This window comes from Cognaticolwellia mytili, assembly GCF_002104475.1.
Lineage (GTDB): Bacteria > Pseudomonadota > Gammaproteobacteria > Enterobacterales > Alteromonadaceae > Cognaticolwellia > Cognaticolwellia mytili.
The window spans coordinates 747,334-850,191 of the sequence record NZ_NBOF01000003.1; the positions used below are offsets into that span (position 1 = coordinate 747,334).

Here is a 102,858-nt window from a genome sequence, read left to right on the forward strand (position 1 = left end):
TCATGGCATGCAGACTATGGATCAATGTTTACAAAACCTAGTGAATCGAGGAATCATCACTAAACAAGATGCAATGAGTAAAGCGCAAGATAAAAATCAATTTATGGGTTACTAGTTACTTTGCCTGTATCGAAAGGGTAGTTAAATGAATTTTAATGACTTATTACAAAAAATGGTGCAAAAACAAGCATCAGATATGTTTGTTACGGCTAAGCTAGCGGTGAGTGCAAAAATCAATGGTGAAATGACGGCGATTGATAAACAAACTTTAACGCCAGCACAAGCACTAGCTTTAGTACATGACGCTATGTCAGATAAGCAAAAAATTGAATTTGAAACAAGCAAAGAGTGTAATTTTGCTATTTCAATTGATGGTATCGGCCGCTTTCGTATTTCGGCATTTTGGCAGCGGGATATGGCGGGTATGGTTGTTCGCCGTATTATTACCGAAATACCTGATGCAGATGACCTTGGTTTACCGCCAGTATTGAAAGATATAGTGATGTCAAAACGAGGTTTAGTATTATTTGTTGGTGGCACAGGTACAGGTAAATCAACCTCAATGGCGGCATTAATCGGTTATCGAAACCATAATTCTCGAGGTCATATTCTAACTATTGAAGATCCTGTCGAGTTCGTGCATGAGCACGGTAAGTGTATGGTCACTCAACGTGAAGTCGGCTTAGATACTGAGAGTTTTGATGCCGCACTAAAAAGCTCATTGCGCCAAGCGCCTGATGTTATTTTAATTGGTGAAATTCGTAGCCAAGAAACCATGGAACATGCTTTAAGTTTTGCGGAAACAGGGCATTTATGTATTGCTACCTTACATGCTAATAACGCTAACCAGGCAATTGACCGTATTATGCATTTAGTCCCTGCAGAGCAACACGGTAAATTACTGTTTGATTTAGCCTTAAACCTTAGAGGTATTGTTGCTCAGCAACTTGTACCCACCTGCGATGGTAATGGTCGAGTTGCTGCTATCGAAATATTACTTAATTCACCTTATGTGGCTGAGCTAATCAAAAAAGGTGATATTGGCAGTATTAAAGAAGTAATGAATAAGTCGACGGACCAAGGTATGCAAACATTCGATAAAGCGTTATTTAATTTACATCAAAAAGGTTTAATTAACTATGCAGACGCGTTGCACCATGCTGATTCACCTAATGATTTACGCTTGATGATTAAGCTGCGAAGTAATGATAACGGCGGTAGTGGGTCGTTATCAGGTGTGACCATCGATGGTTTAGAGCCAAATTAAGCTTAACCATACTTTAGCAATACATGAATAAACTTATATAAAGCATACTATTTTATGGCATGTTTTTTATTTTATCAGCGTTTACTACATTCTTAATTCAAAGTAAGTAAATGATAAAATATAAATAATACCAATTATAAAAAATGGAGAATTCGATGTTATCTATAGCACGATGGTTAATGATCGCTGTAGTTTTTACTACAGCTAATAATGTGCTGGCAGGAGCTAATAAATTTGCTGCAGGTCCAGAGATAAAAAATTATGGCCAGCATGCCAATGTTCAACAGGACTTAGTGTTTAATAATAAGACTAAATTTAAGATTGCCTTTGATATTGGTGAGCAAGGTAAAGCTGGTGCAATAAATCGTAAAATAGAAACTTTAGCGCGTTTTATTAATATGCACGTGGCTAATGGCATTGCCGCCGAAAATATTGAACTTGCACTTGTTGTGCATGGCAAGGCCGGCTTCGATTTGATGAAAACAGAACTATACCAAGAGAAATTTCAGCAAAATAACGCCAATACAGAATTACTGACGCAATTAATGAAAAACCGAGTAGAAATTTATTTATGTGGCCAATCCGCGGCTTATTACGATATCAATAATGAAATGTTGCAACCTGGAATAAAAATGGCACTTTCTGCTATGACAGCTCACGCGGTTTTACAAAGTGAAGGGTACAGTCTTAATCCATTTTAGCCTTTAATACTCCATTACTCTTTAGCATTATAAAAGGTAAGTGGAATATTGGTATTAGCCATTAGATTATATTTTAAGTAAACGTCACGATAAAACTATCACGTTAAAGTTAGTAGAGCATTAAAAATACTACTTTTGGACCGCCACTGTTTGAAAAAATATGCGTGCTAAATAGTGATACGCTAAAGCAAGCTTTGACTTAATAAATATGTCATTTTAAATAAATATGTCATTTTAAATGAAAATTCATTATATGACTGAAACTCCGGATGAGTAGTGTCTGCTTAATATTCTATTTTATTCCACTTCCTGCTTTAAATATTGATAAATGCCTCTTTAATATCATGCTATTAGTTTTTCTTGTAGGGTGAGGTGCGTTGCTGTCGGCGTATACAGCTAGCTTAATTTCATGGGTTTATGTAAGTTTTAGGTTTTAATGTGATGCCTTATTGGATGTTATCCTGCAGCATAATTTATTTAATAAAATAATATAAATAAGGTTACTGAAAAAGTAAGAATATTCGGCTTGCAATCGAATGCATTTTGTATAAATACGCTAAGCATGGTATCTATGAAACTAAGAGAGTGCTGAAAATATTGACTATTTAAGAGACTGAAAAATATATTGTTCTATTCAATAATAAGTAAGCATCATTTGTATAGGTAACTGTTTACCAAGAGGTTATAAAATGAAATTAGAAATGTTCGATATTGGCGTATTTATCGTCTATGTTCTCGGTCTGTTGGCTGTAGCACTATATATTTCGCGCAGCGATAAAAAAGACGGTGCAGATACCGAGGATTATTTCTTAGCAGGAAAGTCACTGCCTTGGTGGGCAATTGGTGCTTCTCTTATTGCTTCTAATATTTCAGCAGAGCAAATTATTGGTATGTCTGGTTCTGGTTTTGTTATGGGAATGGCGATTGCCTCTTATGAATGGATGGCAGCCATTACATTAATTTTAGTCGGTAAATATTTATTACCCGTTTTTCTAAAAAATGAAATATTCACCATGCCACAATACTTACACCAACGTTTTGACCACAGAGTTAAAACTACATTAGCGTTGTTTTGGTTGTTAGTTTACGTTTTTGTAAATTTAACTGCAGTGCTTTGGCTAGGCGGCTTAGCCATAGAAACGGTTGCTGGTGTTGATTGGTGGCATGGCATGTTGTTTTTAGCCGCGTTTTCCATTGCTTATTCACTTTATGGTGGCCTGAAGGCTGTTGCTTATACCGATATAATTCAAGTGATATTATTAATCTTTGGTGGTTTATTATTAAGTTATCTCGCACTTGATGCGGTTTCACAAGGGCAAGGTATGCTGGCTGGCTTTAGCAAGTTAACCACAGAGCTACCTGGGCACTTTGATATGATTTTGTCGCCTGAAAATTCACAATACACAAATTTACCGGGTATTTCAGTGCTGGTGGGCGGAATGTGGGTAATGAATATTTCCTACTGGGGTTTTAATCAATACATCATTCAGCGTGCACTTGCCGCTAAGAATCTGCAAGAAGCACAAAAAGGTATTGCGTTCGCCGCTTATTTGAAACTACTTATGCCAATTATTGTAGTGCTACCGGGTATTGCTGCCGTCGTTTTATATCCAACACTGCCAAATGCTGATCAAGCTTACCCGTCAATGATGGAATTAATGCCCGTCGGTATTAAAGGTTTAGTGTTTGCTGCCTTGGTTGCCGCAATTGTCTCTTCGTTAGCATCAATGACCAACAGTATTTCGACAATTTTTACTATGGATATTTATCGCCCAATTAAGCCTGATGCTAGCCAGCAGCACTATGTGCGTGTTGGACGCATTGCAACATTAGTTGCTTTGGTTATTGCTTTGTTTATGGCAGAGCCTTTATTAGGTAAGTTCGATCAAGCCTTCCAGTACATTCAAGAATTTACAGGGGTATTTACGCCCGGCATTGTAGTGATTTTCTTGGTAGGTATGTTTTGGAAAAAGGCAACGTCGATGGGGGCGCTTTCAGCTGCTATTGGCTCAGCAGCGTTTTCTTTTGGTTTACGAATGATGTGGCCAGAACTACCCTTTATGGATCGTATTGGCTTAGTGTTTCTAATGTGTTTGGCATTGATGGTGTTGGTATCATTAGCTGGCAAGTCTGAAAGTAGCGACACCAGTGTTAGCTTGACTGACGTTAGTTTTGTCACGGAAAGAAGTTTTAATATTGCCGCACTGGGTGTAGTTATTATTTTAACTATTTTATACACCATGTGGTGGTAGCTTCTTAAAAATAACTAAATTCAGCTAAAAAGTATTTGGCCGCTAAGTTAACGCTTAGCGGATTTTTTTGTTTTAAATTAACAGAGCAATTAAAAAATTAACAGAACACTGACTCTGCATTGAGCAAAATGGCTTTAAGTCATTGCGATAAATTCTTTGGTTGAAATACCTATTTAACCAGTAAAAACATCTTCAACAATTTATCAGGCACAATCTGGAGGAGGGCTACTGCCTACAAATCAGCGTTATGGGGCGAATTACTGTGAAAAGGCTGTTTTAGTGGCTATCAATATGAACAAACATCAATTCTGCTTTCTATTAGTTATAATAGGTTTAGGTACCGATATTGATTATTAGCTTTAATATAAAGTGAGTGTCATGCTAGATAGTCTATTCAATGAGCTATGGAGAGTCGTTAGCAAATTTTAATGTAGGTAGTAATAACCAATGGATTAGCTCTGATTTTAGCTCGGCTTTTTGATTGCATCACTATCATTATAAGGTGTTGAAACAACTGTTGATTCGCCATTAAATTAGCGTATTCTACTCAGTTATATATATTCATTTATTTGGCAGAACTCTATTGAAAAATATAGCGCAAGTTATTCTATTGTTATTCGTACTTTCGAGCTTATCAGGTTGTATTGCCGTTACTGCTGTATCTACGGTTGTAGGTGTCACTACAACCGTTGTTGGTGGAGCTATCGATGTTGTTGATGCAGTGACGCCAGATATTCTTGATGACGAAGATGATAATGATAATGAGAATGGAGATAATTAAATTACTTGGGGTGATAAATAAGTTGCTGGAAGGTGATTACACATACTTTATTCGATGATATTAACATACGATTTACTATCTTTTTTCTGTACTTTTAGTGCTCAATTTTGTGTTGACTAAATAGCAATGTTCATTGGTGATGGTCTATTAGCCTTATGTAAAGTAAAAATTTCAAAGGAGCTTTTGATTCAAAGTTAAGTTTAGTTAGTTAGCTGGATCAAACCTTCGTTAAGCAATTTTAAAGCATTTCTAGTATCTTTTGATTTGCTAAATGCAACATAAATATCGCTGCTGTGGTTAGTTTGACCTTTTTTTATATCGTTAGCATGAAGTCCCATACTTTCTAATTTATTTTTAACGATTTCATCAAACATGATCGCTACTTTTATTCTTTTTTTTCTGAGCAGTTGAATTAGTTGTTCTTGGTTAGCCACAGTGACTTCTCTAAAACGGTTTTTATTTCTTTCGTAGTTATTACCATACTCATACCCAATGATCACTCCAACAGAAGTGGTGTCGGGTATTTCATCTGTAGAGGTGAAGTTCATTGTAGAGTCGTTATGGTAGTAAAATGATGCAGTGGCTTGCAATATGGGAATCTCACCGAAATTGAACCTTTTAATTGTGCTCTTTTGTTTTGTCACGTTAAAAGCACCGTCAACTTGTCCATGTTCAGCCATCTTTAGCGCTCTTGAATACGGAACGGCAATAAATTTAACTTCGACATTCATAGCTTGGTACGCTGCTTGAATAATATTTTTAGATATTCCATTACCATTTTTGTCTGAATAAGGTGGCCAGCTATTTTCAGCTGCAAGTGTTATAGACTCAATAGCTGAACAATTTTGACATGATATGAAAACGAAAATATAAACTAATTTTCTAATGAAAAACATGAGCATATAACCTTCATAAAGTAATAGAGTTCTTATCTTACGACTATGGTTTTAGTGTGATTTCAGTACGATTTTTGGTCAACACCTTTCACTCATAAAATAAATTTTTGGTTGGAATTCAAGTATGGAAAATCCACTTGTACTCTGCTTTTTATCTGTACTATTGCAATTGAGATAAATATCTGATTATTCTAAATAGGTTTAATCACTCAGTATCTGTGTTGCTTTTAAATCTTAATAGCTAACTATTGTTGAATAACTGTTTCTGTATTGTTCAACCTTGGCTGTTCATGTCCAAATCGAGTATATCGTTATTGAATATTTTTCTCACTTACATAATTCTATTTATTTTAGCTGATAATTGTTAAAAATTTATCCTGTTAGCTTTGTACTAGATCAAGGCCTTAAGCGGTAATTTCTGTAAACTGCTATTCGCTTTAGCCGTTTGTAGCTAGACGTAAGACAACCCAGAGAGATTCTATGCTGTATTTATATTTAGGTTATATTTTGGCGCAAACATTTGCGGTAATTGAAAAACTAATGACTGCTACTATGTCACCATTAGCATTGTTTTTTTCAATTGTAGCGTTCGTAATATGGTCTGCATTCCCTATGCTTGGCTATTTATTAGCCAAGGTGTTTAAAGCAAAAGGTAATTTAAACAATAAAACGCTATTAGCTAGTGGCTTTGCTTTAGGTTTTGTCGAGAATATTTTATTTCATTTTGATATTCTGCCTTACGGTTGGGAAGGAGCAGGTACATTTATTGTTGCTACTTTAGCATTCTGCTTGGCGTTTGTTTGCCTAACGAAGCCAGTACAGTTGGTTCGTTAGTAATTACTTCGTTTATATCAATTAACATATTGGTTTAAAAGTGATTATTGAAGGGAAGTGTTAAACATTTCCCTTCATTCTAGTTCTTCATGTCTAAGTCGACTCGGCCTTAGACCAGTACGCCATGCTTAATTTCTTGTTGGGTTTGCTCAACCACGTCTGCCAGGATATTAATGATTTTATGTACACTACTAGGGAGTTGGTCAACATCAACGGCGTCAATCAAATTTTTTACTTCTAGGCCTAACTCGGTATCACCTTCAATGTGCAAACGACGTTGAAAAAATAAGGTGTCAGGGTCTTGTTTTCGCCCAGCAATAAGCAGTAAATCATCGCCAGAAGCACTAAAACTAACATCTTCTGTAATCGCTAGCTCTGGCGCTGCCATGATAAGTCGATCTTGATCAAAGCTAATCCACCAATGTAGATCAATATCGGTAATGGATATTTTCAACCATTTGTCAGTTAGAAATTCAAAGTCGCCGTCTTCAATTGCTTCTTTAAATACCGAGTGCAATGCAGGTATCAATATTTTATTTTGTGCGCTAAATGGCACTAAGCGTAAGCTCGGTTTAAGTATTTTAGGCAATAGCGATAAGGCGCTGCTTCGTATGCTAAACGGCAAGTTCTGTAAGCTAATTCGTTCAGTAATTTGATTAATCAAGGTAAATTCCACATGCTAAATAGTGACTAAAATAGGACTGCCAATACTTTAGGTTCACTCATTTAAATTATGAGCATTACATTATCATGTGAGCTCTAGCGTTATTATGAAGCAGATCAAAGTTGAACCTGTATCTTCATGTTACTTGAAAACAAGCTTTTATTTTTAACTCACTGGCTATGAATTAGTTATTTTATATCAAATAATCTCTGACTGAACCTAGGTACACTGCCAAGCAAAATAATTTCTGGTTCGGATGATATGGAACTTTTGTGTCCTGCAGGTAATCTACCTGCGCTAAAAACAGCGATTGATAACGGTGCTGATGCAGTTTATATCGGTATGAAAGATGATACTAATGCACGTCATTTTGCTGGCCTTAACTTTAATGATGGTAAGTTAGTAAAAGGTGCAGACTATGTGCATGAGCATGGCAAAAAATTACATGTAGCCATTAATACTTTTGCTCATCCTGATGGCGAAGAACGCTGGCGTAAAGCAGTTGATAACGCTGTGGCTATTGGTACTGATGCTTTGATTATTGCTGATTTAGGTGTGCTTGATTACGCGGCAACTAAATACCCTGATGTTGAACGCCATGTTTCAGTGCAAGCATCAACAACCAACTTAGAAGCGATTAAATTTTTCAAAAATAACTTTGATGTTGAACGTGTTGTATTGCCGCGCGTATTGTCAGTGCAACAAGTTCGCCAATTAGCAAAAACCAGCCCTGTAAAGTTAGAAGTATTTGCCTTTGGTAGCTTATGCATTATGTCAGAAGGGCGTTGTTACTTATCTTCTTATATGACAGGCGAGTCACCAAATACGGCGGGTGCTTGTTCCCCTGCAAAATATGTTCGTTGGCAAGAAACCGATAAAGGCTTAGAAAGCCGTTTAAATAATGTCTTGATTGACCGCTATCAAAGTGACGAAAATGCCGGCTATCCGACCTTATGTAAAGGCCGCTTTGAAGTTGATAACAATGTTTATCATGCCTTAGAAGAGCCGACGAGTTTAAATACCTTAGAGCTGATTCCTGAATTGGTAAAAATGGGCATTGCCTCGGTGAAAATTGAAGGGCGTCAGCGTAGTCCTGCTTATGTAGAACAAGTCGCGAAAACTTGGCGCATGGCGTTAGACCGTTTTGCCGAAAACCCAGATGCTTATGATGTTGAACAGGCTTGGATGAATACCTTATCAAACCTTTCTGAAGGCAGCCAAACCACGTTGGGCGCATATCACCGTAAATGGCAATAAATATTAATAGTTGGAAATGAATATGAAATTTTCTCTTGGTCCCAGTTTGTTTTTTTGGCCCAAAAATGATGTTGAAGCTTATTATCAACAAGCATTAAACAGTAAAGCCGATATTATTTATTTAGGTGAAACCGTTTGTTCTAAGCGCCGTGAGCTACGAGCGAAAGACTGGATTAACCTCGCCAAAGAACTCAACAGTAATAGCGATAAACAGATCGTATTATCAACTATGGCATTGCTGGAGTCGCCGGCAGAAATTCAAACTATGCGCCGATTATGCGGTAATGGTGAATTGCTTATTGAAGCAAATGATTTAAGCGCCGTTCAAATGATGTATGAGCTGAACTTGCCTTTTGTCGCAGGCCCGGCAATTAACTGCTACAACATTGCAACCTTAAAAGTATTACTTCGACAAGGTATGAGCCGCTGGGTAATGCCAGTAGAAGTTTCTGGTGATTGGCTGAAAACTTTACTGCAGCAAGCAGAAGAAGAAAACATTCGTGACCAATTTGAGTGTGAAGTATTTTCGTGGGGCTATATGCCGCTTGCTTATTCAGCGCGTTGTTTTACTGCTCGTTCAGAAGATAGGCCAAAAGACGATTGTAAATATTGCTGCATTAAATACCCTGAAGGGCGAAAAATGAATAGCCGAGAAGGTGAGCGCGTGTTCATTTTAAATGGCATTCAAACCATGTCAGGCTACCAATACAACTTAGTGAATGAAGTACCTGAAATGGTAAATATGGGAGTTGATATTGCCCGTATTAGTGCTGATAACGAAAAAGCTTTTACCATGCTTGACCGCTTTGGTAATCAGCTAGTGACCCCTGAAAAATATCCGCTTGACGGAGTGGAAGAATGTAATGGCTACTGGCATAAAATTGCTGGCATGTCTGTGGCATAAACTAGAACAAGTTAATTGTTGTTTAGGTAAATGCTAACCAACATTATTTGGAAAAGCTGCCAATAAACTGATGTTAATTGGTATGAATGAGAACATAAAAGGTTATTAATATGGTCCAGTTAAATGCTGATGAATTCAACCAAGAACATTTTTTACGTGAATATTGGCAGAAAAAACCTGTGGTTATCCGCCAAGGGTTTAAACATTTTCAAGACCCAATTAGCGCTGATGAAATTGCCGGATTAGCCTGTGAAGAAGAAGTTGAGTCGCGCTTAGTGTATAAAAAAGGTCAAGAATGGCAGGCTGAATTTGGCCCATTTGAATCTTACGAGCACTTAGGTGATAAAAACTGGTCGCTGGTTGTACAAGCTCTCGATAACTGGTCGGAAGAAGCGGCACAAATGATAGAACCATTTCGTTTTCTTCCGCATTGGCGCTTAGATGACTTAATGGTCAGTTTTGCAACCCCTGGTGGTGGCGTAGGGCCACATATTGATTGGTACGACGTATTTATCTGCCAAGGCTCTGGCAAGCGACATTGGCGTGTTGGTGATGAAGGCCAACATCGTGAGTTTGCAGCACATGCAGCGCTTTTACATGTTGAACCATTTGAAGCCATAATTGACGTTGAGTTGGAGCCAGGTGATATTTTATATATTCCACCAGGCTTTCCGCACGAAGGGGTAACCTTAGAAACAAGTTTAAGTTTTTCAGTTGGCTTTCGCACGAATTCGGCGGTGAGTTTACTCAGTGGTTTTGCCGATCATTTGATTGACAATGAACAAGGTGGTCAGTTAATTACCGACCCTGAACGCCAAGCAACACAGCATAGCGGCGCAATTGATGCGAACGATTTTGAGAAAATAAAGCAGCAACTCACCTCGTTAACAGATAATGATGAAATTTTACGTCACTTCATTGGCGGATTTTATACTCAAGCTAAGCACGAATTAGACTTACAACCTGATCTTGATTTAATTGCTGATGACGATATTAAAGTTGCCATTGCAGAGCATAATTTAATGCGCTTAGGTGGTGTGAGAGCGTTTTATTTTCCTGAAACTGTCACTGAAGGTATTTGCTACATTGATGGCAAAACCGTTGAATTCCCCAAAGCTATTTCGCCTATTGTGCAGCTAATGTGTGATCAAGTTGTTATTACGCAAGAGCAACTTGCTCCGTGGACTAACAACAGCGATTTTATTGACTTTATTACTGCGCAACTTGGTGCAGGCTACTGGTACTGTGCTAGCTGAGTCAGCAACCGCAACTAGTTTAGCTATAGTCTTGCTAAAATAATTTAAATGGCGATAATAGCGTCGCCTTTATTCTATTACTTTGTTAGCGACATCATTTCCTATGCGATTAGATAAATTTATTTGTAAAAGTACTGAGCTTACCCGCACCGAAGCAAAAAAATTGCTTAAAATGGGTACGGTACTAGTTAATGATGTTGTTATTAAAGACCCGTCAACACAAGTACATGAAAATAATAGCATTACTATTGATGGTGAAGAGTTAACAGCCCGTAGTTCTCGTTATATTATTTTGCATAAACCTGTCGATACCATTTGCTCAAATGTGGATGAAACTTATCCGTCTTTATTACACTTAATTGATGTTGATAGAGCATTCGATATGCACATCGCTGGGCGCTTAGATGCTGATACAACCGGATTGGTTTTAATTACCGATGATGGTCGTTGGTCGCACAATATTATTTCGCCAAAAAAACAGTGTGAAAAAGTCTATCGCGTATGGCTACGTAATCCATTAAAAGATGATACTGCAGAAAGGTTTACTGCTGGCGTGCAATTGCAGGGGGAAGACGGCTTAACTCGTCCTGCCAAATTAGAAAAAATTGATGAACAAGAAGTGTTGTTGACGATAACCGAAGGTAAATATCACCAAGTGAAACGTATGTTCGCCTCCGTAGGCAATAAAGTTATGGGTTTGCATCGTGAGCAGATTGGGCCAATAAAGTTAGCAGATTTACCCTTAGGTGAGTGGCGCTATTTATCACAAAATGAAGTGGATGCATTTTTATAAGTAACGCTTATTTTTTATCTACTCATTAACCGATACAATAATAAATCATTTTTCACGGTTCTAATCGGCACTTACTTTAAGTGCTAGAGCTTTTGAGTGCGTCAACAATTTACCATCGCCAATTTTTCCATGTCCAGGCACAACTTGTTTAACTGTTGGGTATTTATCAATTAAATTCTGCATTGAAGCTGGCCATTGTGCAATATTAGCATCACCAGTGTAACCGAGTGTTTTACTGCTCAGACTCTTGACAAAGCAGCCACCAAATAATAGTTCATGCTCGGGCAACCATACGACTATGTTATCGTGAGAATGACCTGCACCCGGATAGAATACTTCAATAACACCATTAGCAAATGAAGGTTTGCTTACCGAGCTGTTATTCATTATTAAGTCATGTTTAGTCGCTTGTTTATTATTTTTCGTTAATAATTCATTAGTTAATTTGCTAGCGTAGGTGTCGATGGATAATTTATTTAGATAAGGAACACCACCAGCGCGATCTTCATGAGAGTGCGTTGAAATACTACTCTTAAGAGTCAAGCCTTGTTCTTTTATCCAAATGACTAATTTTTCAGTATCTGCTTCTGTCCAAGGAGTATCGATAATATAGGCACTTTTACCTTCAGTGACAATCAAACCATTAGCGGGCACCATGCCATAACCTTTTATCTTCTGGTATGAAATATGTTGAAAAACATTACTAGTTATTTGGTTAATGATCAGTTGATATTTTTTATTTGCCGTTGGAATAGGCTTAACTGTCGTTTGATGGGCATTGGCTAAATTTGTTGCCAGTATTATAGCGGTTAGAAATATTGTTGTTGTGTAGTTAAAGCGCAAAATACTCTCCTAATTTATAGCCGTGTTTACCATACATGTTTGATGCTTTTTTGTCGATTATTCAATGAGGTGAAGTTCATTTATTGATGAAGGTATTGGTAAGCATGAAGTGTTCGAGTTGCTTTGAAATTATAGTCTAAAAAATAGTTAAACTTTTCTTTTGTATTGCCGATTAAATGAACAACTAAAACAGTATTTGACGGAGAAATATTCATGGACGTTATAGCCGAATTACTGCCACCAAGTTATACCGCTAAAGCGGAGCCTTCAGTGAAAGATCGTGAGAGACAAAGCCAAAGAGAAAAAATGCTGCGCAAAGAGCTTGCCATTGTTTTCGAACCTGAACAGAAAACAATGGAAACAACGGTAAAGGTTTTACCGGAAACAGATCGTCGTGTAGGTGAGGATCGTCGACAACAGAAAATAAGTCGAGGTCGATGGTTAGAATCTCGCGATAGAAATGATCGTAGAACAACAGAGTCAGCGATATCCGTTAAAATTTAACGGGCAAGTTAAACCATATAAAAGCAAGGTTAATCTACGATAATAAACTGAGTTTCTTCGCCGTATTTAAAGTTACTTCTTAGAGTTGTACTCATTAAATTTGGCCATTTGCTCATCAGTCGCTGGTAACTGATGTTTTTCTTTCCACTCACTGTATGGCATACCATAAACCTGTTCACGAGCCGTATCAATATCGACGTCTACGCCTAATTCTTTTGCTTCAGCAACAGTCCACTTTGAAAAACAATTGCGACAAAAACCGGCAAGGTTCATTAATTCGATGTTTTGTACGTCTTTACGGTTGTCTAAATGTGCTAATAAACGGCGAAATACTGCCGCTTGAATTTCAATTTCTTTATCCATAATGTCCTCTGAATATTGTTTCTATTTCTGATTAAGATATTTTACTTATCTTCTTCAGGCTTAGGTTTTTTGTAAGGTCTAATTTGTACGATCATGCCCATGTAAGGGTGATCAAAATAATGCACTTCACCACTAATAACGCGCCGGTTTTGCTTAAAGCGAATAGCTTTCGCTTGTACTTGCGTATTTGGTGTTGCTATGGCGGAGTTGTCAATAGGGCCATTATCTGCTGATGTGCTGTTAGCTAATTGTGCTGTAGCAAGCTCAGCTAAGTTTTTGTCTAAAATTGTGAAGTCAGCAGTGATAAACAAGTAGTGCTTCAAATGAACATTAAATAAACCATCAATGAACCAATCTTGCACTGGTGGTATTGGTGCAATGTTATCTTCATTTGTTAAAACAGTATCACTATTGATTTTTAATGATAAGTCGTCATGTTCAATTGAGTTTAATAGCAACTCAGTGTCATCTGATACGGATGATACTTGTTCTACAATATTGGCAATGCGCTTTTTTTTCGCTTGTGCCAGTAGCAATTCTTGATTGGTTTCAACAGCAATGCCGTTAACTAGCGGTGATTGTTCAACTTGGTCACTGCCTAACTGAAGTAAGTCTAGTTGACGCTTTTCTAATTGGTATTGCGTTAACTGTTTTTGATAATCAGCGGCAAAATTATCACCAGCGTATACTTTCACCGGAATAGATTGCTTTTTAGGTCGAGCGACTTGGCGCCAGCCCATATGCAAAATAGGACGGAAATTTTTGGTGTACCTTAAATCTTGTATAACATCGCCAAGCTTTAACGATTCTTTACTTAGCAGATGCGTGATATCACTGTTGATGTCTTCAATAGCATTGATTTTCAATGGCATTTTATCAACAGTAAAACCGTTGTAATCAAAACTTGGATCATTAGCTTTAATTTCTGCGAAATAGGCTTCATCAATTCGGCACATTATTTTTCGCGAAAGTTTATCTGAACTTTGTGAAGCTGATTTAGGAGTGTATTGAAACTTTATATCACTGAACTCGGCTTCAGCAGCAAGCACTAAAGCTTGTATCTCGGCGCGCTTTTCATCAGAAAGCTCAGCGGTTAATTCATTTTCGAATGAACTTACGTTTTCACTATTATTTTGCGATGCGACAGTGTCAGTTTCTATTGGCCGAGTTGTTGCTTCTGTACTTGTGGTAAGAGTTGCCGTGCCGTCACCGAAACTATTCGTGCTGTTATTAAGCTCATTTAATGTTACCGATGATTCAGTTGCTAAAGACTCTGATAGCGATGACAGTTGCGATATTTCAGTTAATGATTTCCCAGTGAATAAAGCTGGCAATTTAGCGTTTTGAGTTGCCAAGTCGGGCTTGTATTGTGGTGATTCACAGCTTGGTATTAGCTGTTTTAAACTGGCAATGTCAGGATTTAAATATCTCGCGAGTAAGTCTTCTGTTCGACGATATTTCGGCAGTTCACTACCATCAGGAAAGTTTTCTTTTAACAGGCTTTTATCGCCTAATTGACTAAATAAAATGACTTCTATTTCGAACCATCGGTCATTACTTTTTTGAGGCGCAGCACTAACCGTATTAGGTAATGCGATTGCGATGGCACATAGTAAAAGCTGCTTAAATTTCATTCAGTTTCCAGTTGTTAGTAGCCGTTGTCGGCAATGACAATGTCGATGTTACCACCGGATAATAGCAAAACTAGATCAATACTTAAATTATCAATCATTTAGCTTTGCTTATTAGTGTAGTGTTTTTACTCATGGCTAGCGGTTTAGTTAGCTATTTTGCCCGTAAGTGATTACCTAGTTCGTTGATCATGGTAGTGATTAATACAAAGCGTGCTTTAGCATCTTCAGTTACTTGCTTAAACTTAAGCTTATTACCACCTTCCATTTGATAAATTTTAGGTTGCTGCTGAATTAAGCCGATGATGAACATAGGGTCAATTTTAGTGTCGCTGCTAAACTCAATCGAGCCACCAGCAGGACCGGCATCAATGCGAGATATGCCTATTTTCTCAGCTTTTAACTTAAGCTTTGCAATATGCACTAAATTCTTCGCAGGCTGTGGTAATAAACCAAAACGGTCGATTAGTTCAACTTGTACGTCGTCTAATGCTTGCTTGGTTTTACTGCTAGCAATGCGCTTATATAAACTTAATCGTAGGCTGACATCGAAAATATAGTCATCAGGCAGTAGGGCAGCAACGCGTAAATCAACTTCTGTTTGCGTTTTCATTACTTGATCAAGAGTTAATTGTTTGCCGTCTTTTAATGCGGCAACAGCAGCATCAAGCATTTCCATATAGAGGCTAAAGCCAACTTGGCTCATTGAACCACTTTGGTCTTCGCCTAATAACTCACCAGCACCACGAATTTCTAAATCATGAGTGGCTAGGGTAAAACCAGCACCGAGATCTTCAAGTGAGGCGATGGCTTCAAGACGCTTTTTAGCATCTTTGGTCATACGTTTTTCATGTGGTGTTAAGAGGTAAGCGTAAGCTTGATGGTGCGAACGACCGACACGACCACGCAGTTGATGTAATTGTGCTAAGCCTAAACGATCGGCTCTATCCATAATAATAGTGTTGGCACTAGGTACATCGATACCGGTTTCAATAATCGTGGTACAAACTAATACGTTGTAACGCTGATGATAAAAGTCACTCATGATGCGTTCTAGCTCACGTTCACGCATTTGTCCGTGTGCGGTTACTATTTTTGCTTCTGGCAATAATGCTTGAATATCGGCTGCGGTTTTATCGATGGTATCAACATTGTTATGTAAGAAATATACCTGACCACCACGCAGTATTTCACGTAATATTGACTCTCTGATCAGGGCGTCATCTCGTTCTCTAACGAAAGTTTTTACCGCTAATCGCTTCGCTGGAGGCGTGGCGATAATAGATAAATCACGCATGCCGCCCATAGCCATATTCAACGTACGCGGAATTGGTGTTGCCGTTAGGGTAAGAATATCGACATTTGAACGTAGCTGCTTGATTTTTTCTTTTTGTTTAACACCAAAGCGATGCTCTTCATCGACCACCAATAAGCCAAGATCTTTATATTTAATGCTATTTTGCAGTAGTTTGTGAGTGCCAATTAAAATATCAATTTGACCTGATTCAACGTCTTTAATAACGGCATTTTGTTCTTTGGTGGTTTTAAAGCGCGAAAGTACTTCTATGCTTACTGGCCAATTGGCAAAACGGTCACGGAAGTTTTCATAGTGTTGTTGAGCTAGCAGTGTTGTTGGTACCAATATCGCCACTTGTTTACCGTCATTAACAGCAACAAATGCCGCGCGCATGGCCACTTCCGTTTTACCAAAACCAACATCACCACAAACAAGGCGGTCCATGGCTTGTGGAGATAGCATATCGCTGATCACCGCATTAATCGCTTGTTCTTGATCTAAGGTTTCTTCAAAGCCGAAGCTGTCAGCAAATGCGCGATAATCATTTTTATCACGTTTAAAACTATAGCCATGATTACTGGCGCGTTTTGCGTAAATGTCGAGTAACTCCGCGGCCACATCGCGAACTTTTTCTGCCGCTTTTTGCTTAGCTTTACTCCAAGTGTCATTACCAAGCTTATGTAGTGGCGCATGCTCGGCATCAGTACCAGAATAACGGCTAATTAAATGTAATGAGGCAACGGGCACATAAAGTTTGGATTCGCTGGCATAGCTTAATACTAAAAATTCGGTAGTTATACCGCCATTTTCTATGGTTTGTAGCCCCATATATCGACCAATACCATGATCGATATGAACCACTGGCTGGCCAATGCTCAGCTCTGCTAAGTTTTTAAATATAGCGTCGTTTTGAATATCTTGTTGCTTGCTACGGCGGCGCGTTTGACGAACTACATCACCAAGCAACTCAGCTTCAGTTACTAGCGCGATAGAATTTTTCTTAGCACTACCTTTGGCTTGAAAGATAAAACCAGCACTTAAGGCATTTACGGTAATACCGACATCGCTGTCACTATTAACAAAGTCTTCAATACTATCGAAATTAGTGGGTTTGACTTGGTTACGTTGCAGTAACTCTAAAACGCTTTCGCGGCGACCTTGGCTTTCAGCAACAAATAACAATTTTGTTGGTGTTTCTTTACTGGCAATAAAATTATTTAATAGCTCAAAAGGCTGCTTTAATTTATGGTCAATAGTTAAGTCAGGTAATGCGTTGACATCAAATTGTACTTGCGCCGTTTTAACATCTTCATCGATAGTTTCTGGTTTTAAATTGATGCGGTCAAAAGGTTTTAGTGCGCTATATAGTTCTTCGCTATTGAGAAATAATTGACTAGGCGGTAATAACGGGCGTGTTGGGTCATAACGCCTGTCTTCATAACGGTACTCAATATCAGTCCAATGACTGGCAAGTGACTTGTCGATATCGCCACTAACGATAACCAAAGTATTTTCTGATAAATAATCACACAAGGTATTAGATTGTTGGAAAAACAGCGGTAAATAATATTCTATACCCGCTGGCATAATGCCATTGCTGACCTGATGGTAAATAGATTCTTTATGAATAGTACTGGTAAATTGCTCTCGATATTGACTACGGAATAAATTTACCCCGTCAGTATCGGTCGGGAATTCATGTGCCGGTAACAAGTCAATACCGGAAACTTTGTCACTTGAGCGCTGATTTTCAGGATCAAATAAACGAATTTCATCGATTTCATCATCAAAAAAATCTAAACGAAATGGCGTATTACTGCCCATAGGAAATAAATCAAGAATGGCGCCTCGAGCTGAAAACTCACCATGCTCCATTACTTGGTCAACATAGCGATATCCGCTCGCTTCAAGCTCTTGTCGCAGCTGGTGTAAATCTTTCTTATCGCCTTTTTGAATAATTAGACTGTTCGCTTCTAAATATTGTTTTGGCGCTAAACGTTGCATGAGGGTGGTTACCGGCACGATAACGATGCCTTTTTCCATGCGCGATAATTGATATAAAGTCGCTAATCGCTGAGAAATAATGTCTTGATGTGGCGAAAATGTATCATATGGTAAGGTTTCCCAATCAGGGAATAAACAAATAGATAATTGCTGTTGCTGATTTAAACTAGACAGTTCTTGCTCTAAACGTATTGCTGATGGCGTGTCATGAGTTAATAATAAAATCGGTTGTTCAGCAGATAATGCCCCATGATAAATGGCGAGACTGGCACTGCTACCTGGTAAGTTTTGCCAAACTTTTTTGTCGGCATTTTTACCACGACTTTTTGCTAAAACTGGATTAAATAGATTAACGTTTTTGCTCATGACTGCTCTTTTTTATTTTGCGTTCAACCTTGGCGGTTAAAATAATTACTAATGTTTTAACTGCATAATTTCGCATATCTTAGCATGAGTTTTACTTTAGTTTTAACTGCTAAATTTTGGCAGAAAATTAGATTTGCCGTATTCAATTGCGATTAAAGCCACCGAGGTAAAGATCTCGTAATTTAAAGCGTGTATAATATCGCGTAATTGAATAGCTATTGTATTGTTTTTCTTTTAAGTAGAAGCTCTATAAATGTTTAGAAGTTAACTTATTAATAAAAACGGTACTAACCAACGAAAATCGTTGGTTTTGGAGAAGTTTGTGACTAATAACGATGTTTTACGCCGCCTAAGATATACCTTTAATTTTAATGATCAAAAGGTGATTTCGATTTTTGCCTCAGGTGATTTAACCGTGACTCGTGATCAAATTAGTAATTGGTTGAAAAAGGAGGAAGATCCAGCTTATGTTAATTGTACTGACTCAACGTTCGCTGCATTTTTAAATGGCTTTATTAACGAGCGCCGAGGGAAAAGAGAAGGTGAAGCACCGAAAGCTGAAAAACGCCTAAACAACAATATTATTTTAACTAAGCTTAAAATTGCTTTTAATCTAAAAGCTGAAGATATTATTGATATGCTGGCATTGGCAAACTTTAAGCTAAATAAACCTGAATTAAGTGCTTTTTCTCGCAAGCCTGAGCATAAAAACTATCGTGAATGTAAAGACCAAGTATTACGTAATTTTTTACAAGGTATTGATAAAAAGTTTCATGTTCAGCGTCGTGCAAAAGCACAGGTAAAAAATTCAGCAGTTGAGAATACACCAGATAAGTTGGAAAAAGTATTAGCTAATAAGAATTATAATGCCGCGAAGCCTAACGCAAGTAAGATTTATGTTAACCCTAATAAAGCAAAAGTTGAACGTAAGCCAGGTGAACGTAAAGTATTAAAGCTGAAACCAAAAGATATTTGGGGAGAGTGATTTTTAATTAAAGAATTCATAACTTTGTGCTATAAGTAGCAGATAAAATTCTTGATAATTAAAAAAATAAGGAAGAATTATGTCTGAAAATACGCTAGTTGAAAACAAACAAGCTCCAGAGATTGTTGCTCTGCCTAAATGGTTTAAAATTGCGGCGATTTTAGCGCTTGTTTGGAACTTACTTGGGGTTATGGCGTTTGTGGGGCAAATGATGATGACGCCAGAAATGATTGCTGAATTACCGCAAGCCGAACAAGATTTGTATGCCACTACGCCAGTATGGGCTACTTTTGCTTTTGCCTTTGCTGTATTTGGTGGTGTGTTGGGGAGTTTGGCACTAGTATTGAAGAAGAGCGCGTGTTATCCGTTATTTATCGTTTCATTTATCGGTGTTATTGTGCAAATGTTTCACGCATTTTTTATCAGTAATTCGTTTGAAGTATATGGCCCCGGTGGCATGATTATGCCTGTGATGGTTATTGTCATTGCATTTTTCTTAGTACGCTTTGCCGCTAAGGGTATTAATAATAAGTGGTTTAATTAACGATTAATCTCTTTGTTTTTTGAAATTATTTTAAGCCTGCAGTTGCAGGCTTTTTAATGTTTAAGCTATAGAAAAATAATAATATTGTCATCACTAGTGATACAATTTATCCATACTCTTCATAAACATAATTTTTACGGTTTGACCTATAAATGCTGGAAAATTTTAAAGCTAAATTACTCGGTACAATGCTGTGCTCGGTTATAGCCAGTGTAGCGGCGATCATTGCTACCCGTTATCAAGCCCCCGTGATGTTGTTCGCTTTATTGTTAGGTTTAACTGCCCATGCTTTTTATCGTAAAAGCAATATTCAGCAAGGTGTAAATTTCTGCTCTCGTGAGTTACTGCGTTTATGTGTTGGCTTACTGGGCGTGCGCATTGCTTTTGCTGACATTGTTTCGCTGGGGATTACTCCACCGTTAATTGTCATGATTAGCATGGCGTTAACTATCCTATTTGGTGTTTTATTTGCCCGAGTGTTAGGTTTGCCGAAAACCTTTGGCGTACTTTCTGGTGGCGCGGTTGCCGTGTGTGGTGTTTCTGCTGCTGCAGCTATATCAACGGTGTTACCCAAAGATAAATCGCAAGAAAAGTATTTCGCGCTTACCGTTATTGGTATTACTACGTTTAGTACTTTATCAATGATTTTTTATCCTATTCTCACCGGTTATTTAGGTTTCTCTGATCAGTTAGCCGGGGTTTTTATTGGCGGTGCTATTCATGATGTTGCACAGGTGGTTGGTGCCGGTTATACCATATCTCCTGAAGCAGGAGATGTAGCAACTTATATAAAATTATTGCGAGTAGCGCTATTAATGCCCATTGTGATGATGGTATTTTTTGCTTTTAAAGAGCGAGATAGCAAAATGAGTGGTGGCGTAAGTGCCTTTATTCCAGGCTTCTTAATCCTGTTTTTCGTCTTAGCTTTTTTAAAGAATATTGGCGTGATGCCTGTGTGGCTAATTGATATTATTCGAAGCTTATCGAGCAACTTACTGGTGGTAGCAATTGCTGCTATTGGCGTAAAAACTTCGTTAAAACAAGTAGTGTCGGTCGGCTGGCGACCGGTTTTACTGATGGGTTTTGAGACTGTTTTTCTAGCAAGTTTGATCATTGGCAGTATCTTATTCTTTTACTAAAAAATGAACGCTAGATACTGTTATAAATAGCAGTAGTTAGAACTCACTATCTACTGCATTTGCTTCACCAATTCGGGCTATTCTTGCTTCTTCTTCTTCAAAAGCGGCTTTAATTTCTTCTAATACCGTATCTACGTCAGCACTGGCGGTGTCTTCTTTGAATAAACCGGTAAGTTCAGACTCAGGTGTTAGTTCGCCACCTTCAAATAATGCCCACATTTCATCAGCATATTTACTTTGCTTTAACGCTGGGCAGAATTGACCATAATAATTGGTCATATTGATAACATCGCGTTTTAGCATGGCTTTGGCGTTGTTATTAGCTGAAGCGTCAACCGCTTGTGGTAAATCAATAATGACAGGGCCGTAATCGTCTACTAGCACGTTAAACTCCGATAAATCACCATGAATAATACCAGCGCAAAGCATTAGTTTTACGTAGTGCATAACAAGCGTGTGATCTTCTAACGCTTGTTCTTCAGACATCACAACATCGTTTAATCGTGGCGCAACATCACCTTCATCATCGGTGACCAGCTCCATCAATAAAACGCCATCAAAACAACCAAAAGGGTGAGGTACGCGAACACCTGCTTCGGCTAATTTATATAGTGCGTCCACTTCAGCATTTTGCCATGCAGATTCTTGCTGATCACGGCCGTATTTTGAGCCTTTTTCCATTGCTCTAGCACGACGACTGTTTCGGCTTTTTCTGCCTTCTTGATATTGCGCAGCTTTTTTAAAGCTACGCTTTATCGCTTCTTTGTAGACTTTAGCGCAGCGAATATCTTCGCCACAACGAACCATATAAACGGTGGCTTCTTTACCACTCATTAATTGGCTTATTACTTCATCTACTAAGCCATCATCAACAAGTGGCTGTATGCGTTTAGGTACTTTCATGGCGTCGTTATACATTAGTTAGGAGACGGATGATATAACAAAATTATAAGTTTTTGTTTATCAATAGATTAAAACGTTGCTATGTTGAGGTAAAATAGAAAAATTATCAAATAATAAGTGCGTGATTATGATCCCTTTTATCAGTCAACTAGCAAAAAATGAACAAGTTTTATGGCTTCAAGCACTTAATGAAGCGCTACCCGATGAAAATATTGTTTTAGCGGATGATGTGCCCCAAGAGCAAAAACACCTTTGTACGTTAGCCATTGTTGCTAACCCCGATTTAGCAACATTGTCACAATTTAAAAACTTACATTGGTTGCATAGTGTGTGGGCGGGCGTTGAAAAATTGATGGAAACATTGCAAAAGTCAGCGATTAAAGTGGTGAGGTTGGTTGACCCTATGCTCAGTCAAACGATGGCGGAAGCGGCACTGGCGTGGAGCTTATATTTACATCGTGATATGCCTATTTACGCTAAGCAACAGCTGAATAAACAATGGCTGCAGCAAGCTTATGTTCCAGCTAGTCAAAGACGTATCGGTATTTTAGGCTTAGGTGAATTAGGCTGCGTTAGTGCTATGCAGTTAAAAAATAATGGTTTTCAAGTGATGGGGTGGAGCCGCTCTGCTAAAATCTTAGCAGGTATTTTGACCTTCAATGGTGAAAGTGGCTTAGCTGAGATGGCGGCAAAAAGCGACATTCTAATATGCTTGTTACCGCTAACGCCTGCGACCAAAGGGATAGTTAATACAGTGTTACTTAATAAAATGCCGAAGGGGAGTTCTGTGATTAACTTTGCTCGTGGCGGTATTATTGCTAATGATGACTTATTGAAAGCATTAGATGATAGGCAGATTAAGCATGCGGTACTTGATGTATTTGAACAAGAGCCTTTATCAAGTCATAGCGAACTTTGGCAGCATCCGAATATTACTATTTTACCGCATATTTCAGCACCTACCAATATGAATTCTGCCTGTACTATTGTGGCGAACAACATTGCGCATTATCGACAAACGGGACAATTACCTGCGTGTGTCGATAAAGTTAAAGGTTATTAGCTGTTAGTTATTAGTTATTATTTAAGAATGAAGGCTGTTATGTCGCTAAGTGTTTACTTAAATAATCAACTAAGGCACGTATTTTGGGCGAGAGTTGACGATTATGCGGATATACCGCCCATATGCCTTCATCGGCTTCTTGAAATTGGCTTAGTAATGGCAATAGCTTTCCTTGTGCAATAAAGCCTTTCACGTAATAGTCAGGTAGCTGAACAATGCCTAAGCCTTTTAATGCCGCATCGGTTAACCCCGTGCCGTTATTGTAACGAAGCGAGCCTTTAACTTTAATGGTTTTTTCTTTTCCAGCCACTTTAAAGCGCCAATAATCTAGTGTACCTAACAAACAACTATGATCACTGAGTTCAGATAATGAATGTGGCATTCCGTATTTTTCTAAATACTGCGGTGAAGCGCAAAGATAGTTTGTTCGACTTCCTAGCTTCTTCGCCATCAATGTTGAATCAGCCAATTTGCCTAAACGAATGGCTAAATCGAAACCTTGCTCAATCATGTCAACTTTTTGGTTACTCAAGTATGCACTGACCTGAACCTCACTGTGCTGTTGAATAAAGTCATTGACTAAGGGCAGTATTTTCTGTTCACCGTAGGTTACGGGAGCAGTTAGTTTTATATGACCTTGCGGCTTTTGTTGTAGGTTAGTGACCACACGTTCCGCCTCTTCAATACCGTCTAAAACATTGCGACAATGCTGATAGAAAAGTTGACCTTCTTGCGTTAGCGATACTTTGCGAGTGGTTCGATAGAGTAACTTTACGTTAAGCTTCTGCTCTAATGCGGTAATTCTACGACTTACGTGTGCGGTAGATATGTTGAGCTTCTTTGCTGCCAGAGTAAAACTGGTTGTTTCTGCAACATAAACAAACTCGCTAATACCATCAAAGTTCATACGCCTAGCCTTATTTCCATTACTTACTTCACTCTTGAATCTCTATTGTTACATATAAGTAAAAGTAATTTGTTGTTTTGTTATATTATCATTTATTAGGAAACAAATATAATGGCTTCATCAACAAGGTTTAAAGCACAGTAATACTCCACTAATACCTATTCTCAACTATAGTTATGGATAATTTTTATATAGGCTGAGCAGACTTGTGAACAATTTAAACTATGTAACTAAGCGAAAATAAACAACTTAGCGGCATGCAAAAAAATAAACTTTTTTAAGTATTGAGGATTTGAGATGACTGATAAATTTATTAAATCAAAAGCGGCGATTGCTTGGGGCCCTAAGCAACCATTATCAATTGAAGAAGTTGATGTAATGTTACCGCGTAAAGGTGAAGTGTTAGTTAAGGTTATCGCTTCAGGTGTTTGTCATACCGATGCATTTACTTTGTCAGGTGATGATCCTGAAGGAATTTTCCCGGTTATTTTAGGTCACGAAGGTGGCGGTATTGTTGAGCAAGTTGGCGAAGGTGTTACGAGTGTAAAAGTGGGCGACCATGTTATTCCGTTATACACACCTGAGTGTGGCGAGTGTAAATTTTGTTTGTCAGGCAAAACTAATTTATGCCAAAAAATACGTGAAACTCAAGGTAAAGGCTTAATGCCTGACGGCACTACGCGTTTTTACAAAGATGGCGAACCTATTTTTCATTACATGGGCTGTTCAACATTTTCTGAATACACGGTTTTACCAGAAATTTCTTTAGCGAAAGTGAATAAGGAAGCACCATTAGAAGAAGTTTGTTTACTCGGTTGTGGTGTTACCACAGGTATGGGCGCAGTTATGAATACGGCAAAAGTTGAAGAAGGCGCAACTGTCGCTATTTTCGGTTTAGGTGGCATTGGCCTATCAGCGGTTATTGGCGCAACTATGGCAAAAGCGAGTCGTATAATTGCCATTGATATTAATGAAAGTAAGTTTGACCTTGCTAAGCAATTGGGTGCAACTGACTTTATCAACCCGAAAAACTTCGATAAGCCAATTCAAGACGTTATTGTTGAAATGACAGATGGCGGTGTTGATTACTCTTTTGAATGTATTGGCAATGTTAACCTAATGCGCTCAGCGTTAGAGTGTTGCCATAAAGGTTGGGGTGAATCTGTTGTTATTGGTGTTGCGGGCGCTGGCCAAGAAATATCAACACGTCCATTTCAGTTAGTGACTGGTCGTGTATGGCGCGGAAGTGCTTTTGGTGGTGTAAAAGGTCGCAGTGAACTGCCTGATTACGTTGAGCGCTATTTAGCGGGTGAATTCAAGTTAAGTGATTTTATCACCCATACTATGGGCCTAGAAGATATTAACGAATCATTCGAGTTAATGCACAAAGGCGAGAGTATCCGAAGCGTTATTCATTTTGATAAGTAGTTTTTAAGCTTATTGCATATAAATTTAGTGCATAGTAAATACTTGCCTTGAAACACTTCAAGGCAAGCTCAGGGTTCAGTTAAAAGGTTTTCCAATGACGATAGAAAATATCAGTGCCAATAAAAGTTTTGGTGGTTGGCACAAACAGTACAGCCATTATTCAAACAGTGTTAATGGCACTATGCGTTTTGCTATTTATTTGCCGCCACAGGTTGCAAAGGGGGAGAAAGTCCCAGTACTTTATTGGTTATCAGGGTTAACCTGTAGCGATGAAAACTTTATGCAAAAAGCAGGCGCGCAACGCATAGCTGCGGAATTAGGCATCGCCATTGTGGCGCCGGATACCAGTCCTAGAGGTGAAGATGTTGCCAATGATGATGGCTATGATTTAGGCCAAGGTGCAGGTTTTTATGTTAACGCAACACAAGCGCCGTGGAATAAGCACTTTCAGATGTATGATTACATTGTTAATGAATTGCCTGAATTAATTGAAGCGACATTCCCGGTATCTCAGCAACGTGCAATATCAGGTCACTCAATGGGCGGACATGGCGCGTTAATGATAGCACTGAAAAATGCTAGTCGTTATAGCTCTGTATCGGCATTTAGCCCTATTACTAATCCGGTTAATTGTCCTTGGGGGCAAAAGGCTTTTAGTGCTTATTTAGGTAATGATAAAGCAAATTGGCTTGAGTATGACGCGAGTGTATTAATGCGTAACGCTACTGAATTTGTGCCTGCAAGAGTTGACCAAGGTAAAGGTGATAACTTTTTAGTTGAACAATTAAAGCCCGAAGCGTTAGTGGCTGCAGCAATAGAAAGTGATTACCCGCTTGAGCTAAATCAGCATGAAGGTTACGACCATAGCTATTACTTTATTGCTAGCTTTATAGAAGATCATTTACGTTTTCATAGTGAGCATTTTGTAAAGTAGTAAGATTAATTTGGCGCTGAAACTGCCTCTTTAAGAGGTTTGGTATAGTCCAAAGCTAGCCTGTTGAGTTATCAACGGCTAGCTTTTTCATTTTTAAGGCTGGTCTTTAAATATTGAAATTTACAAAAGCTTGGCGGTGATGACGTAACGTTCGTTAGTATCGTTACCTATGGCGTTAAATGGATAACAGGTAATGAGAATTAAGCTGCTGTCATTGGCTAAAACCGGTAATTGCCCAGATGACGCGTCAACAATATCAATAGCTTCAACTTGATATAACTGACTTTGCCCGTGTTGATCTGTCATTGAAATAACATCTTTCATTAATATACCCTCCAAAAAAGCAAAATGACTATCGCGATGTCCTGCAACGACAAAAGGTTTAGTGCTATTGGTTTGATTAAATGGTGCTATCGCACCAGCTGAAAAAGCTAAAGTCGTTGGGTCGCCGCCATTTAGCACAACAATGTCTTCTTTTAGGCGCTTAAAAGACAACTCAGCAATGGGAAAAGTATCAGCCCATGGCCAAGGTTTAATTGCAACTTTCGTATTTGTTACCTTGTTTTCATTTCCTTGGGCGCGGCCTTTCTCAAGGTGGTTTTGTATCAGCAGACTTTGCTGCGCCATTGACTGTTGCCAGCTATAACTAATTAATGCTTGTGACAGCCATGCTTTGGTTGGTAGCCAACTGGCATTAATGCACAGTAAGCTACCAACAAGTAATAACGCTTTAAAGGCGATAGTCGACATGTTACTTCGACCAAATACGAAGAGTTAAAGGTGCGATTAACATTAATAACAAGCCAAGTAAAAACTGCTGATGCCAACCTAGTGCTGTTTTAGGCATAGCAACCATTAAGTTTTCATGGGCTTTTGCTAGCATGTTCGACTTTTGTGCTGCTGTTTGTAAAGAAGGCTCAGGTTGTTTTTCAACAGCAATGAAACTGGTGTATGGGGAAATAATTTGGTGAGCAATTGAAGTTGTGATGACCTGATGTTTTACTTGCTCTTTATCAGCGCCCATTACGAGTCCATCCAATAAGTCTTCAATCTTACTGCGTGCCCATACTGTTGATATACCCTGTGATTTTTGGCTGTCATCAATAATCAACTGCTGATACCAAGGCTGAGACGCGGTATCACCAGTTAGCTGCACGCTAGTAATAGGAAATTTAGATTTAATAGCGACTTGCATGGGCTCATCAAGGTATAAATCGGTGATCTTTTTCGGATAAACATCAACTTGCTGATGAATTTTGTTGTCGAACATTAGCTCAATGTTACTGACCGCAGGTTGGCTAATTTTAGTCATTAAGGCTGACATACTTGCTTGTACGTCATTATTGTTCTGAATGAATACGTAGCTGCCACGACCAAACTGCGCTGCTTTCTTCATAAAATAACCATTTGGCGCTGCGCCAATACCAACGGTGAATAAGCGAAAGTCTCTTTGAGCACCATCAAGCAATTGCATTAATTCAAACTCATTGGCAACGGCGCCATCAGTAATAAATACCACTTGGCGAATAGCTTGTGATGATTGTTGGCTATTTTTTGCCATGACCAATGCTTGGCTTAATGGTCGGTACATTTCGGTGCCGCCATCGGCCTGTAAATGGTTGATAAATTGCTGTGCCTGATTGATGTTACGACGATTGACCATTTGGGTATTGCTAAAGAGCAAATTAACCGAGTCACTAAATGCGATAATGTTAAAACTGTCGTTATCATTTAGCCGCGATATAGCATGTTGCAAACTCGCTTTTGCTTGCGCCATAGAGCTACCTTGCATAGAGCCAGAAGTATCAACAATGAAAATAATATCTCGCGCTATTACTTCAGTGTTATCAGCACGCGGTGGAAAAAAGGTCAGTAAGGTAAAATACTCGCCATCAACTTGTTCAGTAAAACTGCTAATTTGTGGCTTTTGGCTTGGCTCAAGTTGCCAGGTTAAATTAAAGTTTCGATTGGCAATACTTTGAGCTTTAGATAGGGTGATTAAATACTGCGACTGTTGATTATCAATTGCCTTAGTATTAATGGCATGGCTACTGCTACGAACAGAAGATATCGCCACGCCAGCGTTGAGGTTAATATTTATTGTTGCCTGACTTTTTGCCAAAACCTTGCTGTTTGGTGCATTAAGATTTAACGCTGGAAAGTCTTCTGGACTATTATTTGATACGCTGCTGTATGACGCATACTCATGTGAACTATTTTCCTCTGAGGTATTTTCGTTTAAGGCGCTTTCATTTAAGGTTATAAATTCAGCTGGTTTATTTTCTGAAGACAGCTCAGCAGGAGACTGTTGATAATATGCGGGTTGATAACGTGTGGTCATGGCTAACGGTAAATTGATATTTAGCTCGTCGTTAAAAAATGTCACCGGCATAAGAAAAGTTAAAGTAACTACCACGGTTGATTGCGCAGGAATGTTCGCAATATTATTGGTAAATAAATTAGCTCGTTGTTGCTGCACTAAACTGGCTTTTTTACCTTGACGCTTCGCCTTGTTATAAACTGCTTTAGCAGCTTTTTTCTCCATTATTTGGCCAACGATTTCTTTGTCACCCACTTTGACCGATAAATGTTTAATCGCGGAATTTTCGGGTAATGGAAATTGATACTTGCCCTCAAGCTCAAGATTATATGGATTGATAAAAACTTGCTTTATTTGTGTGTAGGCCATTAAACCACTGACCTCGATATCTGCGGTTATATCGATTGGTAGTGCGACGCGTTTGTTTTTATCAGGGTGATTAAACAATAACTGTGGGCCGTGAATAAGACTTTTGCCATTTTTCTCTCCATTGAATAATTGAGCTGAGTCCAGTTCTTTGTTGATGTTTTGACTTTGTGCCAATGGCACAATAACCGCCACGAGTAGTAAAAATAGTGTAATAACCAAAAAAGCTTTCAACCATTTACGGCGCGCCTTTTTACGTTTTTGCTGATAAAAATATGAATCTTGATAATCTATTAGTCTTAAGTTTTTCTTTGAATTGAACACCTGTATTCTCCAATATCCTTGTGATATTGCTTATTTAAACAAGAGAAAAAGTGTTGCTTGCGATTAAATCAGGGCAATGTAATGAGCAATTGTGGCTAAATTATGGCAGGTGTGAAACACCAGTGCCTACGAAAGCAGGCGCTAGTGTCGAATGATAGTGTTACTATGTGCTTTCTTCACCATTTTTTGTAGGTCGAAATTGTAAGACGAAAGCTTTATCCTTTGTTTTCATATTGTCGAATACTCTGCATATACCCTTAAGTTGAGGTTATTGAACTATACCCAAACCGCTTGAAAATGCAGGATTCAGCAAGTCGTAAAAGGGTTAGCACCAAGGCATTGATTGAAGAGAATGGTTGTTCCATTGTAAAAATCAATAACGCCGGAGATGACCCTTTATCGTCTTGCCCTACGGGAGCTAAGTTAGAAAACCAGTGCAGCGTTGCAGCACTTGATAAGGGAATAACCATTACCTGCGTGCTGTGCCTTGCTCTGGTTTCCTAGCTTAACTCTGAAACTGCATTTTCAAGTGGCTTGGGTATATGCAAATACTACTAATCAGTTCTGGGAAAATAACAATTGTCGAAATTAAATAATGAGCTTCATGTACTTAGTGAGCTATACGACATTAATCATCAGCTTATGCCATTAAAGGATTTAGCTGATAGAGAGCTTGCTTCTATTCGCGGGCTAACGGGCATGGTTTATACACCATACTTAGACGATTATATGCAAGTCGCTATTAAGAAAGCTGAGATAGTATCTTGCTTGAAAAATCAAAAGCTACTGCCTTTATCAGAAGTTGAAGTGATTCATTCAGCGTTAAATGCGCTATACAGTAGAGCAAGGACTCGCAGTGTTGTTGAATACCAAGGTCGCAACTATGAACGTAGGTTTTTGCCGTTAAAGCTGAGTAAGTCAGGTAAAAATGTTCAAAAATGGGCCAAAGTTTGGCTTTTGCAAGACGATAATGGCAGAGTTGTACCCGCTTGGGAAAGCCAAGTACGAGAGATATGGCCAACGTACTACTTAATTAGATCTATCGACATATAATCTAGCAAGCTTTGGTATTGGCCATTTGAAGTTTTTAATATCTTAATTGCAGCTAAGTTTTTACTTTTGCTTGCAATTTCTTATGAGCTTTTGACCAAAACTGGCTGGTTATTTTATTGATAACATTTGATTCAGCATTGATCAGTACGGCAAAACCAATATCTAAATCAGGTGAATAGCCGATATCAGCTCTAAAACCTGCAACCCAACCTGAGTGATAAACTATCGGGTGATCACCAAATTGATAAATACGCCAGCCATAGCCGTAGTGCGCATCTGTTAAGTGGTTTCGCCAATAGCGACGGCGTAAGTCTTTTTTAGTTTTAATGCGTGGTGTGGTCAGTTCATCTAATAATGCTGGAGAAAGCACGGTAGGTTGATAACCTAAATTAGCAATTAACCATTTCGCTAAATCTGTAATGCTGGCATTAATTCCTGCTGCGGGCGCGACTTTATAGTAATCGGGTTCAACATCGACAGTACGCCAAACATATTTTCTAATATCATTACCTTGCTTGTCTTTTCTGCCGGTTTTTATGCGCTTTCTTAATATATGGGGTTTAGCGGTATTGTTGTTGTTACGAAAAACATCAATTCCCACGGAAGCATTTGCCATTTTTAGTGGCGAGAATATTCTTTCTTGTAGCAAGGTTGAATAGTTTTTAGTTTGGCTCGCTTCGATTGCTGGCTGTAAAAAACCATAGGCGATATTTTGATAACCGTAGCATTTGGCTGGCTGACATATTGGCTTAACGCGATCAAAGCGGTTAATTATTTTTTCCATACTCCAGTTTTCATGAAGCAAATTGTCGTAAGCATTGGGCATTAGTCCGCTAGAGTGACTTAGTAAATGTTTTAATTGAATTTTATCAGCAGCACCTTTAGTGGCGAGAGTAAAGTTAGGCAAATACTTGGTAATTGGGTCGGACAAGTTTAATTGCTGCTCTTGCGCCAACATAGTGGTGATAGTTGCGGCAAATGGCTTTGAGACTGAGGCTAAACGGAAGACTGTATTGTTGTCGACTTTCTTTGATTTTTTGGTATCGGTATAACCAAACTTCTCTAATGCGATGACCTTATTATTTTTTACGATGGCATATGCGCCACCAGGAATATTGTGCTTTTTTAATTCTTTAGCAAAATCAGTCGCGAGTTGTTTATTTAAACGCTGTAGTTCGTTTGCATTGGCGTTAAGACTTAAAGTGCTAGCAAAAATAAGAAAAAATGAGATGAAAATTGTTGGAAAACGAACAAGCATGAATTGGACTCAAATTGAAAAAACAGCTAATTCTATAGGCTTGCTAGTAAAATACAAAGTAAAAAAGTTGATAGTATGAAAAACATGTAGTTACGAAGTGTAAAGGTAAAATCAATTTTCTTTCATTTCAAATTGAAATATCTCATAACAATTAACCTAGATAGTAAGCTAAAAAATATTGATCTACATCAAAGTGTTGGCCGGAAAGTTGACTAAGATGGCACTGTAAGCGAATTGTCGATAATGAAATTCGTGTAATTTGTATGTCTTAATTTGTTATAACCTTGAACAAGTTAACACTTTGGAATATGTAATGAAAAACAATAAGCCATTAGTTTTTTCTTGTTCTGGCTGTTCGCACTTAGCAACAATGGCGAATGATATTGCCTTAACACTCGATAGTGACGGTATAGCTGAAATGTCATGCATTTCATGGCTTATGGCGGCTTCTGATGAAAAAATTAAAGCTAAGTGTTTAGGTCGAAAAGTTATCTTAATCGAAGGGTGTGGAGATTCTTGTAGCCAAGACTGTTTGATCAAAGCCGGTGTCAACATTGACGCCCATTTTAACATTTCTGACTTAGGTTTTATTGCTCGTTCAGCGAGTGATGGTTCGCTGCAAGAAAATAGCATTGCTATGGCTCATGTTTATGCTGAATTAAGTCGCTTAGGTTTAAGTACTACCTGATGTAATTGCCTTCTTCTTATTTATTACTTCTCTATTTAAAGTATCTCTTCTTGTGGTAGCATGTTAACAAAAAACTAATGGTTTCAATGTTATGCCCACCGAATCTACCTCCCAAGCGTTAGCGATATTGAGAGATACTAGCCAGTTTTCTTGGTATGTAATTCCTTTATTATTGATTGTTATTTATGTCTACGCTCAAGAAGCTGATCGTGGAAACTGGTCTAGGTTTCTTGCTGGGTTGGCATTTTGGGGCATGGATTGGTTTAATGAAATATGGAATTCATTAGTTTTTCATTTTACTCAACATGCACCAGTTTGGGCTGCCCCCGGTGACACTGCATTTTTAATTTTCATCGGTTTAAATGTAGAAATTTGTTTCATGTTTGCCATCTCGGGTATTGTGGCAACGCTTGCTTTGCCTAAAGACCCAAAAATGAAAATTTTAGGGTTAAATAACCGCTGGTTTTTTGCCATTCTTTTTTCAATGCTTAGTGTTCTGGTGGAAATAACGTTAAACCATATTGGTGCGCTAACGTGGGAGTGGTCATGGTGGAATGCTGATGCTCCTTGGTTACTTTTCTCTGTTGGCTATTTGAGTTTCTATAGCGTTTGTTATTGGGTCTACGACATGTCATCAAGGAAAAAACAGATACAGGTAGTTGGCGGCTTATACGCAATTAATATTATTGCCATCGCCGTTTTGGGTGGTGTAGTAGGTTGGATATAATATAATTGACATTGTTTGAGCAAATATAATGACAAGAAAGATAGTAGTGGATAATTACAACTGCAACTGGCCCTCACAATTCCAGCAAGAACAAGCAGCGCTGAAAATTGTATTTGCTGATAGCAATGTTGCTATTCATCATATTGGCAGCACGTCAGTTCAAGGTTTGTCTGCTAAACCTATTATCGATATTCTAGTTGAAGTTGATTGTTTGTCTTGCTTTGAAGGTAAGCATATAGGACTTGCTGCGTTGGGATATATAGCCAAGGGTGAGAATGGTATTGTTGGCCGTCGATACTTTCAAAAAGGTGACATAAATCGTAGCCACCATTTACATGGTTTTAAACGTAATGATATTCATGCCTTAAAACATTTAGCTTTTCGTGATTATTTGCGTAGTAACCCGACTGTAGCCTTGGAATATGGTGAATTAAAACGAGGTGTAGCCGAACAATGTTTACACGATATTAATATCTATATGCAAGGTAAAAATAGCTTTATTCAGCATCACCTTAACATAGCAATGAAGACACAAAATAATCATTTATTAGATTGATTCTTTTGTGCTTTTAATCGCAGTGTAAGCAGGTTATTAGGAGTAACTTTTAGCGCTAAACCAAAAATTCATAAAGTCAGCAGTGAGCTTATTTTCTATTTCCATTGCTCGTTCTGTAGGGCAAAAAATAGTAAAAATTACTTGGGTATCTCCTAAGTTAGACGTAGCAACCTCAATATGTGGCTCAGGGCCAGCGATATTAATATCTAAACGGTTTTCAATCACTTGGTTGTATCGAACAGCAACATCGTTAAAGTCGGCGCAGTAGTTATTAGCTTTTTCTTTTAGTGCATCAATAAAGTCAAAAGGATTAACACTACCGTCGCGGGTAATCGTAAAGTGATGGACGGCATAGCGTTTTAAAAAGTTTAAGTTTTTTATCGGACTAGTAACTAGTTGGCTATTTGGAATAAACAAGGTTTTACCGGTAAATTGATAATTATCTATATTCACTTCTAGAATTGTTAAGTTTATCCAATCCATTGAGTTTACTTCACCATAATGCTTGCCAACCTGCACCCAGTCACCTATTCGAAATGGTCGATTAGATATGACATAGATAAAGCCAATAAAGCATTGAATAAATTCTCGTGTTGCTAACACTATTGCAACGATAAAAGCGGCGATAGAAAAAGCGAATTTTTGAATCTCTACAGACCAAATATTGAAAACCATAAAAATAAGTGCAAAGTTAAAAATATTATTGAGTAGATTAACCGTAAAGCGCTTATCTATTTTCTTCTTTTTAGCGTGTCGCTTAATAAATCGCGTAATGAGTAACTTAAAGGTAATAATGAGAATGGCTAACACCGCCGTAATAAAGCTTTTGTTCTGTAACAGTGTGTCAAATATCTGCATGGTCGTTGATTCTCAGGTAAAGCCAAGCGTTGGCATGTAAACAGCAATAATGTTGATTGATTTCAAGTGAAAGGTAGATGATTTTTATCAACAAATCGAGATAAATATTGCCTTAATTGTTAACTATTCAGTGGAATAAATTAAGTTTTAGCAATACCCGTTCAGCTAGGATTAATGTTTGATAGCTTATTCTTAGCCGTGATATTAAAAAGTACTGATAAGTTAGAAACTTATTCTTCATTACATGGTCATAATTTTGCTAGTTTAACTATCTAATCATGATTTAAATTAATATGTAAATAGCTGCATTGCTTTCATTAGTGGTAGTTATTCACCTTTATAAATTTTTTATTAGGAACGCCTATGAAACACTTAACCTCTATTGGATTACTGGTATTTTCCACATTAACTTTTTCTGCGCTTTCGTTAGCCAACACCAGTTTACCGAATAATCGCCATATTGCTGTTACCGGTAAAGCTGAAATGATGGCAATGCCAGATATCGCTATTGTGCACTTAGCGGTAGAAAGTAGTAAAAAAAGCAGTTTAGATGCTAAAAAAGATGTCGATGAACGGGTTAACAATTTACTTGATGGTTTAAGTGATTTTCAAATCGACGAAGCCAATGTGTCTGCGTCAAATATAGCAACGGAAGTGCGCTATTCATATAATAAAGGTTCACGCGATAAGATAGATGGTTATATTGCTCGTCGGACACTTAAAGTGACATTAAATGATATTGAAAAATTAAATGCCTTTATGGATTTTGCCTTAAGCGTAGAAATTGACGCCATTAGAAATATCGAGCTTAAGTCCTCTAAAGAGCAAGCACTTAAAGCCGAAGTTGAGGCACTGGCTGTTAATAATGCTAAAGCACAAGGAAAAACTTTAGCGAATGCCTTCGAGGCGAAGTTAGGAAAAATTTATAGTATTAATTCTAACGCTAATCAAAGTCATCATAGGTTTGGCGCCAATAGTGATGCGGAAAATTATGGTGTCAGTGCTCGCATGGGAAGTAGTAGCGCTAAGCCAGGTCGCTACTTACAAGAAAATATCGTTTTTTCTGCATCAATTAGCGTTGTTTTTGATCTTGAGTTCTAACTTTAGTCATATAAGGTTGATTGAGAGCATTCTTTTTTTAGGTGTTATGTGAATATTCTTATTATGGGCGCATCAGGCTCAGGGCAAACAACATTAGGAAAAGCGTTAGCAAGTAAGCTAGCGTTCACCTTTTTGGATGCTGATGACTTCTATTGGCTGCCAACCACCCCCGCTTATCAAGAAAAGCGCGACATGGACTCTAAGTTGTCGCTGATCTTAAGTGCGATGGAGTCTAAATCTGTGGTTGTTGCAGGTTCAATCATAGGTTGGGGCAGTGCGCTAGAAAATAGCTTTGATTTGGTGGTTTTCCTATCACTAGATACGGATATAAGAATAAGCCGGTTAAAAGTTCGAGAGCAACAAGAGCTAGGGTTTGTTGATGATGAATTTATTACCTGGGCAACAGAGTATGAAAACCCTAACTTTTATAGCCGTAATCGAGTTAAACATCTTAATTGGCTCGCTAGTCAACAAGCAAAAGTTGTTTCAATTGATGGTGACTTAAGCGTTGAGCATCGAATGATATTAGTGTTATCAGCAATGAACAAGGCTACTGAATAAGCTAATTGATTTTTATGATCAAGTGTTATCAGAATAGTATCTTGGTCTTTGAGAACACTATTGAACACCTTTTGACTCAGGTATTAATGTTTAAAATCAGAAGTTTGTCTATGTTTTTTTTGTTTTTAAGTGGCCAAGAGTGAACGGTACTTGTTGTTAAAGCTTCCTCGGTATTTTTCCTTATATTGAAATACCCATTTCATGATTGATTCAAACATGGTTCATTTTTGATTGTCGACAACTAAGGCGGTAAAGTAATATCAGATAAGGTACTAGGGGGTGTTGAACTTTGTTTGTATTTTCAGCAATAGGCTGATTTTAATGTTAGTAAAGCAGAATGAACGAAGTTTGGTTGTTCCAAATAAGTAAAACTTTAATGCAGCTAGCGTTAAAAGCAGTCATTACTCAAGGGCTGAGGCTAAAGTCGTCTTACTTTGTGTTGAAAATAGTTGATTTAGACGACTAATTTAACCATTTTAGCCCTAATTAAGTCGACTTTATCTCTCAGCTGAATTACTAAACAAAAATCAACAGTCCCTAAGTACTCTGATAATAAAGCTTAAAAATATGTTGCTTCCATTAGCTATAGTTCATTAAGTTCAATCGAAAAAAGCTACAATTAAAAGGTGTGTTATATGATATTGCGAGAAGTAGCTGATAGATTGTTGTTTTTAAAGCCATTGCTAAATTTTATTTTTTTGCTTGGTTTTGGTGCAATAATTTATCTTTTTTTATTTTCTTCCATTACGCTGCAAAACCAATATGCATTACCTAGCTTGCTGTTAGCTTTGTGGAGCTTATTATTTAGTGCCTTACTGGGGGTGTCAGCTAACGTACCGAATGAAAAGATAATAGGTAACAGTAAGTTAAAAAAAATTCGATATAAATTAGCCAAAGGTTTATTTACAATATCTATCATCGTTTTTATTTTTATGACCCTAGCCGTGCTACGTATAACTATTAAGCTTTTATCTGTCTGGTTTTAATTTTAGTTATGAAGACAAAAATTATTACAAATGTTACGAATAATCCTGCTAGGCTAATATGCCCTAGTGCAGAGCTTTGCTATGACGACTAAATATTTACAAGCTAAAGGTGTTGTTGAAAAAATATTCGCTGATGATAATAAAGGTAGTCGACATCAAAAATTCACCGTGAAGTTAAAAAATAATAAATCGATTTTAGTCGTTCATAATATTGATCTTTGCCAACGAGTTAAAGCTTTAAAGGTAGGTGATATAGTTGAGTTTTATGGTGTATATCAGTGGAATCGTTTTGGTGGCTTAGTGCACTGGACTCATAAACCTAAGTCATCTCAAGAACAGCATAAATCTGGTTGGATAAAGCATTGCAATATTATCTATCAGTAGTGTTACATTTCAAATGTAAAAGAGCTTAATTTTAGTACCTTCTTTATTATTAACCTGAGCTCTGAATAATGAGCGTTGTTTGTCCAGAGACCAGGTTTATTAAGACGGTGTTGTTAGAACAGTGCCTTCAAAAGGATTAAAGGTCTGTTAATGCAATGCTGAGTGCTTTTGCTATACCCTCACCATATGCTTTATCTGCCATTAAACAGTGGCGGATATGACGCTTTTTTATATCAATAGAAGCGCCGCTAATTGAATCAGCTGTATTGGCAAATAGTGCTTGTTGCTGTTGTGCATTCATTACGTTAAATAATGCGCCTGGTTGTGAGAAATAGTCATCATCTTCTCGGTGATCCCAACGCATAGCAGCGCCAGATAAATTTAATGGCGGCTCTGAAAAGTCAGGTTGCTCTTGCCACTCTCCTTTACTATTAGGCTCGTAGCCAATAGTGCCGCCAAAATTACCATCGACCCGCATTGCACCGTCACGATGGTAACTATGCACTGGGCAACGAGGAGCATTAACTGGGATTGAATGATGGTTAATACCTAAACGATAACGCTGAGCATCACCGTATGAAAACAATCGTCCTTGCAGCATTTTATCGGGTGAAAAGCTAATGCCAGGTACAACATTTGCGGGGTTAAATGCGGACTGTTCAACTTCAGCGAAAAAATTTTCCGGATTTCTATTTAATTCTAAAATACCAACATCAATTAAAGGATAATCAGCATGCGGCCATACTTTTGTTAAATCGAAAGGATTGTATGGTGAATCTTGAGCTTGTTTATCGCTCATCACTTGAATTTTAAATTGCCAAGACGGTTTTTCTCCCGCTTCTAATGTGTTAAATAAATCAGCTTGATGGCTTTCTCTGTCTTCACCAATGAGCTTGTTTGCTTCGGCATTCGTTAAGTTTTTTATACCTTGATTTGATTTAAAATGAAATTTCACCCAAGTACGTTCATTGTCGCTATTTATTAAACTAAAAGTATGGCTGCCAAAGCCATCCATATGACGGTAGCTAGCTGGAATACCACGTTCACTCATTACTATCGTTATTTGATGCAAAGCTTCAGGTAATGATGTCCAGAAGTCCCAGTTGTTTTGTGCGCTTCGCATGTTGGTGCGAGGATCGCGCTTTACCGCATGATTTAAGTCAGGGAATTTTAAGGGATCACGCAGAAAAAAAACCGGTGTATTGTTTCCAACTAAATCCCAATTCCCTTCTTCAGTGTAAAATTTTAAGGCGAAACCTCTAATATCACGTTCGGCATCAGCAGCTCCTCGTTCGCCTGCAACGGTGGTAAAGCGTGCAAAAAAATCAGTTTTTTTACCGATCTCAGAAAAAATTTTTGCTCTGGTGTATTGGCTAATATCATGAGTTACCGTAAAAGTACCGTAAGCTCCAGAGCCTTTTGCATGCATACGTCTTTCAGGGATAACTTCACGGTCGAAGTGGGCTAATTTTTCTAAAAACCAGACATCTTGAAGTAATTGTGGGCCGTTTTTACCTGCGGTAATAATATTTTGATTATCTGAAACCGGGCAACCAGCACTGGTGGTTAATTTCTTTTTCATTTTCTTTTTCCTCTAGTTAATAATAACGGTTATTAGCGTTAGCATAGTAGAGTTAATTAAATCTGAAAAATTGATTGTTCGTATGATTACAATAGTTTTTTTAGATTGGTGTGGTGAGGGGGATTAAATAAGGCAAGGGCAAGACTAAAAAGCCCTAATCAACACAATAATTAGGGCTTAATACTTAACTACTTAGTTTATGGCGCTAAGTTATTAAAATTGTGATTTACGATACTTCTCACACACTTCTTCGTCTTCACATTCGCCGTATAAGTATAAGCTGTGGTTCGTTAGCTTAACTTTGTGTGATTTAGCGATATCTTCTTGACGCTGTTCAATAACATCATCTTCAAATTCGATTACTTTTCCACAGTTTAGGCAAACTAAGTGATCATGATGCTTTTTATGGCTTAATTCAAATACCGACTTTCCACCTTCAAAATGGTGGCGAGTTACAATACCAGCATCATCAAATTGGTTTAAAACACGATAAACTGTTGCTAAGCCAATTTCTTCTTGTTGCTCAAGTAAAATTTTATATACATCTTCAGCACTGATGTGTTGGTTGTTTGGATTTTGTAAAATAGCCAAAATTTTAATGCGCGGTAGAGTAATTTTTAATCCGGCTCTTTTTAATTCTTCATTTTGTTCAGGCATTAACTTATGTCTCATGCATCAGGCTTTCATTTATAGAAAATTATAGGGGGTTATGCGCTTGGTTGAAAGCGTTAGTTGCAACTGATTGTTAATTTCACTGGTTTTATTGGTTTAAATGCTCATAACATACTAACTGGTCTGATGAGTTGGCGGTATAGACCTTGTGAATATTGTGTGTACTCGATGTTTATTATCATATTTAAGGATAATTATGCTGAAAAAAGCTTGGCTGTTGAAATTCTTACTGAATATTTGGCCGCCATTTTTTTTCAGTGGTATTAAAGTCGTGAAACTCTCGACAGATTTTCGTTCGGCGCAAGTTCGCCTTAAGTCGAATGCATTCAATATGAATGCTGTTGGTGTACATTTTGGCGGCTCATTGTTTGCCATGACAGACCCATTTTACATGTTAATGGTTATGGGCTGCTTAGGAAAAGACTACGTTGTTTGGGATAAATTTGCTGATATAGGCTTTATCAAGCCAGGAAAAGGACAAGTAACCGCTGACTTTACAATCAGCGATGCCTTAATTAAAGCAATATTGGCGCATACTGCTGATGGCGAAAAGCATTTGTCTGAATTACCTGTTTATGTCAAAGATGAACATGGCGAGGTGGCGGAAAAGTTGAATAGGAAACTGTATATTCGCAAGAAAAAATCAACCTAATCATTGAGGTAAAACAAACAATGCTATTGTTTTATTTATTAATCATGCAATTTTTCATATACTCAGGCTTTATTTTAATCAGGACGATTTAAATATGTTCCCATCATTATCTTTAGCAAAAAAAATTAATATTATTTTAGTGCTTTTTGCCATTATATTTCTGAGTACAACTGTTATATTCTTTTGGTTTGATGAAAAATCTCTTAGCGAAAAATTTGTCAAAAATAACCTTGAAAACCTTGCGTTAAATTACTTTGACTCTATTAATACCATGATGATAACAGGCACTGCGGCTAACCGGAAAATAGCTCAGCAAAAAGCTCTTAGTCAAGAAGAAATAGTTGAAGCTCGTATTATTAGAGCACCAGCGCTGATTAAAACTTTTGGTAAAGGTTTTGATGATCAAACCGCCTTAGATGAATTTGAGCGAAGTGGGTTGTTAGGTAATAAAGAGTTCAAACATATCGAACAAGACGGCAAGAATATGATGACCTTTATTATGCCTATTCATGCAAAGAGCGACTATCGCGGCACAAATTGTTTAACTTGTCATCAAGTTGCTGAAAATGAAATTCTCGGCGCAGTCAAAATTACTTATGATTTAACTACTGTTGATGAAGAAATTAATGAATCAATATTTAAAGCAGGTTTATTGCAATTAGTTATCACAATTATATGTTTTGGCTTACTAAGCTTTATGTTTAGCAAATTAGTTATTTCACGCTTACGCCGTTTAAAACGCACCATTAATGACGTTGAGGCTAATTTAGATTTAAATAAAACTATTAAAGTGAATTATGATGACGAACTCGGTGCGGTGAGTGTTGCGCTAAATAGCATGATGGAGAAATTTAAAGATAGCTTCCTTTCCTTTTCAAGTGCTACAGAACAGCTGATAGGATCGGCAAAAAATGTTGATGAAATATCGACACTAACACGTGAAGCCGTACTTAATCAGAAAAATGGTACTGACTCTGTTGCCGCCGCCATTAATGAACTTGATGCTTCAGCAGATGAAGTACAAAGTAATACTGAGTTGGCAGCAGAAAAGTCAGTACATGCAAGTGAGAGCGCATCTCAAGGTTTAACATTAGTTGATAGTGCAAAAACAGGTATTAACCAATTGCGTGATCAAGTGGTTGAGAATACTTCAATGATCACTGAACTAAGCAATAAAACTAATGAGGTTGGTAGTGTACTCGACGTTATAACAGGTATTGCAGAACAAACTAATTTACTCGCGCTTAATGCGGCGATTGAAGCCGCGCGAGCCGGAGAGCAAGGTAGAGGCTTTGCTGTTGTTGCTGATGAAGTAAGGAGTTTAGCAACTAGAACGCGTGAATCCATTGACCAAATTCAAACTACCATTGGTAGTTTGCAAGTTGATGCTAAACAAGCGGTAACATCAATGAATGAAGTTAGTGAGCAGGCCAGTGAGAAAGCACAAGACGTTACAGATGTGGCAAGTTTATTAGAGGGAATTGCTAGCCAAATTCAAGAATTAGATGAGTTGAACTGCCAAATTTCTAATGCAGCTAAACAACAAAACATTGCAGCTGACGAAATCAATAAAAACGTTGTCGATATTAGTAACGTTGCTGAGCAATCAAGTGAAGACGCGATTAAAGGTAAGCAAATTAGTGAGCAATTATTAGAACTCGCTTACGAACTGAACGCTCAATTATCTAAGTTTAAACTCTAAAAAACCAGTTCAAATACTCTATTAAGAAAATAGAGTATTTGACTTTTCGTCGCTCAAACTTCATCTGACAGGCAGTAATAAGCTCAAAGCTGCCGGTGTAATTTCACATATTAACGTTAACTTAATGATCATAGGGGCAATGAGAAACTCGTTAAACCTAATTATTTTTAGATGAATAATCTTCTAAAAATCTACGGTGTCTTTTCTTATGCCAAGTCAGCATTTTATCCGAAAATTTAACAGCATCTTTTTGGTGTTTTATAGCTTTTTTAAAATCACCTATTTTGTCATATGCTTTAGCTAGATTATGGTGACTATAGGCATCTTCAGGGTAGCGTTTCACCATTTCTTTAAAGACCATAAGCCCATCTGCTTGAGAAGCGTTTAATAAAAAAAATCCTAATGCGTTAATTGAATTTTTTGGCGAGACTGCGAATCCATATTTTTCCTCTGATAAATATTCATAATGTTGAACAATAGCTTCAATTCCTTTTTGAGAAATTTCAGATTCAGGTGCTAACCCTTGATGAATATCATCAAATATTTTTTCTATTCCCATGATTACAGAAACTAAAGGAAGAGACATAAAGTAATTGCTATCAAAATGTTTGTAATGCCAGTCTAATTTTTTAGGAGCATATTTTTGAAATATTGAATGAAGCTGACTGTACAACTCATTTTGGTGCTCCTCCTTAAAACTCGTACCATGACTAAATAGTAGGAAGCGAGGTTTATTGTTAAGCTTTGATAATTTTTTTGATGCTGTCGAAATAATACCAGCATGATTATCTTTTAACTCAGGGCTAATCGCAATGTAAGCATTAAACATATCAGGTTTGTTGATCAAGGTAGATAACACAATGGTTCCGTTGCCCCTGAATCCACTCATTATTTTAAAGCCATTGGTTCTATATTTTTTATCTACTTCTGGCAGTAGCTTTTTATCAAAAAAATCTAATAATGGTGTGGTTTTACCTGTCGCATCAAATAACATTCCCACTCTATTACCAACAGCGGGAGTTACTATAATTGTTTGAAGCCAAGGCCACTCTCCATTATGACTCATCCAATCATGCATACCTCTGAGGTAAGTATCTGATTTTGGATGAAAGTCGAACATCATGACATAGGATTTATTTGTGTTTTTAGAATAACCTGATGGAAGGGTAATATTGAATACTAATGGTTCAGAAAACCCAGGGTAAGCAATTTCTATCTGCTCTTGCTTACTGGTAGCGTTAGAAATAAAGCTTGTTAATAAAAATATAAGTAAAGTTAACTTGCTAAATAGATTCATTTTTTTCCTTAATTTAAAGTCAGTCTGTAGTAGAGTTATTATTAATCAGTTCATTAACTCAATGTACCCTTTATTTTGCTAAATAAAATGAATAAAGCTGAAGTTTAGCTAATTTATCACTGAATACTTTATCTTTCATGAAGTTAAGAGATAATATTGCTTTTAATATGAGCGTGGTTATACAAAAGTTTAATGTCCGCAATTGACTAATAGCCGAAATTATCAGTTAACTCACTCAAAGCTTCCACTTCGCGCACAAGGTTAGCATTAGCAGTTTTATGATGAAAAACCGCTTTAGTGGCTTTTGATACCATCACATTAGGTTAAATGAGCTAAATCACTTAAAGGGCCTTATTAATTGCATAGCCTTTTTTAATGCGAGCTATTTTATTTAGACTTCTTAGCATTATTGCTTTAGATTGAGCCGCGTTGACATCAACTACAAGGAACGTATTGTGAAATTATTCATCCCCCTCTTAAGCATGTTATTTATTGGTACAGGTGTTTTACCCTGTTATGCCAACAGTGATCCAACACCTACCGTAAATACGCCTATCGTAAATGCCTCGGTCAAGTTACAAGCGCTGGAACAATGGATAGACGAGCAGGGTAAAAGTGGCCAGCTAAGCGGTACTTTTTTATTTGCGAAAAAAGGCAACGTTCTCTTAAAAAAGGCGGTTGGTAAAGTTCATCCTGACCAAGACAAGGCCATTGTTTTAGATTCTTCATTTAACATAGGTTCAGTATCTAAACAATTTACCGGCATGGCAGTGATGTTACTCAGTTATCAGGGGAAATTGGATTACGATGCCAGTGTCCAGCAATACTTACCTGAATTTCCCTATGCCAACATCACGGTTCGACATCTACTTAATCATACTTCTGGGCTTGCGGACTATATGGATTTAGCCGAAGAGCATTGGAATAATACAATTTTTACTAATCAGGATATGCTCAACTTATTCGTTAAGTATCAGCCCTCATTGGAATTTGTACCCGGTAGCAAATTTGCCTATAGCAATTCTGGCTATGTCACGCTTTCTGCGGTTATAGAGCGAGTGTCAAAAATGTCATTTGCTCATTACTTAGATAAACACATATTCCAACCTTTGAATATGAAACATACCAAGGTGGTGAATTTATTATCAGAGCCAAACTTATTGCCTTCTAGAGTGTATGGTCAAAATAGTGATGGCCTAGATGATTTAGTCTATTTAGATGGAGTTTCGGGCGACGGAGCTGTTTACTCGTCAATCGATGATCTTTTAAAGTGGCATTACGGCTTACTAAATAATAAGTTACTACCTAAAGAGCTACAGCAAGCCAGTATTACTCCGACAACATTGAACGATGGTTCATTATTCCATTATGGATTTGGTTGGTTTATCGATAGAAAATCACCGTTTATTGTTGCACATTCCGGTGGCTGGGTAGGATTTATTTCTTATATCGCCCGCAATACTAAAAGTGATGAAATCATCGTTTTTCTCACTAATAAAGTCGGTGGTGTCGAATTTGAAGATCTGCAAAAAAGAATTTTCTCTGCAATAGATGCTAATTTTGGCGAGTTTGAATAATTATTTGCCTAATGACTAGCATTTAACAAGGTTACAATATGACATTATCAAAGTTCACTATTAAACACGATAGCCCAACTGCAGCAGCCTTTATTGATTTAAGGATGGCGATTGGTTGGGGCGGGTCGGATGTTGCTATGGTTGAGGCGAGCTTAGCTAACTCACTTTTTCATGTCACTATTTATCAGGAAAATAAACTCATTGCTATGGGCAGGGTGGTTGGCGACGGCGCAATGTATTTTTATGTACAAGATGTTGTCGTTGGTCCTCATTATCAAGGGCAAGGTATTGGTAATAGCTTAATGAATGAAATAGAAGGCTATTTAAGCCAAACAGCAAAGTCGGGAGCTACTATTGGACTATTAGCGGCTAAAGGTAAAGAAGGCTTTTACCAACATTTTGGCTACCAGCAAAGGCCTAGTGATACGCTCGGAAATGGTATGTGTAAATTTATCACCTGAATAGTTTTTTAGAATTAAACCGTAATTTTGTTTTTTTCAAAGAGTTAATTTAAAGGGGTTACATGAAAAATACATTATCTATTCGTTCTTATAGCCGAAATAAAAAAGGTCATAGTCACCCCTTTCATCAGATAGTCTTGCCATTGCGGGGAGCAATAACTATTGATGTCGACGGTTTTGCAGGCAAAGTGACTCCCGGCGAATGTGTGGTGATTAAAAAAGGCAACGAACATCACTTTACTTCAGATACTGAAGCAAGGTTCGTGGTTGCCGATATGGCTGAGTTGCCAGAAAATATCTTGTTATCAGAAGTCATCGTGTTCTCTATTAATCAATCTCTTTTTCGTTTTCTTAGCTTTATGGAAGCGCAATTAGAACAGCAAGTAAATGCTGAATTAGAGCGGATTTCTTACCTGATGTTTTTTGAATTGCTCAGTAAACAAATACTATTAAAACAGCTAAATCATAGAATTCGAGAAGCTGTTGAATTCATAGAGATACACATTACTGAAGCGCTGCCCATAGACAGGTTGGCAGGTGTTTCATGTTTGAGTTCAACTCAGTTTAAGAAGTTATTTAAGGCTCAGGTTGGACTAACCGCTGCACAATACGTAACTAAACTGCGCATGGAAAAAGCACAAGCGCTTCTGATTCATACCGATTACCCACTGCAAATTGTTGCTGAGCGTGTTGGTTATGCCGATTTCACGGCGTTCAGTAGACGATTTTCCCAATATTTTGGTCTTTCGCCGTCAAGAATGTCAGAATAATTGCGTCTGTATTGTAATGATAAGCGTCTTATCAGCAAAATAATTTCATTCCATCTGTATATGCTAATAGTCACTGTAAAATAGAAGGTGAAGCAATTATGTTGTGGCGAAATGACGTGTTGGGTGGCGTAATAAGTGTTGTTCTAGCAAGTGTTCTGTGTGGAACAACAGGTACCGCAGCGACCCTTACTCCAGATGTTAGTCCTATGGCGACGGGGGCTTTTGCAATGGGAATAGGCGGCCTGTTATTACTTCTTAATGCTCGTCAGGCATTAGTGAACGATTTAAGGAAGTTAACTTCTCAAGCTAAACTTCTCTTTATAGGAGGAGTCTCGGTAGCGATTTATCCCTTAGCATTTTATACCTCAATGAAATGGACAGGTGTTGCCATAGGTACCGTTATATCAATTGCTAGTGCTCCTTTCTTCACTGTGATATTAGAGCGTCTAATTAGCAAAAAGAAGATCTCCTTACAATGGATGGTAAGTTTTGCTTTTGGAGCTTTGGGGATTATTTTTCTAACTTTGGGTAAACAAAAGGTTTCGGATCTCGAAGTAGATGCTGTTACTCAATATTTGGGTGTTGTACTCGGGATAATTGCTGGGCTGGCATATGCTACATATTCATGGGCTGCAAAGCGAATGATAGAAGATGGCATAAGTGCTAAATCATCGGTAGCTAGTATGTTTGGAATCGCTGCGATGCTTTTACTACCTTCTTTGTTTTTTACTGGTGATAACTTATTCGCCTCAACAACTAATTCAGCCGTTGCGCTTTATATGGCTGTAGTGCCTATGTTTTTTGGCTACTTTCTGTTTGGTTTAGGTCTGCAACACATAGATGCGAGCAGAGCAACATTAATCACATTGCTTGAGCCAGTAGTTGCCACCTTATTAGCTATTGTTATCGTTGGTGAAATGTTTGATTTTAATGGTTGGCTTGGAATATTTTTTATTAGTGTTTGTTTGATGTTTCAAATGATAAAGTTACCAAAAAAATCACTAGGTGCATGATAGACAATTTGAAGATCATCTTAATTTACTTATTAACGTCGGTTAACAGGCACCTTATAGTGAGTGGCGCAATGTTGGAATATATTAATACTCCAAAAAAGCCAGCAGAAGCTGGCTTTTACAATAGTCTAATCATTATCTAGCTGACATTTACAGAGTGTTTTACCTCATTGTTGATCCTCAACAAAGCTAGAAACTCAACATAACGTCATAAGGTAAGAATAAGTTATTCTTTCATTATAATAATTTTTATTAAAATTTATAGCTAACACCAAATTTTACTGTTCTAGGTTTACCGACATTAATTTCGCCATTTTCACCACCCGCTAAATAACCTTTATCAAACAAGTTTTCGACATTCAATCTTACTAGTAAATCATTACCTGCCAATGGCACAGCGTAACTTATGCCTGCATCAAAACGGGTGTAACCAGCTTTTTCTAGACTATTTTTAGCATCGGCATAACGACCACCTTCATAAAAAGCACCGACATTAAGCGCAGCATTTTCCGAAACTGAATATTTAAGCCAAGCAGAAGCGGTTAGCTCTGGTACATCTTCAGGACGATTCCCCTGATATTCATTGTGGGCGTCATATTTTGCGTTCAAGTACATTGCAGAGGTGATCAGTGATAAGTCTTCATTGATCTCACCAATGGCCCCTAGCTCTAGTCCTTTATGGCGTTGAATGCCACCTTGTGTTGTGATTATTTCAAAGTCAGGATCATTTTCCAAGTTAACTTCAAGCACTATGTTTTTACGTTTGATGTCAAAAGCGGCGGCATTCAAACGTAATTTACCTGAAAATAATTCCCACTTGGCACCAACTTCAACCATGATGCCCTTTACAGGATCTAACTCAAGGCCGAAGTTAGCATCTTCATCATCAGTTACATCACCTTGAGGTTCAAAACTTTCACTGTAATTTGCGTAAATAGAGGCATTTTCGCTTGGGTGATAAATCAAACCAAACTTGGGTAGTACAGAAGAATTATCAGCATCAGCTTTTTCTTGCTTATCGAATCGAACACCCAACAATACTTGCCATTGGTCATTCACTGTGATCAAGTCTTGCGTGAAAACACCATAATACTTATAGGATTCATCCTTTGCTGTAGCATCAGTATAATCAAGCACTTGGCGAGGAATAATAGTACTTTCGTTAAGATTTGCTTCCTGTTTATCGCCCTTTACTTTTAAGGAAGTGTATTCATGCTTTAAATAATTCCCGCCGAGTAATAAATCATGAGACATACCCGCAAACTCAACCGAGCCGACAAAGTCGAAATAAAATGCCTGTTGCTTCCAGTCTTCTAATTTATCGTAAGGTTTGTTTTCATAAAGACCAGTTTCGGGATCGAAATCATCTTGCGTTTGTGGCTTACTCTCCCAACGTTCACGTTCGTTATGTTGGTTGTTGTATCCAGTTTCTAATTTCCAGTCTTCATTAAGTTGATAACTGATATCTGCGCCATAGTTTTGGCTTTGAGCATCAATTTTTGTCCATGGCATATCCCAAATAAGATCATCACCACCGATCACTTTACCATTGTCATCAACCAAAGCACCGCTGTCTTGTCCAGCTACTTCATCTGAGCTGTCAAAATGAAAAGATAGCGTCAAATCATCGCTGACATCAATATCTGTCATCAAGCTGCCAACAATAAAATCACTTTCTTGCGCGCTACCGCTTTGATATTCTCGCCAGTTCTTATTGTCTTCTTTTTCTACAATAGCGCGATAACGTATGGTCTTTTCTTCATTTAGACTGCCACCAACATCAAGCCCCATTCTTAATGAACCATTCTCGTCACCTTTAATCGAAAGTTCAGCAAAGGAATCAAACGTTGGTTTTTTAGTGACTAAGTTAACTAATCCACCAGGTGTTGATTGCCCGTAAAGCAAGCTCGATGGCCCTTTTAACACTTCAACATTATCGATTAGTGCCATAGGTAAACGATATTTAGAAAAGTGCTGATGGCCGTTTTTTAGTAAGTTGGTACTTTCCTCAAGTGTGAAACCACGTAAGCTAAAGCGCTCTCGGTCGGTTGTCACTCTGCCAATTGAAACACTGGCGTCGTTTCTTAATGCATCGCCTAATGTTACTACTAGTTGGTCATTCATCACTTCCACGGGAATAACCGTTACGGCTTGGGGGGTATTTAACAATGATACATTCGAACGCATTGCAGCATGTGCTTCATCCGTTTTATAATGAGCATGTTTGCCAATGACTGTTAAAACTTCGATATCCTTATCGATTTTATCATTTGCTGTCGCAAATGCGCTTGTTGGTTGTAAAATCACGGCGATAACGGCGGATATCAATTTAACTTTTGTGTTCATATGTTCTCAATGCCTGTACTTATGCATTTTAATATACACAGTACGGTGGGAGTTAATAATTTTGGAAGATGGTAGTGGTAATGAGAATTATTGTCAATTGCAATCGTAAAAGAGGAGCTGAATATATTAAAATATCTAGCTCTTTGTGATCTACATCAACGGTTGCAGTTACTATTTGCAGGTTATTTATAAGTTAGTATTGTCGACAGCTGCGGTGAAAACGGTACAGATTCATTTTTGGGTAATGCAACATTGATAGTGGTTAGCACAACTCCTACAATGCAAATGATGATAGTGAGTATGCCTGATATTCCTTGCCATTTTATCACTGAGGGCTGCTTACGTTTAGCTTTAAGCCAAGCCATATATATCCCCGATGCGATCATAAAACTCATAAGCAAGCCAAAAATAAACCAAATGATTTTAGAGGTTAAGCCGAAAAAACTGCCAAAATGAATTAAATCTACAGTATCTGTTAAACGGGAATAGGCTGATAATTCAGCCGCCGGCTGCACCTTTAATACTTCAGCTGTAACAGGGTGAAGATAAACACGGTTGGCGCGATCAACCACCAAAAAATCATGATTAAACCCTCTGATTTCTATCGGCTTTTTAGTGTTGTTTGGGTAACGTATATAACTAATCTCTAAGCTTTTAAATGCTGCCTGAGCATTGATTAATATCTTAGTTAAAGATGCGGGTTTAGCGTTAACTTCGGATGATTGAATTTGCGGTTTCTGCGGGTAATATTCAATACCTGCTGTTTGCAGTGTTTGGTCAATAAAATACCAAAAGCTGGTGATTGAGACCGTTGCAATAAACCACCATGACCATAAACCGATAATTTTATGCCAACTAGACCAAGTTGCACGTGTTGATAGCTTAAGTTTATTTGGTTGCTTAAAAAAATGACGCCACCAATCCTTATAAATAAAAAAGCTACTGACTAAGGTAATTAATAACAATAAGCTTAATGTGGTAATCAAGAATTTACCTGCATTTCCCATCGAAAGTTTCCGGTGAATATCGCGAAGAAAACGAGTGAGTCTCCCCCAGTTTCCTTTGCCTAGGATTTTCCCTGTATTGGGATCAAAATAGATAAAACTCAGTAAGTTATTAGTTACTATTTGTGCTTCGCCTGAAAGGTATCTTTCTGGTCTTATTTGAATGCGTTGTAGATAACTATTGGGGTAGGCTTTAGATAACTCTGTTTCAAGCTGTTGAAAGTCTACTTTTGTTCTTGGGGTAAGTGCACGAAATTTTTCATCGATTAAATATTCAATTTCATGGCTGACACTCGCAATTGTGCCGGTGAAGCATACAAATAATAATAATGCGCCTAAAAATACTCCTGCCCAAGTATGAAGCTGAAACCACTGCTTATTTGTCACTTTAAAACCTTTCTAAAACGCTATCACTGACGACGATAGCTGATATACCCTGAAATTTCGCTGCCACTATAGCAGCTAACTACCAATAAGCACCGCTTTATCTGAGCACATTTCCCTTGTGAAGCATGAGCAAGAAACATTCTCCTTGATCATTTAACGACAAAACATCCTCTCTATTTTGAATTAAAATGGTGAAGATAACGATGATTCTTAGGCTAAAAATTTAGAAAATAAGAGTATTGGTACCGTGCTATCGGTTATTGATCGTATAATATTTTTCAGTAATTCAAATTCTGCACCTGTTAATATTTACAATAATAAGCCGTTAACACTGCATCATTAACGAGTTTTTAGCTTAATTAAGTTATTTAATCATCAAGTGAATTAATTTTTTTAATTTAAATAACGAATATATAGTTCTATCAGAAACTTATGATGTGCAAATAATAGTTTTTTGATAAGACCTTTCAATCATCATTTTTATATTGTGTCGGTAACTTAAAAATAAGGAGTTATCGATGAACGTTAACCTAACACGCTATTTTTTAACATTTACATACATAACATTATTCACCCTCACACCATTGATAAGCTCGGCAACTGAGGCTGAAAGCTTTATCGACAAGCTTAAAATGCATTATCAAAATGCACCAAAACTTAAAGTTTTCTCGCTCAATTATCATTACTTAGGTGCGAGTCCTTATCAGGGCTGGGACTATCAATTGCCAGAGAGGTATATGGCCTTAAGAATGGTGGAAATCGATCTGATTAAAAAGCACTTTGTGGAAAATGATATTCATCACTTTCCTGATGGTATGACATTTAACCGAGTGCAGTTTCAAAATGATAAAGAAAGTTTATTTTATGATAAAAACGGCCTGACCTTGGGTAAACGTATTATTAAACAAAGTATGGATAGCTTTGAGGAGATCAAAGGCCATATTTTTATGAACATAGATTTTCTCGCGGTAAAGCCTTTGCTTGAAGAGAGCAATGTAGCCGTAACTATTAAGCTTCATCACGATGTACTATCAGGTGTCATAACGCTCACACACAGAATTTCAGATTGTACTGTTATCGATTACGTATTTAATGTCAGTTCGTTACGTTTGCTATCAATTAATAATAAATCACAACAAAAAATTTATGTTTATGATGACTACCAAACCACCAAAGGTATTACCTTTGCCCGCTCTATTACTAAATATTATGATGGTGCAACGACGCCGAGCTTTATACACCGTATTGATCAATTGAATATTATTGAAGAAATTGAAACTTCAAGGTTTCAGGTACCTAAAGAGTTTGGTCCGATAATCCCCGAAAGCGATAGTAGTCTAGTATCAAAAGAAATTGCTCAAAATCTTTATCTAGTCAGTGATGTTGGGGCTTGGCGTAATAGTTTATTTAAGGTAAATGGCGATGAAATTACAATTTTTGGTGGCTCGGTCAATATCGAGTTAGCAGAAAAAACTCTTAAGCTTATTCGTGACCAGTTTCCGAATAAAAGCATTAACTCGATTTATGTTACTCATCCTCATAGTGATCATATCGATGGCCTGCCAGTTTATGTTAAACAAGGGGTTACGATACTAGCCGATGCTTATAGTATCGCTGCTATTAAAGCCTATCCGCCATTTGCAAAAGATATTGCAGCATTTAACTTTCAATCGATAGAGCATAATCAAACGATTGATGATGCGCAGTTTTATGTCTTGGAAAGTACCCATGCTAAAAGACAAAGTTTTGTGCATTTCAAAAACAGCAGTATCATATATCAAGCCGATTTTCTTGACGCTGCTTTTGATAATACCACTGCCCAAATAGTGCCTAATTACACCAAAACTTTTATTGATTTTATTAGAAATAGGGCATTGAAATTCAATCGAATGGTAGGGCACCATCGTAATAACAATATATCATCAGCACTAGTGAATAATATCTACAACGCCACTATGTAAGCTTGCAGGGTTACCTCTAAAAGTTAGTGAAACTGACGCCTTTAGAGGTTGAGGGCAAGCAACTTTATTTGGTTCACATTGCGCCAATCTGTAGTGGCATTGTCATTAATGTATTGCGAATAAAAGTCACAATTTACCTGTTGGTTACACAAGAGTAATGCGGCATCTAAACTCAAGCTAGGATTTCCTGCGAGTTGTGCCTGTTCGAAGGTACGCTGAGCATGATTGATCATTGCACTTGTTTGCTGTGTTGCTTGGGCCATTATGGTTTTTAAATAAGAATTGTTGTAGTTATCGGCCGTCATACTATCAACTAAGGTTTGGGCATCAATTAGTCGATTTTGTGTGATGTAGTGTCGTACTAGTTGTCGTCGACTAGACTGTGCAACCCAATGTTCAGGTGTCAGCATGGTCAGTTGTAGCACTTTTTTAAGGTGCGGCTCTTTTTCTGATAATGCTTTAGCGAAAGTCGCATAACTATAAGAAACTTCAGCAGTATGATAAATAGGAAAGTTATATGCTGCCATTTTTCGTTCAACTTCTTGCAAATAAAGATACTTGTCGTCGTTGTTTTTATGATCATGTGCCAATGACACTAAAGTGATCAAAGACTCTATTTCGCCCAATTTATTTTTCGCACTATAAGCTAATTCTGCAGCTTTTAATAAACTAATTTTAACCGCAGGATAATCATTTTGGTAGTGAGCTAGCCATGCTTGGTTATACCAAGTTTGCCATTGATGTTCTAAGTCATTTATCTTTTCAAACTGCGCCATGGCTAATGTTAGTTTGTCTGAGCTTAAATCATACAACTGCTTTTTTCTCAATATTTTACTTTGATAGAGTAGACCCCTACCGATATGTTGTGAATTATTTTGCGACTGTGCTAGTTTTATTAATTTGTCAGCCAACGCCATCGCTTTATCGAGTTCATTTACTTTCAGATATGTAATACTCAATTTTCGTAATATGATGAGATCATAGGGTGATACTTGCTGGGCAATCGATAACTTGGCCAGCTTAAGTTCAGGTGGCTGATCGGTGGTTATTAAGTCATATATAACTTGTAACTTTAAATGTTGTTGCAGCTGCTCAATAACATTAGCTTTTGATGAGCCGGTTAATTGACCTTCCCAATTTGCAGCAGGGCCCTTCAACATAAAATCTAAATAGGTTCGTTGCTGATAAGTTCGTATTTTTCCGGTTAATATAAAAGGATGATTCTGCGATAACTTAGGATATTCAATTTCAATTTTGTTGGCGAATAACTCAGTATTAAGATCAGATAAGACAGTGAAATCAAAAACAGAATTGTCTTGTAAGGTCATTTCTTCATGTTTTTTGTTGCTAGTATCATCAAGGTTAGTGATTGGGATGTAAGCTAACTTAATGGTTGAGCTATTCGTTTCTTGTTTGAATGCATTTTGAGTGTAAATTATACCGATAACTAGGAAAATAATAGTGATAAGAGCTGAAAATTGCCAAATAGAACGTTTTTTGTCGACTGCTATCGTACGAGGAGGTTGCTGCACTTGGGGTTGCAAACTGATAGATTGATTTAGTGTTTCTGGGGAAATAACTTCAGTGTTTAGCTGCCATTGATAGCCGCGTTTTGGAAAGGTTTTAATCGCGTCGTTACCAAATAAGCTTCTTAAATTACTAATGTTTTGAAAGACCACTTGCTCAGATACTACTTTACTTTGCCAAACATTACAGAGAATATCTTCTTTGTTTAGCACTGTTTCCAGTTGCGTCAGTAATACCGCTAAAACTTTTGCTTCGGTATGACGAATAGCGAATGCTTCACCATTTCTAGTTAATAGCAAACTTACACTGTTAAATTCAAATTCATTAAATCTATAAAGCATTTTTACTGTGTGACTTATGAGTCTTGTTATTTATCTTCATCTTAACTTATCGGCGTTAAAAAATACTAATATTGCGTGATAACTTGCTTTATACGATATTCACAAACAAAAAAGCCAGCTAGATGCTGGCTTATTAATTACTCAAACTGTGTTTAGTGTTAAATTAGTCTTCTAATTCAGCTAAACAAAGTTCGTCGTAAATTTGTTTAACCCAAGCATCAACACGTGCTTCAGTTAGTTCTGGTTGACGGTCTTCATCAACACATAAACCAATAAAGGTATTTTCGTCAACTAAGCCTTTTGAAGCTTCAAACTCATAACCTTCTGTTGGCCAGTTACCAACAACAATAGCGCCTTTTGATTCGACTATATCGCGTAAAGGTTCCATTGCATCACAGAAATACTCAGCGTAATCTTCTTGATCGCCAAGGCCAAAAATCGCGACTAATTTATCAGTGAAGTCAATTTCTTCAAGTTCCGGTAAAAAGTCATCCCAGTCACATTGGTTTTCACCGTAATACCAAGTTGGGATACCTAAAATCAGTAAATCAAACTCTGCGATTTCTTCTTTGGTACTTTTGGCGATATCTTTAACATCAACAAGCTTTTTGCCCAACTTCTTTTGGATCATTTTGCCTACTGCTTCTGTATTACCAGTATCACTTCCGAAAAATAAACCTACAATTGCCATGAATATAACCTTTTATGTCTAACTAAACTTTAATATTGTTGGTGTTTAGCGACTGAACTAATAGGCCTTCTATCAATTCACTACGACTAACACCCTTATCTTTCGCTAAAGCGTCTAAACGTTCAAATACATCTTGATGTAATTTAAACTCTACACGTTTTAGGCCATTGTTCTTATCACGCTTAACTTGATTACGTTTGTTTATTTTAACTTGCACGCTGCGTGAATGTGGATTCGTCTTTGGTCGTCCCGCACGCTTTTCATCGCTAAATAAGTCAATGGTGGTTAAATCTGCTACTTCTTTTGCCATTTTATTACTTACTTATCCAACGCCTTGGCTTTCCCAAACAAACTGAATTATGCCTTTGGCGATAAATCCAGCACATCCTAAAAATAATACAAAATAAACTACGATCTTCCCCATTTTGGGAACATCGTTTTTCTTCATTACATCATGGATTGATAACCCAATGAAAACAAAGATAAAAGCAAAAAATAAATTCAGCCCGATGGCTTCAACTAATTCAAAGTGTTCTGCTAACATAATCAACCCTAAAATTTTCAGGGCGCACTATAGCATATCGTTGCTTTTAAACACATTAATTTTGTTATCTTAGGCACTTTTACTAGCTTAACTCTGCTAGTTCGATACGTAAAAGACAGTGCGAACTGCGATCTAATTGCATTAATTATACAAACTTTACCTGTACAAAATTAGAGCTGGATCAATCACTATCTAAAAAACTTACGACGCTTCGGTTAAAAGCAACTGTTTTCTCAGCATGCAGCCAATGGCCAGCACCTTGAATAATACGGGCTCGACTTTGCGGAAATAGTCGTATAATTTCGGCTCGATGTTCTGGCAATATGTAGTCAGAGTTGGCGCCTTTGATGAACAGCGTAGGGGCGTTGTAGGTATTGCTACCTTGATAGGTTTTCATAATACTTGGGTAGTTAATATCAATATTTTCAATATTACACTTAAAAGAAAATTGATTATTCTCACTAACTAAGTTGCGTAATAAAAATTGGCGAACGCCAATATTATCAACATATTGTGCTAACTGTTTGTCGGCATCTTTGCGTTGTTTTATAGCGGTGAAGTCAATTGATTTTAAACCGGCAATAATTTGGTTGTGGTGCGGCGGGTATTCCACGGGGGCAATGTCGGCAACAATAAGTTTTTCAACACGTTCAGGTGAAGTAAGTGCCAATTCCATGGCAATTTTTCCGCCCATAGAATGACCAAGTATTACGGCGCTGTCGATGTTTAAGTGTTGCATAATGCCAACAACATCTTGTGCCATGGTTGGGTAGTCCATAACACTGTCGTGGAATGAATCGCCATGATTACGCACATCAACGCTGGTTACACGATAATTTTCAGCAAGCACTTTCGCGACCATATTAAGATTTTCTAAACGACCAAATAAGCCATGTATCAATATAATGTCTTTTCCGCTGCCCATTTGTTGATAGTTAAGTCGTCTGGTCATTTATCTCTCATTGTTGCTATCGTGTAATTTTGTACTAATTTGTTGGCGAAATTGTGCGGGTTTTTAGTGTTTGATGCAATGATTTGCATTAATGAATCATTATTATTTATCGACTAAGGCTTGATACTCGACTCGTTTTAGAAAACTATTTGAAAAAAATCACTATCTATTGCTAATCCACTATAGAGACTTGGTATTAACGTAAGTATAATCTTGCTGCGATCTATAATAATTTTCCTAGGGTCATCAATGAAAAACATCGAAATAGATGAAGAACTTTATCATCACATTGCGTCAAATACCCAGTATATTGGCGAAAGCGCGTCATCGATCTTACGTCGCCTCATTAATTTACCAGACGAAGCTACTGCGGAAGTTATTGCTGAACCTGCAGCTGTAATTGTTGAAGTGGAAGAAACTGAAGTGGTGGCTGTTGAAGCGCCAGCACCAACAGTAGACACAAATGGCTCAGTATTTAACTATATTAATAAAGAAGAGCTAGCCATGCAGCGTGGCGCTGTTGGTCGATTTTTACTTATTTTGGCAGCACTATATCGTGTACATAATCAGCAGTTCTCTACTGTTTGTAATATTAGAGGCCGCGACCGTTTATACTTTGCTGGCAGCGAAGCTGAATTATCTGCTAGTGGCAGCAGTACTAAACCTCGTCAAATTCCTGATAGCCCGTTTTGGGTTATTACTAACTCAAACACCACGCGCAAGAAAATGATGTTGACAGAAGTTGGTCGTACATTGGGTTATAACGAACAAGACGTGGAAGATATTCGCGATTTACTTTAGTCGTTTGCATAGCAATACAACGGCTTAAGCTTTATAAGGGACAAGGAATTTAAATGACAATTCATCATCATGCTGGTAAACCTGCAAGACCAGAAGACAGAATTAATATTGGTCGTTTGGTTAGTGATTACTTTTTACAAACACCAGATGTCAACATTGCTGAGCAGAAAGTAACTTTTGGCACTTCGGGTCACCGTGGTAACGCCAGTAAATTAAGTTTTAATGAACATCATATTGAAGCTATTTGTCAGGCTGTTGCTGAATATCGTCAGACGCAAGGTTTTAAAGGACCATTGTATTTAGGTAAAGATACACACGCATTATCTGAGCCTGCATTTGCTTCTGCGGTTTCTGTATTAATTGCTAATAATGTCCCTGTGGTTATTCAAGCCGATGATGGCTTTACACCGACGCCAGTAATTTCACGTTTAATTATTGCTCATAACAACACTCAATCAGTACAAGCTGATGGCCTAATTATTACGCCATCGCATAACCCTCCGACTGATGGCGGTATTAAATATAATCCACCTCATGGCGGGCCTGCTGAAGGCTCAATAACTAAAGTTATTGAGCAACGAGCTAACGAAATTATTGCTAATAAGCTTGTTGATGTTAAACGCACTGATTATACCCAAGCTTTACAATCGTCATTACTATTTCGTGAAGACTTCATTGAATTTTACGTCAATGAATTAAGCCAAGTCATCGATATGGAAGTTATCGCAAAAGCAGGTGTGCATATTGGTGTTGACCCTTTAGGTGGTTCAGGTATTCATTATTGGCCAGTTATTGCGAAAAAATATGGTTTAAAACTGGATGTTGTTAACCCTGTAGTTGATGCTAGCTTTGCGTTTATGCCGTTAGATAAAGACGGTAAAATCCGTATGGATTGCTCATCGCCATATGCCATGTCCGGTTTGATTGCACTAAAAAATAAATTTGATATTGCTGTTGGTAATGATCCTGATTTTGATCGCCATGGCATTGTCACTAAATCGGGCGGATTGATGAACCCGAATCATTATTTAGCGGTATCTATTCACTACTTGATGACTCACCGGAATTGGCCCGCAAGCTGTCAAATTGGTAAAACATTGGTCTCAAGCTCAATGATTGACCGTGTTGCTAAACTTATTGACAGACCGCTTTCTGAAGTGCCTGTTGGCTTTAAATGGTTTGTTGATGGCTTACATGATACAAGCTATGCCTTTGGTGGCGAAGAAAGTGCAGGTGCAACTTTTATCGCGCGTGACGGCAGTTGTTGGACAACAGACAAGGACGGTTTTGTAATGACCTTACTTGCTGCTGAAATGATTGCGGTAACGGGCAAAGACCCTTACCAGCTATATCAAGAACTTGCGCAGCAACTTGGCGAGCCATGTTATGGACGTGTTGAAGCCGTAGCTAACTTGCAACAAAAGCAAGTATTAACATCATTAACACCTAAAGCCATTACCACTGATATTTTAGCTGGTGAGAAAATCACCCAAATATTGTCACATGCGCCAGGTAATAATGCTGCGATTGGCGGCATTAAAGTGTGCACCGAAAATGGCTGGTTTGCTGCCCGTCCTTCTGGCACTGAAGATATCTACAAAATATATGCAGAAAGCTTTATTGATGATGTGCATTTGCAGTTAATTATCAGTGATGCTCAAAATTTAGTCAGTGCTGCCTTTGTTGCTGCTGGTTTGTAACTTTTATAAAAGAGGGCTTTGAAAAAGTATTGTTGAATAAGTTGCAGTGTACGTTATTCATAACAAAAAAAGGTGCTAATAAGCACCTTTTTTTGTTGTTTTAGTTAGTATCAATGATTAACCACAAGAATCAAAACGGCAAACTAGCTTTCTTTCGATGTTCATTATTTCGTGATAAAAAGTACAATTTTTGATCTCAAAGGTGTTTGTTTGAATTTTATTCGATACTAGTTTCAGCATAGTTAAAATTTTTTTATAATATGCCTGTATTTTTCATAACTAGACAAAGTGATGACAGAATTAATTTGGACCGAAGGAATGAGTGTTGGCAATGACGCCATTGACGAGGATCATAAACAGATCATCGCCATACTAGCCAAATTGACTTCAGCCGAACACGGTGAAACATCAGAACAAACAATTAATGAAATATTTATTGAGTTAGAGCATTATGTTTCTTTGCATTTCAGTAGAGAAGAAGCGCTACTAGAAAAGGCTGGTTACATTGAAGTTAAAGCGCATAAGGCGAGCCATCAACGTTTTATTGATCAATTGCCTTTGCTGAAAAAAGAGTGGTTAGCACAAGACTGCTTAACTTGTAGTGAAAAAATCACTACATTTCTTCATCAATGGCTTATTACCCATATCCTAGAAGAAGACTTAGACTATGTTCCATGTCTTCATGAGTTTTCTCACTCTGCGGCAAGAGAAGAAAATCATCCCCAACCTTCTGTCATTGCAAAAATGGCGTATGGTTTATCGCAAAGAATAAAGCTTAGCCAGCGAGTTTTTATTACCACGCTATTACCAATTTTAGGTGTTTTACTGCTTAGTTTTATTATTTTATTTGATAATTATAAAGACTATAAGAACGTATCTCTTGCTTTGGGATTGAATGATGTTATAGCGCAAGTTAATGATATTAGTCATTCTTTACAAGCAGAAAGAGGTCTTGCTAGTGGGCTGATCAGCTCTAATTATCAATATTTTAACAAACAATTCAATGCACAAAGCCTAATGACGGATGAGAGTATAGAAAGATTTTTAACTTTACTTGAAAGTGGATTGGATCCCGCGGTAAAAGATAACATTCGCTTCTATTTAGCGCAGTCTCGTGATGAGTTTATAGAATTAAAGCAATATAGAAAGAGATTGGCTGATCGAACTGTAAGTTTTATAGATACATATGAAGCTTATATGCGTTTTATAGAGCAGTTGCTATCGATATCTGAACATTTAACACATGTTGATATGAACTCGCGATCAGCAAATGACATTTCAGCCATTAGCGCATTATTACTTTTTAAGGAATATACAGGGCAAGTAAGGGCATTAGGAATGAATATGCTTTTAGCTCAGGATCATGATATTTTTAGTAACGCTAGCATGAGTATGTTGCTTGGCAAGCAATTAACTATTTTACGCGTCTTTCATTATTCAGCGAGTAACGAGCAGAAAACTTTATGTGCAACAGCTTGTGATGCCCAAGAAAATCAGCAGCTACTTAGGCAACGTTTTTCATTCGTAATGGATGAGAAAAATATTGAGCAACGTAGTAAGTACTGGTTTAATTTAATGTCGGCAGATATTGATAAATTAAAAATGATCACAGATGAATTAACTGCAAATTTTAGGGCAAAAGTTCAAATAGAAAATCAGCGTTTAGAAAATAATTATTATGGTGTTTTATTATTATTAAGTCTTTTTTTAGTCAGCGCTACATTATTCTCTCTAATACTAAACCATAGCATAATTAACCCTATTAGATTGATAACTGAGGCATTAAATAAAATGGCTCAAGGTTATGGAAATATGCAATTTAAGAAAAAGCTTACGGATGATGAAATTGGTGCAATGCAAACGGCTTATGAAAAATTACGTCGAAAACTGCTACAAGTTGATATTTTTCAAGCGATAGTTGACCGTCAACAAAATGAAATTGAATACCGGAAATCTCAACAAGCGCATTTGAAAACGTTAGCCTATACAGATGCATTAACTGGTGCCGTTAATCGTCGTCATTTTAATAAAGTACTGGCGGATGAAATTTCACAAGCTGATCATGACCAGCTACCTCTATCGATAATGCTATTAGATATCGATTATTTTAAGCAAGTTAATGATAGATTTGGTCACGCTGTCGGTGATGAAGTTTTAATTATGTTTTATCGAGCATGTAAAGTTGCTGTGCGCTCAAATGATGTTGTAGCGCGTATTGGTGGTGAAGAGTTCGTTATTATATTGCCAAAAACGAACGAGAAAAATGCTTTCCAATTTGCCGAACGTCTTCGGGATAAGGTTCAGCAGCTAGAAGTAATTGTTGATGAAAACAAAATTGACTTAACAGTAAGTATTGGTGTTAGCCAATGGAATAAATACTCTTGTTCTTCAGCAGAAGAGTTTGTTGCTAACGCTGATAGGTTGCTCTACCAGGCGAAGGATCGTGGCAGAAATAGAGTTGTAATGTGACAAACTTATTAAATACCTGTGTTATGAGTAAAGCCTTCTATAAAGGCTATTTTGTAGTTTTATTGTTGCCGGCTTTTCTGAGAAGATTGAAGACATATTCGATTTTAGATATAAGACACGCGAACAGTTGATTTTTACGATATGCAAAAGCTGATTAGCCTAAGCCAGGGGTAATGAGAATGAAAAACAACTATTTCGATGTATTTTCAAAAATTTACTGTAGTGACTTACTTTTGTGTTCGAAATCACTTGTTAACTTTATTAGCGGTTTACAAAAACGTATAGCAGAATTCGATATGTTTGAATATTATGACGGTAAGATTAATCTAAAGCTTTAAAACTACCACTATCTTCTAATTTGAGTTCTTTATTGCTAGGAATTTGTCTTGGTTATTGTTAAAACGAAACGGCTTTGTATTCGTCAAGTAACGAATGAAGATGCTAAAGAACTCTTAAAAGTACTTGCTGATCCTATTGTTATGCAATATTCAACCGTTGGTGTTCATACTAAGGAACAAATTGATGGTTATATTGCCAATTGTAAAAAGCAATATAATATAAATGGTTATGGGCATTGGGCGATTTATAACACTGAGCATAATGAGTTTATAGGTGTGTGCGGCCTTAATAAACATACAATAGAGGCGGAGGATATTGTACATATTAACTACCGCCTAGCCACTGGCCAACAAGGAAGGGGGTATGCTACAGAGTCTGTTGCTGGGGTTTTAAGTTTTGCTAAAAAGCACTTAAAATTGAATATTGTATATGCGTTGATTGAGCCAGCAAATGCTAGCTCAGTTAAGGTAATAAACCGGGCTGGTTTTAAGTTTGTTAAATCTTCAGTATTTCGTGGTTTTATTGTCGATATTTATCAAACAAATTTATAACGCTAAACAAATGTCCAAGCTAAGACTCTAGTGATTTTATTCCCCTGTTTCATTTCTATTTCTCGTACATCGGTTGCACCAAGTTTTTGAATTAGTTTTTTTGCCGGTTTAACATTATCAATTTTAGATACCAAGCTGGTAAACCATCGACATTGAGCTGAGAAGGTTTGGCTTTCTTTGATGAGTTTTTTAAGGAACATGCGTTCACCACCTTTGCACCAAAGTTCTGCGTCGAGACCTCCAAAATTTAAGGTAGCGTTATTCTTACTTGGACTCGCTACTTTTTGTTCTCCGCGATTACGGGCAAGGTTGTCGAGTTTACGCTTGCTGCCTTTTAACGCTTCTTCTTGCGAGGCATGAAATGGTGGATTACACACCGTGACATCAAAATGTTCGCTAGCTCGAATAATACCTTCGAAAATATGACTTTTATCGCTTTGTGTACGCAGTTCGAAACAATTTTTTAGCTTAGGGTTTTTTGCGATAATCGTAGATACGTTATTAATCGACTCAGTATTAATATCACTACCAACACAATGCCAATTGTATATTTGACAGGCTAATAGTGGATATATACCGTTGGCTCCTGTGCCTATGTCTAGCATTCTAACGTTGCGCTTGCCAGTAGTTCTATTACTAATTTTGTTTGTAATTGGCTCGCCAATGCCTAGCAATTCAGCGATGTAATGAATGTAGTCGACTCTGCCTGGAATAGGAGGGCAAAGCGCACCCTGTGGAATATCCCAATTGTTAATATTGTAATGGTGTTTTAATAGTGCCGCATTCAGTGATTTTACTGCTTTTGGATTTGCAAAATCAATAGAGGTATTGCCATGTGCATTCGGTTTCACAAATGGAGCTAATGACGGGTAACTTTTTACTAGCGCAGAAAAATCATAACCATGCTTGTGCAGATTTCTCGGATGCAGGTGTTTGGGATTAGACTTAGGTGGGGTATTTTTATTTTGGTTAAGTGTGCTCACAAATAGTTGTCCGAGGTTTAGGGTTCAAAAGTAATGGGAGGGTGGTTATAATTGGCTATTATAGCCTTAATTGATCACACATAAACATGTATAAAAGAAAGCAAGACACTAAGCCGCAAGTTATTTCATATGAGCGGGTAAAATCATACATGCTTTGGCTGATTGAACGCTATGGTGATTATTCAGCTAAAAAGCTGCTGCAAAAGGCAAACTTACTGTTTAAAGATGACACTCAGTTTAATGAACCGGCATTAGCTTATCTTGTAGAACGAGACATTGTGAATGATCTGCGCTATGCACAACGTTTAACCATAAGCTTTTCAGAAAAAAACATTGGCCCTAACAAGATAAAAGAAAAGCTCTATGCAAAAGGCTTTTCATCTCAAATTATCGATGAATGTGTTAGCGCGATAGAAACAACAGACGAAGATTACTTTGATAAAGCCTTAATATTAAAAATAAGAAAGTTTGGTGTTGAGCCAATTGACGATTTGAAGCTAAAACAAAAAGCGTTGCGACACCTGATCACCAAAGGTTTTTCGTACTCTATCGCTAATAAAGTGATTAGCCATTCTGGCGAAGAGGATCACTAGTTCATTGCTAGCGAGTTATACTCAGGGTAACTAGTATTTAATTTAATATAGGTTTAGATAATAGGCTGTGAAGTGGAATATTTTTTATGTTTACATATACAGTAATTGTCGCAATTATTTTGGGCCTAGTTTTTGGCGGAATTGTTGCCTTATTTAATAAACAAAATAAACTCATATACTTTCAACGTACTTTTTGGCTATGCCGCTACGGCCGTAACAGTTTTTATCATGCTATACATTTTTATTAAGTAACCCTAAATAGATATTTTAATTAATGCTACAGCCTTCAGCTAATAGCCATGATTTAAAACACTCTATCACAGGCGAGGACCGATGTTGAATAATGTAATAACCAGTATTTGCCTCAATAGGCGTAAAGGGGGATATTAACCGACCGCTTTTGAAATCATTTTCTACCAAGGCATAGCGAGCAAGTGCGACTCCTAATCCCGCTTCGGCCGCAGCCATCGACATATCAGTACGGTTAAAAAAGTGCCCTTGATTGCTTTCGGTTTTAATTTTCATTTGGTTAAACCAATAATACCATTCAGTATACCTTTTTGCATGTCGCCACGGCATAGCGTCGTGTAGTAAGGTGACTGATTGCCAGATGCTGTTTTGGTTTTCTAATGAACTATCTTGCCAATTAAAGCGCTTAAAATACTGTGGGCTCATTACTGGAGTAAATCGCTCACTAAGTAGTAATTCCGCATTCGGGTTAACATAAGGCGTTTGTCCGTAGTCTATCGCAAGGTCGAAGTCTCTGTCTTGATAATCAACTAATGCACCTTCGGCGTATGTTTGGATACTAATATTAGGGTATAGGTTATAAAATTTCTGAAGGCGAGGGATAAGCCACTTATAGGCAAAAGATGGTGTGAGTTTGAGTTTTACTTCACCATCAAGTGATTGTCCTTGCTGTAAGTCATTAATAACATTTTCTATATCAGCAAAGTGATGTTTGACTACTTGATAAAGTTTTTTTCCATCTTTTGTTAATTCAATACCTCTAGAGTGCCTTTCAAATAAGGTTAATGACAACTGATTTTCTAACAAGCCTATCTGCTGGCTGATAGCACCTGTGGTGATGTGTAAATAATCTGCCGTTTTAGTAAAGCTACCTAGTCGGGCTGCTACCTCAAAAGTAACTAATCCAGAAAATATATTGCCTTTCAGTGCCATGCTCATCTCTGTCTATAGAATAACTAAACACAGATGTTAATAAATATCGTTTGATAAAGACATGTTATTTTCGCATTGTGTCTTCATGTTTGAGTGAAAAAGTTAGCATTATTGGTATGAAAATTATTGTTATGGGCGCTGGCGTTGTTGGTTTGACATCGGCTTGGTACTTGGCTCAAAAGGGCCATCAGGTAACTGTTATTGATAGACAGGCAAAGAGCGGTGAAGAGACTAGCTTTGCTAATGCAGGCCAAATTTCTTACGGTTATTCGTCGCCTTGGGCAGCCCCGGGTATTCCGTTTAAAGCGATTAAATGGTTAGCTCAAAAACATTCGCCATTGGTTATAAAGCCGGATATGTCACCAGAGTTATACCTTTGGACTATGCAAATGTTAAAAAATTGCACTGAAAAAAGTTATCGAATCAATAAAAGTAGAATGCTACGCGTAGCAAATTATAGTCGGCAATGTTTGCTAGATTTACGTGATGAGCATCAAATATCTTATGAAGGGCGCCAGCAAGGGACCTTACAGGTTTTTAGGAATCAGTCACAAGTCGACAGCGTAGAAAAGGATATGAAATTGCTAGCCGATAGCGGTACGCGTTTCAAATTGCTAAACGTTGATGAATGTGTGACAAAAGAACCCGGCTTAGCCTTAGTGAAGAATAAAATAGTCGCTGGCTTATATTTACCAGATGATGAAACCGGAGATTGTCATCAATTTTGTCAGCAACTGACTGAAATGGCTAAAACAGCGGGTGTGAAATTTAAATTCAATCTGCAGGTAAGCAGTCTCTTAATTGAAAATGAAAAAATAGCAGCGGTTAATACATCGATAGGTACATTGAATGCAGATGCCTATGTTGTTGCATTAGGCTGTTACTCTGCACAACTATTAAAACCGTTGGGGATTAATTTACCGGTATATCCTGTAAAAGGTTATTCGCTAACCATTCCTATGGAAAATGCTGAGTTTTCACCTATTTCAACAGTGATGGATGAGAGTTATAAAGTGGCGCTGACGCGCTTTGATGACCGTATTAGAGTTGCCGGAACAGCTGAGTTGTCTGGCTTTAATTTAGGTTTATCATCAAAGCGAAAAGCCACAATTGCTATGGTGGCTGAAGATTTATTTCCGCAGGCAGGTGATATAACAAAAGCTGAGTTTTGGACTGGCCTTCGTCCAATGACGCCTGATGGCACACCTATTATAGGTAAAACTAAAATTAGCAATTTATATACTAATACTGGTCACGGCACTTTAGGCTGGACTATGGCTTGCGGCTCAGGAAAGTTACTTGCCGATATAGTCTCGGACAGCCAAGTCGAGATTGATACTTGCGGGTTAAGCTCATTTCGTTACTTATTATAGTTTTTAGATAAGTGATTAAGGCTTTATTTTATCTGTAGAAAGTTTCGTTATAGTTTTATCTCAAGCGGAACTGTTGCTAACAAGCTTGGCATAGCTATAAAGCAGCTCACTGCATAAATTTTACCTTTAGTTGAGTCAAGCTCAGTATCGCAAAGACGCCAACGAGTAAACCTTGTATAATAGCGCGCAATAATTAATGAGATCAGTTGCCGTTTGTTCTGCACGACTCAATTAAATTCAACTCTGACAGTCGGATATGACATTTGACTACTACATTCGACAAAACAATAGGTGAAACCGCGTGAGTGATTTATCCAATTCAAGTAACCAAACCAATGCCTTCGCATCTGCTTTACAACAAAGCGGTGACTTTTTATCAATAACTCGTGCCAATGAATGGTCACTGCCAGGCGGCGCTTTCAGTTTTGAAGTTTGTCACCAAGCGTCTCAAACAATGAGTAAAGTTTCGGTATTAGAGACAGGATTAATTACCTTCGAACCGATTGATCGTGCAAGTAACCATGACATTGTGCTATCAAGCGCTGTGCATGGTAACGAGACAGCACCAATTGAAATTTGTAGTGATATTATTGGTCAGTTAATTCGTGGTGAATTAATACTGGCCGAACGTGTATTATTTATTTTTGGTAACCCAGCATCGATGAACATTGCTGAGCGTTTTGTTGAAGAAAACATGAATCGCTTGTTCTCTGGTGGCCATTCTCAAGACCAAGGTAATGGCGCAGGTTTAATCAACAAAGAGCGCCATCGTGCTTTGCTCTTAGAAAATACAGTGAGAGCATTCTTTGAAGCAGGCAGTAAATTACCTAGCGCGACTGGCGGCGAACGCCAGCGTAGCCACTATGATTTACATACTGCTATTCGTGCTTCTAAATGTGATAAATTCGCTGTTTATCCATTCTTGCACGGAGCACCACGCAAGAAAACCCAGTTGCAGTTTTTAAATGCCTGTGGCGTTAGCACCATTTTATTGTCGCATTCACCAACAACAACTTTTAGCTATTTCTCGTCGAACGAATTTGGCGCAGACGCTTTTACCGTTGAACTAGGCAAAGTACGTCCGTTTGGTGAAAATGATATGAACCAGTTTATTCAGGTGCGCGAAACCTTAACTAAGTTCGTTTCGGGCCAAGATCTTGAGTTAATGCCGTACCAAGCAGAAGACTTTAACTTGTATGAAATTTCACAAGTTATTGATCGCCACCACGAAGATTTTTCATTAACTTTTGCTGATGATGTTGAAAACTTTACTGATTTCCCACAAGGCCATGTATTAGCCATTGATGGTGATGTTGAGGTGAAAACCCAACAAGATGGTGAAGCTATTATTTTCCCAAATGCTAATGTTGCTGTTGGCCAACGCGCAATGTTAACCGTTACCCCTACAACGCTTGCATAACTAAGCAAATGGTCAACTATTTAGCGGCGAGTGATACTGTAAAGAATTATGCTCGCCGTTAGGTAAATAAAAGCGCTAACTTTGATCACTAAACTTGTTTTTCAGTTTACGTAAAGGTAAAGTGCTTGCGATTATTACAACCAACAATTCATAACAATGACATAAATATTCATCTTGCCGTGAAAGCTTCTATACTTTCGGTGGTTAATAATTAATGAATATCAATGTCACCTTGTCATTCAAGGTTAATAAAAAAGAGAAGGCTATGAACACTGACATATATAACGAAAGCCCGGTAGTACATCAACCAGCTTTTATTGATGGTCATTCAGTTGAAATTCCAATCCTTAAAATATTGAAACAAGATGGCAGCATTTATGAAAATGCTATCATGCCAGAAATTGATCGAGAACTTGCCACAAAAACCTACAAAACTCTCGCTTTTCATCGTGTATTAGATGAACGTATGGTAGCGGCACAGCGCCAAGGTCGCATCAGTTTCTATATGGCAGCACTCGGTGAAGAAGCTGCAAGTGTTGGTGGTGCTGCAGGCCTGAAAGATCAAGATATGATCATGGCACAGTATCGTGAACAGGGCGCATTAATGTTTCGTGGCTTTAGCCTTGAAAACTTTATGAACCAAATGTTCAGTAATGAACAAGATTTAGGTAAAGGTCGTCAGATGCCAATCCATTACGGAAGTAATGAGTTGAACTACATGACGATTTCATCACCGCTAGGTACACAAATTCCACAAGCCGCAGGTTATGCTTACGGGCAGAAAATGCAAGGTTTAGACGCTGTAACTATCTGTTACTTCGGTGAAGGTGCTGCCTCTGAAGGTGATTTCCATGCCGGTTTAAATATGGCCGCTGTTCATCAGTCTCCTGTTATTTTCTTCTGTCGTAACAATGGCTACGCTATTTCAACGCCATCAGATGAACAATACGTGGGTAACGGCATTGCATCTCGCGGTGTTGGTTACGGCATGAAAACACTTCGAATTGACGGTAATGATATTTTAGCGGTAATTGCCGCTGTACAATTAGCGCGTGAATATGCCGTTAAAGAAGGTAAGCCTGTGCTGATTGAAGCGATGTCTTATCGCTTAGGTGCTCACTCAACGTCTGATGACCCTTCAGGCTACCGTACGCGTGAAGAAGAAGCTAAATGGCAAGAACATGATCCCATTCTTCGTATGAAAAACTGGATGTTGGCGCAAGGTTGGTGGGACGAAGTTCAAGAAACCGCATTGTTCGAAAAACTACGTGATGAAGTTTTAGCAGCAGTTAAAGTATCAGAGAAAATTGATAAGCCACCGGTTGAAGACTTAATTACTGATGTTTACGACCAAGCACCACCATTGTTGCAAGGTCAGTTGGAACAATTGAAAGTACATATTAAGAAATATCCCGATGCTTATCCATTCACTGCTGGGAGAATTAAGTAATGGCGCAAATGAATTTATTACAAGCGATTAATAACGCGCTTGATACAGTAATGGCCGAAAATGATCGTGCAGTTTGTTTTGGTGAAGATGTTGGCCATTTTGGTGGTGTATTTCGCGCAACAAGCGGTTTACAAGAGAAATACGGTAAAAGCCGTTGTTTCAACACGCCTTTAGTAGAGCAAGGTGTTATTGGTTTTGCTAATGGTTTAGCAGCTCAAGGCAGTACGCCAATTGCTGAAATTCAATTTGCGGATTATATTTTTCCAGCCTTTGACCAAATTGTAAATGAGTCAGCTAAATTCCGTTACCGTAGTGGTAATGAATTTGATGTAGGTAAGTTAACAATTCGTACGCCATACGGCGGCGGCATTGCCGGTGGTTTGTATCATAGCCAATCACCAGAAGCTTACTTTGCTCATACGCCTGGTTTAAAAGTGGTTGTGCCACGTAACCCGTACCAAGCTAAAGGTTTGTTATTGGCGTCAATTCGTGACGACAACCCAGTAGTATTTTTCGAACCAAAACGCTTATACCGTGCCTCGGTTGGTGAAGTACCTGAAGAAGATTACCAATTGCCACTAGGTAAAGCTGAAGTTGTTCAACAAGGTAGTGACATCACGTTATTAGCTTGGGGCGCTCAAATGGAAATCGTTGAGAAAGCGGCTGAATTAGCTGCTGCTGATGGTATTTCATGTGAAATTATCGATTTACGTACTATTTTACCTTGGGACGTAGAAACGGTTGCAAATTCTGTGACTAAAACAGGTCGTTTTGTTGTTAGCCAAGAAGCACCATTAACAGCAGGTTTTGCTAGTGAAATTGCCGCCACTATTCAACAAGAATGTTTCTTGCATTTAGAAGCGCCGATTGCTCGTGTATGTGGCATGGACACACCATACCCATTAGCGCTTGAAAAAGAATACGTTGCAGATCACTTGAAGATCTATGAAGCAATTAAAAACAGTATGACTTACTAGGATTTTAGAGCATGAGCATTGATTTTATATTACCAGATATTGGTGAAGGTATCGTTGAATGTGAACTGGTTGAATGGCTAGTAGCAGAAGGCGATGTGATTGCAGAAGATCAGCCCGTGGCTGACGTAATGACAGACAAAGCTTTAGTACAAATTCCGGCAATGCATTCAGGCGTTGTTGATAAGCTTTATTACGCCAAAGGCGACATTGCGAAAGTACACTCGCCATTGTTTGCTATGACACCTGAAGGTGAAAGCGCATCTGTTGCAGCTGAAGTACCAGTGGCACAAGCGGTTATTGAAAGTGCACCAGTTGCTTCAGGTACACAAGTAGAAGACTTTATCTTACCTGATATTGGTGAAGGTATTGTTGAGTGTGAATTAGTTGAATGGCTAGTTGCTGAAGGTGATGTGATTGAAGAAGATCAACCGATTGCTGATGTCATGACGGATAAAGCTTTAGTACAAATTCCAGCTATGCATAATGGTACGGTTGTTAAACTTTATTATGCTAAAGGTGAAATTGCTAAAGTACATTCGCCCTTGTTTGCAATAGAAGTTGCGGTTGAAATTTCCTCAACAGAGCAAGCCGTTGTTTCTGCCCCTATAGCTGAAGCACCGAAAACGTCAGCGCCAAAAGCACAAATACCAGCAAAATCAGCAACATCACCAGTGCAAGTCGTTGCAGCAAAAGTTGTTAATGAAAAAGCGGTAGCAAGCCCAGCAGTGCGTCGTGTTGCTCGTGAGCTTAATGTGAATATTCATCAAGTTCCAGGTAGTGGCAAAAAAGGCCGTGTTTATAAAGAAGATGTCGTTGCTTTTAATGAAGCGCCGGCTGTTTCTGCAGCAGCGGCGGTAGTTACTGGAGCTGCTTCAGGTGGCACACGTGTTGAGCCTATTCGTGGTATTAAAGCGGTAATGGCAAAAGCTATGGTTAATTCCGTATCGACTATTCCTCACTTTACTTACTGTGAAGAAATCGATATGACTAATTTGATTAAATTGCGTGGCGAACTTAAAGAAGTTTATGTTAAGCAAGATATCAAATTAACCATGATGCCTTTCTTTATGAAAGCTATGTCGTTAGCGTTAAAACAATTTCCGTTAGTGAATACACAAGTTAATGAAGATTGCACAGAGCTAACTTATTTTGACGACCATAATATTGGGATGGCGGTTGACTCGAAGGTGGGCTTATTAGTACCAAATGTTAAACAAGTACAAACTAAATCTATTCTAGACTTAGCTAGCGATATTACACGTTTAACCAATGACGCACGTTCAGGCCGAGTACCTGCGGCTGATTTGAAAGGTGGTACTATCACTATTTCAAATATTGGCGCAATTGGTGGTACGGTGGCAACGCCTATTATCAATAAACCAGAGTCTGCAATTGTTGCCTTAGGTAAACTTCAAAAATTACCACGCTTTAATGATAAAGGTGAAGTTGAAGCGCGTTCAATTATGCAAGTTAGCTGGTCTGGCGACCATCGCATTATTGACGGCGGCACAATTGCTCGTTTTTGCAACTTGTGGAAGTCATTCCTTGAAGAACCAAGCAACATGCTAGTGCATATGTCTTAGACTGTATGATTTAATACCTAGCATTTACCGGTGTTAACGTTATTAAGAAGCCTGCTTTATCGCAGGCTTTTTTATGTACAGGAAGTACGATATGCCTCGCTCATATGGCCTTTCATAGCCATCCTTGGCTACAAGGCATTAATACTTCCATGTATGTCGATGTGAAAGAGAGGCGATATCAAGTTCTTTTCAAATATTCTACCTTTATGACAACGCTGCGAAACCTAAGTTAATTTTCTGCATTATTCATAAATAATGTGTAATAAGTGATATCAATTAATATTGAATTCAATGATAATTTATTTGAAATTAGGCGTTTGCTATAAGGAAAGTAAATGGCAGAAAAGAAACTCCAGCACTTTTACATCGCCGAAGAACAATCGATTTACCTGCTTAACCATGAAGATGCTACTAAGTTAAAGCAATGGGTTGAACTTTGTCAGCAACAACTTGGCTTGTTGGGTTATCAAAATATTTCGTTAATCGGTAAAGGTGCGTACGGCTTTGTATTTGGTGGTGAAGACGAGCATGGACAATCACAGGTTTTTAAATTCTCTCGAATCAACTTACCACAACATGTACAAGATCGTTTAGCCGAAGAAGCTGAAATTCAAGCGCAGTTAGCGCATAGTCGCATTCCTCAGATCATTGAATACTATAAAATCAAACGCCAATCCATTGTTCATATGCAAAGAGCCCCAGGCATTGATCTTGAGCAGCTATCACATAAGCGTGGCCCTTTACCTGCTGAATTGGTTATAAAAATAGCCTTACAACTTGCTGATATATTGAGCTATTTACGTGATGTTAGTCAGCATACTAAAGGCAAGCCATATGTGCATGGTGATATTAAACCTTCGAATGTGGTTTTTGATCCTGAAACTGAAAAAGTATATTTGGTTGATTGGGGCTCTGCCGTTACTGCACAACTTGATGTCCAAGGACAAACAACGGCAAATAACATCATGGATTTGATGAGCAGTGATTTACAAAACAGCAATGCGCGTTTGGGTGATGTTTATTTTATTGGCCCTGAGCAAATTAATGGTGAGATGTCATCGCCTCGCTTTGATGAGCAAGGGCTAGCGGCGACATTATACGCTATCGCATCAGGGCAATCTTGTCGCTATGGTAGTGCGGTGATCACACCTTCATCTTTAGGTTTACCTAAGTTGTTAGCGCAAGTGTTAGAAGGGATGTTGAGTAGTGATAGAACGATGCGTAATAAAGCTGGCGACTATTTTTTTAAACACCTTCACTTACTTAAAAATATGGTATTGGCTGATCCGCCATTAGCGATTAACATTGTACCTTTAGTACCGGTGTGGTGCAAAAATTATAATAAAGACATTGATACGGTTGTGTATGGTTCACGTAAATCTTTTTTAAGAGAATCGTCTGGTAAAGAACAGTTAGATGATATTGATGATGTGCAATTAGAAAAATATTACAAAAACTACCTGATGGGCATGGGTGATACGGAAAAAGCATTTGTTGCGGCGGTAAGCCGTTTAGCGAACTTTCCTGTCGTGGGTGGCTTGGCGGTGCGTTGGGAAAAAGACGGGGTTTATATTGATTCAAACTTGTCGCTATTTGATCCCAAATTAAAGGCGTCATTTCAAAGTGCAGTGAATAACATGGTGCGACTTGCTCAAGGTATATTTAGAGTTGGTGTATTTAAAAGTTGTTTGTTTGACGCGCGTAATACTTTGCACGTAGAACGAGAAAGCGATGCTATACCATTTCAAGCTAGCCCAGAACAGGTAATAAAATATGATGTCAGTGATGTTGCTGATATAGATGATGTAACTCGTTTACATTCTTATTTTGAAGATGGAAAAGATCCTGATGAATACCTATATTTGCCAGACGAAATTATGGTGGTATTGGCAAGAATGAATCAGATTCATCATACCGGTTGTATCATTTTTGAAGTATTACCTAAGCATTTGAAAATTCATAGTTACCTTATGTTACTAAATCACGATAAAGAAGCAGAGTTTAAACAATGTTTGGTGGAAATATTACAGTTATTACCGACAATAACGGGCTTTGGCATTTCAGGTTTTATGAAGCTACCTTATAAAGACACACGATTTTTTGAACATATAAATGTACTACCTGATAAGTTTTATCCAAGAAATCCCAAAAATTCAAAAATATAAATGGAGATAACTAATGAGCGACAACAAAATTGGCACAATGGCATGGCTTGATTTGTCTGTAGACAACGCTGAAAGCGTTAAGTCTTTCTATGAAGATGTAATTGGCTGGAAAAGTGAAAATGTATCGATGGGCGATTATGATGATTACGTCATGCTTGAGCCTATTAATGGCGAGGCGGTAAGTGGCATTTGTCATGCTCAGGGTGTAAATAAGAATTTACCGCCTATGTGGTTACCGTATTTCTTAGTTGCAGATATTGAAGCGTCAATTGTCGCTGTTAAGGCTAATGGCGGCGTGTTAATAACCGAAATAAAATCTATGGGTAGTGACAAGTATGCGGTAATTAAAGATCCCGCTGCTGCGGTTTGTGCTATTTATCAAAAAGTACTTTGAGTGTTTATTGTGACATTGACCTTGCTATAATAATTGTTTAACTACCCAGGTTATATACTCATTTGGATATAAAACCCTCATTATCTCTAGCCTAGCTAAATGTATGATTGATATTTTAGCTTTATAATAGATTATTATTTTTAATAAAACGAGTGAGGAATTATTGTGGTAGTGAGCAGGTATTATTTTAGAAGCTTTTTAACTTCTACTTGAATATGGCTAATTAGCCAATCTGTTAGAAAATAAAGTAATTCTTTAAAAATGATTTTAACGCTTTCCAATGCAATGATCCGATCTAATTCTTCAGTAAAGTGTTTATGCTGTAGGTGATGAAGTAAAAAATATGCTTCTTCTGCTTGAAAGTGCAGCTTAATGTAATCATAAAGCTATTTTAAACAGTGTTGAGATAATGCAGGTTGCTTTGTTATTATCAATGTTACAAGCAAAGTCATTGATATAATTAATTAATCTTTTTATATTGAGAATCAATGTTCTTTATTCCATGTTCACAGTTCCAAGCTCACAAGTTACTTATCCCAAACTACTAAATAATTTTTTGATATAACCTTACTAGTTCATTAGCACACGTGGTTCATAATTTAGCGCTACTCTATCAGTTTAATATTTTCTATATTTGATGTGGCTACCATTTTTGCAAATTCATCAGCCAAAATATCGGACTCTTTTAATACGGTTTGCCAATATTTTATCCGTGTTGCTGCGTCTAAATTAGTAAAATCTTTCCTATCGGGAATTTTTCCAAATGGTAAACGAGCAATAAATTCTTTAGATGGTACTAACATCACAGTATTTTGGTAATGCTTCACACTCACTTTTCGTGCTAAATTTTTATCAAACCAACCCGCTTTAGGCGTTGGAGAGAAGTGTGGGTAAAGTGTTAAACCAGCATTTGGCGATATACCAACGTCAAAATGGTAATCAATAATTCCGCCATCGCGATACATGCCTTTAGGGGAGCCAGTTATATCTCTAATACCCTTCATTACTATCGGTATAGAGCCTGAGGCTAGTAGAGCTAAAGATAAATTTTTCTGGTTAAGTGCTTGATATTGGCTATTGAAATTAAAGTCATCCTTGATGGTCAATTGGCTTGTTGGGTGATGATAAACAAAGCGTTGATATTGTTTAGCCAGCAAACCTCGGTTAACTTGATTCAACGCCATGCTGGAAATTAGACCAAATAATAGCGGTAACTTGTGCTCAAAAGCCGTTAAACCATGGCATTTAGCGACAATAAAGTGTGCTTTAAATACTTTATTGTTAATTATTTCTTCACAGCCGTTATCACCTAATACTTCATCGAGTAAAGCAACGGCTTTCTCGGTAATTTCTTTTGCGTTAGCAGTTGAAGAATAGGTTGTTTGTGAGTACAAAGTAGCTAGACGGGTGATAGCGGCAACAGGGTTTTGCTGGCTAAGGGCGGCAAATCGAAATGCGCCGGCAGAAGAACCGATTAAATTTAATTCAGCTGTCCGGTCTTTAAAATACTCACCAAATAAATATTTGTCTAAACCAAATAATGAAAACCACTTAGGTCCACCACTTGCGCCTAGCATAGTGGTAAAGAGTTCTTGTTTGAAACCTTGTTCTTGGATGGTTTTTAAGGCGTTTTCGCCGGCATAAATTTCTAGCATAATTTAAATATTGTTCTTCAATTTTATAAGCAAGGTCTTGGCATTGTTGATTGCATTTTTATTTGCGAAGTAACGATCAACTAGCAAAAGCAATTGTTCCTCGTTTTTTAATACACTCGCTAACGTTTTTATCATAAATTTATAATCAGTTTTCTCTGTCTCAACGGTGAGCATTTTATTGAGCCATAGCCACATTTTTTCTTCACCGATTTCTTGTTCTAAAGCTAACCAAATGATGGGGGCATAAGTGTAGACATATAGCTCTCTATCGTCATAATCTGCACTTTTTTCGATATTTTTAAATGCCGTTATTTTTATATTCTTTAACTTACTAAGCTTTCTATTTATATTTCCTAAGTATTTATTATCACCTAGCAAATTTTTTGTTAATTTTAGTGAAAGGTACTCTGCTAATGATTCTGTAAACATGTCACCAAGTTCAGAGTTAAATTTTTTGTAAGTACCAAAATAATAATGCGCTAATTCATGAGCAATAAAAGGCTTGAACCAATTTGAATCAGTTTCTTCAACTAAATTACTTAAGCCACCATCATTATGATTCATTAACACTATGGATGGGTAGGCAACAAAAAGCCATGAATCATACTTTGATATAGGTGCTGTATGGATATAAACAACACTTTCACCATACGGAATGGATAACTTATCTTGGTAATATCGTTCAAAAGTAGCTGTCATTTTTCCTAGTTCTGACATTTGCTGTGTTGATAAATCTGAATTTAAATAATAGCTATTTTCGTGCTTACCAATGTTGTAATCACCGGCAAATAAAGTCAGAGATGTTGGCTTTTCTCTTTTAAATACTCCGTGAGTTGATGAAATTGGTTTACTGCCATTAACATAAATTGACTTACAATCTAGGCAAACCACTTCAATATTATAAGTAACTTCGTCATATCGTTTATCTTGCTCAATATCATATAAAATTGGATACCAGGCGGTTTGAAAGCCATCTGTACGAATAGTTTTACCATTAAAGGCAATATTACCTTTCCAATCACCACGGTCACTTGCTTTGCTTATATCAGTAATAACAGGAAATTTTCCCGTATATTTGAATTGTATGATCTCTGGTAAAAATTTATTTTTAGTTGCATCGTTTCGAAAAAAGTATCCAAAACTTTCTTCCGAATATTGAGTGTTATAATCTTTTTCATAAGTGTAATTGTAACCCTCTTTTTCATTTCTAAAACTTTGAATGTTAAAACCAGCATTTAGATGTATTAGATAGTTATTTAATTTTGGAATATTCTTAAGCTGAAAGTTTGCATCAATAGTGCCGCTTTTTATTGATATTTCAATGGTGCCTGAAAGCTCTATAGGTAATTCAAATGATAATGTGAATGTTGAAAAAAGTAAGGCGAGGACTATTAGTATTGTTTTCATATGATTTCCCTATTAAACAGTCGATTGTTTTACAAGAATTATAAGGACGCATGATTTTTTGTCTACATTATTGTTTTAATTGTGATTTGTTCTATCGGGGCTATATGTTTTAAATACCTATATTTAGCTTTAAAAAGGAAAATATTTAGCACGGTAGAAAACGCAATTCGAATTGTTTATAAAGATATTGAAATGAAGGTATTGATTTTCTAAGTTACTACCAATGACTCTAACTATAAAATAAAAAACGCATTAAATACTCCACTTGATTCAATATAGCTTCTATCTAATGCGTTTAGTGGCCTAAGTCTTTATCTAGAATTGGTACGTTAAATTAACACTTGCCTTAGTTGGTGCACCGTAAAAGCCAATGTTTTTTAAGCTTGTGATATATTTTTCATCGGTAATATTATCAATATTCGCTTGTATCTCGAGATCCTCTGAAACATTCCAGCGAGCAAAAGCATTAACTAGGAAATATGAATCTTGTTTAACTGTTGCGGCAGTATTTTCAGTTTTTGACTGCCACTTGCCACCCAATCCCATTGTTAACTCGGGTAATTGTGGCAAGCCGTAGTCGAATGAAAACTTAACAAGATTTTCTGGCTCCCATGAACTTGCACTTTTGCCTAATTCATCTTCTATATTTAGGTTGGTATAAGAAAAGTTAACGTTTAGGTTATCAGATAAGTGGCCTACAAGTTCTAATTCGAAGCCACTAGATTCTGTTGTCGTGCCTTTGTAATAATACTTCCCTGAAGCATTAATACCAGCGAAAACGGCTATGTTGTCTTGCTCTGCACGAAAGAGGGCAAAGGTAGCAAGTAGGTTATCGTCGAACCATTGGGTTTTTACACCAATCTCGTAATTCACCCCTTTGCTAGGCGCTAAGAAGCGGCCTTCGTAGTCATATTGTTCTTGTGGTTGATAAATATCTGAATAACTAACATAAGCATTGATGTCATCGCTAATAGCATAAGTTGCGGCAAGGTAAGGGCTAATTTCGCTTTCATCATTATCAACATCGCCACCAGAATTATAGCCTTTACGACTGTAGTTAATGGCATTAAAACCAGCGATAACGAATAAGCTATCCATGATATTTAACTTAGTTGAACCAAATGCGCGCGTTAGTGTTACATCAAGTTCAGAATATTTAGTTTTATTAAGCCAATCAGGTTCAGAAATGGCATCCGAAGAATATGGAAAAGCCGGAGGAAATGTTACCGTAGAACCGCTATAGTCAAAGTAAGGATCATTAGCAATGGCAGAGTTGATAAAGGAAGTTGCAGTGCTTTTAGATGTGCTAGTACCAAACATTAACTCATGGTCTCGGCCAAATAAGGAGTACTGGCCCATTGCAGTTAGATCAAATAAGTTTGCGCTAAATTCTGAGTCGTATCGTCCTGGTAAGCCAACTAAACCCATATTGTTTTCACTGTTGAAGCTGCCAAGAGCATCATAGACATAAAATAGCTTACTTTGATCTTCAGAGTCTTGTCTATTGTAGGTTACTTTTACTTCCCAATCATTATCGAAGGTGTAAGCATATTCAACGAATGCGTTTACATTACGAGTATCCCACATAGTCCAGTCCTGAGTCGGGCTGCTACTGACGTCAAAATCAGCTTGGGTACCATCGGCGTAGGCCAGAGGTAGCCCGCCCCACATAACCCCATCACTATTGGCATCTTGGTATGATGCACCCAAGGCGAGTGTTGAGTTGTCTGTTAGCTGACCATCAACGACAACAGAAAGGTATGTTCGATCATTTTCTAAGGCATCAAGGTATGAACCTGAGTCTTGTATTACAGCAACAGCACGTGCCGCCCAGCTGCCATTGTCAGTTAACAGCATTGAGTAATCGGCTTGCAAACGTTTCAGGTCATATGAACCCAATGTTAGGCCAATTTCACCTTTATTTTCGTTGGTTGGGCGTTTGCGGACATAATTAATGGTACCAGCAGCATTACCAACGCCAGTTAGTTGACCATTCGCGCCGCGAATGACCTCTATCTCTTCATAGCCATAACTTTCCATCGCACCAGTAACAAGGCCCCAACCATTAGGTAGTCCAATACCGTCAATTTGAGTACTTTTAATATCAAAGCCACGTGAAGTATATCTGGTGCGATTTGTTTCACCTTGCTCTACCGTAATACCTGTCGCCATTTGTAATGCGTCATCAATACTATTAGTGGCAAAATTCTTAATTTGATCTGAGCTTATGACACTGATCGATTGTGGTGTTTCATTAAGTTCAATGGTTAAGCCTGTAGCTCCTTGGCTAACTCGGTCTTGGCGTACGCCTACTATGAGTATTTTTTCGATATTTTCATTATCAATTTTAATACTTTTTTCAGGCTGTGCTGTTTGTGCATAAGCTGGTAATCCCATAGCCAAAACTAATGAAGAAAGTACAAAAGTGCGTTTAAGTTTCATGTTTACCCTTGATTTGTTTTATTAGGTTTTTCTAAATTTTTTCGCTATTATATACCTAGGTACTAGTAATGCAAATGATAGTTGTTATCATTTGCGTTGACTTTTGTCAGTATCATTATGCTCTCTTAATCGATGTTTATATTTTATTAATTCGGAAAATTTATGGCAAAACTGAGTAATCGTTTCTGGTTCCAACTGCACGGTTGGTTTTCACTCCCCATTTGGATGTTATTTTGTTTTGTCTGCCTTACTGGCACCATTGCTGTTGTTAGTCAGGAGCTGACTTGGCTTACTAATATTAATTCGCGGGCGAGTAATCCAGAAAATACCGAAATGAAGACAGCGCCAGAGTTAATTTCGATTGTTCAGGCTGCCTATCCTACGGCTAAAATAACAACGGTAGTGACTTTTGAACCTTACCTTATCCATGCTGTTATTTTCACTGATAAAGATAAGCCTCAAGCCATTGCTTATGTTAATCAATACACAGGTAAGATACAGGAAGTTAATCAGGGTATTACCTTTAATGGTTTTATGCGTTCATTGCATGGTTGGTTGCTGTTCCCGTGGGAGAGTAACTACAGTATTGGCTATTATATTGTCTGTGCCATGGCCATTGTAATGCTGGGGGCCTTGATCACAGGTTTAGTTATTTATAAAAATTTTTGGCAAGCTTTTACTCGACCTAAACTTAGAGTAAATCAAGGAAAAAAAACACTCCTTACTGATTTACATCGCTTGGCAGGTGTTTGGTCCCTTTGGTTTTTAATTTTGATGAGCATCACGGGGTTATGGTATTTACTTCAAGCTATTCTGTGGCATGCAGATTATGACATTGAGCCACATGCGCCTATTGCGACCGTAGAGCAACTTCCACCAACTCATCAAGCCGCTGTAGCAGAAAAAATCACATTAGCTAGTGCGTTAGAGATAGCTAATATAAGATTTCCTGACTTTAAAGGCACCTATCTAATGTTGCCTGAGCATAATCGCGACACCTATAAATTATATGGTAGTGGAGATTTTGTTTTTTACGATAAATACTCCTATGGTGTCATTGTCAACCCTTGGACTGGCGACATTGTTGCTGAAAGAACACCCGATAAAATGACTGCATTACAAACCTTATCTCATATTGCAGACCCTCTTCATTATGGAACCATTGGCGGTATTTGGACTAAAATTATTTGGTTTGTTTTTGGTGTTTTTTTAACGGGTATGTCAATTACTGGTTTTTTAATTTGGGGCAGTCGCACAGTAAAAGCGAGTAGAGATATTCAAACGAAAGCAAAAACCGTGGAAGCAGTTGAATCGCTTAGCGAGAAAGAAATATTAATTCAACGGAGTGTAGAATAATGGCAAGAATTAATAATAACTTATGGAATAGATATCGGTATAAAATCAATGGATTTCTACTTATTTTACCTTGTTACTTTTTTTATCAATCATTATTTCCTGAGTTTCCTAATGCATGGGAGACCAAAAGTATCGGTGAATTTAGTGTGACACCTACACCATATAACCTTAAGCCACCTTACTTGCATCATGGCAGTTATAGTAAAGACTTTATGCTCATGTTTAATAAAGGTGACATTGATGACATTCGCCAGGCTTATTTAAACATAGGTAAAGAAGCACTGCCTTTAACAGTATTGCAAGTAAGTGATAAAGGTATATTACATGGTAGCGTGCACGGACAAGAAGTGCATGCCATTAGTGCCAATGTTTTGAAGCCGAGTGATAAAATTTGGCTTACCATTGAAAATTGGAAAGGGCAGCAATTTATCACTAGTTGGTCGCTGCCAAAAGAGCTGTTAAATTGATCTTATCGGCGGTATAGCTGAATTTTCTTACGATTAATAATCGTGTTTTCCAAAATCTGCTTGGCCTATAGGTAAAAATAAGGTTTGGTACAATCTTGTAGCGTACTCGTCTGTCATACCTGCAACATAGTCGGCAATGATACGATATGAATTTTGTCCTTTTTGTTCTGCTTGTTGCCACCGGATAACCGTATTTTTAGGTAATAATCGTTCAGGATCCGACGCCAAAGCTTCAAATAATTCCATGACTATTTGTTGACCACGGTACTCAATTTGCTGAAGTGATGTTTGTTTTATAACGTATTGGTAAACAAAGTCCTTAAATATTTGTAATGTTTTGGCGGCAATAGTGGGATGCACGGCATTCATTTTAAGTAGCGGCTCTTGAAAGTTGGTTGCTTTTATTTCGTTAACATTGATTAACTCTACCGCGGTGATTAAATAATTTACTAAGCCTCCAATAGCTTCCTTTTGGATGAAACGTTGATTAGCAAAAAGTTTATCGGCTAACGTTGTGCTGTAGGATTGCATCCATTGATTATTAAGTTTCTTCAATCTATCAATTACTTGGCGAATAAAGTCTTCTTTTGATACTACGCCTGTGACAATGGCGTCTTCCAAATCATGGATTCCATAGGCAATGTCATCAGCTAACTCCATAATTGAGCAATCTAATGATTTATAGATAGTTTTTTGATGACCTTTAGTTTTGATAAGTGTTTTTTGGAATTCTGTTTTGTCGCTTGTAGATAGAGGTGAAAGTACCCAATCTATCATCTCGATATCATCTTGATACAAACCTTTTGGGGGATGCCAATGATCAGCTTTTAATTCTCTATTCGATTTAGGCTGCTTCGGTGAAGGTGTACACTGTAATTTATCTAACACTTGTGGGTACTTTATTAGCCCCAGTAGTGTTCGACGGGTTAAATTCATGCCAAAATTTTCACTAAATGGCTCTAGGTGAGCAACAATACGAAAGGTTTGTCCGTTCCCTTCAAAGCCACCGTGATCGCGCATCATATAATGTAAGGCAACTTCGCCACCATGGCCGAAGGGCGGGTGGCCAATATCGTGCGCTAAACACAGTGATTCAATTAAGCTGTCATCAGCAGGGAATAGCTCAGCACTTTCTTGAGGGTACTTATTACGAATTTGTGCAATAATTCCTGAGCCAATTTGCGCTGCTTCTAGAGAATGAGTAAGGCGTGTACGATAAAAATCACTTTGGCCACTACCCATTACCTGTGTTTTTGATTGTAAACGACGAAAGGCTGCAGAGTGCAATATTCTAGCGCGGTCTCGCTGAAATGGGCTACGATGGTCTTGATGTCTTTTGGCAACTCGCTCTAATCGTCTTGCTAACCAAGGATTATCCATGATACCTCTATTTTTAATATGTTTTAACAATATTGCTACATATAGTTTATTATTGTTTACAGGGGGACTTGAGCATCAATATTAAGTTATTTGTATTTTTATTCTGATATAAGTACATTACCCAATTTTCTCAGGTAAGCGCAATAGTCAGTGCGTTTAATTACGACTAAAGTGGCGCGAAAATGGATCAATATATTGAAGACAGTACTTTTTAGCACATTTCGTTTTTTATTCTTAGCTCTCCTGGCTCCTTCAGTTAGCGCTACTTCGATTAGCGAAGAGTTGACTGAGTCTAGTCAAAAGATGGGTAGTGCTAATCATGCTTTACACAGTATTGATATGGTTGCTGGCTTACCTAAACCACCGTTTATTATTGAAGAGAATGGTGCAGGGTTACAGTTGGATCTTATCCGAGAAGCTTTTATCAGTGTTAATCACCAAGTGAACTATACTCATCTACCTTTAGGCAGAAACATTAGTGGCTTTAAACGTTTTAATGCAGAAGGCATTGCGATATTACCATCTGATTATCAACATCCAAGCATATTCCTATCTAAGCCTTATATTACTTACCAAAACGTCGCAGTAAGCTTAACTGATGATGACTTGTCTATTAAAACAATTGCCGAGCTATCGGGGAAAAGTGTTATTGCTTTTCAAAATGCTAAAAAGTTTTTGGGTGATGAGTATAATACTAGCATTAGCCTATCGACAGATTACCGTGAAATAGCGGATCAAATGCAGCAAATAGAGATGTTATTCTCACGTCGTACTGAAGTGATTATTCTTGATGTCAGTATTTTTAAATTTTTTGTTAAATCACATGTTGGTGGACGATATAGTCAAGGCTATACCATTCACCCTATATTTGCTGAGCGTGGATATGCCGCAGGTTTTAATACCAAGCAACATAGAGATATGTTTGATCATGGAATTACTTTGATTAAAGAGCAAGGTGTTTATCAACTGGTGTTAGACCGCTATCTACAATAATGAATGATAACGGTCTTATATAGCTGTGAGTGTTGCTGAAGGTTATTTATTGGCTATAAATATTGCACGCTTGGGTGCTGGGTAACCTTCAATAGTTTTACTTGCATCATTTGGATCGAGAAAGTCTTGTAGTGACTCGGTATCTATCCAGTCAGTTTTTCGCTGTTCATCGAGTGCGGTAATATCGGTATTTACTACGCGAATATTTTTAAAACCACAGCGCTCTAGCCAAGCACACATTGCATCGCAGCTAGGCAAGAACCATACATTACGCATTTTAGCATAGCGCTCACCAGGGACTAAGACGGTATTTTCATCACCATCAACTACTAAGGTTTCAAGTACTAATTCGCCGCCAGCAGCGAGTTGAGATTTCAGTTGGTAAATAAAATCGATAGGTGAACGACGGTGATATAAAACGCCCATCGCAAAAACTGTGTCAAAAGCATTCAGCTCAGGAAGTTGCTCTACCCCCAAAGGCAGTAAATTAACGTTATCGTCTTGAACAAAGTGTTGTATAGCTTGAAATTGTGTTAAAAATAATTGTGTTGGATCAATTCCAACAACAAACTTAGCTCCTGCACCACGCATACGCCATAAGTGATAGCCGCTGCCACAGCCAATATCTAAAACATAACGATTACTTAAATCACTAATATGTGGTGCTAAACGGTCCCATTTAAAGTCTGAACGCCATTCGGTATCAACATGTAAGCCGTGAATATGATAAGGGCCTTTGCGCCAAGGCTTAAACTTTTTTAGCAAATTTTCAATACGCTTGTATTCACCGTCGTGAATATCGCTACGTTCACCTGCACGAACGGTAGTACTGGTATCAACGCTTGAGGGCGATGTTTTAGGTAATGCAGCGATAGTTTTTTGCCACTGAGCAAACTCACCGTGTAAGTGATGCGCTTGCCACTCGGTTAACTGTGCAGGTAAGGTATTAAGCCAATGGTTTAAACGGTTACCCGCTATTTTTTGGTAAAATATATTAAATGAAATCATAAAAAATAAAGTCTATTATTTAATGGCAATAAGAGAAAAAAAGTTAAAACACTGAAACCATGGTGCATTATGGCTAAGTCCAGCCTGTTTTAAACGACTTAAGTGGGTATCTAAGGTGTCAGTGCGCATGACATTTTCTAATGCGGTACGTTTCTGCGCTATTTCAAGTTCGCTATAACCGTTAGCGCGCTTAAAGTCGTGGTGTAAGTCAATAAGTAGTTCGTTACAGACTTGATCACCATGAGCTATTTTTTCAGATAGTAACAATAAGCCACCAGGCTTGAGACCTTTGGCTACCTTTGTCAATAGTTGCTGGCGTTGTTCAGGAGCAATAAATTGTAAAGTGAAGTTGAGCACTACCATCGAGGCATTTTTAATTTCAATATCTAGAATATTACCTTCAACTATTTCGACTGGCGTATCACCTCTAAAAGCATTTACATGCATTTTACAGCGTTCAACCATAGCACTTGAACTATCTATTCCTATTATTTTGCAATTTTTCGCTGTTATCGCTTTACGCATTGCCAATGTGGCGGCGCCGAGTGAACAACCTAGATCATAAACTTGGCTATTATCGCTAACAAAGCGCTGGCTAAGTCGACCGATAGTATCGATAATAGTATTATAACCGGGCACTGAGCGGCTAATCATATCAGGAAATACTTCAACGACATGTGCGTCAAAGGCAAAGTCTTTGATTTTACTTTGCTTATTAGAGAAAATTAAATCGGTATCTGATTCTTGCATGGTGTCGAAACTATATTAATATTTAGATTAATGTTGTATTTTACCTGATATTTTCAGTGATAAATACGTAAAACCAAGTTAGCAGGGAAATTATGTGCGTTATTATTTACGTCATACTTTTTAAGTTTTCCCAAATGATATTTTAATTAGAAAATAACCATGAGTAGATAATTTGCTTTTTCGAACTTTATTACAATGCTTCATCGTACTAGTGCTCAGTAGTGCCTTACTTGTTGGCCAAGTTTTAGCGCAAGAGGTTAAAACTTCCTATCGTATCGCTATTAATAAAACCTCGTACCCTTATCATTTTCTTGATGAAGAGCTTAAACCTCAAGGTTTGATGGTTGATATCTGGAATTTATGGGCAGAAAAACAAAATGTTGATGTTACGTTTGTGCCGTTAAATTGGCAACAGACTATTACACAGGTTAAAAGTGCGTCGGTTGATATTCATGCTGGTTTATCGAAAAATGCTAACCGAGAACAAATATTAGGTTTTAGTCAGAAATTTTTTACTCAAAAGAAACACTTCTTTTTGCATCGCTCTATAGCACATATTCGTGATATTGAGCAGTTAACGCCTTATAGCATTGGGGTTGTTGCAGGCTCTAGTCATGAAACCACCCTTAAAACAGAACATCCAAATTTGACTGTGCGTTTATTCACCGATAGGCACGCTTTATATAATGCGGCGATTAAAAATGAAGTATTAGTTATTGCTGGGATCGAAAAATTATCCAAAAATTTTAACAGTTACGCTTTATTGAGTCAGAACTTCCCAGCCTTTGCGCGCATTGCTTATCATAGCAATGATTACTGCATTGCTGTTGCAAAAGAAGATGAAAATTTGCTTGAGTTTGTGCAACAAGGTATTGATAGAATTACCGTTGAAGAAAAATCTGCCATAGAACGAAAGTGGTTGGGCATGGATAAATCTGATAACACCATAACCTTGTCATACTCAGGTGAACAAGCACCATTTTCTGATACTTCAGTAACGGGTCGCGCGCAGGGGTTCTTTATTGATTTGTGGCGCTTGTGGGCTGAATCTAATGGCCTCGAAGTGGAGTTTATGTTAGACCAATCAACTGAACTGAATCAGTTAACTCAGGAATTTGCTGACATTCATCTTGATAACATTTTAGCCTTTAATGATAGTCCCAATTTATTGCTTGGCCCGATTATTTATAGTGTTGATTATAATCTATTTTTGGCCAACGATATTGAACATATTAACCATATTTCACAGTTGAGTAATAAAACAGTTGGCGTACTGTCAAATGCTAAATTTATTACTGATATTCAAGATAATGTTAACAAAGCTGAAATTATTATATTTTCTAACTACAAGGCATTGTTTAAAGCAGCTGAGCGTGGTGAACTCGATATCATCGCCGGCCAAAGAGATTTAGTTGAAAATTTGTTAGTAAAAAGTAATCTGCAATCGTCATTTTCACGCTTTAACGCATACAAATTTACCCGTCCTATTCATGCACTGTTAAATCAATCGCAACCAGAGTTGGCACAATTAATAAAAGAAGGCTTTGGTGAAATGCCGTTAGAAGGCTTAGTTGCGCTAGAGAAAAAATGGAATTTCGACCAGTCATCAGGCTTTTATAAGCGACAATTGGCGATGCTTAAGTTAACTGAAGCTGAATCTTTATGGTTAAAAGATCATAGCACGATTAAGTTTGGTGTTACGACGAATTGGCTGCCAATAGAGTTTGTGGATAAGTATGGTGATTTTAAAGGGATAAACTTAGACATTTTTGAACTTGTTGCTCAACGTTTAAATGTTAATGTTGAATATAGTGCCTATAAGAACTTTGGTGAGCTCTATCAAGCACTATTAGATGGAGATGTTGATGCTATAGGCAGCGTGATGGAGACCGAAGTACGTAAGAAACAGGTTTTATTTACCGACTCCTACTGGAGTATGCCCTGGGTAATCGTTCATCCTAGAGAGTTAGGAAGTCAGCTGAGCTTAGAAAACTTTAAAGGCAAGTCTTTGGCCATTGCCAAAGGATTTTATTTAGTGTCTGTGATCAGAAAAGAGTTCCCTACGATCACCTTAAAATTAGTTGATGACAATGAAGAAGGTTTATTGGCCGTTCAAAAAGGCATCGTAGACGGCTTCATTGATAATTTATCTTCAGGTACAAAGCTACTCAGACGTGAAAGCATGATCAGTTTAGGCATGTCGGTATTAGATGAAGTGGATAAAAATGGTAATCATATTGCGATTAACAAAGAGTTGCCAATATTAGCCAGCGTATTGAAAAAAGCTGTGTTAACTATTAGCGATGTTGAAAGCCAGCAGATTTATGAAAAGTGGTTTGATATTAACATCGAAACGGGACTAAATAAGAGTGTCGTGATGCGGGTTGCCGCTCAAATTGGTGTGCTGATTGTTATTATCATTATCATTATCATGGTTTGGAATCGACGTCTATATCGTGAGATTAAAAACCGTAAACGTCTTGAGGAACAAATGAAATATATGGCGACTCATGATGAGTTGACAGGATTAGCGAACCGAATTTTACTGAAAGATCGTCTTAACAACGCAATTAGGTTTCATCAACGTCAGCAATTATCAATAGCGGTTTTATTTATTGATCTTGATGGCTTTAAAAATATTAATGATAATTATGGTCATGATGTTGGTGATGAATTACTAATTGAAGTGGCTTCACGGTTAGAAGGTTGTGTGCGAGATTCAGATACTGTTGTGCGTTTTGGTGGTGATGAGTTTGTACTTTTGCTAACTGGTTTGCATCATCAAGATGAAGCTGCTTATGTCGCTGCCAAAGTATTAAAACTCATTCAACAACCTATTGAATTATCCTCAGCTGTTACCGCTACCATAGGCTGTAGCATTGGCATTGCAATGTACCCTGAAGACGGTGAGTCAGACAATGACTTACTGAAAGTTGCCGACTCGCTAATGTATAAGGTCAAAGCCTCGGGGAAAAATAACTATATCTTTAACCATCAAAAAAGTTAGGCCATTTAATTACTAATAGAATGTCGGGTGACTTTGCCTGATATTGCTTTATAATGTCGGCAATTTTTTATCATAACGAGCTATAGAAATACGCTATTTTAACCGCGATTTCTGTCGTCAAATTGAACTTCAAGGTAAATACATGCGCGATCTTTATTGTGGTGAGGTGAATGAATCTCACATTGGTCAAGAAATAACTTTATGTGGTTGGGTAAACAAACGTCGTGATTTAGGCGCTGTTATATTTTTAGATTTACGCGATCGTGAAGGTCTTGTACAAGTTGTTTACGACCCTGATTTACAAGAAGTATTGAAAAAAGCGAATACTTTACGCAATGAATTTTGTGTACAAATTAAAGGTAAAGTAAGAGCACGCCCTGAAGGCCAAGTAAATAAAGATATGGCAACTGGTGGTATTGAAGTATTGGGCTTAGAGCTAACTATTTTAAATAAGTCGGCGCCATTACCACTAGACCCAAATCAAAATAATTCAGAAGAACAACGCTTGAAATATCGTTATCTTGACTTACGCCGTCCGGAAATGACTGAGCGTATGCGTTTTCGTGCGAAAGTAACTTCGGCAGTACGTGCATCACTTGAATCACAAGACTTTTTAGATATTGAAACGCCAATTCTTACGGCAGCAACGCCTGAAGGTGCGCGTGATTACTTAGTACCGAGTCGTACACACAAAGGTCAATTCTTTGCATTGCCGCAATCACCACAATTGTTCAAGCAATTGCTAATGATGTCGGGTATGGAACGTTACTATCAAATCGTTAAATGTTTCCGTGATGAAGATTTACGTGCTGATAGACAACCAGAATTTACGCAAATTGATATTGAAACGTCATTCATGACCTCTGATCAGGTGATGGCTGTTACTGAAAAAATGATCCGTGAGTTATTCCAAAAATTACTTAATGTTGATTTAGGTGAATTCCCACGTATGCCTTACTCTGAGGCAATGACACGTTTTGGCTCTGATAAGCCTGATTTACGTAACCCACTTGAGATTGTTGACGTTGCTGACATTCTAAAAGATGTTGAGTTCAAAGTTTTCTCTGGCCCAGCCAATGATGAAAAGGGTCGCGTTGCTGTTATTTGTGTACCACAAGGCGCGGCTAAATTCTCTCGTAAAGGTATTGATGAACTGACTAAGTTTGTTGGTATTTATGGCGCGAAAGGTATGCCGTGGTTAAAAGTGAATGACCGTGACGCTGGCCTTGAAGGTTTACAGTCACCAATTCTGAAGTTCTTAACCGAAGATGCCGTTAACACATTATTAGATCGCGTTAATGCAAAAACTGGCGATATTATTTTCTTTGGCTCAGACACATACAATGTAGTAACTGAAGCATTAGGTGCATTACGTCTTAAAATTGGTGAAGACCTTGAGTTATTACAAGGCGAGTGGAAACCACTTTGGGTTGTAGACTTCCCTATGTTTGAAGAAGTTGATGGCGGCATGCATGCTATTCATCATCCATTTACGGCCCCAACTAATTTAACAGCAGAAGAATTAGAAGCAAACCCTGTTGGCGCATTATCTGATGCTTACGATATGGTATTAAACGGTTGTGAATTAGGCGGCGGTTCAGTTCGTATTCACAACCAAGATATGCAGTCGGCAGTATTTAGAATTCTAGGTATTAGTGATGAAGAAGCTCAAGAGAAATTTGGTTTCTTATTAGAAGCATTACAATATGGTGCGCCACCACATGCTGGTTTAGCTTTTGGTTTAGACCGTTTAGTGATGTTAATGACGGGGGCTAGTTCAATTCGTGATGTTATGGCATTCCCGAAAACAAACACAGCAGCTTGTCCATTAACTAATGCGCCAGGTACGCCGAACCCAGCACAACTTGTTGAGTTAGGTATTACCCGTATAGAAACAGAGCAAGACACTGACGAAGCAGCAGAATAATTTTCTGTTAAATGCTCGTTAATGTTGGCTAATAGCTAACATAAAGTAAAATTAAAACGCACGAATAATGCTAGATTGGCTTTATTGGTGCGTTTTTTTTCATTAGAATTATTTAACGCTTTTAAAGAGTAAATCATTAGTGAGCATTATTTTAGGCATAGATCCTGGGTCACGATTAACAGGCTACGGCGTTATTAAACAAAATGGTCGAAACTTTACGTACCTAGGCAGTGGCTGTATTAAAGCGATTGCTGCTGGCGATGACTTTAGTGCCAGGTTACAAACTATTTTTGCAGGTGTTAGTGAGTTAATAGTGCAGTTTCAACCAGATATGTTTGCGATAGAGCAAGTTTTTATGGGGGTAAATCCTGGTGGCGCGTTAAAACTAGGACAAGCAAGAGGGGCTGCTATTGTTGCCGCAACCAATACTGGCCTTAGTGTTGCGGAGTATTCTGCGCGACAAATCAAACAATCTGTTGTTGGTACTGGTGCAGCAGATAAAGCGCAAGTACAGCATATGGTGAAAACTATTTTACAGCTTCCCGGTACACCACAAGCCGATGCAGCTGATGCCTTAGCTGTTGCTTTATGTCACGCCCATAGTCATGACAGCATCACTAAATTGTCAGGCCAAGCAAGTAAAACTGTACGTGGGCGATTGCGTTAGACTTTGGTTTGATGTTATTTAACCTGATAAAACTTTACTGTATAAATATCTAGTGGTATGGTGGCGACATTATATTTTCAAGTGATAGGTTTACGCAGTGATAGGACGTTTACGCGGTATTTTAATCGAAAAAACAGCGCCAGAAATTTTAATTGAATGCCATGGCATTGGTTATGAAGTTACCATGCCAATGACCAGTATTTACGCCTTGCCTGAATTAAACCAAGAAGCAGTAGTATATACTCACTTTGTTGTACGTGAAGATGCACAATTACTTTATGGTTTTGCCAATAAAGTTGAGCGAAAATTATTTCGCCTGTTAATAAAAGTTAATGGTGTTGGTCCAAAGTTAGGCTTAGCTATTTTATCGGGTATGTCTGCTGATCAGTTTGTTAGTTGTGTTGTTCATGACGACTTAACCACCATTGTTAAAATTCCAGGGGTTGGTAAAAAAACTGCAGAACGTTTATTAATTGAAATGCGCGATAGATTAAAAGATTGGCAAACCGATAGCAGTGATGCACTTGCTCATATGATGCCAATGGACGTTAATCAAGGAAATAACTTTGTTAACGATACTAAAGGTGATGCAGTTAACGCGTTAGTTTCTTTAGGATATAGTCAACAACAAGCAGATAAAGCGGTTAAAGCGGTATTCGATGCAGGAAAAAGTAGTGAAGACTTGATTCGTGACGCGTTAAAAGCCATGTTATAAATTATAAGCAATAAATTTAGTATCAAAGCCGTAAACTTTCCTAAGAGTAAACCATGATAGAAGCCGATCGACTAATTGAACCGATAGCCAGCCGCGAAGATGAAACGGTTGATCGAGCTATTAGACCAAAAATGCTATCCGATTATACCGGACAAGAGCATGTAAAATCACAAATGGAAATTTTCATAGCTGCAGCTTTGAAGCGTGAAGAGCCACTTGATCATTTATTAATTTTCGGCCCGCCAGGTTTAGGTAAAACAACGCTGGCTAATATTGTTGCCAATGAAATGGGCGTTAGCATTCGCACCACATCAGGTCCAGTATTAGAGAAGGCAGGGGATTTAGCCGCACTACTGACTAATCTTGAAGAAAATGATGTCTTGTTTATCGACGAAATTCACCGCTTAAGCCCTGTTGTTGAAGAAATACTTTACCCTGCAATGGAAGATTATCAGTTAGATATTATGATTGGTGAAGGGCCGGCTGCTCGTTCGATCAAACTTGATTTACCACCCTTTACTTTAATCGGTGCTACTACCCGAGCTGGCGCATTAACCTCACCACTGCGTGACCGTTTCGGTATTGTTCAGCGATTAGAGTTTTATAACACTAAAGAATTAACAGAAATTGTCATTCGCTCCGCGCATTTTTTAAATTTGGAAATTGACCAAGAGGGCGCATTTGAAGTAGCAAAGCGCTCTCGTGGCACGCCCCGTATTGCCAACCGATTACTGCGTCGTGTTAGAGATTATGCTGACGTCAAGACTGGCGGCATTGTTAGTCAATCAACGGCGGCGAGAGCGTTAGATATGCTAGAAGTTGATAATGAAGGATTTGATTTAATGGATCGCAAGCTACTTGAAGCGATTATTGATAAATTCGGTGGTGGTCCTGTTGGTTTAGATAATGTTGCTGCTGCCATTGGTGAAGAACGAGAAACGATTGAAGATGTTTTAGAGCCGTTTTTAATCCAACAAGGTTTCTTACAACGTACGCCAAGAGGGCGAATAGCGACTAATCGAGCATATTTTCATTTTGGTTTAGACTTCCCTGAGAAATAGCCCCAAAAAAACAAATGAAAGATAAAGCACCTTTTGGTGCTTTATTTTTTATCGTAGCAGGAAAATCATACTGTAATATTATTGGTAGTAGGTATGACGGTTTAAATCATAGTTTTTAGACAAAAAAAAGCCCACATAAAACTATGTGGGCCAACTTAGAGTGTAAGTTGTAGAAGGAAAATAAGTTCCTAGGGATATGTCAGAGAGAAAAGTTGAATACTATTCAACAGTTTATTGGCTATATGGAAATACCTGTCAGTTAGACAAATATTCTGCGCTAGCTCAGAAAACAAAAGCATTCTAGTCCGATGAGTTAAATAGAACAAACGAAAAAAATTTATATTGCCCATTAGAAAAACTAATGCGAAGGCTTCTGTTTAGAATAGACCCCGTCTATCGTGGCTGTCACCATCGAATGATTAGGGTTGTAGCTCTTTGCTTGTAATTTCAGCAATAGACTGATTTTAATGTTAGTAAGCGCAATGAATAAGGTTTGGTTGTTCTGAATAAGTGAGGATCTAATGTAGCTAGCATTAAAAAACAGCCATTGCCCAAGGGCTGAGGCTAAAGCTATCTTACTTTGTGTTGAAAATAGTTGATTTAGTTTGCTAAATTACATCATTTTCGCCTTAATTAAGTCGATTTTATCTCTCAGTTGAATTATTAAACAAAGATCAACAGCTCCTAATAACAATATTTTTATATTTGAAGGGATTAAATCACACTTTTTGCAGAAATTGTTACAAAGAAAGGCGTTAAGGCCTTGTGGCACGTGAGCCTTATCTATTATGATAGGCTGATAAAATTCCCTTAAAAATATTCGAAGTTATTAATGTCGTTAAATAGTTATCAGCACGCCGTTCGCATTTATTACGAAGACACCGATGCTGGGGGCATAGTTTACTATGCTAATTATTTAAAATTTTTTGAGCGCGCTCGAACTGAATGGTTGCGCTCTCTTGGTATTAGTCAATCAATATTTTTAGAACAAAACATTGGTTTTGTGGTCACAAAGGTAGAAATGGACAATAAAGCATCGGCAAAACTTGATGATTTGTTGACAATTACTACGACCATTAGCCGATTGAAGTCTGCTAGTTTAGTATTTTCTCAACAACTCGTTAATCAACACCAGCAACTATTATGTGATGTTGTGATTAAGGTTGCCTGTGTTAATTTGTCTATTGCTAAACCTTGTGGTATTCCCAAAAGCATATTAGGAGCATTAAAACGTGTCAGCTGAACTCTCATTTTTTGACTTATTTTTAGAAGCAAGTTTATTAGTACAACTGGTGATGTTGACTTTACTTGGTTTTTCAATCGCTTGTTGGGCGATGATTTTTCAACGTCGTAAAGTTTTAAATGCCGCCCGTGAACAATTACAAGAGTTTGAAGATAAATTTTGGAGTGGTGCCGACTTAAGCAAGCTTTATAGTGAAGTCTCTGCCAAAGAGCAAGTTGATGGTATTGAGAGTTTATTTGTTTCAGGTTTTCGCGAGTTTGCGCGTTTACGTAAAAGTCACACCTATGCTCCACAGATTATTGTTGATGGTACACATCGTGCCATGCGCGTTGCACTATCACGTGAAGTTGATAGCTTAGAAACACACCTACCCTTTATGGCAACGGTTGGTTCAATTAGTCCTTATATTGGTCTGTTTGGTACGGTCTGGGGAATAATGAATTCATTTATTGCTTTAGGCGCTGTTGAGCAAGCTACGCTTGCTATGGTTGCACCAGGTATTGCAGAAGCACTAATTGCAACAGCAATGGGGTTGTTTGCTGCGATTCCAGCGGTAATGGCATTTAACCGTTTTAGTCATAATGTTGAAAAGCTTGAAAATAGTTATGGTAACTTTATGGAAGAGTTTTCAAGTATTTTGCAAAGACAAACAGCAACGGAACAACAAACGTAAGGTTGGAGCTAGCTTATGTACAATCGTGTTAGGCGTCGTAAAGTAGCTGAGATAAATGTCGTTCCATATATTGACGTTATGCTTGTGTTATTGATCATATTTATGGTTACCGCACCTTTAATTACGCAAGGAGTTAAGGTTGATTTACCACAAGCAGACTCTGAGCCTTTAAGTAAAGACAGCAAGCCGCCGCTTGTGGCATCTGTAGATGCAAAAGGCCAATATTATTTAGCGGTTGGTACCAGTAAAAATGAGCCGATGTCAGCAGAAGAAGTGGCGACATTAGTGAAGGCACATTTAAAACTTGCCCCTGAAACACCGGTAGTGGTTAATGGTGATGGTGCTGTTTCTTATGATGCTGTCATTCAGTTGATGGTGCTTTTACAGCAAGTAGCAGGTGTGCCATCTGTTGGCTTAATGACTGATACGCCGGAGAAAAAGTAGTGTCATTTAAGTACGCGACTCCAATAGCATTGAGTTTTGGCATACATGTCGTATTAGCTGTGGTGTTGCTACTTGGCGACTTTTCTACACCACCAAAGGCGACTCCAACAGCTGTGCAAATGGAACCTATTCAAGCTGTTGTGATTGACAGAGGTAAAGTAGAAGAACAAATTAACAAACTTAAAAAGAAAAAAGCTGATGATGCTAAGAAAGTAAGAGATCTCGAAAAACGTGTTGCTGCGGCAAAAAATAAACGCAAAAAAGAAGAGCGTCGTATAAAAGAGCTTGAAAAACAGCGTAAGAAAAAAGCAAGAGAAAAAAAAGCAGCCGACAGCGCTGCTAAAAAAGCGAAAGCTAAGGCCAATGCTGCTGATAAAATACGTAAGCAGAAAGAAAAAGAGAAAAAAGAGGCAGATAAAGCGGCTTCTGATGCGAAAGCAAAACGTTTAAAAGAAGAGCAAGCGGCGAAAAAAGCTGACCAATTACGTAAGAAGAAAGCCGCTGAACGAAAACGCAAAGAACAAGAAGCACTTGAACGAGCTGCCCAGCAGAAAATGTTAGAACAACAAATGGCCGAAGAAATGGCAGGTCGTCAAAAAGCACGACGCCAACAAATGATGACAGAAGTTGGCCGCTTTCAAGCATTGATAGGGCAAGCCATTCAGCGTCATTTTCTTATTGATGAAGCAACCATGAAAGGTAAGTCTTGTAAATTAACGATTAGTCTTGCACCATCAGGCTTTGTCACCAATGTTGTTGTTGGCAAAGGCGATAGAACGGTTTGTGAAGCAGCAAAAAATGCAGTATATAAAGCGGGGACTTTACCTGTGTCGAAAGACCCTGAAGTATTTCGCGAAATGAGAACTATCAGTTTAACGGTAGCACCAGACAAATTTAATTAAGTTTTGTATTTATTAGGAACATAATCAACAATATGAAAAAAGTAACCCTGTTTGTACTCCTTTTTGTCGCTTTGATGTCAAAGCAGGCAATGGCCACTTTAGAAATTGTTATTACTGAAGGTGTAGACGGCGCAAGGCCAATTGCCGTAGTGCCATTTAAATGGAGCGGTACTGGTGTAATACCTGAACGTTTGTCAAAAGTCATAAGTGATGATTTATTGCGCAGTGGTAAGTTTAGTCCAATTAATGTATCGAATTTTCCACAATCTCCACACGATGATAGCCAAATAGATTATAGTGCTTGGGCTGCTGAGGGGGTTGAAGCTGTCGTTATTGGTGAAATTAGTGAAGCATCTATTGGCCGCTATCAAGTGAAATATCAATTAGTAGATGTGATTCGTGGCCAGGTTACTGGTGGCCAAACACAAATGTTGAGCAATGGAGAGTTGGTTCAAACATCAGATCATATACTAGATGAAAGTACGGTTGAAATTGGTAGCGATCAATTTCGTCGATACGCACATCGAATTAGTGATGTTGTTTATGAAAAGCTGACTGGCGCTCGAGGTGCATTTTTAACGAAGATTGCTTATGTTATCGTGCGTGACGAAGGTGAATATCCTTATCAACTTGCTGTTGCAGACTATGATGGTTTTAATGAGCACGTATTACTTAGTTCGAAAGAACCACTAATGTCACCTGCGTGGAACCCTAATGGTAATCAGTTAGCTTATGTAACATTTGAGAACCGCCAAGCACAAATTCACATTATTGATATTTATTCTGGACAACGAAATTTAATTACCTCATTCGATGGAATTAATAGCGCACCAAGGTGGTCTCCTAATGGCAAGCAACTAGCAATGGTGTTGTCTAAAGATGGCAACCCTGAATTGTATGTTATGGACGTTGCTAGTAAAAAACTACGCAGAATTACCCGTCACCGTGCCATTGATACCGAGCCAAGTTGGACACCAGATGGAAATTCATTGGTATTTAGTTCAGAACGGGGTGGAAAAGCACAGCTATATCGCGTAAATTTAATCGATGGTAAAGTAAGACGCTTAACTTTTGATGGTGAAATGAATCTCGGCGGTTCATTAACACCGGATGGAAAGCAACTAGTAATGGTTAACCGCACACGTGGTCAATATCATCTAGCTAAACAAGAATTTGATTCAGGGATTTTCCAAGTGTTAACAAAAACACGTTTGGACGAATCTCCAAGTATTTCACCTAATGGTGGAATGATAATTTATAGTACTTTACACAATAACCGTCAGGTATTGAGTTTAGTTTCTGTAGATGGAAGATTTAAGGCAAGATTGCCTGCTTTAAATGGTGAAGTGAAATCGCCTTCATGGTCGCCATTTTTATAATAATAATTAGTAATTTAATTTGTAAATAATAAGGACACTTAAAATGCGTTTGAATAAAACAGTAAAGGCCCTAGCGGTTGTTTTACCTATTTTGGCTTTATCAGCTTGTAGTTCATCTGATTCAGCTAGTGAAGATACTAGTGCTATGCAAACTAATGAAGCAGCGATGGCTGAGCAAAAAGTTCGCGATGAAGCTGAACGTGTAAAAGTAGCAGCAATGCAAAAAGCTGAAAAAATTAAAGCTCAACAAGAACGTGAAATAGAGCGTTTACGTTCAGAGCACATTGTTTATTTTGATTTTGATAAATCATCAGTAAGTGCTGATTTTGCAGCCGTTTTAGAAGCTCATGCTAAGTTTTTAAATGAAAACTCAAACGTGAACGTATTAATTGAAGGCCATGCTGATGAACGTGGTACACCAGAGTACAACATTGCTTTGAGTGAGCGTCGTGCAAAAGCGGTTGAAACTTACCTAGAAAATATGGGTGTTTCAGCGTCACAACTTAGCACTGTAGCCTATGGCGAAGAAAAACCAATGGTTAAAGATCGTAGCGAAGGCGCGTTTGCTAAGAACCGTCGTGCAGTATTGGTTTATTAATCAGGTATTTAAATGAAACCCAATAGCATTCTATTCGGGATGTCCTTTGCTGTTGCTGCTAATTTAGCAGTGGCGGCAGAACCTGCTCCTGTAATTGAAGTAAACGCTGGCACAATGGCAAGTAATACAACTTCAAATCTAAGTGAACAGCTTGGTAGCCTTGAACGCAAATTAGATGCGCGTAATCGAGCGCAAGTTAATGTACAACGTCAACTTGATGAATTGCAAAATGAAGTCAATGAATTACGTGGCATTACAGAGCTTCATACCTATCAACTAAGTCAAGTATTAGATCGTCAACGTGAGTTGTATCAAGAACTAGACCGGCGTGTTTCCGAAGCACTAAAGCCTGCTAATCAAGCACCCGCTGCACTTATTGCGCCATCGAATAATGTTGATGCCGTAAGTTATAGTAATAACTTAACTGAAAATGAAGCCTACGACCGCGCGGTTAATATGGTGTTAAAAGATAAACGCTACGAACAGGCCATTCCTGAATTCGAAGCTTTTAATCAAAAATATCCTGATTCTAGCTATGCAGCGAATGCGCATTACTGGTTAGGGCAGTTATTATTCAATAAGAGCGAATTAGCTAAAGCACGTAAAGAATTTGATTTGGTGGTTGATCAATATCCTGATTCAAGTAAACGTAGTGATGCCATGCTGAAACTTGCGATGGTTGAACAAAAAGAGAATAATTTAGGTAAAGCGAAAACGATTTATCAGAAGTTATTAGCGGAATACCCTAACTCAAGTGCAGCGAAATTAGCACAGCCAAGGTTAAATAGCTTAAAATAGTAAAAAGTTGCTGTTAAGTTCTCCGTTTTGCTGTCTTTTTGTTCGAACAGTCAATAAAGTCAAAAAAACTGAAGATTGTTGTTGCACTTAAAAAAATTATGAGTATTATATGCCCCGCATTGGACGAGTAGCCCAATGAAAACAAATGTCGGTCGTTAGCTCAGTTGGTAGAGCAGTTGGCTTTTAACCAATTTGTCGAAGGTTCAAATCCTTCACGACCGACCACTTTCTTTACCAAGGATAGTGTTTGGCATTTGTTGTAGAGTATATCGGTCGTTAGCTCAGTTGGTAGAGCAGTTGGCTTTTAACCAATTTGTCGAAGGTTCAAATCCTTCACGACCGACCACTTTTTCTTCATTGAAATTGCTGGTTTTGAATTTATTCATAGTAAGTTCATTGTTAAAAATTAAAAGTAGTTTATCGGTCGTTAGCTCAGTTGGTAGAGCAGTTGGCTTTTAACCAATTTGTCGAAGGTTCAAATCCTTCACGACCGACCACTTTTAGTTCTCGAATATTTCTTAAAGTATACTGTTTTGTTCATTACCAATTCATTATATTAGTTCATTGTTAAAAATTGAAAGTAGTTCATCGGTCGTTAGCTCAGTTGGTAGAGCAGTTGGCTTTTAACCAATTTGTCGAAGGTTCAAATCCTTCACGACCGACCACTTTTTATTACACAACATCTATTGAAATCCTCAAGCATATTCCTTGTAAAATTATTAGTCTGTAATACCTGTTTTATACTTCTTTATTTATTATCTTAATCTGTTCTTAGCTAGGATATATTCTTAGTACACATTTAATCTTCTATACCTTATAATTCACGCGATTTTTAGGTACTTATCGAGATGACACATGACACAAGCAAATTTAGCCGTAGACTTTGACTTTCAATTTCCACAAAAGCCAGCACCACTAAATGCTGTAGAACGTGAAGAATATAAAACACGTATTAAAGCCTTATTGAAAGAAAAGAATGCTGTGCTTGTTTCGCATTATTATACTGATCCAGAAATTCAGGCTCTAGCTGAAGAGACAGGTGGTTGTGTAGCTGATTCACTAGAAATGGCTCGATTCGGTAATAACCACCCAGCAGAAATCTTAATTGTTGCTGGCGTTCGTTTTATGGGTGAAACGGCAAAAGTCTTAACACCTGAGAAAACCGTTGTGATGCCAACATTAGAAGCAACCTGCTCTCTAGACTTAGGTTGCCCTATTGAAGAATTTAATGCTTTTTGTGATCAACACCCAGATAGAACAGTTGTTGTGTATGCAAACACTTCTACTGCGGTAAAAGCGCGAGCCGATTGGATTGTTACCTCATCATGTGCATTAGAAATTGTTGAACATTTAGATGAACAAGGTGAAAAAATCATTTGGGGACCTGATCGTCATTTAGGTACCTACATTGAAAAGCAAACCGGTGCTGACATGTTAATGTGGCAGGGCGCTTGTATTGTTCACGACGAATTTAAAACTAAAGCATTAAAGGACATGAAACACCTTCATCCTGATGCGGCAATCTTAGTTCATCCTGAATCTCCGTACGAAATTGTAGAGCTTGCTGACGCTGTGGGGTCAACTAGCCAGTTGATTAAAGCTGCGCAAGAATTGCCAAACAAAAAGTTTGTTGTTGCTACTGACCGTGGTATTTTTTATAAAATGCAGCAGTTATGCCCAGATAAAGAATTTTTTGAAGCACCAACGGCTGGCGAAGGTGCAACATGTAGAAGTTGTGCGCATTGCCCTTGGATGGCAATGAATGGTTTACACGAAATTGAACAAGCGTTGTTAAATCCAGAAGGGCGTGAAGTCTTTGTTGATATGTCGTTACGTGAGGGAGCGCTTAAATCGCTTGACCGTATGCTTCAATTTAATGCGGAACTTAGTAAAAATAAGTAATTTAATAACATTCTGTTCTATAAATAGGCAGTTGTTACTGCATTAACTAAATTTTGTTGCGTTCTGATAGGATTTTTTCTACCATAGCGCAGCTTCGAGCTAGAGCAAAATTATTACTTTAGAACAAAGCGTTTAAAATGGTGAGGTGTCCGAGTGGCCGAAGGAGCACGCCTGGAAAGCGTGTAAGGCGCAAGCCTTCGAGGGTTCGAATCCCTCCCTCACCGCCATATCTATTAATATCATTTCCAGTGAGTGATATTGAAAAGAAAGCCGCTAGTTAACTAGCGGCTTTTTTGTATCTGTTAGTTTCTCTTGTATACAAACACCTAGCATAACCAGAGTAACTTCCGGTAATAGAAATAACTACTTTCATTTTATAGTTAAATTTATGGGTTAAAATTTAACTTTTATTTTTCATCCAGAGTTTAACTAACTAAAGATTGCTTTGTTTCTTAGGAATAATTGTAAATAAATAGTCGATACAACTCTCAGTAGGTGCATACTTGTACGTTTTGTATAATTAAAGAGCAAACGATTCACTTTATGATATTTAATTGAAATTAAGTGTTGACGTGCTCTGAAAAATCGCCATAATGCGCTCCACTTCTTCGGGGCAACCCAAGAAGCTTGTTTTAAAGAGTTAACTACACTGGTTTAGGCCAAAATAGCTGACTTAACGTTATAAAGTAGGGTTTTGAATCTTCTAAAAAGAAAGTTCAAAAAAACACTTTTTTATTAGAAATAAACGTTGACTTTAAAACACGGAAGCGTATTATACGCATCCTGCTTCAGGCAAGGCTTGTAGCAACGAAACAAAGCGAATGAGATTTTGTTTCGGTTAACTCATCGAGTTAACGTTCTTTAACAATTAGTTATCATGCAATTTGTGTGGACACTCACATTAACGTTGATTTTACATAGTTATCC

The 102,858-nt window shown here is 37.8% G+C and carries 90 protein-coding genes and 5 tRNA genes (1 of these 95 only partly in view); 65 read left to right on the plus strand and 30 right to left on the minus strand.

The features are described 5' to 3' along the window. The 5 genes from B7C41_RS13085 to B7C41_RS13105 all read left to right on the plus strand — a co-directional run. Nucleotides 1–115: the 3' portion of a type IV pilus twitching motility protein PilT gene (locus tag B7C41_RS13085; RefSeq protein WP_085299346.1), read on the plus strand. It extends 929 nt beyond the left edge of the window; the window shows 115 of its 1,044 coding nt (coding positions 930–1,044); its start codon lies beyond the left edge, outside the window; the stop codon is at nucleotides 113–115. 30 nt (nucleotides 116–145) lie between these two features. Beyond that, nucleotides 146–1,267 carry a PilT/PilU family type 4a pilus ATPase gene (locus B7C41_RS13090; protein WP_085299347.1) on the plus strand — a complete coding sequence of 374 codons (1,122 nt, stop codon included), beginning with the start codon at nucleotides 146–148 and terminating at the stop codon, nucleotides 1,265–1,267. A 155-nt stretch (nucleotides 1,268–1,422) separates the two neighbouring features. After that, complete coding sequence (locus B7C41_RS13095; protein WP_085299348.1) at nucleotides 1,423–1,968, plus strand: DsrE family protein; 546 nt, start codon at nucleotides 1,423–1,425, stop codon at nucleotides 1,966–1,968. 689 nt (nucleotides 1,969–2,657) lie between these two features. Beyond that, complete coding sequence (locus B7C41_RS13100; protein WP_085299349.1) at nucleotides 2,658–4,220, plus strand: sodium/sugar symporter; 1,563 nt, start codon at nucleotides 2,658–2,660, stop codon at nucleotides 4,218–4,220. Between the two features lie 583 nt (nucleotides 4,221–4,803). Next, on the plus strand, nucleotides 4,804–5,001 hold the full coding sequence (locus B7C41_RS13105; RefSeq protein WP_085299350.1) for an NF038104 family lipoprotein: 198 nt from the start codon (nucleotides 4,804–4,806) through the stop codon (nucleotides 4,999–5,001). A gap of 200 nt (nucleotides 5,002–5,201) precedes the next feature. Here the strand turns inward: B7C41_RS13105 and B7C41_RS13110 are convergent, their stop codons facing one another. Beyond that, the gene (locus tag B7C41_RS13110; protein ID WP_158089133.1) at nucleotides 5,202–5,897 is read right to left on the minus strand and encodes a substrate-binding periplasmic protein; all 696 of its coding nucleotides are present in this window, start codon (nucleotides 5,895–5,897) and stop codon (nucleotides 5,202–5,204) included. 480 nt (nucleotides 5,898–6,377) lie between these two features. Here B7C41_RS13110 and B7C41_RS13115 point away from each other — a divergent pair, with 480 nt between their 5' ends. Next, nucleotides 6,378–6,731: a hypothetical protein gene (locus tag B7C41_RS13115; protein WP_085299352.1), complete on the plus strand. Its 354-nt coding sequence runs from the start codon at nucleotides 6,378–6,380 to the stop codon at nucleotides 6,729–6,731. Nucleotides 6,732–6,840: 109 nt separating this feature from the next. On the opposite strand, the gene ubiT is transcribed toward B7C41_RS13115, so the two are convergent. Beyond that, nucleotides 6,841–7,395, minus strand: a complete 555-nt coding sequence (ubiT, locus tag B7C41_RS13120; RefSeq protein WP_235839704.1) for a ubiquinone anaerobic biosynthesis accessory factor UbiT — start codon at nucleotides 7,393–7,395, stop codon at nucleotides 6,841–6,843. A gap of 261 nt (nucleotides 7,396–7,656) precedes the next feature. On the opposite strand from ubiT, the gene ubiU reads away from it, so the two are divergent. The 4 genes from ubiU to B7C41_RS13140 all read left to right on the plus strand — a co-directional run bounded on the left by ubiU (nucleotide 7,657) and on the right by B7C41_RS13140 (nucleotide 11,605). Next, nucleotides 7,657–8,652 (plus strand): ubiquinone anaerobic biosynthesis protein UbiU, encoded by a 996-nt coding sequence (ubiU, locus tag B7C41_RS13125; protein ID WP_085299353.1) that lies wholly within the window; start codon nucleotides 7,657–7,659, stop codon nucleotides 8,650–8,652. Nucleotides 8,653–8,674: 22 nt separating this feature from the next. After that, complete coding sequence (locus B7C41_RS13130) at nucleotides 8,675–9,556, plus strand: U32 family peptidase (RefSeq protein ID WP_085299354.1); 882 nt, start codon at nucleotides 8,675–8,677, stop codon at nucleotides 9,554–9,556. 110 nt (nucleotides 9,557–9,666) lie between these two features. Beyond that, complete coding sequence (locus B7C41_RS13135; RefSeq protein WP_085299355.1) at nucleotides 9,667–10,812, plus strand: cupin domain-containing protein; 1,146 nt, start codon at nucleotides 9,667–9,669, stop codon at nucleotides 10,810–10,812. Between the two features lie 103 nt (nucleotides 10,813–10,915). Then, nucleotides 10,916–11,605 carry a pseudouridine synthase gene (locus B7C41_RS13140; protein WP_085299356.1) on the plus strand — a complete coding sequence of 230 codons (690 nt, stop codon included), beginning with the start codon at nucleotides 10,916–10,918 and terminating at the stop codon, nucleotides 11,603–11,605. 60 nt (nucleotides 11,606–11,665) lie between these two features. Here B7C41_RS13140 and bla read toward each other — a convergent pair whose 3' ends face one another. Further along, nucleotides 11,666–12,448: a subclass B1 metallo-beta-lactamase gene (gene bla / locus B7C41_RS13145; protein ID WP_235839705.1), complete on the minus strand. Its 783-nt coding sequence runs from the start codon at nucleotides 12,446–12,448 to the stop codon at nucleotides 11,666–11,668. A 213-nt stretch (nucleotides 12,449–12,661) separates the two neighbouring features. Between bla and B7C41_RS13150 the strand changes: the two genes are divergently transcribed. Next, complete coding sequence (locus B7C41_RS13150; RefSeq protein WP_085299357.1) at nucleotides 12,662–12,952, plus strand: hypothetical protein; 291 nt, start codon at nucleotides 12,662–12,664, stop codon at nucleotides 12,950–12,952. A 72-nt stretch (nucleotides 12,953–13,024) separates the two neighbouring features. On the opposite strand, the gene B7C41_RS13155 is transcribed toward B7C41_RS13150, so the two are convergent. The 3 genes from B7C41_RS13155 to mfd all read right to left on the minus strand — a co-directional run bounded on the left by B7C41_RS13155 (nucleotide 13,025) and on the right by mfd (nucleotide 18,613). Beyond that, nucleotides 13,025–13,315 (minus strand): DUF1244 domain-containing protein, encoded by a 291-nt coding sequence (locus tag B7C41_RS13155; protein WP_085299358.1) that lies wholly within the window; start codon nucleotides 13,313–13,315, stop codon nucleotides 13,025–13,027. 41 nt (nucleotides 13,316–13,356) lie between these two features. Continuing rightward, entirely contained in the window at nucleotides 13,357–14,949 is a 1,593-nt protein-coding gene (locus tag B7C41_RS13160; protein WP_085299359.1) for a CsiV family protein, read from the minus strand. Between the two features lie 151 nt (nucleotides 14,950–15,100). After that, complete coding sequence (mfd, locus tag B7C41_RS13165; RefSeq protein ID WP_085299360.1) at nucleotides 15,101–18,613, minus strand: transcription-repair coupling factor; 3,513 nt, start codon at nucleotides 18,611–18,613, stop codon at nucleotides 15,101–15,103. Between the two features lie 322 nt (nucleotides 18,614–18,935). Between mfd and B7C41_RS13170 the strand changes: the two genes are divergently transcribed. The 3 genes from B7C41_RS13170 to B7C41_RS13180 all read left to right on the plus strand — a co-directional run bounded on the left by B7C41_RS13170 (nucleotide 18,936) and on the right by B7C41_RS13180 (nucleotide 21,281). Continuing rightward, a complete protein-coding gene (locus B7C41_RS13170; RefSeq protein ID WP_085299361.1) occupies nucleotides 18,936–19,598 on the plus strand; it encodes a YehS family protein in 663 nt (220 codons plus the stop codon). Between the two features lie 79 nt (nucleotides 19,599–19,677). Then, entirely contained in the window at nucleotides 19,678–20,142 is a 465-nt protein-coding gene (locus B7C41_RS13175) for a hypothetical protein (protein ID WP_235839706.1), read from the plus strand. Nucleotides 20,143–20,294: 152 nt separating this feature from the next. Beyond that, on the plus strand, nucleotides 20,295–21,281 hold the full coding sequence (locus tag B7C41_RS13180; RefSeq protein WP_085299362.1) for a YeiH family protein: 987 nt from the start codon (nucleotides 20,295–20,297) through the stop codon (nucleotides 21,279–21,281). A 36-nt stretch (nucleotides 21,282–21,317) separates the two neighbouring features. Here the strand turns inward: B7C41_RS13180 and B7C41_RS13185 are convergent, their stop codons facing one another. Next, on the minus strand, nucleotides 21,318–22,184 hold the full coding sequence (locus B7C41_RS13185) for a PA4780 family RIO1-like protein kinase (RefSeq protein ID WP_085299363.1): 867 nt from the start codon (nucleotides 22,182–22,184) through the stop codon (nucleotides 21,318–21,320). 127 nt (nucleotides 22,185–22,311) lie between these two features. Here B7C41_RS13185 and B7C41_RS13190 point away from each other — a divergent pair, with 127 nt between their 5' ends. Further along, nucleotides 22,312–23,247 (plus strand): 2-hydroxyacid dehydrogenase, encoded by a 936-nt coding sequence (locus B7C41_RS13190; protein ID WP_085299364.1) that lies wholly within the window; start codon nucleotides 22,312–22,314, stop codon nucleotides 23,245–23,247. A 37-nt stretch (nucleotides 23,248–23,284) separates the two neighbouring features. Here the strand turns inward: B7C41_RS13190 and B7C41_RS13195 are convergent, their stop codons facing one another. Beyond that, complete coding sequence (locus B7C41_RS13195; protein WP_085299365.1) at nucleotides 23,285–24,154, minus strand: LysR family transcriptional regulator; 870 nt, start codon at nucleotides 24,152–24,154, stop codon at nucleotides 23,285–23,287. A gap of 297 nt (nucleotides 24,155–24,451) precedes the next feature. Here B7C41_RS13195 and B7C41_RS13200 point away from each other — a divergent pair, with 297 nt between their 5' ends. Beyond that, on the plus strand, nucleotides 24,452–25,582 hold the full coding sequence (locus B7C41_RS13200; protein WP_085299366.1) for an S-(hydroxymethyl)glutathione dehydrogenase/class III alcohol dehydrogenase: 1,131 nt from the start codon (nucleotides 24,452–24,454) through the stop codon (nucleotides 25,580–25,582). A 94-nt stretch (nucleotides 25,583–25,676) separates the two neighbouring features. Then, the gene (gene fghA, locus B7C41_RS13205) at nucleotides 25,677–26,516 is read left to right on the plus strand and encodes an S-formylglutathione hydrolase (RefSeq protein ID WP_085299367.1); all 840 of its coding nucleotides are present in this window, start codon (nucleotides 25,677–25,679) and stop codon (nucleotides 26,514–26,516) included. A gap of 120 nt (nucleotides 26,517–26,636) precedes the next feature. On the opposite strand, the gene B7C41_RS13210 is transcribed toward fghA, so the two are convergent. Then, a complete protein-coding gene (locus B7C41_RS13210; RefSeq protein ID WP_085299368.1) occupies nucleotides 26,637–27,266 on the minus strand; it encodes a class GN sortase in 630 nt (209 codons plus the stop codon). Between the two features lies 1 nt (nucleotide 27,267). Then, nucleotides 27,268–29,526, minus strand: coding sequence for a marine proteobacterial sortase target protein (locus B7C41_RS13215; protein WP_085299369.1), 2,259 nt, complete (start codon nucleotides 29,524–29,526; stop codon nucleotides 27,268–27,270). A gap of 579 nt (nucleotides 29,527–30,105) precedes the next feature. Between B7C41_RS13215 and B7C41_RS13220 the strand changes: the two genes are divergently transcribed. Further along, nucleotides 30,106–30,579: a hypothetical protein gene (locus tag B7C41_RS13220; RefSeq protein WP_085299370.1), complete on the plus strand. Its 474-nt coding sequence runs from the start codon at nucleotides 30,106–30,108 to the stop codon at nucleotides 30,577–30,579. Between the two features lie 52 nt (nucleotides 30,580–30,631). Here B7C41_RS13220 and B7C41_RS13225 read toward each other — a convergent pair whose 3' ends face one another. Then, nucleotides 30,632–31,837: a serine hydrolase domain-containing protein gene (locus B7C41_RS13225; RefSeq protein ID WP_085299371.1), complete on the minus strand. Its 1,206-nt coding sequence runs from the start codon at nucleotides 31,835–31,837 to the stop codon at nucleotides 30,632–30,634. Between the two features lie 313 nt (nucleotides 31,838–32,150). On the opposite strand from B7C41_RS13225, the gene B7C41_RS13230 reads away from it, so the two are divergent. The 3 genes from B7C41_RS13230 to B7C41_RS13240 all read left to right on the plus strand — a co-directional run bounded on the left by B7C41_RS13230 (nucleotide 32,151) and on the right by B7C41_RS13240 (nucleotide 33,808). Continuing rightward, entirely contained in the window at nucleotides 32,151–32,525 is a 375-nt protein-coding gene (locus tag B7C41_RS13230; protein ID WP_085299372.1) for a putative zinc-binding protein, read from the plus strand. A 91-nt stretch (nucleotides 32,526–32,616) separates the two neighbouring features. Beyond that, on the plus strand, nucleotides 32,617–33,252 hold the full coding sequence (locus B7C41_RS13235; RefSeq protein WP_085299373.1) for a hypothetical protein: 636 nt from the start codon (nucleotides 32,617–32,619) through the stop codon (nucleotides 33,250–33,252). Between the two features lie 28 nt (nucleotides 33,253–33,280). After that, nucleotides 33,281–33,808, plus strand: a complete 528-nt coding sequence (locus tag B7C41_RS13240; protein ID WP_085299374.1) for a GrpB family protein — start codon at nucleotides 33,281–33,283, stop codon at nucleotides 33,806–33,808. 36 nt (nucleotides 33,809–33,844) lie between these two features. On the opposite strand, the gene B7C41_RS13245 is transcribed toward B7C41_RS13240, so the two are convergent. Next, the gene (locus B7C41_RS13245; protein WP_085299375.1) at nucleotides 33,845–34,666 is read right to left on the minus strand and encodes a mechanosensitive ion channel family protein; all 822 of its coding nucleotides are present in this window, start codon (nucleotides 34,664–34,666) and stop codon (nucleotides 33,845–33,847) included. A gap of 363 nt (nucleotides 34,667–35,029) precedes the next feature. Here B7C41_RS13245 and B7C41_RS13250 point away from each other — a divergent pair, with 363 nt between their 5' ends. The 4 genes from B7C41_RS13250 to B7C41_RS13265 all read left to right on the plus strand — a co-directional run bounded on the left by B7C41_RS13250 (nucleotide 35,030) and on the right by B7C41_RS13265 (nucleotide 37,698). After that, nucleotides 35,030–35,767, plus strand: coding sequence for an SIMPL domain-containing protein (locus B7C41_RS13250; RefSeq protein WP_085299376.1), 738 nt, complete (start codon nucleotides 35,030–35,032; stop codon nucleotides 35,765–35,767). A gap of 48 nt (nucleotides 35,768–35,815) precedes the next feature. Further along, a complete protein-coding gene (locus B7C41_RS13255) occupies nucleotides 35,816–36,328 on the plus strand; it encodes an AAA family ATPase (protein ID WP_143764389.1) in 513 nt (170 codons plus the stop codon). Between the two features lie 635 nt (nucleotides 36,329–36,963). After that, nucleotides 36,964–37,314: a hypothetical protein gene (locus B7C41_RS13260; protein WP_085299378.1), complete on the plus strand. Its 351-nt coding sequence runs from the start codon at nucleotides 36,964–36,966 to the stop codon at nucleotides 37,312–37,314. 81 nt (nucleotides 37,315–37,395) lie between these two features. Then, nucleotides 37,396–37,698, plus strand: a complete 303-nt coding sequence (locus B7C41_RS13265; protein ID WP_085299379.1) for a DUF3465 domain-containing protein — start codon at nucleotides 37,396–37,398, stop codon at nucleotides 37,696–37,698. Between the two features lie 136 nt (nucleotides 37,699–37,834). Here B7C41_RS13265 and B7C41_RS13270 read toward each other — a convergent pair whose 3' ends face one another. Beyond that, complete coding sequence (locus B7C41_RS13270; RefSeq protein ID WP_085299380.1) at nucleotides 37,835–39,280, minus strand: catalase; 1,446 nt, start codon at nucleotides 39,278–39,280, stop codon at nucleotides 37,835–37,837. Between the two features lie 213 nt (nucleotides 39,281–39,493). Beyond that, on the minus strand, nucleotides 39,494–39,937 hold the full coding sequence (gene fur / locus B7C41_RS13275) for a ferric iron uptake transcriptional regulator (protein WP_085299477.1): 444 nt from the start codon (nucleotides 39,935–39,937) through the stop codon (nucleotides 39,494–39,496). Between the two features lie 211 nt (nucleotides 39,938–40,148). On the opposite strand from fur, the gene B7C41_RS13280 reads away from it, so the two are divergent. Both B7C41_RS13280 and B7C41_RS13285 read left to right on the plus strand, forming a co-directional pair. Beyond that, nucleotides 40,149–40,604: a DUF4442 domain-containing protein gene (locus B7C41_RS13280; RefSeq protein WP_085299381.1), complete on the plus strand. Its 456-nt coding sequence runs from the start codon at nucleotides 40,149–40,151 to the stop codon at nucleotides 40,602–40,604. A gap of 94 nt (nucleotides 40,605–40,698) precedes the next feature. Then, nucleotides 40,699–42,306: a methyl-accepting chemotaxis protein gene (locus B7C41_RS13285; RefSeq protein WP_085299382.1), complete on the plus strand. Its 1,608-nt coding sequence runs from the start codon at nucleotides 40,699–40,701 to the stop codon at nucleotides 42,304–42,306. 157 nt (nucleotides 42,307–42,463) lie between these two features. Here the strand turns inward: B7C41_RS13285 and B7C41_RS13290 are convergent, their stop codons facing one another. Further along, nucleotides 42,464–43,603, minus strand: a complete 1,140-nt coding sequence (locus B7C41_RS13290; protein WP_085299383.1) for a tetratricopeptide repeat protein — start codon at nucleotides 43,601–43,603, stop codon at nucleotides 42,464–42,466. A 455-nt stretch (nucleotides 43,604–44,058) separates the two neighbouring features. Between B7C41_RS13290 and B7C41_RS13295 the strand changes: the two genes are divergently transcribed. From B7C41_RS13295 to B7C41_RS13310, 4 genes are all read left to right on the plus strand, one after another. Next, nucleotides 44,059–45,180, plus strand: coding sequence for a serine hydrolase domain-containing protein (locus tag B7C41_RS13295; protein WP_143764390.1), 1,122 nt, complete (start codon nucleotides 44,059–44,061; stop codon nucleotides 45,178–45,180). A gap of 38 nt (nucleotides 45,181–45,218) precedes the next feature. After that, nucleotides 45,219–45,641 (plus strand): GNAT family N-acetyltransferase, encoded by a 423-nt coding sequence (locus B7C41_RS13300; RefSeq protein ID WP_085299385.1) that lies wholly within the window; start codon nucleotides 45,219–45,221, stop codon nucleotides 45,639–45,641. 62 nt (nucleotides 45,642–45,703) lie between these two features. Next, nucleotides 45,704–46,411 carry an AraC family transcriptional regulator gene (locus tag B7C41_RS13305; RefSeq protein ID WP_085299386.1) on the plus strand — a complete coding sequence of 236 codons (708 nt, stop codon included), beginning with the start codon at nucleotides 45,704–45,706 and terminating at the stop codon, nucleotides 46,409–46,411. Nucleotides 46,412–46,509: 98 nt separating this feature from the next. Next, nucleotides 46,510–47,424, plus strand: a complete 915-nt coding sequence (locus B7C41_RS13310; protein WP_085299387.1) for a DMT family transporter — start codon at nucleotides 46,510–46,512, stop codon at nucleotides 47,422–47,424. A gap of 252 nt (nucleotides 47,425–47,676) precedes the next feature. Here the strand turns inward: B7C41_RS13310 and B7C41_RS13315 are convergent, their stop codons facing one another. Continuing rightward, on the minus strand, nucleotides 47,677–49,770 hold the full coding sequence (locus B7C41_RS13315; RefSeq protein ID WP_085299388.1) for a TonB-dependent siderophore receptor: 2,094 nt from the start codon (nucleotides 49,768–49,770) through the stop codon (nucleotides 47,677–47,679). 182 nt (nucleotides 49,771–49,952) lie between these two features. After that, nucleotides 49,953–51,161 (minus strand): PepSY-associated TM helix domain-containing protein, encoded by a 1,209-nt coding sequence (locus tag B7C41_RS13320; protein WP_085299389.1) that lies wholly within the window; start codon nucleotides 51,159–51,161, stop codon nucleotides 49,953–49,955. A gap of 518 nt (nucleotides 51,162–51,679) precedes the next feature. Here B7C41_RS13320 and B7C41_RS13325 point away from each other — a divergent pair. Further along, nucleotides 51,680–53,122, plus strand: a complete 1,443-nt coding sequence (locus tag B7C41_RS13325; RefSeq protein ID WP_085299390.1) for a hypothetical protein — start codon at nucleotides 51,680–51,682, stop codon at nucleotides 53,120–53,122. Between the two features lie 41 nt (nucleotides 53,123–53,163). Here B7C41_RS13325 and B7C41_RS13330 read toward each other — a convergent pair whose 3' ends face one another. The 5 genes from B7C41_RS13330 to B7C41_RS13350 form a co-directional block, all read right to left on the minus strand. Beyond that, a complete protein-coding gene (locus B7C41_RS13330; RefSeq protein ID WP_235839707.1) occupies nucleotides 53,164–54,948 on the minus strand; it encodes a winged helix-turn-helix domain-containing protein in 1,785 nt (594 codons plus the stop codon). 205 nt (nucleotides 54,949–55,153) lie between these two features. Then, the gene (gene fldA / locus B7C41_RS13335; protein ID WP_085299392.1) at nucleotides 55,154–55,681 is read right to left on the minus strand and encodes a flavodoxin FldA; all 528 of its coding nucleotides are present in this window, start codon (nucleotides 55,679–55,681) and stop codon (nucleotides 55,154–55,156) included. 22 nt (nucleotides 55,682–55,703) lie between these two features. After that, the gene (ybfE, locus tag B7C41_RS13340; protein ID WP_085299393.1) at nucleotides 55,704–55,991 is read right to left on the minus strand and encodes a LexA regulated protein; all 288 of its coding nucleotides are present in this window, start codon (nucleotides 55,989–55,991) and stop codon (nucleotides 55,704–55,706) included. Between the two features lie 12 nt (nucleotides 55,992–56,003). Next, nucleotides 56,004–56,225: a DUF2788 domain-containing protein gene (locus B7C41_RS13345; RefSeq protein ID WP_085299394.1), complete on the minus strand. Its 222-nt coding sequence runs from the start codon at nucleotides 56,223–56,225 to the stop codon at nucleotides 56,004–56,006. A gap of 181 nt (nucleotides 56,226–56,406) precedes the next feature. Continuing rightward, a complete protein-coding gene (locus B7C41_RS13350; RefSeq protein ID WP_085299395.1) occupies nucleotides 56,407–57,177 on the minus strand; it encodes an alpha/beta fold hydrolase in 771 nt (256 codons plus the stop codon). A 249-nt stretch (nucleotides 57,178–57,426) separates the two neighbouring features. Between B7C41_RS13350 and seqA the strand changes: the two genes are divergently transcribed. The 4 genes from seqA to B7C41_RS13370 all read left to right on the plus strand — a co-directional run bounded on the left by seqA (nucleotide 57,427) and on the right by B7C41_RS13370 (nucleotide 63,037). Beyond that, entirely contained in the window at nucleotides 57,427–57,978 is a 552-nt protein-coding gene (seqA, locus tag B7C41_RS13355) for a replication initiation negative regulator SeqA (RefSeq protein ID WP_085299396.1), read from the plus strand. Nucleotides 57,979–58,031: 53 nt separating this feature from the next. Further along, entirely contained in the window at nucleotides 58,032–59,678 is a 1,647-nt protein-coding gene (pgm, locus tag B7C41_RS13360; protein WP_085299397.1) for a phosphoglucomutase (alpha-D-glucose-1,6-bisphosphate-dependent), read from the plus strand. 291 nt (nucleotides 59,679–59,969) lie between these two features. Next, nucleotides 59,970–62,147, plus strand: a complete 2,178-nt coding sequence (locus B7C41_RS13365) for a bacteriohemerythrin (RefSeq protein ID WP_085299398.1) — start codon at nucleotides 59,970–59,972, stop codon at nucleotides 62,145–62,147. Nucleotides 62,148–62,533: 386 nt separating this feature from the next. Further along, entirely contained in the window at nucleotides 62,534–63,037 is a 504-nt protein-coding gene (locus B7C41_RS13370) for a GNAT family N-acetyltransferase (protein WP_085299399.1), read from the plus strand. A 2-nt stretch (nucleotides 63,038–63,039) separates the two neighbouring features. Here the strand turns inward: B7C41_RS13370 and rlmF are convergent, their stop codons facing one another. Beyond that, a complete protein-coding gene (gene rlmF / locus B7C41_RS13375; RefSeq protein WP_085299400.1) occupies nucleotides 63,040–64,020 on the minus strand; it encodes a 23S rRNA (adenine(1618)-N(6))-methyltransferase RlmF in 981 nt (326 codons plus the stop codon). 86 nt (nucleotides 64,021–64,106) lie between these two features. Here rlmF and B7C41_RS13380 point away from each other — a divergent pair, with 86 nt between their 5' ends. Beyond that, nucleotides 64,107–64,613, plus strand: coding sequence for a regulatory protein RecX (locus B7C41_RS13380; RefSeq protein WP_085299401.1), 507 nt, complete (start codon nucleotides 64,107–64,109; stop codon nucleotides 64,611–64,613). 267 nt (nucleotides 64,614–64,880) lie between these two features. Here B7C41_RS13380 and B7C41_RS13385 read toward each other — a convergent pair whose 3' ends face one another. Further along, nucleotides 64,881–65,795: a LysR substrate-binding domain-containing protein gene (locus tag B7C41_RS13385; protein WP_211279523.1), complete on the minus strand. Its 915-nt coding sequence runs from the start codon at nucleotides 65,793–65,795 to the stop codon at nucleotides 64,881–64,883. A 116-nt stretch (nucleotides 65,796–65,911) separates the two neighbouring features. Here B7C41_RS13385 and B7C41_RS13390 point away from each other — a divergent pair, with 116 nt between their 5' ends. The 7 genes from B7C41_RS13390 (at nucleotide 65,912) to B7C41_RS13420 (ending at nucleotide 75,157) form a co-directional block, all read left to right on the plus strand. Continuing rightward, the gene (locus B7C41_RS13390) at nucleotides 65,912–67,168 is read left to right on the plus strand and encodes a D-amino acid dehydrogenase (RefSeq protein ID WP_085299403.1); all 1,257 of its coding nucleotides are present in this window, start codon (nucleotides 65,912–65,914) and stop codon (nucleotides 67,166–67,168) included. Between the two features lie 301 nt (nucleotides 67,169–67,469). Next, nucleotides 67,470–68,588, plus strand: a complete 1,119-nt coding sequence (gene astE, locus B7C41_RS13395) for a succinylglutamate desuccinylase (protein WP_085299404.1) — start codon at nucleotides 67,470–67,472, stop codon at nucleotides 68,586–68,588. A 265-nt stretch (nucleotides 68,589–68,853) separates the two neighbouring features. Next, nucleotides 68,854–70,038, plus strand: coding sequence for a thiamine pyrophosphate-dependent dehydrogenase E1 component subunit alpha (locus B7C41_RS13400; protein WP_085299405.1), 1,185 nt, complete (start codon nucleotides 68,854–68,856; stop codon nucleotides 70,036–70,038). Then, nucleotides 70,038–71,015 carry an alpha-ketoacid dehydrogenase subunit beta gene (locus tag B7C41_RS13405; protein WP_085299406.1) on the plus strand — a complete coding sequence of 326 codons (978 nt, stop codon included), beginning with the start codon at nucleotides 70,038–70,040 and terminating at the stop codon, nucleotides 71,013–71,015. The genes B7C41_RS13400 and B7C41_RS13405 overlap by 1 nt, the downstream gene beginning before the upstream one ends. Before the next feature lie 11 nt (nucleotides 71,016–71,026). Then, on the plus strand, nucleotides 71,027–72,598 hold the full coding sequence (locus B7C41_RS13410; protein WP_085299407.1) for a dihydrolipoyllysine-residue acetyltransferase: 1,572 nt from the start codon (nucleotides 71,027–71,029) through the stop codon (nucleotides 72,596–72,598). 335 nt (nucleotides 72,599–72,933) lie between these two features. Beyond that, a complete protein-coding gene (locus B7C41_RS13415) occupies nucleotides 72,934–74,763 on the plus strand; it encodes a protein kinase domain-containing protein (protein ID WP_085299408.1) in 1,830 nt (609 codons plus the stop codon). Between the two features lie 13 nt (nucleotides 74,764–74,776). Beyond that, nucleotides 74,777–75,157 carry a VOC family protein gene (locus B7C41_RS13420; protein WP_085299409.1) on the plus strand — a complete coding sequence of 127 codons (381 nt, stop codon included), beginning with the start codon at nucleotides 74,777–74,779 and terminating at the stop codon, nucleotides 75,155–75,157. 605 nt (nucleotides 75,158–75,762) lie between these two features. Here the strand turns inward: B7C41_RS13420 and B7C41_RS13425 are convergent. From B7C41_RS13425 to B7C41_RS13435, 3 genes are all read right to left on the minus strand, one after another. Continuing rightward, nucleotides 75,763–76,812 carry a patatin-like phospholipase family protein gene (locus B7C41_RS13425; protein ID WP_085299410.1) on the minus strand — a complete coding sequence of 350 codons (1,050 nt, stop codon included), beginning with the start codon at nucleotides 76,810–76,812 and terminating at the stop codon, nucleotides 75,763–75,765. Nucleotides 76,813–76,815: 3 nt separating this feature from the next. Next, on the minus strand, nucleotides 76,816–78,219 hold the full coding sequence (locus tag B7C41_RS13430) for a gluzincin family metallopeptidase (protein WP_085299411.1): 1,404 nt from the start codon (nucleotides 78,217–78,219) through the stop codon (nucleotides 76,816–76,818). Nucleotides 78,220–78,534: 315 nt separating this feature from the next. Beyond that, nucleotides 78,535–80,661: a TonB-dependent siderophore receptor gene (locus B7C41_RS13435; RefSeq protein ID WP_085299412.1), complete on the minus strand. Its 2,127-nt coding sequence runs from the start codon at nucleotides 80,659–80,661 to the stop codon at nucleotides 78,535–78,537. 162 nt (nucleotides 80,662–80,823) lie between these two features. Here B7C41_RS13435 and B7C41_RS13440 point away from each other — a divergent pair, with 162 nt between their 5' ends. Next, nucleotides 80,824–82,017, plus strand: coding sequence for a PepSY-associated TM helix domain-containing protein (locus tag B7C41_RS13440; protein WP_085299413.1), 1,194 nt, complete (start codon nucleotides 80,824–80,826; stop codon nucleotides 82,015–82,017). Next, nucleotides 82,017–82,484 carry a hypothetical protein gene (locus B7C41_RS13445; protein ID WP_085299414.1) on the plus strand — a complete coding sequence of 156 codons (468 nt, stop codon included), beginning with the start codon at nucleotides 82,017–82,019 and terminating at the stop codon, nucleotides 82,482–82,484. Before B7C41_RS13440 ends, B7C41_RS13445 begins: the two co-directional genes overlap by 1 nt. Nucleotides 82,485–82,517: 33 nt before the next feature. On the opposite strand, the gene B7C41_RS13450 is transcribed toward B7C41_RS13445, so the two are convergent. Then, nucleotides 82,518–83,864, minus strand: coding sequence for an anti-phage deoxyguanosine triphosphatase (locus tag B7C41_RS13450; protein WP_211279524.1), 1,347 nt, complete (start codon nucleotides 83,862–83,864; stop codon nucleotides 82,518–82,520). Nucleotides 83,865–84,059: 195 nt separating this feature from the next. On the opposite strand from B7C41_RS13450, the gene B7C41_RS13455 reads away from it, so the two are divergent. Continuing rightward, nucleotides 84,060–84,857 carry a substrate-binding periplasmic protein gene (locus B7C41_RS13455; RefSeq protein WP_143764391.1) on the plus strand — a complete coding sequence of 266 codons (798 nt, stop codon included), beginning with the start codon at nucleotides 84,060–84,062 and terminating at the stop codon, nucleotides 84,855–84,857. 42 nt (nucleotides 84,858–84,899) lie between these two features. On the opposite strand, the gene cmoB is transcribed toward B7C41_RS13455, so the two are convergent. Both cmoB and cmoA read right to left on the minus strand, forming a co-directional pair. After that, nucleotides 84,900–85,865, minus strand: coding sequence for a tRNA 5-methoxyuridine(34)/uridine 5-oxyacetic acid(34) synthase CmoB (cmoB, locus tag B7C41_RS13460; RefSeq protein WP_085299416.1), 966 nt, complete (start codon nucleotides 85,863–85,865; stop codon nucleotides 84,900–84,902). 15 nt (nucleotides 85,866–85,880) lie between these two features. Next, the gene (gene cmoA / locus B7C41_RS13465) at nucleotides 85,881–86,615 is read right to left on the minus strand and encodes a carboxy-S-adenosyl-L-methionine synthase CmoA (RefSeq protein ID WP_085299417.1); all 735 of its coding nucleotides are present in this window, start codon (nucleotides 86,613–86,615) and stop codon (nucleotides 85,881–85,883) included. Nucleotides 86,616–86,787: 172 nt separating this feature from the next. Here cmoA and B7C41_RS13470 point away from each other — a divergent pair, with 172 nt between their 5' ends. The 18 genes from B7C41_RS13470 (at nucleotide 86,788) to B7C41_RS13555 (ending at nucleotide 102,158) form a co-directional block, all read left to right on the plus strand. After that, on the plus strand, nucleotides 86,788–89,622 hold the full coding sequence (locus tag B7C41_RS13470) for a transporter substrate-binding domain-containing protein (protein ID WP_085299418.1): 2,835 nt from the start codon (nucleotides 86,788–86,790) through the stop codon (nucleotides 89,620–89,622). 142 nt (nucleotides 89,623–89,764) lie between these two features. Then, on the plus strand, nucleotides 89,765–91,549 hold the full coding sequence (gene aspS, locus B7C41_RS13475) for an aspartate--tRNA ligase (RefSeq protein WP_085299419.1): 1,785 nt from the start codon (nucleotides 89,765–89,767) through the stop codon (nucleotides 91,547–91,549). A 139-nt stretch (nucleotides 91,550–91,688) separates the two neighbouring features. Then, entirely contained in the window at nucleotides 91,689–92,216 is a 528-nt protein-coding gene (gene ruvC, locus B7C41_RS13480; RefSeq protein ID WP_085299420.1) for a crossover junction endodeoxyribonuclease RuvC, read from the plus strand. A gap of 97 nt (nucleotides 92,217–92,313) precedes the next feature. Further along, nucleotides 92,314–92,931, plus strand: coding sequence for a Holliday junction branch migration protein RuvA (ruvA, locus tag B7C41_RS13485; protein WP_085299421.1), 618 nt, complete (start codon nucleotides 92,314–92,316; stop codon nucleotides 92,929–92,931). Nucleotides 92,932–92,984: 53 nt separating this feature from the next. Next, complete coding sequence (gene ruvB / locus B7C41_RS13490; protein WP_085299422.1) at nucleotides 92,985–93,992, plus strand: Holliday junction branch migration DNA helicase RuvB; 1,008 nt, start codon at nucleotides 92,985–92,987, stop codon at nucleotides 93,990–93,992. Between the two features lie 832 nt (nucleotides 93,993–94,824). Continuing rightward, nucleotides 94,825–95,235 (plus strand): tol-pal system-associated acyl-CoA thioesterase, encoded by a 411-nt coding sequence (gene ybgC / locus B7C41_RS13495; protein ID WP_085299423.1) that lies wholly within the window; start codon nucleotides 94,825–94,827, stop codon nucleotides 95,233–95,235. Next, nucleotides 95,225–95,908, plus strand: coding sequence for a protein TolQ (gene tolQ, locus B7C41_RS13500; protein ID WP_085299424.1), 684 nt, complete (start codon nucleotides 95,225–95,227; stop codon nucleotides 95,906–95,908). Before ybgC ends, tolQ begins: the two co-directional genes overlap by 11 nt. Nucleotides 95,909–95,923: 15 nt before the next feature. Next, the gene (gene tolR, locus B7C41_RS13505; protein ID WP_085299425.1) at nucleotides 95,924–96,352 is read left to right on the plus strand and encodes a protein TolR; all 429 of its coding nucleotides are present in this window, start codon (nucleotides 95,924–95,926) and stop codon (nucleotides 96,350–96,352) included. Next, the gene (tolA, locus tag B7C41_RS13510) at nucleotides 96,352–97,254 is read left to right on the plus strand and encodes a cell envelope integrity protein TolA (protein WP_085299426.1); all 903 of its coding nucleotides are present in this window, start codon (nucleotides 96,352–96,354) and stop codon (nucleotides 97,252–97,254) included. Before tolR ends, tolA begins: the two co-directional genes overlap by 1 nt. Before the next feature lie 32 nt (nucleotides 97,255–97,286). Continuing rightward, complete coding sequence (gene tolB, locus B7C41_RS13515; protein ID WP_085299427.1) at nucleotides 97,287–98,633, plus strand: Tol-Pal system beta propeller repeat protein TolB; 1,347 nt, start codon at nucleotides 97,287–97,289, stop codon at nucleotides 98,631–98,633. 43 nt (nucleotides 98,634–98,676) lie between these two features. Further along, nucleotides 98,677–99,231 (plus strand): peptidoglycan-associated lipoprotein Pal, encoded by a 555-nt coding sequence (gene pal / locus B7C41_RS13520; RefSeq protein WP_085299428.1) that lies wholly within the window; start codon nucleotides 98,677–98,679, stop codon nucleotides 99,229–99,231. Nucleotides 99,232–99,243: 12 nt separating this feature from the next. Continuing rightward, nucleotides 99,244–100,029 (plus strand): tol-pal system protein YbgF, encoded by a 786-nt coding sequence (gene ybgF, locus B7C41_RS13525; RefSeq protein ID WP_085299429.1) that lies wholly within the window; start codon nucleotides 99,244–99,246, stop codon nucleotides 100,027–100,029. A gap of 149 nt (nucleotides 100,030–100,178) precedes the next feature. Further along, nucleotides 100,179–100,254, plus strand: a tRNA-Lys gene (locus B7C41_RS13530). Nucleotides 100,255–100,299: 45 nt separating this feature from the next. After that, nucleotides 100,300–100,375 (plus strand) — tRNA-Lys (locus B7C41_RS13535). 75 nt (nucleotides 100,376–100,450) lie between these two features. Next, nucleotides 100,451–100,526 (plus strand) — tRNA-Lys (locus tag B7C41_RS13540). Between the two features lie 92 nt (nucleotides 100,527–100,618). Continuing rightward, nucleotides 100,619–100,694 (plus strand) — tRNA-Lys (locus B7C41_RS13545). 190 nt (nucleotides 100,695–100,884) lie between these two features. Further along, entirely contained in the window at nucleotides 100,885–101,931 is a 1,047-nt protein-coding gene (gene nadA / locus B7C41_RS13550; RefSeq protein WP_085299430.1) for a quinolinate synthase NadA, read from the plus strand. Nucleotides 101,932–102,070: 139 nt separating this feature from the next. Continuing rightward, nucleotides 102,071–102,158, plus strand: a tRNA-Ser gene (locus B7C41_RS13555). The last annotated feature ends 700 nt before the right edge of the window (nucleotides 102,159–102,858 follow it).

What these genes read in the sequence shown, in the direction of transcription:
- B7C41_RS13140 (WP_085299356.1), top strand. Translation starts at nt 10,916, where the DNA reads ATGCGATTAGATAAATTTATTTGTAAAAGTACTGAGCTTACCCGCACC.
- pgm (WP_085299397.1), top strand. Translation starts at nt 58,032, where the DNA reads ATGACAATTCATCATCATGCTGGTAAACCTGCAAGACCAGAAGACAGA.
- B7C41_RS13420 (WP_085299409.1), top strand. Translation starts at nt 74,777, where the DNA reads ATGAGCGACAACAAAATTGGCACAATGGCATGGCTTGATTTGTCTGTA.
- B7C41_RS13225 (WP_085299371.1), bottom strand. Translation starts at nt 31,837, where the DNA reads ATGCTTGTTCGTTTTCCAACAATTTTCATCTCATTTTTTCTTATTTTT.
- B7C41_RS13270 (WP_085299380.1), bottom strand. Translation starts at nt 39,280, where the DNA reads ATGAAAAAGAAATTAACCACCAGTGCTGGTTGCCCGGTTTCAGATAAT.
- tolB (WP_085299427.1), top strand. Translation starts at nt 97,287, where the DNA reads ATGAAAAAAGTAACCCTGTTTGTACTCCTTTTTGTCGCTTTGATGTCA.
- B7C41_RS13365 (WP_085299398.1), top strand. Translation starts at nt 59,970, where the DNA reads ATGACAGAATTAATTTGGACCGAAGGAATGAGTGTTGGCAATGACGCC.
- B7C41_RS13425 (WP_085299410.1), bottom strand. Translation starts at nt 76,812, where the DNA reads ATGCTAGAAATTTATGCCGGCGAAAACGCCTTAAAAACCATCCAAGAA.
- B7C41_RS13240 (WP_085299374.1), top strand. Translation starts at nt 33,281, where the DNA reads ATGACAAGAAAGATAGTAGTGGATAATTACAACTGCAACTGGCCCTCA.
- B7C41_RS13155 (WP_085299358.1), bottom strand. Translation starts at nt 13,315, where the DNA reads ATGGATAAAGAAATTGAAATTCAAGCGGCAGTATTTCGCCGTTTATTA.
- fghA (WP_085299367.1), top strand. Translation starts at nt 25,677, where the DNA reads ATGACGATAGAAAATATCAGTGCCAATAAAAGTTTTGGTGGTTGGCAC.
- B7C41_RS13150 (WP_085299357.1), top strand. Translation starts at nt 12,662, where the DNA reads ATGGACGTTATAGCCGAATTACTGCCACCAAGTTATACCGCTAAAGCG.
- pal (WP_085299428.1), top strand. Translation starts at nt 98,677, where the DNA reads ATGCGTTTGAATAAAACAGTAAAGGCCCTAGCGGTTGTTTTACCTATT.
- B7C41_RS13115 (WP_085299352.1), top strand. Translation starts at nt 6,378, where the DNA reads ATGCTGTATTTATATTTAGGTTATATTTTGGCGCAAACATTTGCGGTA.
- seqA (WP_085299396.1), top strand. Translation starts at nt 57,427, where the DNA reads ATGAAAAACATCGAAATAGATGAAGAACTTTATCATCACATTGCGTCA.
- B7C41_RS13190 (WP_085299364.1), top strand. Translation starts at nt 22,312, where the DNA reads ATGATCCCTTTTATCAGTCAACTAGCAAAAAATGAACAAGTTTTATGG.
- B7C41_RS13230 (WP_085299372.1), top strand. Translation starts at nt 32,151, where the DNA reads ATGAAAAACAATAAGCCATTAGTTTTTTCTTGTTCTGGCTGTTCGCAC.
- fldA (WP_085299392.1), bottom strand. Translation starts at nt 55,681, where the DNA reads ATGGCAATTGTAGGTTTATTTTTCGGAAGTGATACTGGTAATACAGAA.
- B7C41_RS13285 (WP_085299382.1), top strand. Translation starts at nt 40,699, where the DNA reads ATGTTCCCATCATTATCTTTAGCAAAAAAAATTAATATTATTTTAGTG.
- fur (WP_085299477.1), bottom strand. Translation starts at nt 39,937, where the DNA reads ATGCCTGAACAAAATGAAGAATTAAAAAGAGCCGGATTAAAAATTACT.
- B7C41_RS13435 (WP_085299412.1), bottom strand. Translation starts at nt 80,661, where the DNA reads ATGAAACTTAAACGCACTTTTGTACTTTCTTCATTAGTTTTGGCTATG.
- B7C41_RS13130 (WP_085299354.1), top strand. Translation starts at nt 8,675, where the DNA reads ATGAAATTTTCTCTTGGTCCCAGTTTGTTTTTTTGGCCCAAAAATGAT.
- B7C41_RS13235 (WP_085299373.1), top strand. Translation starts at nt 32,617, where the DNA reads ATGCCCACCGAATCTACCTCCCAAGCGTTAGCGATATTGAGAGATACT.
- B7C41_RS13265 (WP_085299379.1), top strand. Translation starts at nt 37,396, where the DNA reads ATGACGACTAAATATTTACAAGCTAAAGGTGTTGTTGAAAAAATATTC.
- B7C41_RS13185 (WP_085299363.1), bottom strand. Translation starts at nt 22,184, where the DNA reads ATGAAAGTACCTAAACGCATACAGCCACTTGTTGATGATGGCTTAGTA.
- B7C41_RS13445 (WP_085299414.1), top strand. Translation starts at nt 82,017, where the DNA reads ATGGCAAGAATTAATAATAACTTATGGAATAGATATCGGTATAAAATC.
- B7C41_RS13260 (WP_085299378.1), top strand. Translation starts at nt 36,964, where the DNA reads ATGATATTGCGAGAAGTAGCTGATAGATTGTTGTTTTTAAAGCCATTG.
- cmoB (WP_085299416.1), bottom strand. Translation starts at nt 85,865, where the DNA reads ATGATTTCATTTAATATATTTTACCAAAAAATAGCGGGTAACCGTTTA.
- B7C41_RS13100 (WP_085299349.1), top strand. Translation starts at nt 2,658, where the DNA reads ATGAAATTAGAAATGTTCGATATTGGCGTATTTATCGTCTATGTTCTC.
- B7C41_RS13290 (WP_085299383.1), bottom strand. Translation starts at nt 43,603, where the DNA reads ATGAATCTATTTAGCAAGTTAACTTTACTTATATTTTTATTAACAAGC.
- B7C41_RS13090 (WP_085299347.1), top strand. Translation starts at nt 146, where the DNA reads ATGAATTTTAATGACTTATTACAAAAAATGGTGCAAAAACAAGCATCA.
- ybfE (WP_085299393.1), bottom strand. Translation starts at nt 55,991, where the DNA reads ATGGCAAAAGAAGTAGCAGATTTAACCACCATTGACTTATTTAGCGAT.
- B7C41_RS13390 (WP_085299403.1), top strand. Translation starts at nt 65,912, where the DNA reads ATGAAAATTATTGTTATGGGCGCTGGCGTTGTTGGTTTGACATCGGCT.
- B7C41_RS13300 (WP_085299385.1), top strand. Translation starts at nt 45,219, where the DNA reads ATGACATTATCAAAGTTCACTATTAAACACGATAGCCCAACTGCAGCA.
- B7C41_RS13180 (WP_085299362.1), top strand. Translation starts at nt 20,295, where the DNA reads ATGCTGGAAAATTTTAAAGCTAAATTACTCGGTACAATGCTGTGCTCG.
- ybgF (WP_085299429.1), top strand. Translation starts at nt 99,244, where the DNA reads ATGAAACCCAATAGCATTCTATTCGGGATGTCCTTTGCTGTTGCTGCT.
- tolR (WP_085299425.1), top strand. Translation starts at nt 95,924, where the DNA reads ATGTACAATCGTGTTAGGCGTCGTAAAGTAGCTGAGATAAATGTCGTT.
- B7C41_RS13160 (WP_085299359.1), bottom strand. Translation starts at nt 14,949, where the DNA reads ATGAAATTTAAGCAGCTTTTACTATGTGCCATCGCAATCGCATTACCT.
- mfd (WP_085299360.1), bottom strand. Translation starts at nt 18,613, where the DNA reads ATGAGCAAAAACGTTAATCTATTTAATCCAGTTTTAGCAAAAAGTCGT.
- B7C41_RS13095 (WP_085299348.1), top strand. Translation starts at nt 1,423, where the DNA reads ATGTTATCTATAGCACGATGGTTAATGATCGCTGTAGTTTTTACTACA.
- B7C41_RS13410 (WP_085299407.1), top strand. Translation starts at nt 71,027, where the DNA reads ATGAGCATTGATTTTATATTACCAGATATTGGTGAAGGTATCGTTGAA.
- B7C41_RS13210 (WP_085299368.1), bottom strand. Translation starts at nt 27,266, where the DNA reads ATGTCGACTATCGCCTTTAAAGCGTTATTACTTGTTGGTAGCTTACTG.
- nadA (WP_085299430.1), top strand. Translation starts at nt 100,885, where the DNA reads ATGACACAAGCAAATTTAGCCGTAGACTTTGACTTTCAATTTCCACAA.
- B7C41_RS13440 (WP_085299413.1), top strand. Translation starts at nt 80,824, where the DNA reads ATGGCAAAACTGAGTAATCGTTTCTGGTTCCAACTGCACGGTTGGTTT.
- ubiU (WP_085299353.1), top strand. Translation starts at nt 7,657, where the DNA reads ATGGAACTTTTGTGTCCTGCAGGTAATCTACCTGCGCTAAAAACAGCG.
- B7C41_RS13345 (WP_085299394.1), bottom strand. Translation starts at nt 56,225, where the DNA reads ATGTTAGCAGAACACTTTGAATTAGTTGAAGCCATCGGGCTGAATTTA.
- B7C41_RS13405 (WP_085299406.1), top strand. Translation starts at nt 70,038, where the DNA reads ATGGCGCAAATGAATTTATTACAAGCGATTAATAACGCGCTTGATACA.
- ruvB (WP_085299422.1), top strand. Translation starts at nt 92,985, where the DNA reads ATGATAGAAGCCGATCGACTAATTGAACCGATAGCCAGCCGCGAAGAT.
- B7C41_RS13430 (WP_085299411.1), bottom strand. Translation starts at nt 78,219, where the DNA reads ATGAAAACAATACTAATAGTCCTCGCCTTACTTTTTTCAACATTCACA.
- B7C41_RS13305 (WP_085299386.1), top strand. Translation starts at nt 45,704, where the DNA reads ATGAAAAATACATTATCTATTCGTTCTTATAGCCGAAATAAAAAAGGT.
- B7C41_RS13195 (WP_085299365.1), bottom strand. Translation starts at nt 24,154, where the DNA reads ATGAACTTTGATGGTATTAGCGAGTTTGTTTATGTTGCAGAAACAACC.
- B7C41_RS13175 (WP_235839706.1), top strand. Translation starts at nt 19,678, where the DNA reads ATGTCTGAAAATACGCTAGTTGAAAACAAACAAGCTCCAGAGATTGTT.
- aspS (WP_085299419.1), top strand. Translation starts at nt 89,765, where the DNA reads ATGCGCGATCTTTATTGTGGTGAGGTGAATGAATCTCACATTGGTCAA.
- B7C41_RS13450 (WP_211279524.1), bottom strand. Translation starts at nt 83,864, where the DNA reads ATGGATAATCCTTGGTTAGCAAGACGATTAGAGCGAGTTGCCAAAAGA.
- B7C41_RS13400 (WP_085299405.1), top strand. Translation starts at nt 68,854, where the DNA reads ATGAACACTGACATATATAACGAAAGCCCGGTAGTACATCAACCAGCT.
- B7C41_RS13380 (WP_085299401.1), top strand. Translation starts at nt 64,107, where the DNA reads ATGTATAAAAGAAAGCAAGACACTAAGCCGCAAGTTATTTCATATGAG.
- B7C41_RS13280 (WP_085299381.1), top strand. Translation starts at nt 40,149, where the DNA reads ATGCTGAAAAAAGCTTGGCTGTTGAAATTCTTACTGAATATTTGGCCG.
- cmoA (WP_085299417.1), bottom strand. Translation starts at nt 86,615, where the DNA reads ATGCAAGAATCAGATACCGATTTAATTTTCTCTAATAAGCAAAGTAAA.
- B7C41_RS13350 (WP_085299395.1), bottom strand. Translation starts at nt 57,177, where the DNA reads ATGACCAGACGACTTAACTATCAACAAATGGGCAGCGGAAAAGACATT.
- B7C41_RS13245 (WP_085299375.1), bottom strand. Translation starts at nt 34,666, where the DNA reads ATGCAGATATTTGACACACTGTTACAGAACAAAAGCTTTATTACGGCG.
- B7C41_RS13135 (WP_085299355.1), top strand. Translation starts at nt 9,667, where the DNA reads ATGGTCCAGTTAAATGCTGATGAATTCAACCAAGAACATTTTTTACGT.
- ybgC (WP_085299423.1), top strand. Translation starts at nt 94,825, where the DNA reads ATGTCGTTAAATAGTTATCAGCACGCCGTTCGCATTTATTACGAAGAC.
- B7C41_RS13415 (WP_085299408.1), top strand. Translation starts at nt 72,934, where the DNA reads ATGGCAGAAAAGAAACTCCAGCACTTTTACATCGCCGAAGAACAATCG.
- B7C41_RS13325 (WP_085299390.1), top strand. Translation starts at nt 51,680, where the DNA reads ATGAACGTTAACCTAACACGCTATTTTTTAACATTTACATACATAACA.
- B7C41_RS13250 (WP_085299376.1), top strand. Translation starts at nt 35,030, where the DNA reads ATGAAACACTTAACCTCTATTGGATTACTGGTATTTTCCACATTAACT.
- B7C41_RS13310 (WP_085299387.1), top strand. Translation starts at nt 46,510, where the DNA reads ATGTTGTGGCGAAATGACGTGTTGGGTGGCGTAATAAGTGTTGTTCTA.
- B7C41_RS13385 (WP_211279523.1), bottom strand. Translation starts at nt 65,795, where the DNA reads ATGGCACTGAAAGGCAATATATTTTCTGGATTAGTTACTTTTGAGGTA.
- B7C41_RS13315 (WP_085299388.1), bottom strand. Translation starts at nt 49,770, where the DNA reads ATGAACACAAAAGTTAAATTGATATCCGCCGTTATCGCCGTGATTTTA.
- B7C41_RS13110 (WP_158089133.1), bottom strand. Translation starts at nt 5,897, where the DNA reads ATGTTTTTCATTAGAAAATTAGTTTATATTTTCGTTTTCATATCATGT.
- B7C41_RS13200 (WP_085299366.1), top strand. Translation starts at nt 24,452, where the DNA reads ATGACTGATAAATTTATTAAATCAAAAGCGGCGATTGCTTGGGGCCCT.